Source organism: Leifsonia sp. NPDC080035 (genome assembly GCF_040050925.1).
Taxonomy (GTDB): domain Bacteria; phylum Actinomycetota; class Actinomycetes; order Actinomycetales; family Microbacteriaceae; genus Leifsonia.
The window spans coordinates 1235787-1344722 of the sequence record NZ_CP157390.1 but is presented as its reverse complement, the minus strand read 5'-3'; the positions used below and the strand labels follow the sequence as shown (position 1 = coordinate 1344722).

119 protein-coding genes (1 of these 119 cut by a window edge) are annotated in these 108936 nt (G+C 72.2%); 69 read left to right on the top strand and 50 right to left on the bottom strand.

All coding sequences use genetic code 11. The annotated features are described in order from the left end of the window. A protein-coding gene (locus tag AAME72_RS06565) for a GntR family transcriptional regulator (protein WP_348789439.1) crosses the window boundary here: on the bottom strand, positions 1 to 661 show its 5' portion. It extends 92 nt beyond the left edge of the window; the window shows 661 of its 753 coding nt (coding positions 1–661); its start codon is at positions 659 to 661; its stop codon lies off the left edge, out of view. 203 nt (positions 662 to 864) lie between these two features. Between AAME72_RS06565 and AAME72_RS06560 the strand changes: the two genes are divergently transcribed. The 9 genes from AAME72_RS06560 (at position 865) to AAME72_RS06520 (ending at position 13184) form a co-directional block, all read left to right on the top strand. Further along, on the top strand, positions 865 to 1947 hold the full coding sequence (locus AAME72_RS06560) for a substrate-binding domain-containing protein (RefSeq protein ID WP_348789438.1): 1083 nt from the start codon (positions 865 to 867) through the stop codon (positions 1945 to 1947). A 32-nt stretch (positions 1948 to 1979) separates the two neighbouring features. Beyond that, positions 1980 to 3494, top strand: a complete 1515-nt coding sequence (locus AAME72_RS06555; protein WP_348789437.1) for a sugar ABC transporter ATP-binding protein — start codon at positions 1980 to 1982, stop codon at positions 3492 to 3494. Further along, on the top strand, positions 3491 to 4498 hold the full coding sequence (locus tag AAME72_RS06550; protein ID WP_348789436.1) for an ABC transporter permease: 1008 nt from the start codon (positions 3491 to 3493) through the stop codon (positions 4496 to 4498). Before AAME72_RS06555 ends, AAME72_RS06550 begins: the two co-directional genes overlap by 4 nt. After that, entirely contained in the window at positions 4495 to 5550 is a 1056-nt protein-coding gene (locus tag AAME72_RS06545; RefSeq protein WP_348789435.1) for an ABC transporter permease, read from the top strand. The genes AAME72_RS06550 and AAME72_RS06545 overlap by 4 nt, the downstream gene beginning before the upstream one ends. After that, positions 5543 to 6415: a 3-hydroxy-5-phosphonooxypentane-2,4-dione thiolase gene (gene lsrF, locus AAME72_RS06540; protein ID WP_348789434.1), complete on the top strand. Its 873-nt coding sequence runs from the start codon at positions 5543 to 5545 to the stop codon at positions 6413 to 6415. The genes AAME72_RS06545 and lsrF overlap by 8 nt, the downstream gene beginning before the upstream one ends. A gap of 1 nt (position 6416) precedes the next feature. Continuing rightward, entirely contained in the window at positions 6417 to 8081 is a 1665-nt protein-coding gene (locus AAME72_RS06535; RefSeq protein ID WP_348789433.1) for a glycerol-3-phosphate dehydrogenase/oxidase, read from the top strand. Next, positions 8078 to 9571: an FGGY-family carbohydrate kinase gene (locus tag AAME72_RS06530; protein ID WP_348789432.1), complete on the top strand. Its 1494-nt coding sequence runs from the start codon at positions 8078 to 8080 to the stop codon at positions 9569 to 9571. Before AAME72_RS06535 ends, AAME72_RS06530 begins: the two co-directional genes overlap by 4 nt. Further along, positions 9568 to 11508 (top strand): SDR family NAD(P)-dependent oxidoreductase, encoded by a 1941-nt coding sequence (locus AAME72_RS06525; RefSeq protein WP_348789431.1) that lies wholly within the window; start codon positions 9568 to 9570, stop codon positions 11506 to 11508. The genes AAME72_RS06530 and AAME72_RS06525 overlap by 4 nt, the downstream gene beginning before the upstream one ends. A 305-nt stretch (positions 11509 to 11813) precedes the next feature. Continuing rightward, complete coding sequence (locus tag AAME72_RS06520; protein ID WP_348789430.1) at positions 11814 to 13184, top strand: extracellular solute-binding protein; 1371 nt, start codon at positions 11814 to 11816, stop codon at positions 13182 to 13184. A 335-nt stretch (positions 13185 to 13519) separates the two neighbouring features. Here the strand turns inward: AAME72_RS06520 and AAME72_RS06515 are convergent, their stop codons facing one another. From AAME72_RS06515 to AAME72_RS06505, 3 genes are all read right to left on the bottom strand, one after another. Further along, complete coding sequence (locus tag AAME72_RS06515) at positions 13520 to 14788, bottom strand: MFS transporter (protein WP_348789429.1); 1269 nt, start codon at positions 14786 to 14788, stop codon at positions 13520 to 13522. A gap of 130 nt (positions 14789 to 14918) precedes the next feature. Continuing rightward, positions 14919 to 15899 (bottom strand): carbohydrate ABC transporter permease, encoded by a 981-nt coding sequence (locus AAME72_RS06510; protein ID WP_348789428.1) that lies wholly within the window; start codon positions 15897 to 15899, stop codon positions 14919 to 14921. Further along, positions 15899 to 16882: a sugar ABC transporter permease gene (locus AAME72_RS06505; RefSeq protein WP_348789427.1), complete on the bottom strand. Its 984-nt coding sequence runs from the start codon at positions 16880 to 16882 to the stop codon at positions 15899 to 15901. The genes AAME72_RS06510 and AAME72_RS06505 overlap by 1 nt, the downstream gene beginning before the upstream one ends. Positions 16883 to 17612: 730 nt before the next feature. Here AAME72_RS06505 and AAME72_RS06500 point away from each other — a divergent pair. The 7 genes from AAME72_RS06500 (at position 17613) to AAME72_RS06470 (ending at position 21991) form a co-directional block, all read left to right on the top strand. Continuing rightward, positions 17613 to 18647, top strand: coding sequence for a LacI family DNA-binding transcriptional regulator (locus AAME72_RS06500; protein WP_348789426.1), 1035 nt, complete (start codon positions 17613 to 17615; stop codon positions 18645 to 18647). Between the two features lie 162 nt (positions 18648 to 18809). Further along, positions 18810 to 19304: a hypothetical protein gene (locus tag AAME72_RS06495; RefSeq protein WP_348789425.1), complete on the top strand. Its 495-nt coding sequence runs from the start codon at positions 18810 to 18812 to the stop codon at positions 19302 to 19304. Continuing rightward, positions 19285 to 19713: a DUF6098 family protein gene (locus tag AAME72_RS06490; protein WP_348789424.1), complete on the top strand. Its 429-nt coding sequence runs from the start codon at positions 19285 to 19287 to the stop codon at positions 19711 to 19713. Before AAME72_RS06495 ends, AAME72_RS06490 begins: the two co-directional genes overlap by 20 nt. Further along, positions 19706 to 20365 carry a hypothetical protein gene (locus tag AAME72_RS06485; protein ID WP_348789423.1) on the top strand — a complete coding sequence of 220 codons (660 nt, stop codon included), beginning with the start codon at positions 19706 to 19708 and terminating at the stop codon, positions 20363 to 20365. The genes AAME72_RS06490 and AAME72_RS06485 overlap by 8 nt, the downstream gene beginning before the upstream one ends. Next, positions 20362 to 21327: a glycosyltransferase gene (locus tag AAME72_RS06480; RefSeq protein ID WP_348789422.1), complete on the top strand. Its 966-nt coding sequence runs from the start codon at positions 20362 to 20364 to the stop codon at positions 21325 to 21327. Before AAME72_RS06485 ends, AAME72_RS06480 begins: the two co-directional genes overlap by 4 nt. 104 nt (positions 21328 to 21431) lie before the next feature. After that, complete coding sequence (locus AAME72_RS06475; protein WP_348789421.1) at positions 21432 to 21644, top strand: hypothetical protein; 213 nt, start codon at positions 21432 to 21434, stop codon at positions 21642 to 21644. A 14-nt stretch (positions 21645 to 21658) separates the two neighbouring features. Next, positions 21659 to 21991 carry a hypothetical protein gene (locus AAME72_RS06470; RefSeq protein WP_348789420.1) on the top strand — a complete coding sequence of 111 codons (333 nt, stop codon included), beginning with the start codon at positions 21659 to 21661 and terminating at the stop codon, positions 21989 to 21991. Positions 21992 to 22077: 86 nt separating this feature from the next. Here AAME72_RS06470 and AAME72_RS06465 read toward each other — a convergent pair whose 3' ends face one another. Then, positions 22078 to 22269, bottom strand: a complete 192-nt coding sequence (locus AAME72_RS06465; RefSeq protein ID WP_348789419.1) for a hypothetical protein — start codon at positions 22267 to 22269, stop codon at positions 22078 to 22080. A 20-nt stretch (positions 22270 to 22289) separates the two neighbouring features. Further along, a complete protein-coding gene (locus AAME72_RS06460; protein ID WP_348789418.1) occupies positions 22290 to 22589 on the bottom strand; it encodes a hypothetical protein in 300 nt (99 codons plus the stop codon). An 87-nt stretch (positions 22590 to 22676) separates the two neighbouring features. Between AAME72_RS06460 and AAME72_RS06455 the strand changes: the two genes are divergently transcribed. Continuing rightward, positions 22677 to 23048, top strand: coding sequence for a cupin domain-containing protein (locus AAME72_RS06455; protein WP_348789417.1), 372 nt, complete (start codon positions 22677 to 22679; stop codon positions 23046 to 23048). A 4-nt stretch (positions 23049 to 23052) separates the two neighbouring features. Here AAME72_RS06455 and AAME72_RS06450 read toward each other — a convergent pair whose 3' ends face one another. From AAME72_RS06450 to AAME72_RS06400, 11 genes are all read right to left on the bottom strand, one after another. Then, the gene (locus tag AAME72_RS06450) at positions 23053 to 23703 is read right to left on the bottom strand and encodes an HAD family hydrolase (protein ID WP_348789416.1); all 651 of its coding nucleotides are present in this window, start codon (positions 23701 to 23703) and stop codon (positions 23053 to 23055) included. Positions 23704 to 23754: 51 nt separating this feature from the next. Further along, a complete protein-coding gene (locus AAME72_RS06445; protein ID WP_348789415.1) occupies positions 23755 to 24453 on the bottom strand; it encodes a hypothetical protein in 699 nt (232 codons plus the stop codon). A gap of 31 nt (positions 24454 to 24484) precedes the next feature. Beyond that, positions 24485 to 24733, bottom strand: coding sequence for a hypothetical protein (locus AAME72_RS06440; RefSeq protein WP_348789414.1), 249 nt, complete (start codon positions 24731 to 24733; stop codon positions 24485 to 24487). A gap of 55 nt (positions 24734 to 24788) precedes the next feature. Beyond that, on the bottom strand, positions 24789 to 25310 hold the full coding sequence (locus AAME72_RS06435; RefSeq protein ID WP_348789413.1) for a GNAT family N-acetyltransferase: 522 nt from the start codon (positions 25308 to 25310) through the stop codon (positions 24789 to 24791). Between the two features lie 102 nt (positions 25311 to 25412). Next, positions 25413 to 26438, bottom strand: a complete 1026-nt coding sequence (locus AAME72_RS06430) for a Gfo/Idh/MocA family oxidoreductase (RefSeq protein WP_348789412.1) — start codon at positions 26436 to 26438, stop codon at positions 25413 to 25415. A 57-nt stretch (positions 26439 to 26495) separates the two neighbouring features. Continuing rightward, on the bottom strand, positions 26496 to 27494 hold the full coding sequence (locus tag AAME72_RS06425) for a Gfo/Idh/MocA family oxidoreductase (RefSeq protein ID WP_348789411.1): 999 nt from the start codon (positions 27492 to 27494) through the stop codon (positions 26496 to 26498). Between the two features lie 225 nt (positions 27495 to 27719). Then, positions 27720 to 28538: an ABC transporter permease gene (locus AAME72_RS06420; protein WP_348789410.1), complete on the bottom strand. Its 819-nt coding sequence runs from the start codon at positions 28536 to 28538 to the stop codon at positions 27720 to 27722. Beyond that, the gene (locus tag AAME72_RS06415; RefSeq protein ID WP_348789409.1) at positions 28535 to 29569 is read right to left on the bottom strand and encodes an ATP-binding cassette domain-containing protein; all 1035 of its coding nucleotides are present in this window, start codon (positions 29567 to 29569) and stop codon (positions 28535 to 28537) included. Before AAME72_RS06415 ends, AAME72_RS06420 begins: the two co-directional genes overlap by 4 nt. Next, positions 29562 to 30173: a hypothetical protein gene (locus tag AAME72_RS06410; RefSeq protein ID WP_348789408.1), complete on the bottom strand. Its 612-nt coding sequence runs from the start codon at positions 30171 to 30173 to the stop codon at positions 29562 to 29564. Before AAME72_RS06410 ends, AAME72_RS06415 begins: the two co-directional genes overlap by 8 nt. Further along, positions 30149 to 30556, bottom strand: a complete 408-nt coding sequence (locus tag AAME72_RS06405) for a permease prefix domain 1-containing protein (RefSeq protein ID WP_348789407.1) — start codon at positions 30554 to 30556, stop codon at positions 30149 to 30151. The genes AAME72_RS06410 and AAME72_RS06405 overlap by 25 nt, the downstream gene beginning before the upstream one ends. Then, positions 30553 to 30939, bottom strand: coding sequence for a PadR family transcriptional regulator (locus AAME72_RS06400; protein ID WP_348789406.1), 387 nt, complete (start codon positions 30937 to 30939; stop codon positions 30553 to 30555). Before AAME72_RS06400 ends, AAME72_RS06405 begins: the two co-directional genes overlap by 4 nt. 79 nt (positions 30940 to 31018) lie before the next feature. On the opposite strand from AAME72_RS06400, the gene AAME72_RS06395 reads away from it, so the two are divergent. Continuing rightward, positions 31019 to 31777 carry an alpha/beta fold hydrolase gene (locus tag AAME72_RS06395; RefSeq protein WP_348789405.1) on the top strand — a complete coding sequence of 253 codons (759 nt, stop codon included), beginning with the start codon at positions 31019 to 31021 and terminating at the stop codon, positions 31775 to 31777. Here AAME72_RS06395 and AAME72_RS06390 read toward each other — a convergent pair. After that, a complete protein-coding gene (locus AAME72_RS06390; protein ID WP_348789404.1) occupies positions 31774 to 32238 on the bottom strand; it encodes a DUF6194 family protein in 465 nt (154 codons plus the stop codon). The genes AAME72_RS06395 and AAME72_RS06390 overlap by 4 nt on opposite strands. Before the next feature lie 38 nt (positions 32239 to 32276). On the opposite strand from AAME72_RS06390, the gene AAME72_RS06385 reads away from it, so the two are divergent. The 3 genes from AAME72_RS06385 (at position 32277) to AAME72_RS06375 (ending at position 34995) form a co-directional block, all read left to right on the top strand. Next, a complete protein-coding gene (locus AAME72_RS06385; protein WP_348789403.1) occupies positions 32277 to 32978 on the top strand; it encodes a MerR family transcriptional regulator in 702 nt (233 codons plus the stop codon). A 69-nt stretch (positions 32979 to 33047) separates the two neighbouring features. After that, on the top strand, positions 33048 to 33392 hold the full coding sequence (locus AAME72_RS06380; protein WP_348789402.1) for a hypothetical protein: 345 nt from the start codon (positions 33048 to 33050) through the stop codon (positions 33390 to 33392). Between the two features lie 295 nt (positions 33393 to 33687). Further along, positions 33688 to 34995 carry a sodium:proton exchanger gene (locus tag AAME72_RS06375; RefSeq protein ID WP_348789401.1) on the top strand — a complete coding sequence of 436 codons (1308 nt, stop codon included), beginning with the start codon at positions 33688 to 33690 and terminating at the stop codon, positions 34993 to 34995. Between the two features lie 25 nt (positions 34996 to 35020). On the opposite strand, the gene AAME72_RS06370 is transcribed toward AAME72_RS06375, so the two are convergent. Continuing rightward, a complete protein-coding gene (locus AAME72_RS06370) occupies positions 35021 to 35578 on the bottom strand; it encodes a TetR/AcrR family transcriptional regulator (protein ID WP_348789400.1) in 558 nt (185 codons plus the stop codon). 117 nt (positions 35579 to 35695) lie between these two features. Between AAME72_RS06370 and AAME72_RS06365 the strand changes: the two genes are divergently transcribed. After that, positions 35696 to 36532 (top strand): alpha/beta hydrolase, encoded by an 837-nt coding sequence (locus tag AAME72_RS06365; protein WP_348789399.1) that lies wholly within the window; start codon positions 35696 to 35698, stop codon positions 36530 to 36532. A gap of 159 nt (positions 36533 to 36691) precedes the next feature. After that, entirely contained in the window at positions 36692 to 37009 is a 318-nt protein-coding gene (locus AAME72_RS06360) for a hypothetical protein (protein ID WP_348789398.1), read from the top strand. A gap of 20 nt (positions 37010 to 37029) precedes the next feature. Here AAME72_RS06360 and AAME72_RS06355 read toward each other — a convergent pair whose 3' ends face one another. The 6 genes from AAME72_RS06355 to AAME72_RS06330 form a co-directional block, all read right to left on the bottom strand. Further along, positions 37030 to 37893, bottom strand: a complete 864-nt coding sequence (locus AAME72_RS06355) for a hypothetical protein (RefSeq protein WP_348789397.1) — start codon at positions 37891 to 37893, stop codon at positions 37030 to 37032. Between the two features lie 22 nt (positions 37894 to 37915). Next, on the bottom strand, positions 37916 to 38182 hold the full coding sequence (locus AAME72_RS06350) for a Rho termination factor N-terminal domain-containing protein (RefSeq protein ID WP_348789396.1): 267 nt from the start codon (positions 38180 to 38182) through the stop codon (positions 37916 to 37918). 131 nt (positions 38183 to 38313) lie between these two features. Next, positions 38314 to 39027 (bottom strand): hypothetical protein, encoded by a 714-nt coding sequence (locus AAME72_RS06345; protein ID WP_348789395.1) that lies wholly within the window; start codon positions 39025 to 39027, stop codon positions 38314 to 38316. Positions 39028 to 39073: 46 nt separating this feature from the next. Beyond that, complete coding sequence (locus tag AAME72_RS06340) at positions 39074 to 40564, bottom strand: FAD-dependent oxidoreductase (RefSeq protein ID WP_348789394.1); 1491 nt, start codon at positions 40562 to 40564, stop codon at positions 39074 to 39076. Between the two features lie 10 nt (positions 40565 to 40574). After that, a complete protein-coding gene (locus AAME72_RS06335; protein ID WP_348789393.1) occupies positions 40575 to 40850 on the bottom strand; it encodes a hypothetical protein in 276 nt (91 codons plus the stop codon). Positions 40851 to 40942: 92 nt separating this feature from the next. Next, positions 40943 to 41281, bottom strand: a complete 339-nt coding sequence (locus AAME72_RS06330) for a hypothetical protein (RefSeq protein ID WP_348789392.1) — start codon at positions 41279 to 41281, stop codon at positions 40943 to 40945. 88 nt (positions 41282 to 41369) lie between these two features. Between AAME72_RS06330 and AAME72_RS06325 the strand changes: the two genes are divergently transcribed. Genes AAME72_RS06325 through AAME72_RS06300 form a run of 6 tightly spaced genes read left to right on the top strand, consistent with a single transcriptional unit; the run spans position 41370 to position 46602 of the window. Next, entirely contained in the window at positions 41370 to 41981 is a 612-nt protein-coding gene (locus AAME72_RS06325) for an NAD(P)H-dependent oxidoreductase (protein WP_348789391.1), read from the top strand. Positions 41982 to 42007: 26 nt separating this feature from the next. Further along, positions 42008 to 42781, top strand: a complete 774-nt coding sequence (locus tag AAME72_RS06320; protein WP_348789390.1) for a putative protein N(5)-glutamine methyltransferase — start codon at positions 42008 to 42010, stop codon at positions 42779 to 42781. A 49-nt stretch (positions 42782 to 42830) separates the two neighbouring features. Next, positions 42831 to 43667 carry a TspO/MBR family protein gene (locus AAME72_RS06315; RefSeq protein WP_348789389.1) on the top strand — a complete coding sequence of 279 codons (837 nt, stop codon included), beginning with the start codon at positions 42831 to 42833 and terminating at the stop codon, positions 43665 to 43667. 26 nt (positions 43668 to 43693) lie between these two features. After that, positions 43694 to 44614 (top strand): LysR family transcriptional regulator, encoded by a 921-nt coding sequence (locus tag AAME72_RS06310; protein ID WP_348790099.1) that lies wholly within the window; start codon positions 43694 to 43696, stop codon positions 44612 to 44614. 54 nt (positions 44615 to 44668) lie between these two features. Continuing rightward, positions 44669 to 45382 carry a FadR/GntR family transcriptional regulator gene (locus AAME72_RS06305; RefSeq protein WP_348789388.1) on the top strand — a complete coding sequence of 238 codons (714 nt, stop codon included), beginning with the start codon at positions 44669 to 44671 and terminating at the stop codon, positions 45380 to 45382. Beyond that, positions 45379 to 46602, top strand: coding sequence for an MFS transporter (locus AAME72_RS06300; protein ID WP_348789387.1), 1224 nt, complete (start codon positions 45379 to 45381; stop codon positions 46600 to 46602). The genes AAME72_RS06305 and AAME72_RS06300 overlap by 4 nt, the downstream gene beginning before the upstream one ends. A gap of 13 nt (positions 46603 to 46615) precedes the next feature. Here AAME72_RS06300 and AAME72_RS06295 read toward each other — a convergent pair whose 3' ends face one another. Next, positions 46616 to 48037, bottom strand: a complete 1422-nt coding sequence (locus tag AAME72_RS06295) for a basic amino acid/polyamine antiporter (RefSeq protein WP_348789386.1) — start codon at positions 48035 to 48037, stop codon at positions 46616 to 46618. Between the two features lie 62 nt (positions 48038 to 48099). Then, a complete protein-coding gene (locus AAME72_RS06290) occupies positions 48100 to 48450 on the bottom strand; it encodes a metalloregulator ArsR/SmtB family transcription factor (RefSeq protein WP_348789385.1) in 351 nt (116 codons plus the stop codon). Between the two features lie 239 nt (positions 48451 to 48689). On the opposite strand from AAME72_RS06290, the gene AAME72_RS06285 reads away from it, so the two are divergent. The 3 genes from AAME72_RS06285 (at position 48690) to AAME72_RS06275 (ending at position 50830) form a co-directional block, all read left to right on the top strand. Continuing rightward, positions 48690 to 49094, top strand: a complete 405-nt coding sequence (locus tag AAME72_RS06285; protein WP_348789384.1) for an arsenate reductase ArsC — start codon at positions 48690 to 48692, stop codon at positions 49092 to 49094. Then, positions 49091 to 49810, top strand: coding sequence for a GNAT family N-acetyltransferase (locus AAME72_RS06280; protein WP_348789383.1), 720 nt, complete (start codon positions 49091 to 49093; stop codon positions 49808 to 49810). Before AAME72_RS06285 ends, AAME72_RS06280 begins: the two co-directional genes overlap by 4 nt. A gap of 93 nt (positions 49811 to 49903) precedes the next feature. Beyond that, positions 49904 to 50830 (top strand): AEC family transporter, encoded by a 927-nt coding sequence (locus tag AAME72_RS06275; protein WP_348789382.1) that lies wholly within the window; start codon positions 49904 to 49906, stop codon positions 50828 to 50830. A 28-nt stretch (positions 50831 to 50858) separates the two neighbouring features. Here the strand turns inward: AAME72_RS06275 and AAME72_RS06270 are convergent, their stop codons facing one another. Together AAME72_RS06270 and AAME72_RS06265 are read right to left on the bottom strand one after the other, a co-directional pair. Next, entirely contained in the window at positions 50859 to 51362 is a 504-nt protein-coding gene (locus AAME72_RS06270; protein WP_348789381.1) for a tetratricopeptide repeat protein, read from the bottom strand. Between the two features lie 55 nt (positions 51363 to 51417). After that, complete coding sequence (locus tag AAME72_RS06265; RefSeq protein ID WP_348789380.1) at positions 51418 to 52017, bottom strand: TOPRIM nucleotidyl transferase/hydrolase domain-containing protein; 600 nt, start codon at positions 52015 to 52017, stop codon at positions 51418 to 51420. 53 nt (positions 52018 to 52070) lie between these two features. Between AAME72_RS06265 and AAME72_RS06260 the strand changes: the two genes are divergently transcribed. Further along, positions 52071 to 52340, top strand: coding sequence for a hypothetical protein (locus AAME72_RS06260; RefSeq protein WP_348789379.1), 270 nt, complete (start codon positions 52071 to 52073; stop codon positions 52338 to 52340). A gap of 13 nt (positions 52341 to 52353) precedes the next feature. On the opposite strand, the gene AAME72_RS06255 is transcribed toward AAME72_RS06260, so the two are convergent. Then, positions 52354 to 52881, bottom strand: coding sequence for a hypothetical protein (locus AAME72_RS06255; protein WP_348789378.1), 528 nt, complete (start codon positions 52879 to 52881; stop codon positions 52354 to 52356). 35 nt (positions 52882 to 52916) lie between these two features. On the opposite strand from AAME72_RS06255, the gene AAME72_RS06250 reads away from it, so the two are divergent. The 3 genes from AAME72_RS06250 (at position 52917) to AAME72_RS06240 (ending at position 56597) form a co-directional block, all read left to right on the top strand. Beyond that, positions 52917 to 53846: an aldo/keto reductase gene (locus AAME72_RS06250; RefSeq protein ID WP_348789377.1), complete on the top strand. Its 930-nt coding sequence runs from the start codon at positions 52917 to 52919 to the stop codon at positions 53844 to 53846. A 161-nt stretch (positions 53847 to 54007) separates the two neighbouring features. Beyond that, entirely contained in the window at positions 54008 to 55249 is a 1242-nt protein-coding gene (locus tag AAME72_RS06245; RefSeq protein ID WP_348789376.1) for an MFS transporter, read from the top strand. 133 nt (positions 55250 to 55382) lie between these two features. Further along, on the top strand, positions 55383 to 56597 hold the full coding sequence (locus AAME72_RS06240; RefSeq protein ID WP_348789375.1) for a GDSL-type esterase/lipase family protein: 1215 nt from the start codon (positions 55383 to 55385) through the stop codon (positions 56595 to 56597). A gap of 34 nt (positions 56598 to 56631) precedes the next feature. Here the strand turns inward: AAME72_RS06240 and AAME72_RS06235 are convergent, their stop codons facing one another. Beyond that, a complete protein-coding gene (locus AAME72_RS06235; protein WP_348790098.1) occupies positions 56632 to 57543 on the bottom strand; it encodes a 5'-3' exonuclease in 912 nt (303 codons plus the stop codon). 99 nt (positions 57544 to 57642) lie between these two features. Here AAME72_RS06235 and AAME72_RS06230 point away from each other — a divergent pair, with 99 nt between their 5' ends. The 13 genes from AAME72_RS06230 (at position 57643) to araA (ending at position 72415) form a co-directional block, all read left to right on the top strand. Beyond that, positions 57643 to 58851: an ROK family protein gene (locus tag AAME72_RS06230; protein WP_348789374.1), complete on the top strand. Its 1209-nt coding sequence runs from the start codon at positions 57643 to 57645 to the stop codon at positions 58849 to 58851. Next, positions 58851 to 59804, top strand: coding sequence for a sugar ABC transporter permease (locus AAME72_RS06225; RefSeq protein WP_348789373.1), 954 nt, complete (start codon positions 58851 to 58853; stop codon positions 59802 to 59804). Before AAME72_RS06230 ends, AAME72_RS06225 begins: the two co-directional genes overlap by 1 nt. Next, a complete protein-coding gene (locus AAME72_RS06220) occupies positions 59797 to 60612 on the top strand; it encodes a carbohydrate ABC transporter permease (protein WP_348789372.1) in 816 nt (271 codons plus the stop codon). The genes AAME72_RS06225 and AAME72_RS06220 overlap by 8 nt, the downstream gene beginning before the upstream one ends. Positions 60613 to 60699: 87 nt before the next feature. Next, the gene (locus AAME72_RS06215) at positions 60700 to 61941 is read left to right on the top strand and encodes a sugar ABC transporter substrate-binding protein (RefSeq protein ID WP_348789371.1); all 1242 of its coding nucleotides are present in this window, start codon (positions 60700 to 60702) and stop codon (positions 61939 to 61941) included. Between the two features lie 70 nt (positions 61942 to 62011). Beyond that, positions 62012 to 63172 carry a glycoside hydrolase family 15 protein gene (locus AAME72_RS06210; protein WP_348789370.1) on the top strand — a complete coding sequence of 387 codons (1161 nt, stop codon included), beginning with the start codon at positions 62012 to 62014 and terminating at the stop codon, positions 63170 to 63172. Then, positions 63169 to 65397: a TIM-barrel domain-containing protein gene (locus AAME72_RS06205; protein WP_348789369.1), complete on the top strand. Its 2229-nt coding sequence runs from the start codon at positions 63169 to 63171 to the stop codon at positions 65395 to 65397. The genes AAME72_RS06210 and AAME72_RS06205 overlap by 4 nt, the downstream gene beginning before the upstream one ends. After that, a complete protein-coding gene (locus tag AAME72_RS06200; protein WP_348789368.1) occupies positions 65394 to 66167 on the top strand; it encodes a hypothetical protein in 774 nt (257 codons plus the stop codon). The genes AAME72_RS06205 and AAME72_RS06200 overlap by 4 nt, the downstream gene beginning before the upstream one ends. Positions 66168 to 66199: 32 nt before the next feature. Beyond that, positions 66200 to 66649 (top strand): SRPBCC family protein, encoded by a 450-nt coding sequence (locus tag AAME72_RS06195; RefSeq protein WP_348789367.1) that lies wholly within the window; start codon positions 66200 to 66202, stop codon positions 66647 to 66649. Between the two features lie 129 nt (positions 66650 to 66778). Next, on the top strand, positions 66779 to 67183 hold the full coding sequence (locus AAME72_RS06190) for an NUDIX domain-containing protein (protein ID WP_348789366.1): 405 nt from the start codon (positions 66779 to 66781) through the stop codon (positions 67181 to 67183). 150 nt (positions 67184 to 67333) lie between these two features. Continuing rightward, on the top strand, positions 67334 to 68338 hold the full coding sequence (locus tag AAME72_RS06185; protein ID WP_348789365.1) for a LacI family DNA-binding transcriptional regulator: 1005 nt from the start codon (positions 67334 to 67336) through the stop codon (positions 68336 to 68338). Between the two features lie 169 nt (positions 68339 to 68507). Next, a complete protein-coding gene (locus AAME72_RS06180) occupies positions 68508 to 70181 on the top strand; it encodes an FGGY-family carbohydrate kinase (RefSeq protein WP_348789364.1) in 1674 nt (557 codons plus the stop codon). A gap of 12 nt (positions 70182 to 70193) precedes the next feature. After that, entirely contained in the window at positions 70194 to 70898 is a 705-nt protein-coding gene (locus AAME72_RS06175; protein WP_348789363.1) for an L-ribulose-5-phosphate 4-epimerase, read from the top strand. Beyond that, entirely contained in the window at positions 70898 to 72415 is a 1518-nt protein-coding gene (gene araA, locus AAME72_RS06170) for an L-arabinose isomerase (RefSeq protein WP_348789362.1), read from the top strand. Before AAME72_RS06175 ends, araA begins: the two co-directional genes overlap by 1 nt. Positions 72416 to 72573: 158 nt before the next feature. Here araA and AAME72_RS06165 read toward each other — a convergent pair whose 3' ends face one another. Beyond that, positions 72574 to 73422 carry a MerR family transcriptional regulator gene (locus AAME72_RS06165; protein ID WP_348789361.1) on the bottom strand — a complete coding sequence of 283 codons (849 nt, stop codon included), beginning with the start codon at positions 73420 to 73422 and terminating at the stop codon, positions 72574 to 72576. Positions 73423 to 73489: 67 nt separating this feature from the next. On the opposite strand from AAME72_RS06165, the gene AAME72_RS06160 reads away from it, so the two are divergent. Together AAME72_RS06160 and AAME72_RS06155 are read left to right on the top strand one after the other, a co-directional pair. Next, entirely contained in the window at positions 73490 to 73855 is a 366-nt protein-coding gene (locus AAME72_RS06160) for a VOC family protein (RefSeq protein ID WP_348789360.1), read from the top strand. Positions 73856 to 73860: 5 nt separating this feature from the next. Next, complete coding sequence (locus tag AAME72_RS06155) at positions 73861 to 74712, top strand: NAD(P)H-binding protein (protein WP_348790097.1); 852 nt, start codon at positions 73861 to 73863, stop codon at positions 74710 to 74712. A gap of 84 nt (positions 74713 to 74796) precedes the next feature. On the opposite strand, the gene AAME72_RS06150 is transcribed toward AAME72_RS06155, so the two are convergent. The 3 genes from AAME72_RS06150 to AAME72_RS06140 are packed head-to-tail and all read right to left on the bottom strand — an operon-like array spanning position 74797 to position 78980. Then, positions 74797 to 76485 carry an alkaline phosphatase family protein gene (locus AAME72_RS06150; protein ID WP_348789359.1) on the bottom strand — a complete coding sequence of 563 codons (1689 nt, stop codon included), beginning with the start codon at positions 76483 to 76485 and terminating at the stop codon, positions 74797 to 74799. Between the two features lie 51 nt (positions 76486 to 76536). Then, positions 76537 to 77787 carry an iron uptake transporter deferrochelatase/peroxidase subunit gene (gene efeB / locus AAME72_RS06145; protein WP_348789358.1) on the bottom strand — a complete coding sequence of 417 codons (1251 nt, stop codon included), beginning with the start codon at positions 77785 to 77787 and terminating at the stop codon, positions 76537 to 76539. Then, a complete protein-coding gene (locus tag AAME72_RS06140) occupies positions 77784 to 78980 on the bottom strand; it encodes an EfeM/EfeO family lipoprotein (RefSeq protein ID WP_348789357.1) in 1197 nt (398 codons plus the stop codon). The genes efeB and AAME72_RS06140 overlap by 4 nt, the downstream gene beginning before the upstream one ends. 147 nt (positions 78981 to 79127) lie before the next feature. On the opposite strand from AAME72_RS06140, the gene AAME72_RS06135 reads away from it, so the two are divergent. Together AAME72_RS06135 and AAME72_RS06130 are read left to right on the top strand one after the other, a co-directional pair. Continuing rightward, positions 79128 to 79433: a hypothetical protein gene (locus AAME72_RS06135; RefSeq protein ID WP_348789356.1), complete on the top strand. Its 306-nt coding sequence runs from the start codon at positions 79128 to 79130 to the stop codon at positions 79431 to 79433. Positions 79434 to 79518: 85 nt separating this feature from the next. Further along, positions 79519 to 79926: a hypothetical protein gene (locus tag AAME72_RS06130; protein WP_348789355.1), complete on the top strand. Its 408-nt coding sequence runs from the start codon at positions 79519 to 79521 to the stop codon at positions 79924 to 79926. On the opposite strand, the gene AAME72_RS06125 is transcribed toward AAME72_RS06130, so the two are convergent. Next, entirely contained in the window at positions 79923 to 80480 is a 558-nt protein-coding gene (locus AAME72_RS06125; protein WP_348789354.1) for a gamma carbonic anhydrase family protein, read from the bottom strand. The two genes, AAME72_RS06130 and AAME72_RS06125, sit on opposite strands and share 4 nt — an antisense overlap. Before the next feature lie 113 nt (positions 80481 to 80593). On the opposite strand from AAME72_RS06125, the gene AAME72_RS06120 reads away from it, so the two are divergent. After that, the gene (locus tag AAME72_RS06120; RefSeq protein ID WP_348789353.1) at positions 80594 to 81769 is read left to right on the top strand and encodes an alcohol dehydrogenase catalytic domain-containing protein; all 1176 of its coding nucleotides are present in this window, start codon (positions 80594 to 80596) and stop codon (positions 81767 to 81769) included. A gap of 210 nt (positions 81770 to 81979) precedes the next feature. On the opposite strand, the gene AAME72_RS06115 is transcribed toward AAME72_RS06120, so the two are convergent. Further along, positions 81980 to 82714 carry an alpha/beta fold hydrolase gene (locus AAME72_RS06115; RefSeq protein ID WP_348789352.1) on the bottom strand — a complete coding sequence of 245 codons (735 nt, stop codon included), beginning with the start codon at positions 82712 to 82714 and terminating at the stop codon, positions 81980 to 81982. Positions 82715 to 82717: 3 nt separating this feature from the next. Here AAME72_RS06115 and AAME72_RS06110 point away from each other — a divergent pair, with 3 nt between their 5' ends. Then, the gene (locus tag AAME72_RS06110; RefSeq protein WP_348789351.1) at positions 82718 to 82891 is read left to right on the top strand and encodes a hypothetical protein; all 174 of its coding nucleotides are present in this window, start codon (positions 82718 to 82720) and stop codon (positions 82889 to 82891) included. Between the two features lie 26 nt (positions 82892 to 82917). Here the strand turns inward: AAME72_RS06110 and AAME72_RS06105 are convergent, their stop codons facing one another. Genes AAME72_RS06105 through AAME72_RS06095 form a run of 3 tightly spaced genes read right to left on the bottom strand, consistent with a single transcriptional unit; the run spans position 82918 to position 85102 of the window. Beyond that, positions 82918 to 83547, bottom strand: a complete 630-nt coding sequence (locus tag AAME72_RS06105; protein WP_348789350.1) for a response regulator transcription factor — start codon at positions 83545 to 83547, stop codon at positions 82918 to 82920. Continuing rightward, positions 83544 to 84659, bottom strand: a complete 1116-nt coding sequence (locus tag AAME72_RS06100; protein ID WP_348789349.1) for a sensor histidine kinase — start codon at positions 84657 to 84659, stop codon at positions 83544 to 83546. The genes AAME72_RS06105 and AAME72_RS06100 overlap by 4 nt, the downstream gene beginning before the upstream one ends. A gap of 11 nt (positions 84660 to 84670) precedes the next feature. Further along, a complete protein-coding gene (locus AAME72_RS06095) occupies positions 84671 to 85102 on the bottom strand; it encodes a hypothetical protein (protein ID WP_348789348.1) in 432 nt (143 codons plus the stop codon). A 147-nt stretch (positions 85103 to 85249) separates the two neighbouring features. On the opposite strand from AAME72_RS06095, the gene AAME72_RS06090 reads away from it, so the two are divergent. The 3 genes from AAME72_RS06090 to AAME72_RS06080 are packed head-to-tail and all read left to right on the top strand — an operon-like array spanning position 85250 to position 87625. Next, positions 85250 to 85663 carry an META domain-containing protein gene (locus AAME72_RS06090; RefSeq protein WP_348789347.1) on the top strand — a complete coding sequence of 138 codons (414 nt, stop codon included), beginning with the start codon at positions 85250 to 85252 and terminating at the stop codon, positions 85661 to 85663. A gap of 43 nt (positions 85664 to 85706) precedes the next feature. Next, the gene (locus AAME72_RS06085; RefSeq protein WP_348789346.1) at positions 85707 to 87068 is read left to right on the top strand and encodes a glutamate decarboxylase; all 1362 of its coding nucleotides are present in this window, start codon (positions 85707 to 85709) and stop codon (positions 87066 to 87068) included. Then, positions 87065 to 87625 (top strand): YrhK family protein, encoded by a 561-nt coding sequence (locus AAME72_RS06080; protein WP_348789345.1) that lies wholly within the window; start codon positions 87065 to 87067, stop codon positions 87623 to 87625. The genes AAME72_RS06085 and AAME72_RS06080 overlap by 4 nt, the downstream gene beginning before the upstream one ends. Here the strand turns inward: AAME72_RS06080 and AAME72_RS06075 are convergent. Further along, complete coding sequence (locus tag AAME72_RS06075; RefSeq protein ID WP_348789344.1) at positions 87598 to 88503, bottom strand: SDR family oxidoreductase; 906 nt, start codon at positions 88501 to 88503, stop codon at positions 87598 to 87600. The genes AAME72_RS06080 and AAME72_RS06075 overlap by 28 nt on opposite strands. 85 nt (positions 88504 to 88588) lie before the next feature. Between AAME72_RS06075 and AAME72_RS06070 the strand changes: the two genes are divergently transcribed. Next, the gene (locus tag AAME72_RS06070) at positions 88589 to 89158 is read left to right on the top strand and encodes a helix-turn-helix domain-containing protein (protein WP_348789343.1); all 570 of its coding nucleotides are present in this window, start codon (positions 88589 to 88591) and stop codon (positions 89156 to 89158) included. Here AAME72_RS06070 and AAME72_RS06065 read toward each other — a convergent pair. After that, positions 89155 to 91686 carry an MMPL family transporter gene (locus tag AAME72_RS06065; protein WP_348789342.1) on the bottom strand — a complete coding sequence of 844 codons (2532 nt, stop codon included), beginning with the start codon at positions 91684 to 91686 and terminating at the stop codon, positions 89155 to 89157. The genes AAME72_RS06070 and AAME72_RS06065 overlap by 4 nt on opposite strands. A gap of 77 nt (positions 91687 to 91763) precedes the next feature. On the opposite strand from AAME72_RS06065, the gene AAME72_RS06060 reads away from it, so the two are divergent. Then, a complete protein-coding gene (locus tag AAME72_RS06060) occupies positions 91764 to 92342 on the top strand; it encodes a TetR/AcrR family transcriptional regulator (protein ID WP_348789341.1) in 579 nt (192 codons plus the stop codon). A 108-nt stretch (positions 92343 to 92450) separates the two neighbouring features. On the opposite strand, the gene AAME72_RS06055 is transcribed toward AAME72_RS06060, so the two are convergent. Then, complete coding sequence (locus AAME72_RS06055; protein WP_348790096.1) at positions 92451 to 93401, bottom strand: aldo/keto reductase; 951 nt, start codon at positions 93399 to 93401, stop codon at positions 92451 to 92453. A gap of 95 nt (positions 93402 to 93496) precedes the next feature. On the opposite strand from AAME72_RS06055, the gene AAME72_RS06050 reads away from it, so the two are divergent. After that, on the top strand, positions 93497 to 94432 hold the full coding sequence (locus AAME72_RS06050) for a hypothetical protein (RefSeq protein WP_348789340.1): 936 nt from the start codon (positions 93497 to 93499) through the stop codon (positions 94430 to 94432). Positions 94433 to 94456: 24 nt separating this feature from the next. Here the strand turns inward: AAME72_RS06050 and rimK are convergent, their stop codons facing one another. Continuing rightward, on the bottom strand, positions 94457 to 95647 hold the full coding sequence (gene rimK / locus AAME72_RS06045; RefSeq protein ID WP_348789339.1) for a 30S ribosomal protein S6--L-glutamate ligase: 1191 nt from the start codon (positions 95645 to 95647) through the stop codon (positions 94457 to 94459). Between the two features lie 98 nt (positions 95648 to 95745). Between rimK and AAME72_RS06040 the strand changes: the two genes are divergently transcribed. Further along, the gene (locus AAME72_RS06040) at positions 95746 to 96234 is read left to right on the top strand and encodes a RimK/LysX family protein (RefSeq protein WP_348789338.1); all 489 of its coding nucleotides are present in this window, start codon (positions 95746 to 95748) and stop codon (positions 96232 to 96234) included. Positions 96235 to 96482: 248 nt separating this feature from the next. Here AAME72_RS06040 and AAME72_RS06035 read toward each other — a convergent pair whose 3' ends face one another. Beyond that, positions 96483 to 98147: an ATP-dependent DNA ligase gene (locus tag AAME72_RS06035; RefSeq protein WP_348789337.1), complete on the bottom strand. Its 1665-nt coding sequence runs from the start codon at positions 98145 to 98147 to the stop codon at positions 96483 to 96485. A 119-nt stretch (positions 98148 to 98266) separates the two neighbouring features. Beyond that, positions 98267 to 98878, bottom strand: a complete 612-nt coding sequence (locus tag AAME72_RS06030; RefSeq protein WP_348789336.1) for a DUF308 domain-containing protein — start codon at positions 98876 to 98878, stop codon at positions 98267 to 98269. 217 nt (positions 98879 to 99095) lie between these two features. On the opposite strand from AAME72_RS06030, the gene AAME72_RS06025 reads away from it, so the two are divergent. The 3 genes from AAME72_RS06025 (at position 99096) to AAME72_RS06015 (ending at position 101299) form a co-directional block, all read left to right on the top strand. After that, positions 99096 to 99833 carry a hypothetical protein gene (locus AAME72_RS06025; RefSeq protein WP_348789335.1) on the top strand — a complete coding sequence of 246 codons (738 nt, stop codon included), beginning with the start codon at positions 99096 to 99098 and terminating at the stop codon, positions 99831 to 99833. A 67-nt stretch (positions 99834 to 99900) separates the two neighbouring features. After that, positions 99901 to 100824 (top strand): Ppx/GppA phosphatase family protein, encoded by a 924-nt coding sequence (locus AAME72_RS06020; RefSeq protein ID WP_348789334.1) that lies wholly within the window; start codon positions 99901 to 99903, stop codon positions 100822 to 100824. 109 nt (positions 100825 to 100933) lie between these two features. Then, positions 100934 to 101299, top strand: coding sequence for an ATP-dependent DNA ligase (locus tag AAME72_RS06015; RefSeq protein ID WP_348789333.1), 366 nt, complete (start codon positions 100934 to 100936; stop codon positions 101297 to 101299). 18 nt (positions 101300 to 101317) lie between these two features. Here AAME72_RS06015 and AAME72_RS06010 read toward each other — a convergent pair whose 3' ends face one another. Then, positions 101318 to 102214: a glucose 1-dehydrogenase gene (locus AAME72_RS06010; protein WP_348789332.1), complete on the bottom strand. Its 897-nt coding sequence runs from the start codon at positions 102212 to 102214 to the stop codon at positions 101318 to 101320. Between the two features lie 82 nt (positions 102215 to 102296). Next, positions 102297 to 102644: a hypothetical protein gene (locus AAME72_RS06005; protein WP_348789331.1), complete on the bottom strand. Its 348-nt coding sequence runs from the start codon at positions 102642 to 102644 to the stop codon at positions 102297 to 102299. A gap of 147 nt (positions 102645 to 102791) precedes the next feature. Here AAME72_RS06005 and AAME72_RS06000 point away from each other — a divergent pair, with 147 nt between their 5' ends. The 3 genes from AAME72_RS06000 to AAME72_RS05990 all read left to right on the top strand — a co-directional run bounded on the left by AAME72_RS06000 (position 102792) and on the right by AAME72_RS05990 (position 106705). After that, positions 102792 to 103145, top strand: a complete 354-nt coding sequence (locus AAME72_RS06000; RefSeq protein WP_348789330.1) for a PASTA domain-containing protein — start codon at positions 102792 to 102794, stop codon at positions 103143 to 103145. Positions 103146 to 103283: 138 nt separating this feature from the next. Beyond that, positions 103284 to 104657: an MFS transporter gene (locus tag AAME72_RS05995; protein WP_348789329.1), complete on the top strand. Its 1374-nt coding sequence runs from the start codon at positions 103284 to 103286 to the stop codon at positions 104655 to 104657. A gap of 26 nt (positions 104658 to 104683) precedes the next feature. Further along, positions 104684 to 106705 (top strand): DUF6807 family protein, encoded by a 2022-nt coding sequence (locus tag AAME72_RS05990; RefSeq protein WP_348789328.1) that lies wholly within the window; start codon positions 104684 to 104686, stop codon positions 106703 to 106705. Here the strand turns inward: AAME72_RS05990 and AAME72_RS05985 are convergent. After that, the gene (locus AAME72_RS05985; protein ID WP_348789327.1) at positions 106647 to 107693 is read right to left on the bottom strand and encodes a WYL domain-containing protein; all 1047 of its coding nucleotides are present in this window, start codon (positions 107691 to 107693) and stop codon (positions 106647 to 106649) included. The two genes, AAME72_RS05990 and AAME72_RS05985, sit on opposite strands and share 59 nt — an antisense overlap. A 108-nt stretch (positions 107694 to 107801) precedes the next feature. Between AAME72_RS05985 and AAME72_RS05980 the strand changes: the two genes are divergently transcribed. Beyond that, positions 107802 to 108209, top strand: a complete 408-nt coding sequence (locus tag AAME72_RS05980) for a VOC family protein (RefSeq protein WP_348789326.1) — start codon at positions 107802 to 107804, stop codon at positions 108207 to 108209. A gap of 127 nt (positions 108210 to 108336) precedes the next feature. Here the strand turns inward: AAME72_RS05980 and AAME72_RS05975 are convergent, their stop codons facing one another. Beyond that, the gene (locus AAME72_RS05975) at positions 108337 to 108897 is read right to left on the bottom strand and encodes a hypothetical protein (protein ID WP_348789325.1); all 561 of its coding nucleotides are present in this window, start codon (positions 108895 to 108897) and stop codon (positions 108337 to 108339) included. Between the last annotated feature and the right edge of the window lie 39 nt (positions 108898 to 108936).

Genomic DNA, 108936 nt, shown 5'->3' with positions numbered 1-108936 from the left:
ATTCGATGTCCAGCGCGGGCGTGCCCGCGGGCAGGTCGAGCAGGCGCGCCTCCTCCTCCGACGGGATGACCGCCTTCAGCCAGCGGTCGGCCCCGGCCGGCGCGACCCCGTAGGTCCGGCGCAGGTGGTCGTACAGCGAGCGGTTCTCGAGGTGCGCCTTCAGCAGCCCGGAGAACCGGTCGAGGGGGAGGGTTGTGCGGACGAGGAGCCAGGGCGTGCCGTCGACGGTCCGGAGCCGGCGCATCCGGACGACCGGCGTGCCCTCCGGCAGGCGCAGTGCGGCGGCCTCGCCGGCGTCGGCGGCCGACTCCTCGAGCGAGAGGATGCGGGTGGCCACCGTGCGGCCGCTGCCGGCCAGGTCCTCGGACGAGCCGGCGTTCGATCCGATGAAGGAGAGGTCGCGTCGAGGGGGAGCGACGAACGAGCCCTTGGCGCGGATCTTGTAGATCTGGCCGCGGCGCACCAGCTCGGCCAGTGCCTCCCTGACCACCGTGCGGGAGACGCCGTAGCGGTCGATGAGGTCGGCCTCGGAGGGGAGGGCCTGGTCGGGGGCGAGCGCTCCGGTCTCGATCGCGTCGCGGAGGACGCCGACGAGCTGCTGCCAGAGGGGCTCCTTCGAGTCCCTGTCCAGCCGCGCATCGCTGAGCGCGTGTGCGGGCATCCTCTCCCCCTTCTCCGCGTCCGGCCGCATCGCCGGATCGCCTGGCTTGACACTTCGCAAGGCTACTGTCTACAGTCTTGTCACTACAAGCTTGTCATGATGAGTTAGACGTGACAAGTTGACGTAACGCAAGCATTCCAAGCACCGCAATCCCGAATACCGCACACCTCTCGCAGAGAAGCGAATCCCCTGGAGGCAGAACAATGTCGTTTGGATCCTGGCGCCGCACCGGCGTCGTCGCCGCCGTTGCGGCGGCCCTCGTACTGACCGGATGCTCGGCGGGCGCCGCCGGAGACGGCGGCTCGGACGGAGCAGGCAAGACGTCCGGAATCTCCGTCGCCCTGAGCAACGGCTTCGTCAACGGCTGGCGGCTCACCCTGATCGACAAGTTCGAGAAGGAGGCCGACAAGCTCAAGAAGGACGGCGTCGTCTCGAAGTACACGACGGTCAACGCGCCCGGCGAGAACAGCGCCACCGAGCAGGCGTCCCAGATCCGCAGCCTCGTGCTGCAGAAGCCGGACATGCTCGTCGTCATCCCGGCGTCCTCCACCGCGCTCGTCCCGGCCGTCGAGGAGGCCTGCGACGCCGGCATCACCGTGCTCGTGCTCGACGCGGACATGAAGGCGCCGTGCGCGCACATCGTCCGCAACGACTACGCCAAGTGGGGCGAGGTGTCGCTGGTGCCCGCGCTCAAGGCGATCGGCGGCAAGGGCGACATCATCATCAACCGCGGCGTCATCGGCTCCCAGCCGGAGGAGGAGTTCAACAAGCGGCAGCACGAGATCCTGAAGGACTACCCGAACGTGAAGGTCGCCGCCGAGGTCAACGGCTACTGCGACGGTTCCACCGCGCAGAAGGAGATCGTCTCCGTGCTCGGGTCCCTCCCGCAGATCGCTGCCGTGCCCGGCTGCATCGGCGGCATGGGCGTCGTCCAGGCGTTCGAGTCGGCGGCCCGGCCGGACCCGGTGGTCGTCTTCGACACCGACGGCAAGTCCCTGAACTTCTGGAAGGACAAGGGCATCAGCAACGGCTCGTTCGCCGCGTTGACCGACCCGGGACAGGGCGTCGCCGCGCTCTACGTCGGCCTCGAGCTCCTCGCCGGCAAGAAGGTCCCGTCGACCGTCGTCCTCCCGCTGCTCGAGATCGGTCAGGACGACCTGGACCACTGGGCGGGTTCGCTCTCCGCCGACGAGTACGCGGCCTACCCCTGGGACAAGGAGAGCGTCGAGGCGGCGATCGCCGCCGTCGCCGCCGGGAAGGACGCCGAGGCTCCCGCGCTGAAGTAGCGCGAGCGACCGGCGAGTTCGAGGAGGATCCCATGCCAACGACGATTCATCCGGCCCCCACGGGCGCCGGTACGACGGCGGCGACCGCTCCGGCGGCCGCAGCGCCGAGCGCGACGGCGACCATCGCCGCCCGCGGTGTGGCCAAGCGCTACGGGAGCACCCGTGCGCTGACCGGGGTCGACCTGCACGTCGAGCGCGGGGAGATCCTCGGGCTCGTCGGTCACAACGGCGCGGGCAAGAGCACGCTGATGCGCATCCTCGCCGGTCGTGAGCAGCCGGACACGGGTGCTGTCACCGCGCGGGATGCCGCGGCGGGCCGGCCGTGGGACGCGCAGACGGCGGCCGCCGCCGGCGTCCGCATGGTCTACCAGGAGCTGGCGCTCTGCGCCGACCTGACCGTCGCCGAGAACGCGTACCTCTCCGACCGCCGCGGCGGCCCCTCCTTCGGGTGGAAGGGACGCGCGGAACGGCGCATCGGCGAGGTCCTGGACGCCGTGTTCCCCGGGCACGGGATCGCTGTCGTCCGCCGCGTTGGCGAGCTCACCCTGGCGCAGCGCCAGATGGTCGAGATCGCCCGCGCGCTCTGCACCGAGCGGCTCGGTCTGCTGATCCTGGACGAGCCGACCGAGTCGCTCGGGGTGGACGCCGCCGGTCAGCTCTACGCGCACCTGCACCGGCTCACGGCCGACGGCGTGAGCGTGCTGCTGATCTCGCACCGCATGGCCGAGGTGATCGCGCACAGCGACCGCGTCGCCGTCATGCGGGACGGCGCCGTCGCCGGGGTCTTCACCGGGGCCGACGAGCGCACCCTGCTGCACGCGATGGGCGGGGAGGTGCACGCGGCCGCCGAGGTGGAGGCCGCGGCGGACGCCAGGACGCCCGGGGACGTCGTGGCCGCCATCCGCGGCGACGGCATCCCGTTCACCGTCCGCTCGGGCGAGATCGTGGGCCTCGCCGGTCTGGCGGGCCAGGGCCAGGAGCGGATGCTCACCCGGCTGTGGTCCGCCGGCGCGTTCGCCCGCGGCGTCACGGCGCCGCGCCGCCGCGCCTACGTGCCGGGCGACCGGCAGACCTCCGGCATCCTGCCGCTCTGGAGCGTCGCCCAGAACCTGACCGTCGCCGCCCTGCGCGGCATCAGCACCGCCGGCGTCGTCAACGGCCGCGCGAAGCGTGCGCTCGCCGCGCGCTGGATCGACGCGCTCCGCATCCGCGGCGCCGCCGGGTCGCCCATCACCGCGCTCAGCGGCGGCAACCAGCAGAAGGTGCTCGTGGCAAGGGCATTCGCCACGGACGCCGCCCTCGTGCTCCTCGACGACCCGTTCCGCGGGGTCGACGTGGCCACCAAGAACGAGCTCTACACGCTCATGAAGGCCGAGGCGGCGGCGGGACGCGCCATCGTCTGGTACTCGACAGAGAACGCCGAGATGGCCCACTGCGACCGCGTCTACGTGCTGCGCGCGGGCCGGATCGTCTCGGAGCTCGCCGGCGAGACCAATACCGAGGAACGGATCATCGCCGACTCGTTCGAGGAAGGGGACGTGCGTTGAGCACAGCGACCACCGCATCCACCGCCGGCGCCGCGCCCGCGGTCCGCTCGGGGCGCCCGGCTCCGGCCGTGCGCCTCCGCGCCGGGCTCGCGCACGGCTCGCCCGCACTGCTCTCCCTCGTCGCACTGGTCGTGATCGTCGCGATCGCCGCGGCGATCCAGCCGGGCATCCTCTCGGTCAGCGGGCTCAGCCTGATGCTGATGTCGGCCGTCCCCCTGGTCTTCGCCGCGCAGGCGCAGATGATCATCATGTCGGTCGGCGACATCGACCTCGGCATCGGAAACCTCGTCGGGCTCGTGACGGTGATCGCCGCCACGACCCTCGCGACCAGCCCGCTGCTCGGTGTCGTCATGCTCGCCGCCGTGCTGGTCGTCTACGCACTGCTCGGGCTCATCGTGCAGAAGCGCGGTGTCCCCTCGATCATCGTCACGCTGGGGATGTCGTTCGTGTGGCTCGGGATCGGCCTGCAGCTGCTCCCGACGCCCGGCGGGGCGACGCCCGCGTGGCTGACGGCGATCGGGTCGTGGCGCAGCACCATCGTGCCTCCGCCCCTCGTCTTCATCGCGGTCGCGGCCGTGCTCGGCTGGTGGCTCACCCGCCGCAGCCGCGTCGGCGCCAGGATGCGCGCCCTCGGCTCCAGCGCGGCCACCCTGGACAAGGCGGGCTGGTCGCTCACCCGCACCCGCATCGCCGCCTACGTGCTCGCTGCCGTGCTCATCCTCGTCTCCGGCCTCCTGCTGGCGTCGCAGACCCGGTCGGGCGACATCAACTCGGCGAGCAACTTCACCCTCACCACCATCGCCGCGGTCATCCTCGGCGGCGGCACCTTCTCCGGCGGCCGGGCACTCCCGTTCGGCACCGCGCTCGGTGCGGTGACCCTCGGCCTGATCTCCGTCCTGCTCAGCCTGGTGGCGCTGCCGTCGAGCATGCAGGCCGGGGCGCAGGGCGTGATCGTCCTCGCGGTGCTGGCCGGCCGCATCGTCACCGAGAGGTTCAGCCGATGACAACGTCCACAACGTCCACGCCGACGCCCACGCTCGCCACGCCCGTCGCCGAGCCGCGCCACCGGTTCCGCTGGCCCGCCTGGGGCTGGTCGCTGATCGGCGTGCTCGCCGTCTGGATCTGCATCGTCGCGGTGCGCCCGGCGCAGCCGTTCGACCCGCTCGCCCAGGCTCTCTCGCTCGCGCCGTTCCTGGTGCTCGTCGCCCTCGGCCAGATGCTGGTCATCACCCTCGGGCCCGGCAACATCGACGTCTCGGTCGGGACGGTCGTCTCCCTGGCGTCCTATGTCTCCGTCGGCGTCGGCGCGACAGCTGGCCCCGTCGTCGGCGTGGCCGCGGCGGCCGGCGCCGGCGTGCTCGCCGGTCTGGTGAGCGCCATCGCCATCCTGGTGCTGCGGGTGCCGCCGATCATCGCGACGCTCGCGACCAGCCTGATCGTCCAGTCGACGACGCTGCTGCTCGCCGACGCGAACCGCGCATCGGCGGCGGCCGGGCTGCGCGCGTTCGTCAACGCCAAGCTGCTCGGCATCCCGGTCATGGCGATCCTGGTCGCGGTCGTCACGGCCGTCGTCGCCCTCGTGCTCGCACGCACCCGCTTCGGACTCTCGGTGCTCGCCGTCGGGCAGAGCCCGCGCGCCGCCGAGCGTGCCGGCATCCGCGTGTGGCGGGTCACCGCCATCACCTACATCGTCAGCGGCGGATTCGCCGGCCTCGCCGGCGGCCTGCTCGCCGCCTTCATCTCGCCGAGCACCGTTCTCGGCACCTCCTACATGCTCGACTCCGTCGCCGTCGTGGTGATCGGCGGCACGCTGATCTCCGGCGGCCGCGCGATGCCCGTCGGCGCGTGGACCGGAGCGCTGTTCTTCGTGCTGCTCTCGGGCCTGCTCAACCTCGTCGGCTGGAGCGTCGGCGCCCAGAACATCCTCAAGGGCGTGCTCGTCGTGGCCGTCGTGGTGGTCTCCACCGCCGCGACCGGCACCGGCCGCTCCGCGTTCGCGCGCCTGCGCGACTCCCTGACCATCACCGCCAAGAAGAAGGAGAACATCCATGGCTGACCTCGACGACCTCCGCGAAGGGACCGACTTCACGGGTGCCGTCGCCCAGGCGGGCGACTTCCCGCTCAAGGGCCTCGCCGGACAGGACTGGGGGATGCGCGCGCGCCTCTCGCGCGTCTTCGACCCGGCGGACGGCAAGACGGTCATGCTGGCCTTCGACCACGGCTACTTCCAGGGCCCCACCTCCGGCCTCGAGCGGCTCGACCGCTCGATCGTCCCGCTCATCCCGCAGGCCGACGCCCTGATGTGCACCCGCGGCGCGCTGCGCACGACCGTGCCCGCCACCTCCGGCAAGGGCGTCGTGCTGCGCGCGAGCGGCGGCCCGAGCGTGCTCGGCGATCTCACCGCCGAGGACATCGCGGTCGGCATCGACGACGCGGTACGGGTGGACGCGGCAGCGCTTGCCGTGCAGGTCTTCGTCGGCACCGAGAACGAGAGCCGCTCGGTCAGGAACCTGACGACGCTCGTCGACCAGGGCCAGGCGGCCGGGATCCCGGTGCTCGCCGTGACCGCGGTGGGACGGGACATGGTGCGGGACGCCCGCTACTTCCGCCTCGCCACCCGCATCTCCGCCGAGCTCGGCGCCGCCTTCGTCAAGACGTACTACGTCGAGGAGGGCTTCGAGACGGTCACCAGCGCCTGCCCGGTGCCGATCGTCATCGCCGGCGGCAAGAAGGTGGAGGAGAAGGAGGCGCTGCGCGTCGCGTACCGCGCGATCCAGGAGGGCGCGGCCGGCGTCGACATGGGCCGCAACGTCTTCCAGTCCGAGCACCCCTCCGCCATGCTCGCCGCGGTGCGCGGCGTCGTCCACGACGGGCTCACGGCCGAGGAGGCCTACGAGTTCTACCAGCAGCTCGCGCACTGACATGCCCGCGCTCACCACCTATACGCCGGAGATCCCGGCGGTCGACGTCGCCGTGATCGGCGCGGGGATCAACGGCCTTGCCGTCGCACGGGAGGCCGCCGCTCGCGGCCTGACCGTCGCGCTGTTCGACCAGGACGACCTCGCCGCCCGCACATCGGCGATCTCCACCCGACTGATCCACGGCGGTCTCAAGTACCTCGAGCGGTTCGAGCTGCACCTCGTCTACGAGTCGATCCGTGAGCGGAACATCCTGCTCGCCAAGGCGCCGCACCTCGTGCACCACTACCCGATGCTCATCCCGTTCTCGAAGCAGCAGAGCCGGCCGGGCTGGCTGCTGGCCTGCGGTCTGATGCTGCACGACGTGCTGTCGCTCGGCAAGCCGCTGCCGCTCAACCGGGTCGTCTTCCGCAAGCGACTGCAGCGGGACTGGCCGGCGCTCGCCGAGGCCGGGCTGCGCTGGGGAGGGCTCTTCCACGACGCGAACGTCCCGGTCACGGAACGTCTCGCCGTCGAGCTGGCGGTGGCGGCGCAGAGCCACGGCGCGATCGTGTCCACCCACTCCAGGGTCGAGTCGCTGGTGCGCACCGGCGGCCGCATCTCCGGCCTCCGCTACCGGGACCGCGAGACCGGCGAGACCAGGACCGTCCCCGCGCGGCTGGTCGTGAACGCGGCCGGTCCGTGGGTGGACCGCGTGCTCGACCTGGCGGGTGCGCACGACAGGAGGATGGGGCCCACCAAGGGCAGCCACCTCGTCGTCGACGCCTTCCCCGGCGCGCCCGAGACCTGCATCTTCTTCGAGTCGCCGGACGACGCCCGCCCGATGTTCGTGCTGCCGTGGGAGGGCAAGTACATGATCGGCACGACCGACCTCCCGTACGACGGCTCCATCGACGACATCGTGATCGACGAGGACGAGACCGCGTATCTGCTCGGGGCGGTCAACTCGCTCATCCCGCAGGCGGGGCTGACGCCCGGCGACGTGCTCTGGTCGTACTCGGGCGTGCGCCCGCTCCCGTACGTCGGCGAGCTGGACGACCCGTCGAAGGTGAGCCGCGACCACGAGATCGTCGTGCACGACGGCGCGGACACGGGGCTCGTCACGATCATCGGGGGCAAGCTCACGACGCACCGCGCCCTCGGCGAGCTGGTGGCGCGCAGACTCGAGCGCGAGCTCGGGCGGCGCCCCGGCGCCTCGCCGACGCGGGCCGCGCGGCTGCCGGGCGCCCCGGAGGGCGACTGGTCCGCGTTCCGTCTCGGCTTCATCGAGCGCAGCGCCCTTCCTGTGCGGACGGCGACCCGGCTCGTCGACACCTACGGCGTCGCGGCCGCCGCCATCGAGCGGCTCGCCGCCGAGACTCCGGCACTGGCGGTCGTCGTGGACGAGGACACCGGCGCGATCGCCGCCGAGGCCGTCCACGCGGTCACCGAGGAGGGCGCGCTCACGCTGGAGGACGTGGTGCTCCGCCGCATGGCCGTCGCCCTGAACAGCGACGTCGGGCTGGCGGCCGCGCCCGCCGTCGCGGCCGTCCTCGTCGAGCACGCCGGCTGGAGCGAGGAGCGCGCCCGCGCCGAACTTGACCGCTACCGCGCCGCGATGCGACGCTTCAAGCCGCGCGCCCTCGACATCGGGCGCGAGGCCGGGACCCTGCGAGGAAGCACGGAATGAAGCACTGCCTGATCGGGATCGACGTCGGCCTCACCGCCGCGAAGGCCGCCGCGTTCGATGAGAACGGCGCCGAGCTGCGCACGTTCTCCGCGGCGAACCCGCGCGTCGCCGTCGCCGCCGACCGTCAGGAGATCGACATGGCGGCGCTGTGGGACGTCGTCGCCGGCGTGCTCGCCGACCTCACCGCCTGGCTCGTCGCAGAGAGCTGGACCGTGCGCGCCGTCGGTGCCACCGGCCACGGGAACGGGCTCTACCTCGTCGACGAGCAGCTCCGGCCGGTCCGGTCCGCCTTCGCTTCGACCGACAGCCGCAGCGAGCGGATCGTCGCGGCGCTCGACGCCGACGAGGTCGAGCGCGTGCGGCTCGCGACCGGCTCGGTCCCGTGGGCCGGGCAGCCGGGGGTGCTGCTGCGCTGGCTGCACGACGAGGAGCCGGAGACGCTCGAGCGTTCTCGCTGGGCGCTCAGCTGCAAGGACTGGATCACCGCCTGCCTCACCGGCCGCCCGAGCGCCGACTTCTCCGACGCGTCGGCGTGCGGGCTCGTCAACCTCGCGGAGCGCGCGTACGAGCCCGCCGTCTTCGACCTGCTGGGCCTGCCGCGCGAGCTCATGCGCCTGCAGCCGGCGCTCTCCCGATCGGACGCCGTCGTCGGCGCCGTCACTCCGGACGCGGCCGCCCGCACCGGCCTGCCGGAGGGCACACCCGTCGTGGCCGGCTGCATGGACTGCATCGCCAGCCCGATCGGCGCGGGCGCCGTCGAGCCGGCCGACGTCACCGTCATCGTCGGCACCTGGGCCATCAACTCCGTCGTGGTGCCCGCCGACTCCGAGCCGCCGCGGGTCACCCTGAACGCGCTGCTGCCGGACAACAGGTACATGCTCGCCCAGGAGGTGGCCCCCACCTCGGCGGCGAGCGTGGAGTGGTTCTCGTCGCTCATGTCGACCATGGCGGCGGACGCAGTGAGCCCGCGCGACCTCCTCCACGCCGCCTCTGGCGTGCCGGCGGGCGCCGACGGGCTGCTGTTCCTCCCGTTCGTGCACGGCGCGCCCGAGCACCTCGGCGCATCGGGCACGCTCCTGGGCGTCAAGGACAAGCACGGCTACCGCGAGATCGCCCGCGCGGTCGCGGAGGGCATCACCCAGTACCACCGCGTCCAGCTCGACACCCTCCGCGTGAGCGGCGCCGCGGTCTCGGCCGAGCCCTGGACTCTCGCCGGGGGCGGGGCGAAGAACCCGCTCTGGGCGCAGATGTTCGCGGACGTGATCGGCCATCCCGTGCGACGGCAGCTCGGCACCGAGCTCGGCGCCCGGGGCGTCGCCTCCCTCGCCGCCTCCGGTGTCGGCGTCGACACAGGCCACTGGCGCGTCGACCCCGACCCGTCGCTCGTCGTCTCGCCGGGAGCCGACCGCGCGGTGTACCGCGCGCAGGCGGAGCGCTTCGACCGGGTGCTCGCGGCGATGAACAGCGTGTGGACGGAGCTGGCCCGATGACGCGCATCCACCTCGGCGAACAGGCCGAAGCCGCTCTCGCGGAGATCACCCGCGTCTCCCGTGCGCTGGGCGGCGACCCGGCCCTCGTGCTGCACGGCGGCGGCAACACCTCCATCAAGAGCGTCGGACTCGACGTCACCGGCGAGGCGGTCGAGCTCGTGCTCGTCAAGGGCAGCGGCTGGGACCTCGGCACGATCGAGCCCGCCGGATTCGCTCCCCTTCGGCGCGAGAGGCTGCGCCGCCTGCTGGAGCTCGACGAGCTGAGTGACGGCCGGATGGTCAACGAGCTCCGTCAGGCGTCGCTGGACGCCGCCGCTCCGACCGCCTCCATCGAGGCGCTGCTGCACGCGCACCTGCCCTCCCGCGTCGTGCTGCACTCGCACGCGGACGCGATCGTCGCGCTGACCGACCAGCCGGACGGCGTGCGCCACGCGGCGGAAGTGCTCGGCGACGGGGTGTTCGTGCTCCCGTACGTGATGCCGGGCTTCCCTCTCGCGCGGGCGGTCGCGTCCGCGCCGCTCGCGGGGGTGGACGCCCTCGTGCTGGCGAACCACGGACTCTTCACCTTCGCCGACGATCCGGACGACGCGCTCCGCCGTCACCTCGAACTGGTCGAGCGCGCCTCCGCGTCGTTCGGATCGCCGGCGTGGGGCGACCCCGGTCCCGCCGTTGATCGCGGAGGCTCGGCAGCCGTCCTCGCCGGCCTGCGCCGCGACGTGTCCACCGCGGCGGGCCGCCCGGTCATCGTGCGCCAGTCGGCCTCGGGGCGGGCGTTCGCCTACGCCGGACGGCCCGATGCCCTCGCGGCGACTTCCCGGGGCACCGCGACGCCCGAGCACGTCATCCGCACCAAGCGCACGCCGCTGATCGGTCGCGACGTCGCCGGGTACGCGGACGCCTATCGGGCCTACGTCGCCGAGCACCGGCACCGCATCCCCGGCGACATCGAGCCGATCGACCCGGCGCCGCGCGTCATCCTCGACCCCGAGCTCGGACTGCTCACCGTCGGCGCCTCGCGTGCGGCCGCGGACGCCGTGCACGACATCGCGCTGCACACGATGGACATCGTGGACGCGGCGGACGGCCAGGGCGGCTACCGCTCGCTCGACGAGGCGCACAGCTTCGACATCGAGTACTGGGAGCTGGAGCAGGCGCGCCTGCGCTCCGGCGCCGTCGGCCGCCCGCTGGACGGCGAGGTCGCCCTGGTCACCGGCGCCGCATCGGGCATCGGCCGCGCGACCGCCGAAGCGCTGCTCGCGCAGGGCGCCTCGGTGGTCGGGGTGGACCTCAGCGAGACGGTGACCGACGCCTTCGCCGGCGCAGGATGGCGGGGCGTCGTCGGCGACGTCGCGGACGCTGCCGTGCTGGATGCCGCGCTCGACACGGCCGCGCGCGATTTCGGCGGTCTCGACATCCTGGTGGTCGCGGCGGGGATCTTCCCCGCGAGCGAGCCGATCGCCTCGTTCGCCGATCCCGTCTGGGAGCGCTCGCTGCTGGTCAACACCACCGCGGTCGCCCGCGCGCTGCGTGCGGCGCATCCGCTGCTCGCCGTCGCGCCCCGGGGCGGCAGGGTCGTGCTCGTCTCCACCAAGAACGTCGCGGCGCCCGGTCCCGGCGCCGCCGCGTACTCGGCGAGCAAGACCGCCGCAGCGCAGCTCGCCCGTGTCGCCGCCCTGGAGTGGGCGGCCGACCGCATCCGCGTGAACCAGGTCGAGCCGGACGCCGTGTTCGACACCGCGATCTGGACGCCGGAGCTGCTCGCCGAGCGTGCGGCCAGGTACGGGCTGACCGTCGAGGAGTACCGCACGCGTAACCTCCTCGGCGTCGAGGTGACGAGCGCGCTCGTCGCGGAGGCCGTCCTCTCCTTCGCGACGGGTCTGCCCGCGACGACGGGCGCGCATCTCTCGGTCGACGGCGGCAACGACAGGGTGGTCTGATCCGCGTCTCCGCGCCCGTCCGGGCGCGGAGGCGACGGGCCGCCCACCCGTGGCAGCTGCCGATATGGCATCGTTTCCAGAAACGGCATTCGCCTTGACGGGGCATGGCTTCCGGCGTACAACACGATCAGGTAACGAAAGTGCGCGGGAAAGCGCCGATCCCCTTGAATTCAGGGATTCGGCTGCACTACGTTTCGATGTGGGAAGGTTTCCAGGTTTGCCGCCCATACCCCCGGCATCCGGAATCACCAGACCTCTTCGCCCGGGCGACGACGCCCGCGGCGACACCATCCGAAGGGAAAAAGATGATCAAGAGGCACACGGCCCTGGCCGCGCTGGCCGTCACCGCTTCGGTGGCGCTCCTCGCGGGATGCAGCTCCAGTGGCGGAGGTTCGTCCAGCACCGACTTCTCGAAGGACGCCAAGGGCACCCTGAACGCCTGGGGCTTCGACAACGCGGACGAGGTCGGCACCTCGCGCCTCGACTACGCGAAGGACCAGCTCAAGGGCGTCACCATCAAGATCGACAAGACCCCGTTCGACGCCCAGAAGTTCACCACGCGCGTCGCGGGCGGCAACGTCCCCGACGTCGTTCAGATGGACCGCCAGTTCGTCGCGACCTACGCCGCGCAGGGCCTGATCCTCCCGCTCGACCAGTGCTACTCCACGCACAGCGTCGACCCCAAGAAGTCCTACTACCAGTCGGTGCTCGACGACGTCACCTACAAGGGCAAGGTCTATGCGGTGCCGCAGTTCTACCAGCCGCCGGCGATCATGACCAACGAGCGCGTGATGAAGGCCGCCGGTGTCACCGACGCCGACATCGACACATCCAAGCCGGACACGCTCGTCGCCGCCATCAAGAAGATGTACAAGGCTTCCGGCGGCAACCCGAGCACGCTCGGCTTCGACCCGCAGGCCAGCGGCCAGGCCGGCCTCTGGATCCTCGCCTACGGCGGCCAGATCATCGGCTCCGACGGCAAGCCGACGCTGGACGACTCCAAGAACCAGAAGGGTCTCGAGGTCCTCAAGCAGATCGCGGACGCCCAGGGCGGCTACGCGAAGATGAAGAGCTTCACCGACTCGTTCGACTTCTTCGGCGAGAACAACCAGTACGTCAAGGACCAGGTCGGCGCCGAGGTGAACGCCCAGTGGTACGTCAACGTGCTGACCCCGTTCGTCGACAAGGTGGACATCGGCGCCGTCCCGTTCAAGAACAGCGACGGCCAGCCGTTCGCGGTCGCCTCTGGCACCTCGTTCGTCATCCCGGCCGGAGCGAAGAACAAGGACGCCGCGTGCGCCTGGGCCCTGAACCTGACCAACCTGCAGGCCTGGGAGGCCGCGGGCGCCGCTCGCCAGAAGACGATCGACAAGACGCCGGGCGCCATCAACACCGGTCTCTTCACCGGCTCGCCGGAGGCGGACAAGACGCTCCGTGAGAAGTACGTGAAGTCCTCCGGCAACAAGGGCTTCGACGAGGCGATCTCGACGTACTACGACGTGGTCGACCAGGGCAAGTCGTTCGGCGCCTCGCCGGCCGGCCAGCAGATCCAGACGGAGCTGCAGAACGCCATCCAGTCCTACCTCCTCGGCAACAAGTCGGCCCAGAAGGCCCTCCAGGATGCGCAGGCCGCCGCGATGACCGCCTACCAGCAGTCCACCAAGAGCAGCAAGTAACCCTCACGAAGGGGCGGCCTCCGCGGAGGCCGCCCCTTCGGCGCGCCCCGCCGCCCCGCCGCCCCGCCGCGACCGGTCGGAAACGGAGGACATCCCGCCCCACCCGCTCGCCGTTCTCCTCCCTTCCCCGCGACACGCCGCCCCGGACCCCGGCTCGTCCTCCCCTCCCCGCGTCCGCAACTCCGGAGATTTCCCGCCGACCCACCGCCTTCTCCGTCCCTACGGTGGCGGCGGGCTCCCCACGCCCGATTCTCCGGAGTTGCGCCCAGGGCCGGGCCCCCGACTCCGCCCTGCCCCCGCTCCGCACTCGCCTCCGTCCCTGCCCACGTCGCCGCCTACGCCGCCCGCTCCACCGCCTCCGGCAGCTCCGCCACCTCGCGCACCCCGCGCAACGCCACCCGCAGCAGCACCGGGCACACCAGCAGCAGCCCTCCGGCCACCACCAGCGTCCAGCGCGCCCCGATCGCGTCCCCCAGCAGGCCGCCGATGACCGCGCCGACCGGGAACAGGCCCATCACCACCACCTGCATCGTCGCGTTCACGCGCCCGAGCATCCGGTCGGGGCAGACCTGCTGGCGCAGGCTGACGCTGGTGATCGCGTAGACGATCTGGCCGAGCTCGCCCGCGGCGATGCCGCCGACGATCAGGAGGGTCCACCATCCGGGCCGCGCGAACGCGCCGAGCAGCGACAGCGGCGCCGTCACGGCCAGCGAGAGCCAGACGATCCGGGCCGAGCCGACGGCGCGCGCCAGCCGCGTCGTGAACGCCGCCCCGATCATCACCGTGACCGAGCCGACCGCGATCACCGCGCCGATCAGGGCAGCGGGGAGGCCGAGCGTCCGGGAGAGGAACACCATGTTGACAGCGGACGCGATAGCGAACGAGAAGTTGCTCAGTGCGCTCGCGATGGCGGTCGCCCGCAGCGCCCGCGACCGGAGCACGAAGCGCAGCCCCTCGCCGATGTCGTGCCGCATCCCGCGGCGGGAGGATGCGACGGGCGTCTCCTCCCGGGACCGGATGCCCACCAGGCACAGCGCAGACGCCGCGAACGTCCCGGCCTGCACGAGCAGGACCGACGCGGCCCCGGTCAGCGTGACGAGCACGCCCCCGAGAGCGGGCCCGGCCACCTGACCGGAGGCGCGGACGAACTCGAGGGAGGAGTTGCCGGCCAGCACCCGGTCCCTCCCGATCACGGACGGCAGGTAGCTGCGGTAGCCGACGTCGAAGAAGACGCGCGCGAAGCCGGTCAGCAGCGAGACCAGCAGCAGCTGGCCGACGCTCAGCACCCCGAACAGGGCGGCGAGGGGGATGCTCGCAAGCAGCAGTGCGCGCACCACGTCGCTCGCGATCAGCACGGGGCGCCGCCGCACCCGGTCGATCCACGCGCCTGCGGGCAGGCCGATCAGCGCGAACGCCAGGGTGGATGCGGCGCCGATCAGGCCGACCTCGAACGGGGACGCGCCGAGGGTCACGACCGCCAGCAGCGGAACGGCGACCCCGCTGACCTGCGCGCCGAGCTGGCTCGTCGTCTGCCCGGCGAGCAGGAGCCGGAAGTCGCGCGAGGCGAACAGCGACGGGGATGACGAGGGGGAAGTGGGGCTCACGACGAGTGCCTTTCCGTCTGGAACAGGTGGTCCTCCCACCCGCCAGCTGGATGCGAAATCGTCGCTAGGGGGGTCAAACGTTACCGGGCGCGGTGGATGCTGTCCACCGCGCCCGACGCCGAGAGACCGCTCAGCCCTTCCTGCCCTGGGTCGCGACCCCCTCGATGAAGTACCGCTGGCCGAACGCGAACAGCAGCAGCATGGGCAGCGTCACGATCAGCGCCGCGACCATCACGTACTGGTAGTCGCCGTGGCCGCCGTTGGTCGGGCTGAACGTGGTCATCGCGTACGAGATGCCGAGCGGCACGGTGAAGCCCTCGACCCCGCCCGCATTCAGGTAGATCAGCGCCGCCTGCAGGTTGTTCCAGCTCGCCTGGAACTCGAACAGGAAGATGATGATGAACGACGGGATGCTGAGCGGCATCGCGATGCGGGTGAACAGCTTCCAGTAGCTCGCGCCGTCAAGCCGCGCGGCCTCGAACAGCTCCCGCGGCAGTCCCATGAAGAACTGGCGCTGCAGGAAGATGTAGAACGCCGAGCCGAACAGGTTCATCCCGAACATCGGTATCCAGGTGCCGACGAGTCCGAGGTTCTTCCAGATCAGGTACTGCGGCACCATCGTGACGGCGCCGGGCAGCATCATGGTTGCGAGCACCAGCCCGAACAGCAGCGTCCGGCCCGGGAACTTGAAGTACGCGAAGCCGAACGCGACGATCGAGCTGGAGATGGAGACGAGGCCGGCTGCCAGCACCGCGATGACGATGCTGTTGCCGACCCAGGACAGCAGCGGCAGCTTCTCCCAGACGTCGAGGTAGTTGGAGAACAGGAACGTCTTCGGCCACAGCGAGTTGTCGAAGACCTGCTCGCGCGGCTTGAGGCTCGCGGCGAGCAGCCAGGCGAACGGATAGAGGAACAGCAGGCCGAACCCGATCGCGACGATCCACAGGATGGTCTTGCCGACGATCGACCGCGGCCTGTACCAGCGGTCGTCCTTCGGGCGGACCGGGCGGACCGGCTGCCCGGGGCGTCCGGTGGTGGCGCCGGCGCCGGTGGCGTCGAGCTCGGAGGCGAGTGCGGCCGCGGCCGGCGCGGACTGGGTCGCGGAGGACATCACTTGTCTCCTTCGTAGTAGACGAGACGGTTGCTGACCTTCACCTGGATGAGGGTGATCAGCAGGATGATCACGAACAGCAGCCACGCCATGGCCGCGGCGAAGCCGAAGTTGAACTGGCGGAAGGCCTGCTGGAAGAGGTAGACCCCGTAGAACAGCGACGAGTCCGGCGAGGCGTTCGTCTGATCCCGCCAGAACAGCAGGTACGCCTGATCGAACACCTGCAGCGCGGCGATGGTGAGCACGACGACGTTGAAGAAGATCGCCGGGGAGATCATCGGGATCGTGATCGTGAAGAACTGCCGGACGGGTCCCGCGCCGTCGAGCGAGGCCACCTCGTACAGGTCGCGCGGCACGTTCTTGAGCGCCGCGAGGAAGATGACCATGGTCCCGCTGACGCCCCACAGCGTCATCAGCACGATGGACGGCTTCACCCAGTTCGGGTCGATCAGCCACTGCGGTCCCTGGATGCCGAAGATCGCGAGGAACCGGTTGATCGCGCCGGTGTTGCCGTTCAGCAGCAGCAGGAAGATGGATGCCGTGGCGACCGCGGGGGTCATCTTCGGCAGGTAGTAGATGGTCCGGAACGCTCCGGCGCCGCGGCCGACCCAGTTGAGCAGCAGGGCGAGCAGCAGCGCGAAGATGATCTCCAGCGGCACCGCCATGATCGCGTAGAACAGGGTGTTGCCGAGCGACAGCCCGACCTTCGGGTCCTGGAAGAGCTGCGCGTAGTTGTCGAACCCGGCGGGGGAGGCGCTGTTGGTGGCGAGGTTGTAATTGCTGAACGAGATGTACAGGCTGTACAGCATCGCGCCGAGGGTGAAGACGAGGAAGCCGACGATCCACGGGCTGATGAACAGGTAGCCCGCGATGGCCTCGCGCTTGTTGTACTTCGACGCTCGCTTCTTCGGCGTGCGCTCGCGGCCCCGTCTGCCGGCGCCCGTCGCGGCGTCCGACCCGGAGGCGCCCGTCAGGACGGCCATCACCGGCCTCCCTCTCGTGTCGCACCGTCGAGCTCGGTGATCGTCATCGTCACCCTTTCGGTCCTCGCATCTGCTGCTTCGGGTCAGGCGTACGCAGCAAATGTGGCATCGTTACCACATTGCAGCGACTATAAGCCCTGCGGAGTCCGCCTTGCAACCGCATGCAGTTGCCGGGGCGGGTCGGCGGGCCTCGGGTCGCCGGCGCGGTGCGCGTCGCCCTCGTGTGAGGTGGACGGTACACCCGGGAAGGCCGCTCGTCAGGGGGAGCCGGCGTCGGGGCGAGCGCGGCGAGCCTCGGCAGCCGAGCGCAGACATCGTGCCGGATCGAGCATCCATCGAGCCACCGGAGGATCGATTCGTGACGAATGTGCACTATTCGTCGGACATTCACGACATTCGTCACGAATCGGTTGCGCGCCGGAGGCGCGGCAGCCGACATTTGGCGCAAATGTCCGTTTCGGGGGCGCGGCAGCCCACACTTGGCGCAAATGTCCGTTCCGCGTCGCGGCAGCCCACACCTGGCGCGAACTGTTCGGTTCGGGTGTCGCGGCAGCCGACATTTGGCGCAAATGTCCGGCCACTCGTCGCGGCAGCCCACATTTGGCGCAAATGGGGGCCTGACGGCCCGGCCTCAGCGGCGATCGCGGCGGACTCGGCCGAGCCCGGCGAGCACTAGGGTAGACACGCCGGGCGTCCGGCGCTCCTCAGGGGCGCCCGTGGGAAGGATGCCATGATCGAGAACGACCCCGCCGGCGTCCCGCGCCGGGCGACGCTCAAGGATGTCGCGCAGGCGGCCGGTGTCTCGCAGTCGACGACCTCGCGCGCGCTGAGCGGCGAGGGCTACGTGGCCGCGAACGTCAGGGAGCGCGTGCTCGCGGCGGCCGACTCCCTCGGCTACGTCCCGCACGCCATGGCGCGCAGCCTGCGCAAGCAGGACAGCCGCACGATCGGCGTGCTGGTCTCCGACCTCCGCAACGCGTTCTACGCAGATCTCGCCGCCGGCATCGCTGCCCGCGCCCGCCGCGAGGGCTACACGATGATGCTGGTCGACGACCAGGGTTCCACCGAGGCGGAGCTGGATGCGGCGCAGGCCTTCGTCGCAACGCGCGTCGCGGGCGTGATCGTCACCCCGCTCTCCGGCGCCGTCTCCGACTACCTCACCCGCCAGCACATCCCCGTCGTGGAGGCCGACCGCCAGTTCTCGCAGGGGCGCGGCGACGCGGTCCTCATCGACAACGCGGGCGTCGCCCGCCGCATGACCGACCACCTCATCGACCTCGGTCACCGCCGCATCGCCCTGTTCATCGACGAGACGACGTGGACGACCGGTGGCGAGCGCGCGGCCGGGTACCGGGCGTCGCTGGAGGAGTCGGGCATCCCCGCCGACCCCGCCCTCGTGATCTCGAGCGGCTGGGATGCGGAGGCGGCGCGCAAGGCGGCGATCGACATCCTCGCGCGGCGCGACCACCCGACCGCCATCTTCGCCGCCAACAACCTGCTGGCCGAGGGCGTCTGGCGCGCGACGAACGACCTCGGTCTGCGCATCCCCGAGGACGTCAGCATCGTCTCGTTCGACGACTCCGAGTGGATGAGCATGGTCAACCCCGGCATCACCGCCGTGGCCCAGGACGCCGTCGCCCTCGGCGAGGCCGCGATGGACCGCCTGCTGGCCCGGGTGCAGCATCCCACCGCGGACCCGGAGACGATCGTGCTGGAGGCGCAAGTGCGCCCGCGCGGCTCGACGGCCGCTCCGCGCGTCGTCTGAGCCCGCGACCGCGTCGCGGGCCTTCCGGTACTCCGGCGGCCGGGCTGGAAACGATCCCATATTTCGCGGCCGGAGAGGGGCGCGGCGGCCTCCCGGCCCCGCACCAGCTCGCGCACACGTCAAGCCCTTGTCGGTGCGGAGCAGCGCTTTAGCGTGAACCGCATGAGTGTGTCCGAGCTGACGGCGAGCGCAGTGCTGCTGATGCTGCCGCGCCTCGCGCGGACGCCGGTCGCCGTCCTCATCGAGGGCGACGTGCCATCGTCGCTGCGCCTGGAGGTGTTCTCCGGGCGCGACGTCTTCGTCCGGATGCGCACAGGGCCGACCGCGCACGGCCTCGGCGAGCCGTACCGCGAGCTGCAGGCCGAGGAATACCCGGCCGAGTCGTCCCCGGTCGCCGTCGTCGGCCTCGACCGTTACGCCCAGGCGCGGTTTCCGCACTCCGCGTCCGTGTTCGGAGCGGTGGGCGCCGTCGCTTTCGTCCCTCGCGACGCCGACGGTCGCGCCTACCGGCGGGTGCGCGTACCCGTCCCCTCCCTCGACCAACGCTCCTGGCACGAGTTCGAGCTCGCCTCCGAGTCCCGCACCGAGTGCCGCTACCGGGTGGCCGCCGGCCGCGCCGTCCCGAAAGGAGAAGCCGATGCTGTACCAGCTGGATGACATCGAACGCCTCCTCGCGGAGGGGCCCGGCCTGCACGTCCGGTTCTCGCGCGGGTTCGCCGCCGACCTCGAGGCGGGCGGAGTCGATGCGGAGACGGGCCTCCGGCTGCCCGGCTACGCCGCGCGACCGCTCGATCCGGAGCCGTGGTGGACACTGCCGACGGTGGACTGGATCGCCCGCCAGCTCGCGCGCGGCTCGTACCCGCGCCATCCGGGCTCCTTCGCGTGGCTGCTGCGCGGCACGGTGGCGGGCCGCGACGCCGACGGCGAGCCCCTGCTGACGGACGTCGAGGTGGTCGGCCGGCTGGCCGACTCGCTCCTCGCTGACGCCGAGCGCCTCTGGCGCAGCCGGTTCGATTCCGCGCTCCGGGTGCGGGACGACGAGCAGATCCTGGCCGCCCATGCCTGAGCGGGATCCCCGGACGGTGGAGACGACCACGGTCCTCCTGCTGATCTCCGACGGCCCGTCCGGCGGCACCGCGATCGTGCTGCGGCGTCCGGAGGCTCCGTCGTTCGTGGTCATGGGCGACGACACCGAGGAGGGCTTCGCGCGCCTGCGACGCGGCGCGATCGCGTACGGCGTGCAGGAGATGTACAAGGCGCTGCCACGGGACATGATCCGCGGAGGTCACACGCTGCACGTCCGCGAGGACCACCGCCCCGCCCGCGTGGACAAGGCCGGGTCGCTGCTCGGCCCGGGGCCGGAGAAGCTGTGGGTGCCGCTGGACGACGACGGCGAGCCGTTCGAGCGGATGCGCCTCCCCATCCCGTCGCTGGAGCGGCCCGCCTACCTGGAGTTCGAGCTCGTCTCCGGCGACGGCCTGCTGGAGTACCGGCTCGACGGTGGAGCGCGCTTCGGCGAGGGCTTCATCTGCACCTACTGCGGCAAGCTGTGCGAGCGGAAGGAGCCGCACACCGCCGCGCACGGCGTCGCCGGTCACATCCGCGCCGGCATCCCCGCGGGCCAGGACCAGGACGAGCCGCACAGTCGCGTACCGCTCCCTCCCGACACCGGCCCGATCGAGCTCGGCAGGGAGTCGGGCGCAGGAGCCTACCTGTGAGCCGCCCGCTGCGGCTGCTCGTCTGGCAGGTGCACGGCGGGTGGATGGATGCGTTCGTGCGCGGCCGGCACACGTACCTGCTGCCGGTCGACCGGGACGGCGAGGGCGGTGTCGGTGCCAGGGACTGGCCGGCGAACGTGGTCGACGTGCCGGAGGGCGAGCTCGCGGGTACGCCGTTCGACGCGGTGATCCTGCAGCGGCTCGAGGAGTTCGAGCTCGTCGAGCGCCTCACCGGCCGGACGCCCGGCGTCGACGTGCCCGTGGTCTTCGTGGAGCACAACACCCCGACAACGGACGTGCCCTCCTCCCGGCATCCCCTCGCCGACCGCCAGGACGTTCTCATCGCCCATGTGACGCACTTCAACGCGCTGTTCTGGGACACGGGCGGCACGCGTACGGCGGTCGTCGAGCACGGCGTCGTCGACTACGGCCTCCGGTATGCGGGCGAGCTCCCGCGCGCGGCGGCCGTGATCAACGAACCGGTGCGGCGCTGGCGCGCGACCGGCAGCGACCTGCTCGGCGGCTTCGCCCGGGTGGCGCCGGTGGACGTGTTCGGGATGGAGGCGGGCGGCCTTGCCAGAGCGCTCGGCGTCGGAGAGGACCGCGTGACCGCGGCGGGCGATCTGGCGGTGCCCGACCTGCTGACCGAGGTCGGCAGGAGGCGTGTCTACGTCCATCCGAACCGCTGGACCTCGCTCGGGCTCTCGCTGCTGGAGGCGATGACTGCGGGAATGCCGGTCGTGGCGCTGGACACAACGGACGTCCGGCGCGCGGTGGTGCCCGGCGTCGGGGCCGTGTCCACCGACGTCGCCGAGCTGCACGACGCCGTGCGCGCCTTCGTCGACGACCCGGAGCGCGGCCGGGTCGCGGGGGAACGCGCGCGGGAGTGGGCGCTGGAGCGCTTCGGCCTCGACCGCTTCCAGCGTGACTGGGACGCGCTCCTCGCCCACTGGGTCGCCTGACCCGTGCGTCAGGCCCGCGGGCGCGCACGGAGGCGACGGTACGCCGGGGTTCGCGGGGGCTGAACCCCTTGCGGATGGGCGCGGCCCGGCGTTTCGTGACCACTATGAGCGATCCGACACGTGACGACGAACCGGGAGCCGGCCACGACCCGACCAACGGGCTGGCAGGCGACCTCGAAGGCGACGACGGCGGCGCCGTCGAGCAGCACGACCACACCACGCTCGCCGGTGCCATCGTCGAGGGTCTCGACCCCGATCGACCCGTCGACGAGGGCGATGACAGCACCACCTCGTATAGCGAAGAGGGCAAGCCGTAACGGAAGGAGTCAGCATGAGCGACACGAGCGGTCTGCCGAACGCAGATGGCCAGGGAGTTCCCGCCGAGGACAAGCCCGAGCGCTTCGAAGAAGGAGAGGGCGCAGGAGCGGGCTCCGGCGACGAGCGCGACGCTCAGGCCGCAGAGCCGTCCGAGGATGAGCCCGGCCAGGGCGGAGACGAGCCGAGCGCACCGCACGACACCGGCGTCGCGCCGGAGGGTGCGGAGGACGTGACGACCGCGGAGAACAGCGGTTCCGAGGCGGCGGAGCCCCCGCCCGCGGACTTCGACCCGGCCCAGCAGCCGTCGAACCCCGACCTCGTGAAGAACACAGAGCCGCCGGACTGATTCCGTCCGGCCATGGCGACCCCGTCCCACGTCATCCCGGGACGGGGTCGTCTTGTGCGTGCGAAGGGATGGGCGGGATGCGCCGTTCAGCGCGCGCGACCGCCCGCGAGCCAGCCGGCTCCGACCACGGCCCCCAGCGCGAGCGCCCCGACGCCCACCGTGAGCACCGGGGATCCGCCGGTGCGCGGCACGATCAGCCCCACCACGAACAGCAGCGCGCCGACGTTGAGCAGCACGGCGGCGATCCAGCCGAGGGTGGTGTGCAGCGCCGCGTTCATCCCCGGCATCCTATGTCAGCTCAGGCTTCGCCCTGGTTCCCGGTTGCGGCCGGCTCCGCGTCCAGCGACTCGTTGATCAGTGCGGCGACCAGGAAACGCCAGTCCGACCCCTCGTGCAGCGTCTCGGCGTACCCCGGCGGAATGGCGCCGAACACCGGCTCGTGCTCCTCGCCCTCTGCGGCGACGCGGACGAGCCGTCCGAGTTCCGCGTGCGACTCGTCCAGCACCACCCAGTCGCCCGGGCCCCGCTTCTCGATGTGGAAGATGCGCTCCCGGTACGGATACCGCACGCTGGACATCTCGAGTTCGCTGGCGGACATTCTGGCCCCTTCCGTCGTCACCGCTTTACCGTGCATCCAACGCCCGGGTCCGCACCCTTGGCAAGAGGCTGCGCCTACGCTTGGCCCATGACAGCAGACGTGCACAACCTGGATGCCGCGTTCGCCCTGGTGCCGGAGCCGTGGCAGCCGCACCGCCTCACGAGCGTCAACGACTACGACGTGAAGGTCGCCCGGCTGCACGGCGACTTCGTCTGGCACGCGCATCCGGACACCGACGAGCTCTTCCTCGTGATCTCCGGACGGCTCACGATCCGGCTCAGGGACGGGGAGGTGCAGCTCGGCCCGCACGACGTGTTCGTCGTCCCGCGCGGCGTCGAGCACTGCCCGAGCGCGCAGGAGGAGGTGCTCGCCGTGCTGTTCGAGCCGAAGGGCACGGTCAACACCGGAGACCGGCCGGGGGAGCGCACGAGCGAGCTGCGCGAGCTGCCGGGGCAGTGACGCGTCAGAGCACGCGCTCGAGCGCCGCGAGCAGCGCGGCCGGGTCGTCGAACACCTCGACCGCGCCCGCCTCCCGTAGCTCGGCCTCGGACACCCCGCCGGAGCGCAGCCCGACGGCGCGGACCCCCGCGCGGCCGGCGGCGATCATGTCCCACACCGAGTCGCCCACCATGAGCGCCTCGGCGGCCGGCGACCCGGCGCGCTCCAGCGCGACCTCGAGGATGCCGGGGTCGGGCTTGGCCGCATCCACGTCGTCGGCCGAGGTGGCCGCGTGCACGGCGTCGTCGGCGTCGATGGCCTCACGCAGCGTCGTCAGCTCGTCGTCCGGCGCGGAGGTGGCGAGCACTACGAGGATGCCGCGGCCGGCGATCGCGCGCAGCAGCTCCGCTGCGCTGTCGAACGCGCGCAGCCGTCCCGCCTGCTCGCGGTAGAGACGGGAGTGCGCGTCCTTCGCGCGCTCCGTCCACTCCTCGTCCCGCTCACCGGCGACGTCGCGCAGCAGCCGCGCGGAGTCCTGCCCGATCGCCCGGTGGATGCGCCAGGCGTCGGCGGCGGACCCCACCTCCGCGAACGCGCGCTGCCAGGCGTCGACGTGGAGGAAGTTGGAGTCGACGAGGGTCCCGTCGACATCGAAGAGCACGGCGCTGGTGGTCATGCACCAGAAGTACACCCCATCCGCGCGCGGCCCCAGGGCCGTGCGCCGCGCTCAGCCGATCAGCGAGACCGCCCGCGCGATCACGAGTGCCAGCAGCACGAACCCCGCGAACGCCTCCAGCGCCATCAGGAGCTTCGCGCGGTGGGTGAGCGGCATGGTGTCCGTCGCGCTGAACGCCATCGAGTTCGCCAGCGAGAAGTAGAAGTAGTCGATGTAGTTCGGGACCCAGTCCATCCGTCCGCTGGAACCGCGCGCGACCTCGTCGATCGTGTCGTCGTCCTCGTCCTGCGGGAAGCGGAAGTCGGCCAGCGGCAGCTCGGATCGCGGCAGCGTGACCCGGGCGACCGGGCCGCCCCTGTCCATCGTCCAGAACACCAGCGCGAACGCGATGGCGTTCGTCACCCACACCTGCAGCGACGCCAGCAGGATCTCGGACCCGTTGCCGTGCTTGTTGAGCAGGCGCACCACGGTCTCGACGAACGCGATCTGATTCGCCACCAGGATGAGCACCGCCACCGCGATCTCCGCCCGGCGCGACCACTTCGACTCGCGGGTGAAGCGGTGCGGGTTGTAGAGGATGAGCGCGACCACCATGAGCCCGCACACGGCGACGACGCTGTACCGCGCGATCGCCGGGATGACGCTCGGCAGCAGCGCGTACGCCGCGAGGGCGATGACCGTGCCGACGACGGCGGGCCAGCGGTGCTCGGGCGCGACGGAGCGCGCCCGTCGTGCGTCCTGTTTGCTCACGTCCCAGACAGTACGCCCGTGATCGCTCCGCTCAATTGAAGATGGCCCACTCGGTGCGGCTGAGCTTGGCGCGGTGGCCATTGATGACGAGATACCAGCTGTCCTCGTCGCGATGCAGGTACTCGGCGAGCATCGTCGTGTATTTCCACTCGCCGTTCAGCTGAGACCACCGGATGAGCGAGATGAGCTGTCCCTGCCTCAGGTAGGGGACCGCGACGAAGTCGTCGTGTCGTGGATGTTCCGGCCCGCCGGTCTGGCGCCCCGTCTGTGGAGTGCTCATACCGAACTGTAACTCTTTACAAGCCTTTCCGAAAGGGAATGAGAATTGCTCAGGATTACGCGGGTTCGGCGAGCGGGAGCAGCCACACCGTGAGCGGGCGGTTGTCCACGTGCGTACCTGAGCGCTCCCGGCGGAACCCGCTGCGCTCGGCGACCGCCTCACTGGCGGCGTTGCCGTCGAGGGTGCTGAGCCTCACCAGCGGCTCGCCCTGCTCGCGCAGCCAGCCGACCATCGCCTCCACGGCGGCGGTGACAAGGCCCCTGCCGCGGCCCTCGGGCAGCAGCGCGTAGAACAGCTCGAAGCCCTCGTCGGAGCGTCCGAACCCCGCGGTGCCGAGCGCCCGCCCGTCCTGCTCGATCACGTAGCGGATGCCATGGCCGCCGTCCGCCGCCCGCACGTTGCGGGCCGCGCGCAGCCGCGCGCCGTCCTCGTCGAGGTCCGCGGGGTACATCGTCCACCGCGGGACGTCCTCCGTGCGGGCCAGCGCGAGCTCGATCGGCCAGTCGTCCTCCTCGAGCCGTCGCAGCCGCGCCCCCTCTCGCCCAACGATCTCGAACGTGTGCGGAAACGCCTCCATCCATCGACACTACGCGCCCCGGCGAACCGCCGAGTACGGGAATTCTCTCCGTACTCGGCGGTTTCGGGGCGAGTTTGTGCGTACTCGCGGGTGGGGGACGGGTCAGCGGGCGCCGGTGAGGGCGGGGATCGCGGCGACGGTGCGGGTGCGCGCGGACTCGTAGGCGCCCAGGATGATGCCGAGCACCTCGATCCCCTCGGTGTGCGTGTGCAGCGGCCGGGTGCCGTCCAGGATGCTGCGCGCGAAGTGCCCGAGCTCCTCTCCGAACTGGTGCACCGGCTCCAGCTCGAGCACGGTCGGCTGGTCGTCGCCGCGGCGGCGGTAGCTGAGCGTCGTGCCGTCGCTGGTCAGGCTGCCGAGCTCGCCGACCGCGGAGAACTTCTCGGTCCCGTCCGCGGGCTGGTAGGCCCAGCTGGTCACGATCGTCCCGATCACGCCGTTGTCGAAGCGCACGAGCACCGTCGCCGAGTCCTCGCCCTCCATGAAGGAGAGCCGGTGCGTCGCGAGCATCGCCGTGACGTCCACCGGCGCCCCGCCCGCCAGGTGCAGCAGCAGGTACGTGGGGTGGTAGCCGGTGTCGATCAGCTCGCCGCCGCCGGATGTGGAGGCGTGCGCGCGCCATCCCATGTTCGACGGGTCGAAGTCGTTGTAGAACGAGTCCGTCGTGCGCACCTCGTACACCCGGCCGATCGCGCCGGACTCGATCAGCTCCTTGGCCTTGGCGACCGCGGGCAGGAACAGCTGGTTGTGGGCGCACATCAGGGTGACGCCCGCCTCCTCCACGGCGGCGGCGACCTCGGCGGCCTCCTCCGGGTTCAGGCAGAGCGGCTTCTCGCACAGGATGTGCTTGCCCGCCCGCGCGGCGGCGACGATCGCGTCCTTGTGCAGGTGGTGCGGCAGGCAGATGTCGACGGCGTCGATGTCCGCCTCCGCGAGCATCACGGTGTAGTCCGCGTAGATCGCGGCCCCGGTGTCGCCCGCGCGACGCTCGGCGCTCTCGCGCACCGGGTCGGCGACGGCCGCGAAGGTGATGGTGTCCGGGTTGCGCAGGTAGCCCTCGACGTGGGCCCCGGCGATGCCGCCGGCGCCGATGAGGCCGATGCGGACGGTCTGGTGGTCAGTGGTCATGGTGGTACTCCAAAGGAAGACGTGAGTGGTCGGAGAAGGGAGTGCTGGCGGTGCCGGTCAGAGCGACGCGGGCACCGCATCCAGCGCGACGGCGCGTCCGGTCGACGCGGCCTCGTTGGCGGCGACGACGCTGCGGGTGAGGGCGACGGCGTGATCGAGGTTGTCGTCCGCCCTGGTGCCGGAGTGGATGTGCTCCACCCACTGCGCGAACGCGCCCGGCCGCGCCTCGGGGAGCGGGACCTCCCGCCAGCCGTCGCCCGTGTCGACGAGCAGGTCCCTGCCGCCGGCGCCGAACGTGGCGGAGCCCTTCGTCCCGCGCAGCTCGATGGTGAAGTCGCCGGTGCCCTGCACGACGCTCGCCTCGAAGACGCCGAGCGCGCCACCGGGGAACGTCGCCGTCACGACGGCGTTGTCCTCGACCTCGCGGCCGGTCACACTGCCGTAGTCGGCGGTGATCGAGAGCGGCTCCGCGCGGTGGAACAGCCGCGTCAGGTACGCCGGGTGGCAGCCGAGGTCCGTCAGCGCGCCGCCGATCGCCGCCTGCGGGTCGCCGAAGCGGTCGGGCAGCCAGCCGGCCACCCAGCCGTCGTGCGCGAGCCGCACTCGGGTGTAGGCGAGCTCGCCGAGCGTCCCCTCGTCGAGGAGTCGCTCGATGGCCACCGTGTACGCGTCGTAGAGCCGCGGCAGCGAGACGACGAGGGCGACATGCGCCGCGTCGGCAGCGGCCACGATCTCCTCGGCCTCGGCGACCGTGGGGGCGAGCACCTTCTCGGTGAACACGTGCTTGCCGGCGCCGATCGCCCGCAGCATCACGTCCCGGTGCTGGTCGGTGGCGGTCGTGATGGTCACGGCGTCGAGGGAGGGACGGGCGAGCAGCTCGTCGAGGTCGGCGACGAACTCGACGCCGAACTGCTCTGCGGCCGCACGGCCGCGCTCCTGATCGTCGTCCCAGATGGCGACGAGGGTGGTGTCGGGGTGCTTCTGTGCAGCGCGCGCATAATCACCTGCGTGCACGTGCCAGAAACCGATCGCGGCGACAGTGAGTGGATGGGACATGCCTGTGAAGGCCTCCTTGCCTGGGTTCGTTGCGCGCGAACGATTCCAGCCTAATCACTTCTCACCGGGCAGCGCACGTCTTTTGCGCGATTGGCAGCAGAAGTGGTGGCGCGTCCTCAATTCCGGAGCTTCGAGGCGACACGCCGACGAGACGACCGGAACTCCGGAGAACGCGGACCGGACGGGCGCGATCTCCGGAGTTACAGACGTGACGTGTACCCCGGCCTAGAGCGAGCGCTGGTACCCGCGCAGCGCCCGCACCGACCAGACGAAGGCGAGGGCGGCGAGCACGACGAGCCCGCCGACGTGCCACAACCAGGCGTCGTCGGCCGTGCCGGCCAGCGCATCGCGGGCGAGGTCGACGGCCCAGGTCATCGGGTTGTAGGTCGAGACCGTCTGCACCCAGTCCGGCTGCAGCGACGACGGCATCATCGTCGTGGAGAGGAAGGTGACCGGCAGCACGACGATCTGCGAGATGCCGATCAGCGCCACCTGGTTGCGCGCGGTCAGGGCCGCGGCGGTCGAGAGCGAGCAGAAGATCATCCCGAGCAGCAGCGCGACCCCCAGCGCCACCGCCATGCCGGCGATGCCGCCCGGAAAGGTCGCACCGCCCAGCCAGCCGATGCCGAGCACCACGATGGACTGCGCGAGGCAGATCACGAGCTGCTGCACGAGCTGGCCGGTCACGATGGCGGTGCGGGCGATCGGGGCGGTGAGCAGCTGGTCCATGACGCCGGACTTCATGTCGTCGATGTAGCCGGTCCCCGCCCAGGCGCCGCTGTAGAGCACGGTCATCATCAGCACGCCGGGGACGAGGAACGTGACGTAGCCGGCGTCGCCGAAGCCGGGTAGCTTCGACAGCGACGAGAACACCTGGCCGAACAACAGGATCCAGACGACAGGCTGCACGAGCGAGAACGCCGCGCCCCAGACCTGCCTGCGGGTGTTGGTGAGCCAGCGGCCGGTGATCTGCGCGGCCTGGGTGAACCAGCCGGCGCGGGCGGGACCCCCGGCAATGGCGATGGTGGCGGTGGTGGTGGTCATGCTGCTTCTCCGTTCGCTGAGGTGGCCGGCGCGGGGGACGCATCCGCACGCTCGAAGGACCGGCCCGCGTAGTGCAGGTAGACGTCGTCGAGGCTCGGCCGGGCGGCGGAGACCGCTCCGAACGGGACGCCGGCGGCGTCGAGGGCGGCGATCGCCGGGGCGACAGCGGCGGAGGCGTCGTCCGTGCGGGCGACGAGCTGGCCGCTCGGGCCGTCCGCCTCAACGACCACGTCGCGGAGTCCGGGCACGGCGGCCACGGCGCGGCGCACCCGCTCCACGTCCGGCTCGACGAGGGCGACTCGGAGGGTGTCGCCGTTCAGCGAGGCCTTGAGCGCGTCCGGGCTGCCGCCGATGACGCGGGTGCCGTTGTCGATGATCATGATGTCGTCGGCCAGCCGGTCGGCCTCCTCCAGGTAGTGCGTGGTGAGGATGACCGTGATCGCGCTCTCGGCGGAGAGCCGGCGGATCTCGGCCCACATCGCCGCCCGGGCCTCCGGGTCCAGCCCGGTCGTCGGCTCGTCGAGGAACAGCACGCGCGGAGCGTGGACGAGGGCGGCGGCGACGTCGAGCCGACGCCGCATCCCGCCGGAGAACCGGCCGACCGGACGGTCCGAGGCCTCCGACAGCCCGAACTCGGCGAGCAGGGAGGCGGCGCGGCGCCGCGCGTCCACCGCGTTCATCCCGCGCAGCCGGCCGGCGAGCGCCAGGTTCTCAGCGCCGGTCAGCAGCGGGTCGGTGCTCGCGCCCTGCGACACGTAGCCGATGTGCCTGCGCACCTCGGCGGGCCTCGCGACGACGTCGATCCCGTCGATGCGTGCGCTGCCGCCGCTCGGCCTGCTGAGCGTTGTGAGGATCTTGGTGGCGGTGGACTTGCCCGCGCCGTTGGGGCCGAGCATCCCGAAGACGATTCCCGCCGGGACCTGGAAGGTGAGCCCGCGCAGGGCGTGGACGGGGGTGCGGTGCGGTCCGCGGTAGGTCTTCGTGAGCCCGGCGACGTCGACGGCGGGCGGGAGGGAGGCGAGGTCAGTCACGGTTCGCTCCGTTCGTGTTGGTGTGGTTGGTGCGGGCGGGGCCCGAGGGGAAGAGCATGCGCGCCAGGACGACGAAGAAGACGACGAATCCGGCGACCAGCGCCAGCCACGACCAGGCGAACCCGACCGTGAAGCTGAGCACGATGAAGGCGGCGATGGCGACCACGAAGATCACCACGGTGTAGATGCCGAACCGGGCGGCGGCGGCCTCGTCCTGGCTGAACCGGTCGGCGCCCTGGTACTGGGACTGCACCTCGCGCATCCAGGGCTTGGTGCGGTTGGTCTGGGTCGCGGCGAGGAAGCTCAGCCAGCCGATCGCGGCGAGCAGCAGGGGCGCGCCGACGATCACCAGCCAGAGCTGCGAGAGGTCGGTCAGGTAGGCGGCGCCGAGGCCGAGGGCGGCGAACCCGAGGAACGTGGCAGCACCGTATCCGGCCGCGCGCCCGGCGGGCACCGGGTAGTGGACGGACGTCTCCTGGTGGACCGCGTCCCCGGCGATCACCCCGAGCGGGACGGCCGCGAGCACGACCGCGAGCACGATCGCGAGCCAGAGCGGGGCCGGGAGGACGCCGAAGACGGTCAGCACCGTGAGCGCGACGCCCACGGCTGCGATGATCGCGAGCACGACCGTCCGCGCGACGAAGGCGGGCTTCGGGCGGACGCGGTGCCGGCCGACGAGGTCGGCGGCCCGCGCGCCGGGCGCGACGGGACGGGTGGTTGCGCCGTCGGCGGCAGTGCCCGCGGCGGGGTGGCGAGCACCTCCGGGCCGACCACCTCCGCCGCGATCTCCCGCACGTCCCCGAGCTCCGCGAACGCCGTGGCGATCGCGGCGGCCGGGCCGGACCCCTCCGCCTCGAGCTCCGCGACGCGGGCGGCCAGCCCGGCGCGCAGCTCGTCGCGCAGGTCGCGCAGGTCGTCCGTGTCCGGCAGGCTCCGGAACGCCTCGTCGAGGCGCGCGTCGAGCTCCGCGTTGTGCTGGTCGCTCATGCGCGACCCCCCTTCAGGTTCAGAAGCGTATTGATGATCTGCTGGGTGGCGATCCAGTCGTCGACGTTGCGGCGGAACACCGCGCGCCCGGCGTCGGTGATCCGGTAGTACTTGCGCCGGCCGCCCTGGGTCTCGTCGCCCCAGTACGGCTCGATGAGGCCGTCCTTGGTGAGGCGGCGGAAGCTCGCGTAGAGCGTCGCCTCCTTGATCTCGTACCGGCCGCCGGCGGCATCCCGGATCGCCTTGTGGATCTCGTAGCCATAGCTGTCTCCGGCGCGCAGCACGCCGAGCACGATGGTGTCGGTGTGGCCGCGCAGCAGGTCGGCGGCGAAGGCGTTCGAGCCCAGCTCGCCGCCCGCGCCGTCGTTCGAGTTCAATGCCATGGCAGGTACTGTAACAGATCAAGTACTCAGGCTGTCAACCATCTTTCGGTCGCGCCGCCGCCCGGTGTAGCTTCGGGCCGTGACGCGAATCCGGCTGCACCGCGAATGGCACGGCGACGAGGACTCGCCCCACCCGCCCCTCCTGCTCATCCACGGGGGAGGCTCCACGATCCCGTCGAACTGGGGCGCGCTGCTCCCGCTGCTCACGCCGACCCGCTCGGTGCTCGCGGTGGAGCTGCAGGGCCACGGCCGCACGCCGGCCGGCGACCGTCCCCCATCCTTCGAGGCGTCCGCCGACGACGTGGATGCGGTGCTCGCCGAGCTCGCGCTGCCCGCCGTCGACGTCCTCGGCTTCAGCAACGGCGGTCAGGTGGCACTCCAGCTCGCCGCTCGGCACCCGGAGCGCGTCCGCCGGCTGGTGCTGGCCTCCACGCCCTTCCGGCGCGACGGCATGGTCGACGGATTCTGGGAGGGCCTCGCGGCGGGGCGGTTCGAGGACATGCCGGCGGTCTTCATCGAGGCGGACCTCGCGGTGAGCGGCGATCCCGCCCACGCCCGGCGGATGTTCGAGCTCGACCAGCAGCTCATGCTCGGCTTCGAGGGCTTCCCCGACGAGCTCATCGCCGGGATCACGGCCCCTGCCCTCGTGGTCGGCGCCGACCGCGACGTGATGCGGGCGCAGCACCTGGTGGAGCTCGCGTCGCTGCTGCCGGAGGCGCGCCTCCTCATCGTCCCCGGCAACCACGGCGACTACCTCGGCGAGCTCCTCGCCGCCGGCGGCGAGACCGCGCCGGTGCGCGCGGTCGCCCCGTACCTCCTCGGCTTCCTGAACCGCTAGCCGCGCGACCGCCGCTCCGCCCGTGCTCTCGCGGCATCGTGCGCCGATCGCAGGAGCCGGATGACCGTCTCGGTGGTGCGGCGTCCCGGCTCGACGACCGCGATCCAGCCGAGGTCGCCGTAGACGGGGTGCGGAAGGAGGACGTCCGCCGCGGCGAAGTCGGTCTCCTCCGTCGGCTCGCCTGCCAGTTCGCGAGCGGCCGTACGTCCGACGTGCACATTCACCCTCCAGCCGGGATGAGCGGGCGTCCCGTCCCCGAGGCGCGAGAGCGTGTCGCCGGGGTAGTCCTTGGTCACGATGGTCCCGTACGGTTGCGTGTTCGCCGGCATCCGTCCGTCCGGCGCGTAATAGAAGAAGAAATCGCCCCACGCGAGCGGCGGTGTCCCGTCGCCCTCCCGTGGCGCCACGACCAGTGCGCCCTCGAGGGGCCGGACGGCGTCGATGATCTGCTGCATACTCATTCCTGAAGTGTCCGCTTGAAGTGCTTGTGGAGGGTTGGATGCGCACAGCCGCCGTCGCCGGCGCCGCCGGCTGCTCGGTGCAGCAGGTCAGGGACCTCGAGCACGCCGGTGTCATCCCGCCGGCGGGCCGGACGGCCAACGGCTACCGGGAGTTCGACGAGCGGCACGTTGCCGCGATCCTCGGCTACCGGTCGCTCGCGACCGCCGTCGGGCCGGTCGTGGCACGCCATGTGATGCGGGAGCTCTGGGCGGCGCCGTTCCCGCAGGCCGTTGCGGCGATCTCGGCGCTGCACGTCGGTCTGACGCGGGAGCGCGAGGAGGCGCTCGCCGCACGGACGGCGCTGCTCGCCATCCGGGCGGAGCGGGATGGCGCGGGTTCCTCGGCCGACGTTGGCGGAGGGATGACGATCGCCGAGCTCGGCGCCGCGCTCGGTGTCCGCTCGTCCGCCCTGCGGTTCTGGGAGAAGGAGGGTCTCGTCCTGCCGGAGCGGGTCACCTCACGCGGGGCGAGGCACTATCCGCCGCTGGCGGTGCGCGACGCACGGATCGTCGTCGCGCTCCGGGCCGCTGGTTACCGCATCCCGGAGGTCAGGGAGGCCGTTGCCGCCCTGCGTTCGGTCGGCGACACGGCGCGTCCGTTGCAGGCGCTGGACGCGCGGCTCGAGAGCATCGCGGCCCGTACCGTTGCGCTGATGGATGCGGGGACGGACCTGGCGCGCCTCCTGCGCTCGCGTTTCTGAGGACTTTCTCACGAAAGGCCGATAATGTCTCAGATTCGCTTGGGAAGGCCCCGGAAGAAGGAGGATGCGATGCGAGCGTTCCTGCGCCGAGTCGCGACGTTGACCGCGGACGACATCGCCCGGATCGTCGAGTTCCAGCTCGCCGCGCAGCGCGGCGTGCGCCGACCGCTCGAGAAGGCCGCGCGGGTGAAGGTGTCGCGTCTGGACGCCGAACACGATCGGGTGGCGGCCATCGACGCGGCGTTCCTCGAGTCGGCGCGCGCCGTCGGCTACGTCGGCATGCGCCAGGTGGCGCAGTCGGCCGTGCGCTGGGCGGGACTCGCGGAGGCGTACCGTGCCGAGCTGACGTCGGACGAGGTGGATGCGCTGCAGGCGGTGTGGCTCGAGGCCACCCGGGCCCGCGTCCCCGCCTGACCCGACGGGTGGGCTGACGCGGGGATGCGGCGAGCCGACCGTGGATGTTAGGGCGCGCGAAACGCTGGTAATCCGCCCCGGCGGCGGGGTTCGGCGCGGCCGCGTCTGTCAGGGTGGAGGGGTCGAAGGGGAGTAGCTCCACGCGGCACGTCGACACACTGGCCGGCCAGGATGCCCGGCCCGGCGTGCCACCCGTCGCGGATCCTGCGCGGGCGAGCGAGACCTTCGGCCGCCCGTTCGCGGCGGCCGGCCTCCCCTCGTGCCCGGTCGCCGTGCCACCGAGAGGATCCGCACGATGACCGACCGCGCCATCGAACCCCGCACCGGCAGCACGCCCGCTCCCACCGAAGGCCGCCGCCGCGGCGATCCGCGGCATCGCAGTCCCTGGCTGCGTCTGCTGCTGCCGCTCGGCATCGTCGCGCTCGTCGCGGCGCAGGGCGTGGCCTGGCGGCTGAGCGGCGCCGAACTCCCGCCGGCGCTCGGCATCCTCGCCTTCGGGCTGGCGATCGTCGCCGCCGCGTTCGCCCTCGCCTGGGCGGGGGAGGCGGCCGAGCTCGACATCTCGGGCGGTCTCGCCGTCGGTCTGCTCGCGGTCATCGCCATCCTGCCCGAGTACGCGATCGACCTGTTCTTCGCGTTCTCCGCCGGCTCCGATCCGAGCCAGGCGCCGTACGCGGCGGCCAACATGACCGGGTCGAACCGGCTGCTGCTCGGCTTCGGCTGGCCGTTCCTGCTGGTGGTCGCCTTCTTCGTGTCCCGCGCGCTGCGTGCGCGGCGTCGGCCCGCGGATCCGGATGTGGTCGTCCGGCCGTTCGCGATCGCCCTGCCGGCAGGGAACCGCGTCGAGCTGGGCCTGCTGGTCGTCGCCTCCGCCCTCACCCTGGTGATCCCGCTCACCGGCCGCATCGACGTGCTGCTCGGCGTCGTGCTGCTCGCCCTGTTCGTCTACTACCTCGTGCGCGTCGCACACGCCGAGAGCGAGGAGCCGGAGCTGGTGGGCGTCGCCCGCGATCTGGGGCGGCTTCCGGTCGCCGCGCGGCGGACCGTCGTCATCGCGATCTTCGTCCTGTCGGCGGTCGTGATCCTGTTGCTCGCCGAGCCCTTCGCGCACAGCCTCGTCGCAGGGGGCCGGGCGCTCGGCATCGACGACTTCCTGCTCGTGCAGTGGCTTGCGCCGCTCGCATCGGAGGCGCCCGAGTTCGTGATCGCCGTGCTGTTCGTGGCCCGCGGGCGCGCGGCGACCGGTCTCGGCATCCTGCTCGCCAGCAAGGTAAACCAGTGGACGGCGCTGGTGGGGACCCTGCCGATCGCGCACGCGATCGGGGGTGGCGGCTGGGCGCTGCCCCTGGACGGCCGCCAGACCGAGGAGTTCGTGCTCACCGCGACCCAGACGCTCCTCGGCGTCGCGATGCTGCTCAGCCTGCGCTTCGACTGGCGGTGGGCGACCGCCCTGTTCGTGCTCTTCGCCGCGACGTTCGTGTTCCCCTCCACCGAGGCCCGCTGGATCGTCTCCGCCTGCTACGCCGCGCTCGCCGTCGTCCTCTTCGTCACCCGCGCGCGCCCGCTCGCCCGAACGCTCGCTGCCCCGTTCCGGCGCAGCTGACGGCGCCCCGCCGGGCGGGGGCGGATCAGGGGAGGGCGGCGGAGATGAGGATGCGCGCGGCGGCGCGCGCGTCGGCGGCCGCGTCCGGGGTGCCGGCGATGGCGGCGGTCGTCTGCGCGCCCTCCGCGAGGATCGCGAGCTGCGGGGCGAGCGCCGGGCTTGCGCCCGCGTCCGAGGCGAGGTCCGCCACGTAGCGCTGGAACGACTCCTTGTGCGCCCGGGCGACCTCCGCCACCCGCGGGTCGGCGGCGCCGAGCTCGCCGAACGCGTTGATGAAGCCGCAGCCGCGGAAGGTGTCCTCGACGAACCAGTCCGCCAGGTAGTCGTAGATCGCGAGGAGCTTGGCCGCGGGGTCCGCCTCCGTCTGGACGCGCGCGCTCACGCCGTCCGTCCACATCCTGTGCCGCTTCTCCAGCACCGCGAGGACGAGGTCGTCCTTCGAGGGGAAGAGCGTGTAGAGGCGGCGCAGGGACACGCCGGCGGCGTCGCGCACCGCATCCATTCCGACCGCGTGGAAGCCGCGCGCGTAGTAGAGCGCGTCCGCGGCGTCGACCACCCGGTTCCTCGTGTCGTCGTCGATCATTCTCCGAATATACCTTGACTGAGAACGATAGTTCTCGCTATGGTGGACAACGTCGGTGAGAACGATCGTTCTCACCGGAATCAGATGAGTCGGAACCCAGACGAAAGGAACGGATCGATGGCATACATCACCGTCGGAACCGAGAACAGCACCCCCATCGAGCTCTTCTACGAGGACCACGGCAGCGGCCAGCCCGTCGTGCTCATCCACGGCTACCCGCTGGACGGCCACAGCTGGGAGAAGCAGGCCGCCGCGCTGCTCGACGCCGGCTACCGCGTCATCAGCTACGACCGCCGCGGCTTCGGCCGTTCCAGCCAGGTCACCACCGGCTACGACTACGACACCTTCGCCGCCGACCTGCGCACCGTGCTCGAGACGCTCGACGTGCGGGATGCGGTCCTGGTCGGGTTCTCGATGGGCACCGGCGAGGTCGGCCGCTACCTCGGCCGCTACGGCTCGGACCGCGTGGCGAAGGCCGCGTTCCTCGCCTCGCTCGAGCCGTACCTCCTGAAGACCGACGACAACCCGGACGGCGCTGCTCCCGTCGAGTTCTTCCAGGGCATCGTGGACGCCGTGAAGGCCGACCGCTACGCCTACTTCACGCAGTTCTACAAGGACTTCTACAACCTGGACGAGAACCTCGGCACCCGCATCAGCGAGGAGGCCGTGCGCAACAGCTGGAACATCGCCGCCGGCAGCGGCTGGTTCGCCGCCGCCGCCGCCCCGCACACCTGGTACACGGACTTCCGCGAGGACATCCCGAAGATCGACGTGCCGACCCTCATCGTGCACGGCACGGCGGACAACATCCTGCCGATCGACGCGACCGGCCGTCCGTTCGCGAAGCTGCTCCCCTCGGCGAAGTACGTCGAGATCGAGGGCGCCCCGCACGGCCTTCTCTGGACCCACGCCGACGAGGTCACGGCGACGCTCCTCGAGTTCCTCGCGGAGTGACGATCGCATGCTGACGACGCGGAAGGGCGGGACCGGTCACGTTCCCGCCCTTCCGGGCGTCGACCGGCCCGCACGGCCGGGCATTACGGGGGAATCGACACCGTGTCAATCCCCTGACTCGGCCAGCAAACGGTGCCTCCGTTAGGGCACTATGTATGCATGGGAAAACTCGTCTACGGCGCAGGTCAGGAATACGACCTGGACGACCGCGTGCTGAGCCATGTCAAGCTCGCGATCGTCGCCAAGCTCCGCCGCCACGAGAGCTTCCTCCTCAACTGGGACGTCCCGGTCGAGCAGGGGTCCGGGCGGGTCTCGCTCTGGATCAGCAGGGAGGTCCCGCTGGCGTTCCAGTTCAACGGCAGCCGCCCGCCGGCGATCAACCCGCAGTGGCTCGAGGCTCTGATGCACACCTCGCAGCGCACGGGCGGCATGGTCGTCATGCCGGAGGACGAGATCGGCGGCCACCTGCCCGGCTGAGCCTCGGAAGCGCCGCCCCCTCAGTCGCTCTCGGCGGCCCTCAGCTCCTTCTCGGCCGCGCGGACGGCGCGTTGCGCGTCCGCGATCCGGCTCCGCAGCTCCCGCTCTGCCGCGCGCGACTCGGTGAGCTCGTCCACCGTCCGGCGCAGCCGCCGCTCCAGGGTGTCGCGCTCCGCCTCCAGATCGCCGCGCCGGTCGACCTCCTCGTCGAGCTCGTCGTCGAGGGCGTCCGCCTCGGCGCGAGCCCGCTCCACGGCCTTCTGGGCGGCGCGGAGCCGGCGCTGACGCTCGCGCCGCTCGGCCGCCGTCTCGCGCGCCGGTTCCGGCTCCTCCGCCTCGTCCCGCTTCCGCCGGGTCTGGGAGGACCCCGCGCCGGCACCCGCCCGCTCGGCCGTGCCCGCCTCCAGCAGGACGACACCGGGCACCGCGACCGCGTCCTCCGCGTCCACCGACTCCACCCCGGTCGACTCCAGCGCGCGCACGAGCATGCCGCTGCGCACCGCGGCGGCGGCCGACGCGTCGATCACCGCCGCCTGCAGCGTCTCCTCGACCTCACGGAGCACGGCGGCGCTCGCGTCCAGCGCCGCGGTCGCCTCATGCAGCAGCCGTTGCCGCTCGCGGGTCAGGTCGCGGATCGCGTCCCTGTCCCTGTCGGCGAAGGCGTCGCGGAGGCGGTCGCCGACGGCGAGCACCGCATCCACGAGCTCCGGCCGCGTCCGCACCAGCGTGTTCACCGCCGCCGCGGCCGCCGAGGGCTTGCGCAGCGCGCGGATGCGCTTGGCGAGACCGCGGTCGTCCGCCGCCGCGGCCGCCGCCGACCGCTCCGCGACGAAGTCGGCCGGGTCGGCGGCGTACAGGCCCGCGGCCACCTCGCTGAGCTCCATGCCGCGAGTGTACGCGGCGGCCTCAGTGGTTCCGGAGCTCCTTCACGAGCTCCGACTTCTTCTTCGAGGAGTAGCCGCTGAGGCCGAGCTCCTTCGCGCGCTTCTTGAGCTCGGGGACCGTCCAGTCGTCGTACGAACCGGACTCGCCACCCTTGCGCCCGACGGACTTCCGCCCGCGCGCGGCGGCGGCGTTGGAGATGCGCGCCGACTTCTCCTTGGAGTTGCCCTCGTCGCGGAGCTTCTCGTAGAGCTCCTGGTCCTTCAGCTGGGGTTCGCTTCGTCCCGGCATTGTGTCTCCTTCCGTTCGCTGCGAACGGTACGCCGTCTTCCGCGCATGGCCAGCGGGTGGCCCGGGAACGGCGAGAGGCCCGCGACGCGGTGGTCGCGGGCCTCTCGACGAGGGCGGGATGCCGGGATGCGCTACGCGCGCGGCGCCTTCGACGCCTTGATCGCGGCGAACCAGGCCGACGACGGCCGCAGCCACATCAGCACCAGCGCGACGATCGAGGCGATCACCTGCAGGGCGCCGATACCGAACGTGGCGATGATGTTCAGCAGGGACAGCGCGGTGAGCACGGTGAGGATGATGCGTGCCCAGTTGGCACCCCGGCGCATGAAGAACGCGAACAGAACGAACGTGAGGGCCCAGAAGATCAGCGTGATGATCGACCAGGTGACGGCGAATGCGATGGCGGCATCGGCGACCTGATCCAGGCTGAGGCCGTGCAGGTTCGTACCCTGGCGCTGGATCTGGTCCATGACGGCCGCCCGGTTGGAGCCGGCCGTCACCGCGGTGACGATGCCCGAGACGACGCTGAGGACCGCGCTGGCGATGTACAGCCAGAACGCGATGTTGACCGTGTTCGGCACCTCGGTCGGCGCTGCGACGGGCGCCGCGGGCGTCGCGCCGTAGGCGGGGAAGGCTCCGGGCGCGGGCGGCGCGGCGGGCGGCGGCGGGTACGAACCGGCCGGCGCTGCCGGGGCCTCGGGCGCGGCGGCAGGGGGAACGGGCGCGTCGGCGGGCGGCTCGACCGGCGGCACGGGTGCTGCGGGCGGTACCGGCGGGACACCGCCGGTGGCAGCGTCCCCCTCGGCGGGCTGCTGCGGCTTGCTCTCGTCCTCAGGATTACTCATGCCGCCGACCCTACTGCACAACCGTTCGGGCGTGAAGCACCGCCGCTCAGCCGCGAGGCGCGTGGCCCAGCGGTTCCGTCGCCGGTCCCTCGAGCACCGAGCCGTCCGGGGCGAACCGCGAACCGTGCAGGGGGCAGTCCCAGGACAGCTCCGCGTCGTTCCAGCGCACGACGCCGCCGAGGTGCGTGCACACCGCGCTGAGCGCGCACGTCCTCCCGTCGACGGTCGAGACGGCCACGGGCGCCCGTCCGCGGCGGCCGACGACGCCGTCCCCTTCGCCCGGCGCCTCCGGCCCAAGCTCGGGACCGGTCTCCGCCGCCGTCCACTCGCGTGCCGCGGCGGCTCCGACGGCGGCGTTCGCACGGACGCCGTCCGCCAGGTCGATCGGCTTGGTCACCCGGTGGTGGAGGACGCGCGCCCACTCCGGCGGTTCCCCGGTCAGGTCGGCGGCGAGGCTCAGCGCCGCGGCGACCGCATTCGTCATCCCCCACTTGCCGTATCCGGTCGCGAGGTAGATGCGCCCGCGCCCGCGCGGCAGCCAGCCGACGAACGGCACGCGGTTGACCGAGCGATAGTCCTGGGCTGCCCACCAGCCGATGCGTTCGGCGCCGGGGAACCACTCCTCCGTCCAGGTGGTGAGGTCCGCCACCCGCTCGGCGGGCGACGGCGCCCGCCCGGCCGGGTGCCCGTTCCCGCCGACGAGAAGCACCTCGCCGTGGCCGTCGCTCGCCGCGCGCAGCGATCGGGTGGGCGCGTCGGCCGACAAGTGCATCCCGTGCGGGATCGGCCCGGGGATACGGAAGGCCGCGATGTAGGAGCGTTCCGGTTCGACCTTCGCGAAGTACAGGCCGCGGTCGAGGATGGGCGTGCCGGTCGCGAGGACGACGGCTCCGGCCCGCGTCTCGCCCGAGGTGCTGGAGACGACCGCCGGGCGAGCGGCGCTGACGCCGGTGACCCGCTCGCCTTCGACGATCCGCCCGCCGCGGGAGCGCAGCTCCGCCGCGAGCGCGGCGAGCACGAGCATCGGGTGCACCTGGGCCTGGCCGGCGAGGCCGAGGGCCGAGGTGACCGGGAACGGCAGCTCGGTGCCGCCGCCGCGCAGCACGGGGAGGCCGGCCGTTCGGGCCGCATCCTCCTCCGCGTCGAGCAGCCGGGCGCCCTCGTCCGTCGTCGCGTAGGTGACGGCGCCGCGGACGTCGTACGGGACGCCGGCGTCGTCGAGGAAGTCGAGCAGCCAGCCGCGTCCCGCCGTGTTGGCGTCGACGTAGGCCGAGAGCACCCGGTCGGACGAGTACCGGCGGACCTCGGAGAGCACCGTGCCCTGCAGCAGGCTCACCTTGCCGGTCGTGTGGCCGGTCGTGACCGCCCCGACCGTCCTCGCCTCGAGCACGCAGACGCGCATCCCGCTCCGGGCGAGCAGCAGTGCCGTGGTGAGCCCGGTCAGCCCTGCGCCCACCACCACGACGTCGTACTCGCCTCCGGCCTCGAAGACGTCGACCGGGATGGCCGGCGACGTGTCGAGCCAGAGGGAGGACACGGAGGACGGACTACGCCAGCGAGTCGAAGTCGAACCAGAAGGCGTCGTCGTCCTCTTCGGAGACGCCCGCCGTCGACGGTTCGCGCGGAATGGTGGCGGTCTCGATCCGGACCTTGGTCTGGCTGGTCACGAAGATCTCGCTCGGTGGGCGGCTGGAATGGGTGATGGCGACGAAATCGCCGTCGTTCCTGCTGGCCTCTATGACCCGGTGCTTCAGTTCCTCGACCGGGGCACGGTCGACGAACGTGAACCGCAGTTCGTCGATGTAAACGTGGAACACCTGCATGTCCTCTCCCGGTCTTCGTTACTCCTGCCCGATAGTACGCGGCATCATCCGATGCGCCAGTGCAGCGATGTATCGAAAACCCTGTGAGTCGTCTAGAGCAGATCGGGGTCGACGTCGTCGATCTCCTCGGTGCCGTTGCGGACGTATCCGGCCTTCATGGGGCCGAGCGCCGCGATCCGCTCTTCCAGTTCGCTGACGAACTCCGAGTTCGTCAGCTCGGTCTGGGTGCTCGTCTCCTGCTCGGCGAGGATCTGGCTGGCGGGACCGAGCAGCATGACGGCCTCGCCCTCCTCGCCCGTCTCGAGTCTCACGGGTGCGTGCACCTCTGCGGCCGAGTTGCTCGCCGCCAGCGCAGCCGCGTATTGGACGAGAACCTCGGCGATCGCGTCGCCGGTGAGGACTGCCCCGCTCGCGTAATGGATGCGCTTCATGCCTCCATTCGTACGAGCAGATCGGGGCAATTTCAAGGTGTGGCCCCGGGGGTTGCATCCTGCGGGATCGGCGTGTTGAGTTCGCGCCATGACAGACCAGAACCGTCCGCTGACCGCGCTCGCCCTCGTCTGCTCGCTCAAACCGTCGCCCGCAGAGTCGAGCAGTCAGCTCCTCGCGAAGCAGATCCTCGACGAGCTCTCGAAGCACGACGTCACCGGAACAGCGCTGCGGGTGGCGGACTTCGACATCAAGCCGGGCGTCGAGCTCGACGAGGGCGAGGGGGACGCCTGGCCGCGGATCCGCGAGCAGGTCGTCGCCTCCGACATCCTCGTGTTCGTGACGCCGACGTGGATGGGGCACCACTCCTCCGTCGCGCAGCGCGCGCTCGAGCGCCTCGACGCCGAGCTCTCCGAGACCGACGACCAGGGCCGGCCTGTGGTGACCGGACGTGTCGCACTCGTCGGCGTCGTGGGGAACGAGGACGGCGCGCACGCGATCATCGCCGACGTCTTCCAGAGCCTCAATGACGTGGGCTTCAGCATCCCCGCGCAGGGAGCGACCTATTGGAACGGCGAGGCGATGCAGACCGTCGACTACAAGGACCTCGATGAGACGCCGGAGGCGGTCGCGAGCTCGACAGCGACCGCCGCCGCCAACGCCGCCCACCTCGCCCGGCAGCTGCGGGCTGCTCCGTATTGATCCCGGATCGTCTCTAGCATGGCGGGGTGACCGAAAACCCCGACGCCGCCATCGTGGCGCGGCTGCGCGCCGCCGGCTGCGTGTTCGCGGAGGACGAGGCCCGTCTGCTCGCGGAGGCGGCGGAGACGCCGGAGGAGCTGGATGCGCTCGTCGCGCGCCGCGTCGCGGGCGAACCGCTGGAGCCGCTGCTCGGGTTCGCCGAGTTCTGCGGGCTGCGCATCCACGTCGAACCGGGTGTGTTCGTCCCGCGGCAGCGCACGGCGATGCTCGCCGAACACGCCGCGGCCCTCGCGGAACCGGGGATGCCGGTGCTCGACCTGTGCTGCGGGGCGGGCGCGATCGGCGCGGTCGTGGCCGCCCGGGTGCCGGGCGCCGAGCTGTACGCGGCGGACATCGAGCCGGTCGCCGTCCGCTGTGCCGCGATCAACCTCCCCGGGGCCGGGGTTTTCCAGGGCGACCTGTTCGACCCGCTGCCCGCCGCGCTCCGCGGGAGACTCGGCGTGATCGCCGTGAACGCCCCGTACGTCCCGACCGAGGCGATCGCGCTGATGCCGCCGGAGGCGCGCCTGCACGAGCCGGCGGTGGCGCTCGACGGCGGCGCGGACGGCCTGGACATCCACCGCCGGGTCGCCGCCGAAGCCGCGCACTGGCTGGCTCCGGGTGGCGTGCTCCTCATCGAGGCGAGCGAGGAGCAGGCGCCGGTGAGCGCCGCGCTGTTCGCCGCGGCCGGCATGGCGGTGCGGGTCGAGTCCGATGACGAGCGGGGAGCGACCCTCGTGCGCGCCGAGCGCCCGCGCTGAGGGATCACGTCACTTATCCTGAGCGGGATTCGGGTCTACCGTTCACGGCATGAGCACGCTGGCCCGACGACTCCCGCTGGGAGTGAGCCATCCGACCGCGGCCGACCGTGTGCGCCAGACCCTCGTGATCGCGGGCACCGTGGTGGCGCTGGCCGGCGCTGTCGTCGGGTCGGGCCTCGTGGGCGGCACGCCCATCCCGAAGGTCGCCGGCGGCGCCCTCGGCCCGGACGCGACGCTGGTCTCGCCGGCCGGCCCCGCCTTCTCGATCTGGTCCGTCATCTACCTTGGTCTCGTCGCGTACGCGATCTGGCAGGCGCTGCCGTCGCAGGCGGCGCGCCCGCGGCAGCGCGCGATCGGCTACTGGATGCTCGCCTCGCTGCTGCTCAACGCCGCGTGGATCCTCTCGGTGCAGGCCGGCCTGCTCGCGGTGAGCGTCGGGGTCATCGCGGCTCTGCTCGTGGTGCTCATCGTCACCTTCGTGCGGCTGCGGCGGGATCCCGCCGGGACGACCGCCGACGCGGTGCTGCTCGACGGCACGGCCGGCCTGTACCTCGGCTGGGTGATGGTCGCCACTGTGGCGAACGTGGCCGCGGCGCTGGTGGCCGCGGACGTCGGCCGTCTCGGGATCAGTCCGCACGTGTGGGGGATGGCGGTCATCGTGGTGGTCGCGATCATCGGCTGCGCGCTCGCGGTGTGGGACGGCGGCCGCTTCGCGCCGTCGCTCGCCTCCGCCTGGGGGCTCGCCTGGATCGGCGTCGCACGACTGACGGGCGCGCTGCAGAGCCCGACGGTGGCGGTGACCGCCATCGCGGCGGCCGCGCTCATCCTGCTGGTCACCGTGGCGGTGCGGGTGACCCGCGGCTCGGACGGCGCCCGCAGGAGCTGAGGCGCGGCCGGTATCCTCGGCCCGTGATGTCCCAACCTCCGCTTGGATCCCGCCTTGCCGGCATCGACCTTGTCGCGCTCGGGATGCTGTGCGCCGTCGCCGAGCGCGGGTCGCTGTCGGCCGCGGGCGCCGAGCTCGGCGTGACGCAGCAGGCGGTCTCCGCCCGGACGCGGCAGCTCGAGCAGACCCTGGGCGTTCCGCTGCTCGACCGCTCGCCGTCGGGGACACGGCTCACGGCCAACGGCGAGGTCGTCGCGGGCTGGGCCGCCGACGTCCTCGCGGCCGCACAGCGCCTGGCCGACGGGGCGACGGCGCTGCGCGGCCGTGCGCCCGAGGACGCCTCGGTCGCGGCCAGCCTGACCGTCTCCGAGTACCTGCTGCCGCGCTGGCTGACCCGGCTGCGCGCCGCCTCTCCGGATGCCAGGGTGGCGGTCGAGGCGGTGAACAGCGCGGCGGTGCTTCGGCTGGTCGCCGACGGCGTGCATCCGCTCGGCTTCGTCGAGACACCGGGGCCGACGCCCGGCCTCCGCGCCCGTCGCATCGCGTGGGACGAGCTGATCGTGGTCGCGGCTCCCGGCCATCCCTGGACGCGCCGCCGCGGCGTCACGGCGGCCGAGCTGGCCGCGACACCGCTCGTCGCGCGCGAGAGCGGCTCCGGCACCCGCCTGGCCGCGGAGCGGGCGCTGCGGGATGCGGGCCTCGCGCCGGCGCGGCCCGCGGCGGAGCTGCCGACGTCGGCCGGGATCCGCACCGCGGTCGCCTCCGGCCTCGCCCCTGCGGTCCTCAGCATCCTCACGGTCCGCGACGATCTGGATGCCGGGCGGCTGGTGCGCGTGCCCGTGACCGACCTGCGGATCGTGCGCGAGCTTCGCGCGGTGCGGCGGCCGGACACCGACCTGCCCGCCGTGCTACGGGAGCTGCTCCGCGTCGCGCGCGGCGCGGGATGAGCGAGTTGAGCCAAATGTTGGACATTTAGCTCGGCTGTCGCATACGGTGGAGCGATGGACCCGATCTCCCCCCACGTGACCCTGCCCGAACAGGTGGCCGACCAGCTGCGCCGCCGCATCGCCGCCGGCGAGTTCCCCGTCGGCTCGCTGCTGCCAGGGGAGACGGAGCTCGCCCGCCAGCTCGAGGTGAGCCGCAACAGTGTGCGGGAGGCGCTGCGGTCGCTCGTCCACGCGGGGCTGCTCGGCGCCCGGGCGGGCTACGGGACGTTCGTCCGCGCGACGAACGACGTCGCCCCGACGCTGGCCCGCCGGATCGGCCAGGAGCGCGACGCCGACGTCGCCGAGGTGCGGATGCTGCTGGAGCGCGAAGGCGCGCGCCTCGCCGCGCTGCGCCGGACGCCCGAGCAGCTGGAGCGCCTGCGGAAGGCGCTGGCCGAGCGGACGCGGCTCATCGGGCGCCCCGGCTACGACGAGGCGGATGTCGCGTTCCACCAGGCGCTCCTCGACGCCGCGGGGAACGCGCTGCTCGCCGAGCTGTACAGAGGCGTCGGCGGCAACGAGCGTGCCCTGGAGGTGCTGCACGACCACGTCGCGACCTCACCGGACGGGCAGCCCGAGGCCACCGACATCGACGAGGCACACGGCCCGATCGTCGACGCGGTCGCCGCGGGCGACCAGGAGGCCGCCGTGGCCGCGGCCGAGCACATGGTGCTGCTGATCAACGACCGTCTCGGCATCGCGATCGCCGGGCCGGAGGGCGACCGGTGAGCGTCGGTGAGCGCGCCCGCGCCGCCGTCCCCGTCCTCAGCCCCGTCCTGATCGTCGCTGGGCTGCTCCTCGTCGCCGGCAACCTGCGCGCCGGCATCACCACCGTCGGCCCGGTGCTGGCGGAGATCCGGGACGACCTCGGCCTCAGCTCGGTGGCGGCATCGGCGCTCGTCAGCCTGCCGCTGCTCGCCTTCGCGGTCGTCTCGCCGTTCGCGCCGCGCCTGGCGCGCGCCCTCGGGCTGGAGCGGTCGCTGGCGCTCGCGCTCGCGGTCCTCGCGGTGGGACTCGTCCTCCGTTCCCTCCCGGCGATCGCGGCGCTGTGGGGAGGGACGGCGCTGATCGGTGTCGCGATCGCGGTGCTCAACGTCATCCTCCCCGCCCTGGTCAAGCGCGACTTCCCGACGCGGATCGGGCAGATCACCGGTGCGTACTCCGTGGTGCAAGCGGCGTTCGCCGCGCTCGCGGCCGGCATCGCCGTCCCCGTGGCGGGGCTCTCGGCGGTCGGCTGGCGGCTGCCGCTCGGGATGTGGGCCGTGCTCGCGCTCATCGCGCTTGCGGTGCTCGCGCCGCAGCTGCGCAGGCGCACCGTCGTGCCGGAAGGGCAGGACGACGTGAGCCTGGCCACCGGCGCCGTCGCCGCACGGTCGCTGCGCTCGCCGTGGCGCTCGGCGCTGGGCTGGCAGGTGACCGCGTTCATGGGCCTGCAGTCGGTGGGCTTCTATGTGTTCATCACCTGGCTGCCGTCGATCGAGACCGCGTCGGGCATCAGCCAGGAGGCGGCGGGATGGCACCAGCTGTTCCTGAACGGCTTCGGCATCGTCGGCAGCATCGCCTGCTCGTTCCTCATCCCGCGCTTCCGCGACCAGCGGCTGCTCGCCGCGGCCGCGCCATCCCTCATCGTGGTCGCCGTGCTCGGCGTCCTCTTCGCTCCCGGGCTCTCCGGGGTGTGGGACAGCATCGCCGGGGTCGCGGGTGGCGCGAGCATCGTGCTCGCGCTCTCGTTCTTCGGTCTGCGCACAACGCACCACGCGCAGGCGGCTGCGCTCTCCGGCATGGCCCAGTCGGTCGGCTATCTCGTCGCCGCGGCCGGTCCGATCGCGGTGGGCGCGCTGCACGACGCGACCGGTTCGTGGACGGGTCCGCTGCTCGTGCTGATCGGCGTCCAGCTCGTCCTGATCTGCTTCGGCCTGCTTGCCGGCCGCGCCAAGGTGCTCGGCTGACGGCGGTCCATCCTCAGATCCGTACGAGACCGGTGGCGAGGGCGATCACGGCCGCGACGGCGAGCAAGACGGCCAGCGCGCAGAGCGCCGCCTCGAACGGCCGGAAGACGCGCAGCCCGCGCTCGCGCCGGGCGAGCGCGAACAGCACGGTGCCGGGGGCGTAGATGATGAACGTCATCAGGAGGTACTGCGGGCCAGCGGCCACCACCAGGAAGAGCGTGTAGACGGTCGCGAGGACCGCCGCCGTGAGGCCCCGGCCGCTGCGGCCGTCCGGGTCGTCGCCCGCCGGCGTCTCCAGCTTGAGGGCGTAGCCGGCGGTCAGCACGTACGGGATGAGGGCGAGCGAGCTGCACAGGCTCACCGCGAACCGGAACGCGTCGGTCGCGAAGAGCGTGACGATCAGCAGCGCCTGCACGAGCAGGCTGGTGAGCAGGATGGAGGACGCCGGCACGCCGCGCGCGCTGGTCCGGGCGAGGAACCGGGGCGCGTCCTCGTTCCGCGCCGCGGCGAAGAGGACCTCGGACGCCATGAGCGTCCACGACAGGTACGCGCCGAGCACGGACACCACCAGCCCGACGCTGATGAACGCGTAGCCCCACGGCCCGACGACGGCCTCGAGCACGCTGGCCACCGACGGCTCGCGCATCCCGCCGATCGCCGCACGCGGGGCGACCCCGTAGGACAGGATCGTGATCGCCGCGAACAGGCACAGCACGCTGAGGAAGCCGAGCAGGGTCGCGCGGCCGACATCTCGCCGCGACTTCGCGTAGCGCGAGTACACGGACGCCCCCTCGACGCCGAGGAAGACGAAGACGGTCAGCAGCAGCGTCTGCTGGATCTGGCCGCCGAGCGAGCCGAGGTCGGGCGCGCCACCGCCCCACAGGTTGCGGGAGAAGGTGCCCCACGAGAACCCGACGGTGGCGACGACCACCAGGAAGACGAGCAGCGGGAGAACCTTCGCGACCGCGACGATCGTGTTGATGAACGCGGCCTGCGGCACCCCGCGGCGGATGAGCACGTGGAAGCCCCACACCAGGATGCTCGAGACTGCGACCGCGACGATGGTGTTGCCGCTGCCGAAGGCGGGGAACAGGGCGCCGAGCGTCGAGCCGATCAGAACGAGGTAGGTGACGTTGCCCGCGCATCCGCTCGCCCAGTAGCCGAACGCGGAGAAGAACCCGACGTAGTCGCCGAAGCCGGCCTTGGCGTAGGCGTAGATGCCGGAGTCGAGCTCCGGCCGTCGCACCGCCAGCCGCTGGAACACGAAGACGAGGGCGAGCATCCCCGCGCCGGCGAGCGTCCACGCCACCACCGCCCCCACGACGCCCGTCGCGCCCGCGAACGTCCCCGGCAGCGAGAACACGCCTGCCCCGACCATCGAGCCGACGACCATGCCGGCGAGCACGAGGACGGGGAGCTTGCGGGTCTGGTGCACCGGCCAATCGTACGCGCCGGTCCGGGCGCCCCCGGGCGGCCCCGAGCGGGCTCAGACGGGCGTCAGACGGTGGCGAAGAACGAGGTGACCGCGTTCAGAGCGCCGGGAGCGACGCGGTAGTAGGCCCAGGTGCCGCGCTTCGACCGGGTCAGGAATCCCGCCTCGGTGAGCACCCGCAGGTGGTGGGAGACGGTCGGCTGCGAAAGCCCGAGCGGCTCGGTGAGGTCGCAGACGCAGGCCTCGCCGTCCTCGTGGGCGGCGATCATCGACAGCAGCCGCAGCCGGGCCGGATCGGCGAGCGCCTTGAGCGTGTGCGCAAGCGACGCGGCGTTCTCCTCGCCGATCACGTCCCGGGTGATGGGCGCGCAGCACGCCTGGAGGTCGCGGAGCGGCAGCAGCTCGAGTGTGGCCATGCACCGATTGTGTTCCATATATTGACAACCGTCAATGTTTAAGGGGAAGCTGACGAACGTATCGACAACCGTCGATGAAGGAGGTTGACTATGACCGGATGCTGCGACACCGCAGAGTGCCAGCCGCTGCCGGACGGGTCCTGCCCGCCCGACTGCTGCTGAGCACCGGGGGCCGTCGTCCGTCCGGGCGGCGGCCCCACCCGCACCCTCTTTCTCCTTCCCCAGTCCTGGAGCTCACGATGCCGATCCCCACCGTCCTCTTCGTCTGCGTCCACAACGCCGGCCGCTCGCAGATGGCCGCGGGGTATCTGCGCAGCATCGCGGGCGAGAAGGTGCGCGTGCTCTCCGGTGGCTCCGAGCCGGGCTCCGCTCTCAACCCCGTCGCGGTGGCGGCCATGGCAGAGGAGGGCATCGACATCTCTGCGGAGGTGCCGTCCATCCTCGAGACCGAGCAGGTGCGCGAGTCCGACGTGGTCATCACGATGGGCTGCGGCGACGCCTGCCCGATCTTCCCCGGCAAGCGCTACGAGGACTGGGAGCTCGAGGACCCGGCCGGGAAGGACATCGCGACCGTCCGCCGCATCCGCGACGACGTCCGCGGGCGGGTCGAGGAGCTGGTCCGGTCGCTGGCGCTCCCGGCGTGAGCGGCGAGGATGCGATCGAGTCCTTCGTCCGCACCCACGTCGTCCGAGCACGGCGCAGCCACGCCGGTGACGGTCTGGCCTGGTTCGCCACCGGCGCGCCGGCGGACGAGCTGAACGGCGTGCTCCGGGCGGAGGCGTCGCGCCTCCCGGAGGCGGAGGCCGCCGTCGTCGGGGTGCCGGCGCTCTGGCACTCCTGGCCGGGGCACGAGCGCTACGACATCGAGCGCGAGCTGCTCGCGCGCGGCTTCGCCTTCGTCGAGGAGGAGCCGCTGATGACCCGCGAGCTGCCGGCGCCCGTCGAGGTCGCCGTCGAGCCGGCCGCCGTGGCCGGTGTGCGCATCCGGCCGGCGACGACGACAGCGGACCTGCGCGCGTGGGCGACGGTGTGGCTCGGCTCCGACCCGGATCCCGCGGTGGTCGCCGCGCTCGCCGAAGCGCCGACCGCGACGTACCTGCTGGCCGAGACCAGTGGGCGTGCCGTCGGCTGCGCCGCCGCGGTGACCGCGGGCGACGCGGTGGCCGTCGAGCACGTCGTGACCGACGCGGATCACCGCGGCCGGGGGATCGGGACGGCCCTGACCGCCGCGGTGCTCGCCGCGGGCGTGGCGGCGGGGGCGTCGACCGCCCTGCTCACCGCGTCCCCCGACGGCGCCGGTATCTACCGCCGCCTCGGCTTCGCGTCCCGCCGCCCCGTCCGCCGCTTCACCCGCCCCTGACTTCCCGGGCGTCGAGCGGTCGCGACGCGCCGCCTCGACGACCCCGCCGCGGCGTGTCGCGACCGCTCGTCGCCCCGCCAATAGGCTGGAGCGATGGGCGGGGTGCTGACCGGATTCGCGATCATCGCCTTCGTCATCCTCGTCGGCTACCTCGCAGGACGGTTCGGCGTCGGCGGGCCCGCCGCCCCCTTCGTGCTCAACAGGATCGCGTTCTTCGTCACCAACCCGGCGCTGCTGTTCGTCACGCTCGCCCACGCCGACCTGAAGGTCGTCTTCTCGACGCAGCTGGTCGTCGCCGCCGTCGCGGCGATCGTGGCCGGAGGCGCGTACGTCACGCTGTCCCGGCTGTTCTTCCGGCGGCCGGCGCCCGAGACGACCATCGGTGCGCTCGGGTCCGGCTACGTGAACGCCAACAACATCGGCCTCCCTGTCGCGGTCTACGTGCTCGGCAGCGCATCCTTCGTCGCCCCGGTGCTGCTGCTGCAGCTGATCGTGTTCGCCCCGATCGCGCTCACGGTCCTGGATGCGACGAGCCGCGGCAGCGTCTCGGTGCGCTCCATCCTCACCCAGCCGGTGCGGAACCCGATGATCATCGCCTCGGTGCTGGGCATCGTCGTGGACGCGACGGGCTGGCGGATCCCTGACGCCGTCTTCCAGCCGTTCGAGCTGCTCGGCGGCGCGGCCGTCCCGCTGGTGCTGATGGCGTTCGGGATGTCGCTGCACGGCTCGCGCCCGCTCCAGGCGGGGCACGGCCGTATCGAGATCGTCACCGCCGTCGCGCTGAAGTCGGTGCTGATGCCGGTGGTCGCGTTCCTGGTCGCCCGGTTCGCGTTCGGTCTGGACGGCCACGCGCTGTTCGCCGCCGTCGCGCTCGCGGCGCTGCCGACGGCGCAGAACGTCTACAACTTCGCCGCGCGCTACGAGCGCGGGATGCCGGTCGCCCGCGACATCGTTCTGCTCACCACCCTGTTCGCCGTGCCGGTGCTGCTCGTCGTCGCGGCGCTGCTGGCCCCGGCCTGACGCAGGACGGGCCCGCGCCGGCCAGGCGTCACCGCGCGTCGAGCTCGCGCAGGTACTCGGCGTTGCCGCGCAGCCCCGCCTCGTAGCGGAGCAGGTCGGGCGTCCGAACCTCGTCGGCCACCAGGTCCATCAGCTCGGCGACGGCCGCGTCGCTGCGGCCGGCGGCGTGCAGCGAGAGGGCGTGCCAGACGCGCAGGGACGGCGACTCGGGGAAGCGCTCACGGGCGCGCTCGAGAACGGCGAGGGACTCGTCGAAGCGGTCGAGGTTGCGCAGGGTGCTGCCGTACTGCAGCAGGCAGCGGCGCAGGGCGTCCCCGTCCAGCCCCGCCGCGAGCGCGCGCTCGTAGTACCCGGCCGCGGTCTCCTCCTCGCCGGCGGTGTCGTACGACCCGCCGACCTCGTACAGCACGTGCGGGTCGTCGGGATGCTCCGCGAGCACCGCGAGGAACGCGTCGATCGTCGGGCGCATGTGCGCGCGGTCGCGCTCGGCGAAGATCGCCGCCAGGCGGTCCAGCAGCTCGGGGGACGTCATGCCGCCAAGCATAGGGGTGTCCCGTCGGCGCGGCGTGTCGCGTCACCTCCGCGGATCACCGCGAGGAGGCGGCGGCGCGCAGCGGCGCCGGGAGGGCGTCTGCGGTCAGTGCCGCGGTGAGCACCCGACCGTACTGCTCCTTGCGGCCGGACGTCGTGCCGAGGAAGCGGTGCAGCTGCTGGGCCGTCGCGCGGCCGCGCTGCGCAGGCTGCTGCTGGAACATCCGGAACAGCCGCAGATCGCCCTCGTCGTCGAGCAGCTCCTCCACCCGGCGCTCGCCGAGCGCGTGGATGAGCTCGCCCTCCAGGTCGGGACGGCACACCGCGATCGCGTCCGCGCCGAGGCCCGCGCGCTCGAAGAAGCGCACCTCGCCGGCGTCGCAGAGGCCGCGGAGGCGGAGGCCGGGCCGGGAGGCGCCGAGCAGCGCGACGTAGCGCCTGACGCTCATCGCGCCGCCCATCGGCAGCACGGCGACCCCCTCGGCCGCGAGGTCGCGGTCGAGCACGCGGGCTGCGGCCAGCACGGCCGCGCGGTCGCTGGCGCCCTCCACGAGGACGGCCGCGACGAGCTCGGCCGGCGGTGCGACCGGTCCGGACCCGCCGGCCCACGCGGCCACCGCGGCCTCGAAGACCGGGATGCTCGACGACTGCGTCACGCACGACATTCTGCCCCTGTCGCGTCCCGCCGGGCGCGCGTACCCTGCACGCCATGAAGATCATCATCTTTCTCGCCGGCGTCGGTGTCGGCTTCGTGATCGGATCGAAGGCCGGACGCGGCGCCTACGAGAACATGCGCCGCAAGTGGGAGGGCTTCTCCGGCTCCGACCCCGTGCAGCAGGTGAAGGGCGAGGTCCGCGACTTCGCGGGCAAGGCCTCCGACAAGCTCGGCGACAAGGTCAGCGAGGTGGTCGGCAAGGCGTCCGACAAGCTGGACGAGGTCACCGGCAAGAACGGCGACACCACCCCGACCGAGGCCTGATCCTCACGCGTCGTCAGGCGCCTTCCGGCGGGTCCGCGAGCAGTTCGACGCGCTCCGCCAGGTAGGCGTGGAAGTCCACCGGCTGCTGCGCGGCGGCGCTCCAGCGCACCAGTGCGCGCCCGTCGCGCAGCAGCACCGGCCCGTCGGACGCGCTCAGCGCATCCACCGTCAGCTCGATGGGCGGAGCATCGAAGTTCACCGTCTCCCCGTCGCGGAAGTGCCCGCGCTCCGCGGCGGCACGGTAGGCGCGCCGGGTCTCGGCGGACACCGAGATGTACTGGGTGCGCCCGGGAGGCGTCGCGCGCACGAGCCGCCCGGTCGCGCGCAGGCCGCCCCGCGCATCCAGCAGCAGGACGCCGAGGCGCCACACCCGCCCCGCCGGGCGGAGCACCGGGTCCCGCGGGATGAGCAGCGTGCGCCGGGCCGGGACGTACTCCGCGAGCGCTTCGTCGCGCGCCCCGGCGGCCGTCAGCGCCTGCGCCGCGTCGGCGAGTGCCGCCCGCACGCCGGCGACGGCGCGCTCGTCCTCCGTGTCAGCCACCTTCCGAGAGTAGCCGGGCGGTGTTGGATGGAGGCATGAAGACCTTCACCCTCCCCGGCACCGGCATCGACGCCTCCGACATCATCCTCGGCCTGATGCGGATCAGCCCGCTCGACGACGAGCAGATCCGCACCCTCGTTCGCACGGCGCGCGACAACGGCATCACCATGTTCGACCACGCGGACATCTACGGCGACGAGAGGCACGGCGCCGAGCGCCGCTTCGGCGAGGCCGGCGCGATCCCGGCGGCGGAGCGCGACCAGGTGATCATCCAGTCGAAGGTCGGCATCCGCGACGGCTTCTTCGACTTCTCGCGCGAGCACATCCTCACGACGGTGGACGAGTCGCTCGCGGCCCTGCGCACCGACTACCTGGACATCCTGCTGCTGCACCGCCCGGACACCCTGGTCGAGCCGGAGGAGGTCGCCGCAGCCTTCGACGAGCTGCAGGCCGCAGGCAAGGTGCGGGCGTTCGGTGTCTCCAACCACACCCCCGGCCAGATCGAACTGCTGAAGCGCTGGGTGAAGCAGCCGCTGGTGGTCAACCAGGTGCAGCTGAGCATCACCCACGCGCCGCTCGTCGCGCAGGGCGTCGCGGCGAACATGGCGGGGCTGGACCAGTCCCTCTCACGCGACAACGGCATCCTCGACCACGCCCGGCTGAACGACATCACGCTGCAGGCCTGGTCGCCGTTCCAGAAGGGCTTCTTCGATGGCGTGTTCCTCGGTGACCGTGAGCAGTACGCCGAGCTGAACGACGCCATCGACGAACTGGCCGAGAAGTACGGCGTGACGCCGACCGGCATCGCCGTGGCGTGGATCACGCGCCACCCGGCGCAGATGCAGGTGGTGCTCGGCACGACGAACCCGGGACGCGTGAGCGACGCGGCGGCCGGGTCGGATGTGCGGCTGACGCGCGAGGAGTGGTACGGGCTGTTCACGGCGGCGGGCCACATCCTGCCGTAGCGAACCGGGCGCCGGGGACGTTTGCTATCCTTTCGGCGTGCTTCACATCGTGATGTTCATCTGACGGTCCTGCGTCCCACCTGCGCAGGTCTCCCGCCGTCGAGGGTCGCTTCGCAGACCCCACGGACTTCCACCGTCAGACACTTCCTCCGGAGCATCCCGTGATCGCATCCCTTCGCATCCCCGGCGCCCTGCGCGCCTTCCTCCCCGCCCTGGTCGGCCGCTCGGCGCTCGCGATGGCCGGCCTGGCCGTGCTGCTCGCCGTCCAGGAGAGCACCCGGTCGTTCGCCGTCGCCGGGCTCGCGTCCGCCGTGTTCGGCATCGCCAACGTCATCGCCGCCCCCTGGCGCGCCCGCGCCGTCGACCGCTGGGGTCAGCCGCGCGCGCTCGGGGCGCTCGCCATCGTGCACGCCGCGGGCTTCGCCGGGATGGGCGTCATCGCCGCCGTTCCCGGCTCCTCGGCGGCCTGGTTCCTCGGCCTCGCCCTGGTCGTCGGCGTCTCCGCCCCACCGCTCGGAGCGGCGATGCGCATGGTCTGGAGCTCGCTCACGCCGGCCGGGGCCGAGCGAGAGAAGGCGTTCAGCCTGGACGCGGTCGCGGAGGAACTGCTGTTCGTCGCCGGGCCCGTGCTCGTCACCGCGATCATCGTCGCCTCCTCTCCGAGCGTGGGGCTGTTCGTCACCGCTGGCGTCGTGCTGGTCGGGACGCTCGGGCTGGTGACGAGCCGCGCCTCCTCCGCGCTCTCCGGTTCCCCGGTCGTCGCGGGCGGTGAGCGCGCGCGCCCCCTCCGCGTGCCCGGCTTCCTGCGCGTCCTCATCGTGCTCACCGGCGTCGGCGCGGTGCTCGGCGTCGTCGAGATCGGCGCACCCGCTCTCGCCGCCGAGCAGGATGCGGTGCCCGCCGCGGGCTGGCTGCTCGCCGCCTTCGCCGCGGGCAGCGCGGCGGGCGGGCTCGTCTATGGACAGCTGCGCTGGCGCGTCTCGCTCGGCGTCCGGCTGCTCGTGCTGTGCCTCGGCATCGGGGCCACCGCCGTCGTGGTCTCCGCGCTCGGCTCCCTGCCGCTGTTCGCGGCCGGCCTGGTCGTGCTCGGCGCGTTCCTCGCGCCGTCGCTCATCACCGGCTATCTGGTCGCGGACACCGTCGTCGCGCCCGAAGCGCGCACGGAGGCGTCCACGTGGATCAACACCGCCGTCAACCTCGGCGCCGCTCTCGCCTCGGCGGTCGCGGGCGCCGCGATCGATGCGGCCGGCACGGGTGTCGCCCTGCTCGTCGTCGGTCTCGTGGCCGCGGCGCTCGCCGCTCTCGTCCCTGTGCGGCGGCTGCGGGCGGCGGGGGAGGCGTCCGCAGAGCCGGGCGCCGTCGCCGCCACCATGGATCTGGAGGCCGGTCCCGGCGACGCGTGAGCGTCCGGAGATTCGGGTGCAGGCCGCCCGGATCTCCGGAACACCGGACGTTCCGACGGCGTGTCGCGCCGCGCCTCCGGATGAACGCTCGGCTCGGCTTCCGGGCCGCACCGGGGCGGGTAACGTCGGACGAGTGGAAGAGCACACCCCCGGCGCGCTGCGGCGGCTCGTCGCGCGCGGGCGGCTGCTGCGGATGGTGTCCGCCCGTGGCTCTCTCGTCCGGCCCACGGACGCTCCCCAGGTGTTCGTCGGCGGCCGCCGGAGCATGCGCGTGCTCGTCGCGGGGTCCGGCCCCGTTGCCGGCTGGGGCGTCGGCAGCCACGATCTCGCGCTTCCCGGAGCGCTCGCCCGGGCGCTGGCGGCGACGACCGGCCGCGGTGCCGTCGTCGACGTGCTCCCGCATCCCTCCGGCGGTGTGCGCTGGCTGCGGAAGGCCCTCGCCGGCGCCGACCTGGAGCGCTACGACGCGATCGTCCTCAGCGCCGCGGTCGCGGACGCCCTGCGGATGGTGGATCCGGTCCGCTGGGCGCGCCACGTCGAGGCCGTGCTGCGGATGGCGCACGGCGGTGAGCGCGCCGTCGTCTGGCTGGGGGCGCAGCCGATCCGGTCCATCCGGCCGTACGACACCCCCGACGGCGACGAGGCGGAACGGCACGCGGAGCGGCTGAACGAGGCGGCCCGTGCCGCCTGCCGCGCCACGGGCGCCGTCTTCCTGCCGATGCCCGCCCCGCCCGCACCGGAGGCGGGCCGGCATCGGAGCCCGGCGGACTACCTGTTCTGGGCAAGGCTCATCGCGGACGCGGTCGCCCCCGCGGTTCATGGCCGCCCCGCCGCCCCCGCGCACCTGAGCGGTCCGGAGGATCGGGTGCAGGCGATCGAACGCCTGGGGCTGCCGGGCCCGGGTGCGGAGCCCACCGACCGAACCGCGCGGCTGGAGGGGCTGGTCGGCACCGCGCGGCGGACCCTCGGCACCGAGGTCGCCATGTTCACGGTGCTGGACGACCGGCGCGAGTGGCCGCTCGCGGCCGTCGGGGCGACGCTCGTGGAGATCCCGATCGAGCAGTCGGCGTGCATCCACACGATCCGTTCGGCCGACGGGATGGTGGTGCCGGACGCGGAGCACGACGAGCGGTTCGCCGCGAGCGACCTCGTCACCGGCCCGGCCAACCTGCGGTTCTACGCCGGCTACCCGGTGGAGGCCCCCGACGGCACGCGCATCGGGGCGCTGTGCGTCTTCGGGCGCCGGGCACGCGACGCCGCCGAGTCCGAGACGGACCTGGATGTGCTCCGCGAGCTCGCCCTGCTCGCGCAGCGCGAGCTGTGGCGCTGGGAGGGCGGGGCGGACTGAGACCGGCGGCCGGCGTCCGAGCGGCGGGACCGGCTCAGCTCGCGGCCTTCTCCAGCGCGGTGAGCACCCGCTCGAGCGAGCCGCCCAGGTTCCAGCGCTCCGAGAGCGCGTCGAGCGCGGCGCGGTCCGCGGGCGGACGGATCCGCGCATCCACCTCGGGCAGGTCGAGGTCGCGCACGACCTCGACGACCTTCGGCGCGACGGCGAGGTAGTCGAGCGCCGCCTCGAACTTCTGCCGGAGCGCCGGGCGCATCGCCGAGGCCGGGTCGGCGGCGGCAGCCTGGATGCCGACGAGGTCGCCGTGCTCGGCCAGGAGGGTCGCCGCGGTCTTCTCGCCGACGCCCGCGACGCCGGGCAGGCCGTCCGAGCTGTCGCCGCGCATCACGGCGAAGTCCGCGTACTGGTCGGGGCGGATGCCGTACTTCGCCGTCACCGTCTCGTCGGTCAGCACCTCGAGGTTGCTCATCCCGCGCGCGGTGTAGATCACCCGCACGCCGTTGGCGTCGTCGACCAGCTGGAACAGGTCACGGTCGCCCGTGACCACGTCCACCGGACCGGGCGTCCGGGTGGCGAGCGTCCCGATCACGTCGTCCGCCTCCGCGAGCGGCGCGCCCTGGATGACGATGCCGAGCGCGCCCAGCACCTCGCGGATAACGGGGACCTGGGCGACCAGCGCCTCGGGCACCTCCTCGACGTCGACCCCGCCCGGCACCTCGCGCGCGACGCGGTGTGCCTTGTAGCTGGGGATGAGGTCGACGCGCCAGCGCGGCCGCCAGTCGTCGTCCCAGCAGGCGACGATGGCCTCGGGGCCGTACTCGGTCACCAGCTTGGCGATGATGTCGAGGAGGCCGCGGACCGCGTTCACCGGCGTTCCGTCCGGCGACCGGACCGTGTCGGGCACCCCGTAGAACGCCCGGAAGTACAGCGAAGCGGAATCGAGCAGCATCGTGGGTGCGGTCACGGTCCCGATCATGTCACGGGAGGCGCCTTGTGTTTGTTCAGGACTATGTTCTATGGTTTATTTAGTTCTGAAGAAAGGGAGGCGATGGCGCCCACATCCCCGTCACGCACCGACGTGAACCGCACGGCCCTCCTGGCGCACCTCGGTGCACAGGGACCCGCATCCCGGGCCGAGCTCGCGCGGCGTCTCGGCGTCTCCCCGGCGCTCGTCACCCAGCTGACCCGCGACCTGCTCGCCGACGGCCTCATCGAGGAGCTGGAGCACTCGAGCTCCGGCGGCGGCCGCCCGGCGCGGATGCTCGGCCTCGTCTCGCGCACGGCGTCCTCCATCGGAGTGAAGGTCGCGCCCGACCACATCGCGTTCGTGGAGGTCGGGATCGACGGCTCCGTCATCCGCTCGGCGACCGAGCCGTTCGATGCGGTGTCGCCGCTCGCGGCATCCGGACTTGTCGAGCGCCTTCGCGCGTTCATCGACGCGGGCGACGGCAGCCGCCTGCTCGGCGTCGGCGTCGGCCTGCCCGGCACGGTGCTGGAGCAGGGGGTCGGCGTCGTCGACTCCACCCAGCTGCGCTGGAACCAGGTGCCGCTCGGGGCGACCCTCCGCCGCGCCCTCGACCTGCCCGTCGTGGTCGAGAACAACGTCAACGCCCTCAGCGTCGCCGAGAAGCTCTTCGGCCAGGGCAGGGACTGCGAGGACTTCCTCGTCGTCACCATCGGCAACGGCGTCGGCGCCGGGGTCGTGGCCGGCGGCTCCATCCTGCGCGGACGGTCCGGCGGCGCAGGCGACATCGGCCACGTGCCGGTCGTCGAGGACGGCCCCCTCTGCCAGTGCGGCAACCACGGCTGCCTGGAGGCGATCGTCGGCCAGGGCGCGCTCGTCGCCGCAGGCCGCGCCGCCGGTGCGATCGCCGCAGACGGCGGCATCGACGACCTCCGGGCCGCGGCGGACGCGGGCGACGAGCGCGCCCAGCGCGTGTTCGCGGACGCCGGGCGCGTCTTCGGCCGGGCGCTCGCCGGGGTGGTCAACGTGCTCGACCCCGAGCTCGTCGTCCTCCTCGGCGAGGGCGTTGAGGCGTGGGCGCACTGGGCGGGGACCTTCGAGCCGGCGCTGCGCGCCTCGCTCGTCCCCGGCAAGCGCGGCGTCGCGGTCGCGGTCGAGAGCTGGCAGGACGACCGCTGGGCGCAGGGCGCCGCCGCGCTCGTGCTCGCCACCCCGTTCGACGCGGACGGCGTGGCCGGCGAGCAGGGCCGCCTGGTGCGCGAGCGGCTGGTGTCCACCGCGGGAGGCCGCTGATGGCCATCTCCGCCGTGCGACCCGATGCGGTCGCCTCGAACCGGCCGGGCGGGACGCGCCCCGCGCGCACGCGGCCGCTGAAGCGCAGGCTGGCGTACGCGGCCACGGTCGCGGTCTTCCTGCTGCCGAGCCTCATCCCGCTGCTGGCGTTCGTGATCGGCCCGATGATCTCCGCCGCGTGGACGAGCCTCCACGAGTGGAACCTGATCGGCGACATGAAATGGGTGGGCTTCGACAACTATGCGCACCTGATCTCGGACCCGGCGACGCAGCAGGCGTTCCTGCACACGATCTACTACATCGTCGGTTACCTGCCCCTGGTCTACGTCGGCGGTCTCGCACTGGCCCTGGCGCTCAACTCCAAGCTGAAGGGCCGCTCGTTCCTGCGCGGCGTCTACTTCCTCCCCGTCGTCACAAGCTGGGTGGTGGTCGCGCTGGTCTGGCGGTGGCTGCTCAACCCGAGCGTCGGGGTGGTCAACTACCTGCTCGGCCTGGTCGGGATCGATGGCCCCGGCTGGTGGACGGATCCGGCCTGGTCGATGCCGTCGATCATCCTGGCATCGGCGTGGAAGGACCTCGGCTTCGTCATGGTGATCCTGCTCGCGGGTCTCCAGACCATCAACCCTGACCTCTACGAGGCGGCCGAGATCGACGGCGCCGGATGGTGGCGGCGGCTGTTCAGCATCACGCTGCCGATGCTGTCCCCCTCGACCTTCTTCGTGATCGTGCTCTCGCTCATCAACGGCTTCCAGGTCTTCGACCAGGTGTACGTGATGACAGGGGGCGGCCCCAACAACTCCAGCCAGGTCGTCGTGCAGCAGGTCTACGACCTCACCTTCCGCTACGGCCAGGCCGGGATGGCGTCCGCGCTCTCCTGGCTGCTGTTCCTCGTCATCCTCGTGGTCACCCTCGTGCAGTTCTACGGGCAGAAGAAGTGGGTGAACTATGCGTAGCCCGGTCGCGAAGACGCTCCTCTACGTCGCCGTCGTGGTCGGCGCGCTGGTGATGATCTTCCCGTTCGTCTGGACGGTCGTCACCTCGATCAGCCCCGGCGCGAGCCTGACCACCACGCCGAAGCTCATCCCGGACAACGCCTCGCTCGCCCCATACATCCAGCTGTTCGAGCGCGTGCCGTTCGCGCAGGTGATCCTGAACTCGCTGATCATCGCGGTGATCAGCACGGTGTTCCAGCTGGTGACCAGCGCGATGGCCGCCTACGTGTTCGCGCGGCTGCCGTTCCGCGGCCGCGGCGCGATCTTCCTGCTGTACCTGGCGACGATGATGATCCCGTTCCAGGTGCTGATCGTTCCGCTGTTCGTGGAGATGAAGTCGCTCGGCCTCGTCAACACCTACGCCGGCGCCATCCTGCCGACCATCGCCTCCGCGTTCGGTGTCTTCCTGCTCCGGCAGGCGATGAGCACGGTGCCCTCCGAGCTCGACCAGGCGGCGACGCTGGACGGGGCGGGACACTTCCGGGTGTTCTTCCAGATCATGCTGCCGCTCGTGCGCCCGGCACTCGCCACCCTCGCGGTGTTCGGCTTCCTGAACACCTGGAACAGCTTCCTCTGGCCGCTCATCATCCTGCGCGACCCGCTCATGCAGACCCTCCCGGTCGCCCTGTCCAGTCTGCAGGGCCAGTACTCCACCCAGTGGGACGTGCTGATGGCCGGCTCCGTCATCAGCATCCTGCCGATGTTCGCGCTCTACGTCTTCGCCCAGAAGTACATCGTCCAGGGCGTCGCGGGCACCGGCCTCAAGTAGGCCGCCCGACCCATCCCTCACCGACCCATCCCCATCACACGCACCCCCACCCGAAGAACCCCCTGCATCGAAGGAGATCGCACTCACATGAAGAAGTCACTCGTCGCCGGCGTCGCCGTCGCCGCGCTCGCCGCGGTCGGCCTGGCCGGCTGCTCGTCCTCCGGCGGATCGGACGGCGGCAAGGCCACCGTCACGTACTCCAACTTCATCTCCAACGGCGGAAACGAGAAGAACCTCACCGCCATCGTCGACGCGTTCGAGAAGGCCAACCCCGACATCACGGTGAAGGTCACCACCACCGACTACGCGAACTACTTCACCAAGCTGCAGACCGACCTCTCGGCCGGCACGCAGTCCGACGTGTTCGACGTGGATGCGGGCAGCTACGCCACCTACCAGTCCGACGGCGTTCTCGCCGCGCTCGATGGCGTCGACGCGTCGAAGTACCGCACCTCGGTGCTCGACACCTACAAGACCGACGGCAAGCAGTACGGCTTGCCCACCTCGTTCTCGAACGTCGTGCTGTTCTACAACAAGGACCTCTTCGACAAGGCGGGCGTCTCCTACCCGACCAAGGACTGGACCTGGGCCGACGAGAAGGCCGCGGCCGAGAAGCTGACGAACAAGGCCGCCGGCGTCTGGGGCGACTACCAGCCGGTCTCGTACAACGAGTACTACAAGGCCGTGCAGCAGGCCGGCGGCGAGTTCCTCAGCTCCGACGGCAAGAAGGCCGCGTTCGACGACGCGGCGGGCACGAAGGCCGCGGACTGGATCGCCGGGAAGTCGGGCACCGTGATGCCGACCGCGGCCGACGGCGCCGGCACCGCCGACTTCGACACCAACCTGTTCAAGGCAGGCAAGCTCGCCATGTGGCACACCGGCATCTGGATGTTCTCGACGCTCGGGACGCTTCCGTTCGGCTGGGACGTGCAGGTGGAGCCGGGCGACACCCAGAAGGCGAGCGCTACATTCTCGAACGCCGTCGTCGTCTCCAAGGACGCGAAGAACAAGGCCGCGGCGCAGAAGTGGGCCGAGTACCTCTCCAGCTCCAAGGAGATGGTGGACGTCCGCCTCAAGGCCGGCTGGGAGCTGCCCGCGATCAGCGATGACGCCCTGCTCAAGCCGTACCTGACCGCGGGCGCCCCGGCGAACCGCCAGGCCGTCTTCGACTCGCTCGAGCACGTCGCCGTCGCCCCGCAGCTCGGCGCGAACTCGCAGAAGATCCAGGACGACGTGACCAACGCCCTCGGTGAGATCGCCGCGGGCCGCCAGAAGACCGCGGACGCCATCCCGTCGACGGCCGACCAGGTCACCTCCCTGCTCAAGTGACACCGCTCCCGGCCGCGCCCGTTCCCCCACGGGCGCGGCCGGGTCCTCCCCTCGACCCCGGAAGAACCCCGTGCACCGCTACACCGCCTCCCGCCTCGCCGAGCACAGCCTCGCGCTGATCGCGGACCTCCAGACGCCCGAGGGCGCCTACCCGGCGAGCCCCACCTTCTCCGCGTACACCGGCTACTGCTGGTTCCGCGACGGATCGTTCATCGCCGACGGCGTCTCCGCCGCCGGGGACACGGACGGGCCGACCCGGTTCTTCGACTGGTGCGCTGGCGTGCTGCGCAGGCGCGCCGACCACATCCGCTGGATCGTCGCGGAGTCGCGCGCCGGACGGCCGCCGGAGGGGTCGCAGATGCTGCCCGCCCGGTTCACGTTCGCCGGCGAGGACGGCGCCGACGAGTGGTGGGACTTCCAGCTCGACGGCTACGGCACCTGGCTGTGGGCGCTCGTGGAGCACGCCGACAGGCACGGTGTGGAGGCGGAACGCTGGCGCGACGCCGTCGAGCTGACGGTGGACTACCTCACCGCGTCCTGGCAGCGTCCCTGCTACGACTGGTGGGAGGAGCACAGCGAGCACGTGCACGTGTCGACGCTCGCCTGCGTCGCCGCCGGGCTGGACGCGGTCACGGACGCCGGATTGGTCGAGGGGACGCGCGCCGACGAGGCGCGCGTCGCCTCCCTCGCCATCCACGGACTGGTCGTCGAGCGCGGCGTGCGCGCCGGCCACCTCGTGAAGTGGCTGGGCAGCACCGCCGTTGACGGCAGCCTCGCCGCCGCGCTCGCCCCGCTCGGCTTCGTGAGCGCCCGCTCCGAACTCGGCGCGGGCACGATCGACCTGCTCGAGCGCCACCTCACCGTCGACGGCGGCACACACCGCTACCTCGGCGACACCTTCTACGGCGGCGGGCGCTGGCCGCTGCTCGGCTGCTTCCTCGGCCTGGCGCAGCTGGAGGCGGGGGACCGCTCCCGCGCGGTCGAGCTCTACGAGTTCGCCGCCTCCACCGCAACGCCCGGCCTCGACCTGCCCGAGCAGGTCGACGGCCACCTGCTCGCGCCGCGGATGCGCCAGGAGTGGCTCGACCGCTGGGGCACGGTGGCGACGCCGCTGCTCTGGAGCCACGCGATGCTGCTGCGCCTCGGCGTCGCGCTCGACGCGTCCGCGTCTCCCGCGCCGTCCGCCGCCTCCCGCACCTCCCAGCCCGTCCAGGAAGGACTCGCCCGATGATCCGACACCGGCCCGCCGGCTCCGGTCACCCGTACTCCGTCGACACCGAACAGCGCTGGCCCGTGGTCCCCGAGGCCGGCCGCACCGCGACCCTCGGCGTGCGCGCCGACGCCTCCGTGAACGCGGTGGCGGTCGAGCTCGTGTGGCGCCCAGACGCGGGCACCGCGGAATCCTGGGAGCTGCCGCTCGAGCGCGTCGCGACCACCTCCCGCGGCCGCGTCACGGACGGCGGCCACCTCGCCTCGGCGCAGGCCCGGCTGGCGCGCGCCGTCGGCGGCTGGCAGGCGACGACACCGGAGCTGCGCGCCGGCGGGGAGTACCGCTACCGGTTCACCGCGACGCACGAGGACGGCCGGATCGAGCGCACCCGCTGGTTCGCGTTCCGCGCGGCCTCCTGGCGCGCGGCAGCCGACGCGGTCGTGCCCTCCGGCCGGTCCCGGGTCGTCGCAGGGAGCGTCTCCGTGCTCGACGACGGTGTGCGCATGCACCGCGTCCGGTTCTCGCTCCCGCTCGCGCCCGGCGAGCACGTCACCGGCTTCGGCGAACGCTACGACGCGATCGACCACACCGGGACCGAGCTCGACTCGGTCGTCTTCGAGCAGTACAAGAGTCAGGGGGCCGAGCGGAAGACGTACCTGCCGATGCCGTTCGCGCACGTCGTCGGCGGCGACGGCTGGGGCTTCCACGTCGACACCTCACGCCGGGTCTGGTTCGACCTGGGCGCGACGGACGCCGGCACGATCGCCGTGGAGGCGGAGACCGGTGAGGACGGCGTGCTCGCGGTCCGCTTCTTCGACGGCGACCCGCTCGCCGTCCTCAGCGGCTTCCTCGACGACGCCGGCCGCGCGGAGGAGCTCCCCGAGTGGGTGTTCCGGCTCTGGGCGAGCGGCAACGAGTGGAACACGCAGGCCGAGGTCATGCGGCAGATGGACCTGCACCGCGAGCACGACATCCCCGTCGGCTCCGTGGTGATCGAGGCGTGGAGCGACGAGAGCACGTTCACCGCGTTCCGGGACGCCCGTTACGCGGTCACCGAGGACGGCGCGCCGCACCGGCTGGCGGATTTCGAGTTCCCGGAGGACGGCGCCTGGCCCGACCCGAAGGGGATGGCCGACGAGCTGCACGCGCGCGACATCCGGCTCCACCTCTGGCAGATCCCGCTGCTGAAGATGCGTCCGCACCCGACGGGGCAGCTCGCCGCTGACGCCCGCGCGGCGATCGCCGAGGACGTGCTGATCGCCGAGCCGGCGCCGTCCGGGGGCACCCGCCCCTACCGCAACCGCGGCTGGTGGTTCCCGCTCGCGCTGATGCCCGACCTCACCGACGAGCGCGCCGCGCGCTGGTGGACGGAGAAGCGCCGGTACCTGGTGGAGGAGGTCGGCGTCGACGGCTTCAAGACCGACGGCGGCGAGCACGCCTGGGGCGCGGAGCTGGTCTACCTGGACGGCCGCCGCGGCGACGAGAAGAACGGCACGTTCCCCGTCGCCTACGCTGCCGCGTACGGCGACCTGCTGCGCTCGGCGGGCAAGGCGCCCGTCACGTTCAGCCGGGCGGGGTTCACCGGCTCCCAGGCGCACGGCGCGTTCTGGGCCGGCGACGAGAACTCGACCTGGGACGCCTTCCGCTGGTCGATGAACGCGGGCCTGTCCGCCGCCTCCTGCGGCATCGTCTACTGGGGCTGGGACATCGCGGGCTTCTCCGGCGAGATCCCCGACGCCGAACTGTACCTGCGGGCCACCGCGGCCAGCGTCTTCGTGCCGATCATGCAGTACCACTCGGAGTTCAACCACCACCGCACGCCCTCGCACGACCGGACGCCGTGGAACATCGCCGAGCGCACCGGCGACGACCGCGTGCTCCCGGTGTTCCGCTCGCTGGCGAAGCTGCGCGAGCGGCTGGTGCCGTACCTGGCCGCGTCCGCTGCGGACACCGTCCGCACCGACCGCCCGCTGATGCGGCCGCTGTTCTTCGACCACCCGGACGCGCCGGAGGTCTGGACCGCGACGCAGTGGATGCTCGGCGACGACCTGCTGGTCGCCCCGGTGCTCGAGCCGGGCGTCGACAGCTGGCCGGTCGCCCTGCCGGAGGGCGAGTGGACGGACGTCTGGACGGGCGAGACCGTGACCGGCGGCCGCACCGTGCGGGTGGACGCACCGATCGACCGCGTCCCGGTGTTCGCCCGCTCCGGCGCGTCGCCGGACCTGCTCGCGGTGTTCCGGCCGTGAGCGAGGCGGTCGCGGCGTTCGACGCCTACACGCGCCGGGTGGTCGGCTGGGCGCGGTCGGACGACCGCGTTCTCGGCGTCGCCCTGCTCGGCTCGGGCGCCGACCGCGACCGCATCGACGGCTGGTCCGACCACGACCTGCTGCTGCTCGCCGAGCCGGACGCCGTGCCGCGGCTCCGCGCCGACCTCGCCTGGCTCCCGGACGCGGAGCGGATCGCCGCCGTCGGCCACGAGTGGCACGACGGCGTGAAGGTGCTCTTCGACGACGGTCGCGTGCTCGAGCTCGGCGTCACCGATCCCGCGGGCCTGGCCCGCTTCCCGCTGGCGGCGGCCGCGATCGTGTACGACGCGGGACCGCTCGCCGCCGGTCTCGGCGCAGCACGCGCGGGGACGGAGACCCGGCGCCTGTCCGAGCCCGCCGACGCGGCGGCCGTGTTCCTCGTGGAGCTGGTCGTTGGCGTCGGCCGCGTGCGCCGCGGCGAACGGCTGAGCGGTGGCGACGTCATCCGGTCGGAGGCGGCGCTCACCCTCGCGGACCTGATCGTTGCGCGCTCCGGCGCGGGCCATCCCGATCCGTTCGACGGCTGGCGGCGGCTCGAGAGCGTCCATCCGGCGGCGGCGGAGCGGCTGGATGCGCTGCTGGCGCGCTCGCCGGAGGACGCGGCCCGCGGGCTGCTGGAGCTCGCGGAGGATGTGCTCGCGCCGGGCTGGGCGGACTGGCCGTCACGGGGCGCGGACGCGGTGCGCCGCCGGCTCGGCTGGCCGCTGTAGTCCCCGCGGAGGCCGGGCGCTAGGGTGTGCGCATGGCCGCCTCCGTGATCGTCGAGCGCACCGAGCGCATCCTGGTCGCCCCCGACCGGCTGCTGCCGATGATCGCGAACCTCCCGCAGTGGATCGAGTGGTCGCCGTGGGAGGGCACCGACCCCGGCATGGACCGCGAGTACGGCGGCGAGCCGGGGACGGTCGGCTCCAGCTATCGCTGGGAGGGCGACCGCAAGGCGGGCGCGGGGTCCATGCGGATCACGGCCGTCGACCCGGACGGCGTGAGCATCGACCTGCGGTTCACGCGGCCGTTCCGCTCGACGAGCGACATCCGGTTCGTGCTGGACGCGGAGGGCGACGACGCGACGCGCGTGATCTGGCGGATGGAGAGCCCGAAGACGTTCCTTTCGCGCTTCATCAACCTGGACAAGCTGGTGGGCCCGGACTTCGAGCGCGGCCTGCGCCAGCTGAAGCAGGTCGCGGAGTCCTGACCCCCGCGTTTCGCACCGCCTGCGCAGACCGCGGAAGGGCACGTCGTTGTCACTTTTCGCCCCGAAAAGCGACAACGACGTGCCCCTCGGTCGGCGAAGGGTGCCTGCGGGAGTCGCTAGCGTGAAGGGATGGCCCTTCCCCCGTTGCTCGTCGCGGCTGTCGCGCTGGTGCGCGATCGCCGCGTGCTGATGGTGACCGCCCGCGATCGGGACGTGTACTACATGCCGGGCGGAAAGATCGACCCGGGGGAGACCGCCGCCGAGGGCGCGGCGCGCGAGGCCCACGAGGAGGTGTCCCTGCGCCTGGACGCCGACGGGCTCGTGGAGCTCTTCGAGGTGCGCACGCAGGCGCACGGCGAGCCGGACGGCCGTGAGGTGCACATGCGCGTGTTCCGCGCGGAGACGGACGCGGATCCCGCCGCCTCCGCCGAGGTGGGCGCCCTGCACTGGGTCACGACCGCGGACGCCGACCGCTGCCCGCCCGCCGGCCGCGAGGTTCTGACCCGCCTCGCCGCCCTCGACCTCATCGACTGACGCTTCTCTCGCACCACCACATCGATTCGTCACGAATGCGCGGGATTCGTCACGAACGGCGCGCATTCGTGACGAATCGGGGTGGTGCCCCGGCCGCACTTTCCGTGTACTCGGCGGTGGGCGGGTGAGCGCGGTCGCTAGGGTGTGGATGTGAGCGAGAGCGTGCGCGTGCCGGGGGTCCGGGAGGTCGCGGCAGCGGCCGGGGTGTCGCGCCAGACCGTCTCGCGCGTGCTCAACGCGCACCCCAGCATCCGGCCGGAGACCCGCGAGCGCGTGCTCGCGGCCATGGCCGACCTCAACTTCCGCCCCAACCGCGCCGCCAGGATGCTCACGACCGCGCGCTCGCGCACACTCGGCGTGCTCGCGGCGTCGGCGTCGTCTCTGTTCGGTCCGGCCTCCAGCCTCGACGCCGTGGAGACGGCCGCGCGCGAGGCCGGCTACTTCGTGACCGTCGCGCACGCCGCCTCCCTCGACCGCGTGGGCCTCGAGGCCGCGCTGGATCACCTGCTCGCGCAGGCGGTGGAGGGCGTCATCGTCATCGCGCCGCAGGCGAGGGCGCAGGATGCGATGCGGGCGGTCGCGCTCGGCGTCCCCTCGGTCACGCTGCACGGAGCGGGCGTCTCGGGCGACGACGGCGTGTTCGTCGACCAGGTGGAGGGTGCGCGCCTCGCCACCCGCCGGCTGCTCGCCGGCGGCCACCGCAGGATCGCGCACCTGAGCGGTCCCGCCGACTGGTCCGAGGCGATCGCGCGCCGCGAAGGCTTCCTCGCGGAGATGGCAGAGGCCGGCGCGGCCGCGGACGCCGTCGTCTCGCGCGAGGGCGACTGGACCGCCGCCTCCGCCGCCGCGATCGCGGCCGAGCTGCTCGCCGACCAGAGCATCACCGCCGTGTTCTCCTCCAACGACCAGATGGCGCTCGGCGTGCTGCACGCCGCACGCGGGCTCGGGCGCCGGGTGCCGGAGGACCTCGCGGTGGTCGGCTTCGACGACATCCCGGAGGCCGCGTTCTTCGCCCCGCCGCTGACGACCGTGCGCCAGGACTTCGCCGAGCTGGGCCGCCGCTGCGTCGCGCGGCTGGTTGCCCACATCGAGGGCGGGACGCCCGGCGCCGTGGACCCGGTGCCCCCGCAGCTCGTGATCCGCGAGTCCGCGTAGCACTGTCGCGGCTCCGGCGTCCGGCGGGGGACATGTGGCGCACATGTCGGCTTCGGCGCGCTCGGAACCGCGATTTGGCGCAAATGTCCGGGCGGCTTGACACGGAGGTGGGGCGGTGGCTTAGGCTCGTCACGAACGTGTGACCGGTCACAACGAGGTGAGGATGAGGATGACGCTCGACGACGGCGCCGCCAGGAGCGCGATCGCGGAGGCCCGCACCGCCCTCGGCATCGAGTTCGGCTCGACGCGCATCAAGGCCTGCCTCGTGCTGCTGGATGACCCCGCCACCGTGCTCGCCGTCGGCGGCCACGAGTGGGAGAACGACTTCAGCGACCGGATGTGGACGTATCCGGTCGACGCGATCTGGTCGGGGCTGCAGGCCGCGTACGCGGACATGGCCGCCGACGCCGAGCGCCGCCACGGCGTGCGCCCGCAACGCCTCGGCGCGGTCGGCCTCTCGGCGATGATGCACGGCTACCTCGCGTTCGACGCGGACGGCGAGCTGCTCGTCCCGTTCCGCACCTGGCGCAACACGACGACCGGTCCGGCGGCCGCCGAACTGTCCGTGCTGCTCGGGGTCAACATCCCGCTGCGCTGGTCGATCGCCCACCTGCACCAGGCCGTCCTCGACGAGGAGCCGCACCTCGCGCGCCTCGACTCGATCAACACACTGGCCGGCTACGTGCACCAGCGCCTCACCGGGCGGCGGGTGCTCGGCGTCGGCGACGCATCCGGGATGTTCCCGATCGACCCCGCCACCTCCGACTACGACGCCGAGCTGATCGCCCGCTACGACGGACTCGCGGCCGGGCGCATCCCGGCGCTGCGAACGCTGCTCCCCGAGTCCCTCCGGGCGGGCCGCGCGGCGGGCGAGCTCACCGCCGAGGGCGCTGCACTGCTTGACCCCTCGGGGACGCTGCGCCCCGGCGCGCCGTTCTGCCCGCCGGAGGGCGACGCGGGAACCGGCATGGTCGCGACCAACTCGGTGGCGCCGCGCACCGGCAACGTCAGCGCGGGCACGAGCGTCTTCGCGATGGTCGTTCTCGAGAAGCCGCTCGCGCGAGTGCACGACGAGCTGGACGTGGTGACCACTCCCGCGGGCGACCCGGTGGCGATGGTGCACTGCAACAACGGTGCGAGCGAGCTCGCGGCGTGGGTGGGGCTGTTCGGCCGGTTCGCCGAGGCCGCGGGCGTCCCGCTCGACGCCGACGTCGTCTTCGAGACGCTGCTGCGCGAGGCGCTCGACGGCGAACCGGACGCGGGCGGACTGCTCGCCTACAACCACCTGGCGGGGGAGCCGATCGCCGGCCTCGCGGAGGGCCGGCCGCTGGTCGTCCGCACCCCCGACAGCCGGTTCACCCTCGGCGGCTTCATGCGCGCCCAGGTCTACGGCGTCTTCGGGACGCTGGCGCTCGGGATGCGCGTGCTGGCAGAGGAGGGCGTCGCGCTCGATCGGATGTTCGGGCACGGCGGCGTCTTCCGCACGGCCGGGGTCGCGCAGCGGTTCCTCGCCGGTGCGCTCGACGCTCCCGTCTCGATCGCGCACACCGCGTCCGAGGGCGGCGCGTGGGGCATCGCGGTGCTCGCCGCGTACGCCGCAAGCGCGAGATCGGGCGCAGCGCCGGACACCGGCGCGGACGCCGAACCGCTCCCGCTCGACCGCTATCTCGAGACCCGCGTCTTCGGCGGCTTCGACGTCGACACGGTCGCGCCGGACCCGGCCGACGTGGCCGGCTTCTCCGCCTACCTCGACCGCTACGAGGCCGGCCTCGCCGCCGAGCGCGCCGCCGTCGCGGCCATCCCGCTGAGAGCGGCGAGGCCCACCGAGAGCGACGAGAGCTGAGGAGCACCGTTCATGACCACCGAGCACGAGACCCCCACCGTCCGCGCCGTCCGGGAACGGGTCGCGGCGCTGCACGACGAGCTCGTCCGTTACGGCCTCGTCGTCTGGACCGGCGGCAACATCTCCGAGCGGGTGCCGGGCGAGGACCTCTTCGTGATCAAGCCGAGCGGCGTGGACTACGACGATCTCGCCCCCGAGAACATGATCCTGTGCACGCTCGACGGCGAGGTCGTGCCGGGATCGATCGGATGTGACCGGTCACCGTCGTCGGACACCGCCGCGCACGCCTACGTCTACCGGAACATGCCGGAGGTCGCGGGCGTCGTGCACACGCACTCCACCTACGCGACGGCCTGGGCAGCGCGCGCCGAACCCATCCCGTGCGTCATCACCGCCATGGCCGACGAGTTCGGCGGCGAGATCCCGATCGGCCCGTTCGCGATCATCGGCGACGACTCCATCGGCCGCGGCATCGTGCAGACCCTGACCGGCCACCGCAGCCGCGCCGTCCTGATGCAGAACCACGGTGTCTTCACCATCGGAAAGGATGCGCGCGACGCGGTCAAGGCGGCCGTGATGGCCGAGGACGTCGCCCGCACCGTGCACATCGCGCGCCAGGGCGGTCCGCTTGTGCCCATCCCGCAGGAGGCGATCGACCGTCTCTTCGACCGCTACCAGAACGTCTACGGACAGAACCCGGAAGGATCCCTCTCCTGATGCCGAAGCTCACCACCTCCCTCGAGCCGTACGAGGTCTGGTTCCTCACCGGCAGCCAGCACCTGTACGGGCCGGAGACGCTGGCCCAGGTCGCCGAGCAGTCCCGCGGGATCGCCGACCGGCTTGCCGCGTCCTCCGACGTGCCGGTGCGCGTCGTCTGGAAGCCGGTGCTCACCGACGCGGACGCGATCCGCCGCACGGCGCTGGAGGCGAACGCCGACGACCGGGTGATCGGCCTGATCGCCTGGATGCACACGTTCAGCCCGGCGAAGATGTGGATCGCCGGCCTCGACGCCCTGCAGAAGCCGCTGCTGCACTTCCACACCCAGGCGAACGTCGAGCTGCCGTGGGGCGAGATCGACTTCGACTTCATGAACCTCAACCAGGCCGCGCACGGCGACCGCGAGTTCGGGTACATCCAGACCCGGCTCGGCGTCCCGCGCACGACCGTGGTCGGTCACGTCAGCAGCCCCGTCGTCGCTTCCCGCATCGGCACCTGGATGCGCGCCGCGGCGGGCTGGGCGGCGACGCGTTCGCTGAAGCTCGCCCGCTTCGGAGACAACATGCGCTTCGTCGCTGTGACCGAGGGCGACAAGACCGAGGCCGAGCTGCGCCTCGGCGTGCAGGTGAACACCTGGGGCGTGAACGAGCTCGCGGAGGCGGTGTCCGCCGCCGCCGACGGCGACGTGGATGCGCTGGTCACCGAGTACGAGGACCTCTACGACGTCGCTCCCGAGCTCCGCCGCGGCGGCGACCGGCACCAGTCGCTGCGGGACGGCGCCGCGATCGAGCTCGGGCTGCGCGCCTTCCTGGAGGAGGGCGGCTTCGGTGCGTTCACCACGAGCTTCGAGGACCTGGGCGCGCTGAAGCAGCTGCCCGGCCTCGCGGTGCAGCGCCTGATGGCCGAGGGCTACGGCTTCGGTGCGGAGGGGGACTGGAAGACGGCCATCCTGGTGCGCGCGGCGAACGTGATGGGCGCGGGCCTGCCGGGCGGCGCCTCCCTCATGGAGGACTACACGTACGACCTCACGCCCGGCGACGAGCGCATCCTCGGCGCGCACATGCTCGAGGTCTCGCCGGCGCTGACCAGCGCGAAGCCGACGCTGGAGGTGCATCCCCTCGGGATCGGCGGCAAGGACGACCCGGTGCGCCTGGTGTTCACCGCGGACCCCGGACCCGCCGTCGTGGTCGCCCTCTCGGACATGCGCGACCGGTTCCGGCTGGTCGCGAACGTGGTCGAGGTCGTCGAGCCGACCGCACCGCTGCCGAAGCTGCCGGTGGGTCGCGCGGTGTGGAAGCCGGCCCCCGACTTCACGACCTCGGCGACCGCGTGGCTCGAGGCGGGCGCGGCGCACCACACCGTGATGAGCACCGCCGTCGGCATCCAGGCGTTCGAGGACTTCGCACGGATGGCCCGCACCGAGCTGCTGGTGATCGACGAGGACACGACGCTCCGCGGCTTCCAGCGCGAGCTCGACTGGAACGCCGCCTACTACCGCCTCGCCCGGGGCATCTGACCCCGGGCCCCGACTCCCGGCCGTCGGCATGTCATCGGCGTCGGCGGCCGGGCCCTCTCCCTCACCCCTTCACACCGAAACCGCCGAGTACGGAGATCCTCTCCGTACTCGGCGGTTTTGAGTGCACTTTCTGCGTAGTCGGCGGGTGCCGGGGGCCGCTAGATGCGCTCGACGGGTGCCTGGAGCTCAGTGACCCAGTCGGGACCGGGCTCGTGTCCGGTCGCCTCGAGATAGACCTCACGGGTGGGGCCGGACACGCGGTAGCCGTCGGCCACCAGCTGCTCGGTGAGCGCCATCCACGAGTCGCCGATCCCGGTCATGTCGCCGCGGTGCAGCAGCGTCGCGGCGAGCGGGACGGCGGGCAGGTCCACCACCGCGTAGCCATCGCCCGGGCGCGGCGGCGTTTCGGCGGGATACGAGATGTGCACCTGGAGCCGCTCGTCCTCGCGTGCCTCGTACCAGAACACCGACGGCTCCAGGATGGGGCGCCCCGCGGCCTGGAGCGCACGGTCCAGCTCGCCGATCAGGGGGCCGACCATGGGGCCGACGTATTCCGGCCCCATGCCGGGAGCGGTGGCGCTCACGGCGTAGACGGTGACCGCGTCCAGCGGCCGGTATTCGACGGGTGTCGACATGATCTCGATTCCTTCCAGTATCCGGAGGCGCCGCTCGACGCGGTCGAGCCGCGACCGGTCCTCGGCGATCCCCGCCTGCAGCTCGTTCCGGCGCTGCCGCAGCGCCGCCGACAGGGCGGGCCGCGGGTCGTCGGACGCGAGCACGGCGGCGATGGCGTCGAGGCCGACCCCGAGCTGCCGCAGCTCCACGACGAGCAGCAGGTCGCCCAGCTGCGCGTCCGAGTAGAAGCGGTAGCCGCTGCGCTCGTCCACGCGGGCGGGCGGCAGCAGGCCGATCGCGTCATAGTGCCGCAGCATCCTGACGCTGATCCGGCCGATCGCGGCGAACTCTCCGATGGTGTACATGTTGGAGACCACGCTCCAGCCTGACACGGTGTGAGGGTCAAGCACCCGCATCCCGGCTCTTGCCCGGCGCGTCGGTGCGGGCTTGGATGGCCCCATGAACATCCACCGGCAGATCGTCGTGTTCGACACCCCCGACCTCGACGGGGAGGCGGGCTTCTGGGCGCGTCTGCTCGGCGGCGAGGTCACCGACAGCGAGGACGAGGGCTGGCGCACGGTGCGCGTCGACGGTGAGCCGCGGCTCGGCTTCCAGCTCGCCCCGAACCACGAGCGGCCCCAGTGGCCGGACGGCGCCCAGCAGCAGCTGCACCTCGACCTGTACGTGGACGACATCCGCGAGGCGCACGAGCACGCCGTCGCCAGCGGCGCCCGGCTGCTGAGGCCGGCCCACGACCTGGACGCCGACGGCGGCTTCCAGGTCTACGAGGACCCGTCCGGCCACCCGTTCTGCCTCTGCTGGTGAGCGACGTGAACGGTCTCCCCTCGCTCGCGGTCACCGGGGTGACCGGGACCGTCGGCCGGCTCACCGCCGACGCCCTCGCCGACGCCGGCGTGCCGTTCCGGATGCTCGCGCGCTCCCCCGAGCGGGCTCCGCACTTCCCGAACAGCACCGTCGTCGCCTGCACCTACGGCGACGCGGTGGTCGCGCGGGCGGCGCTGGAGGGCGTCGACACGCTGCTGATGGTGTCGGCCGCCGAGAACGCGGACCGGCTGCGGGAGCACTTCGCCTTCCTGGCCGCGGCGGCCGACGCGGGCGTTGCGCACATCGTCTACACGTCCTTCTTCGGGGCGGCGCCGGACGCGACGTTCACCCTCGCGCGCGACCACTACGCGACCGAGCAGCGCATCCGTGAGACGGGCATCGCGCACACGTTCCTGCGCGACAACCTCTACCTCGACTTCGTCGAGCACATGATCGGCGACGACGGCGTGATCCGCGGCCCCGCCGACGGCGGGCGCGCCGCGATGGTCGCGCGGGCGGACGTCGCGCGCGTCGCGGCGGCGGTGCTGCAGCATCCCGACCGGCACGCGGGCGCGACCTACGATCTCACCGGACCGGAGGAGCTGACGATGGCCGAGGTCGCCGAGAAGCTCAGCGCGCACCTCGGCCGGGCGGTGTCGTTCCACGACGAGACCGTCGAGGAGGCGTACGAGTCGCGGAAGAAGTGGGACGCGCCGGACTGGCAGTACGACGCCTGGGTCTCCACGTACACGGCCATCGCCGCGGGCGAGCTGGCCGGGGTCAGCGGCGCGGTCGAGCGCGTGACCGGTCGCAGCCCCCTCTCGCTCGACGAGTACCTGGACACCCGCCCACGCTGACGGCCGCCGAGCACGCCGATAATACGCACGAAACCGCCGAGTACGCGGACGATCCACGTACCCGGCGGTTCGCTCGGGCGGGTGCTACCGCTGGTCGTCCCAGCCGTGGCGCGGCGGCTTCGGCCAGTGCGAGCCCGTCGGCACGACCGTGGCCACGGCGCCGGAGGCCGGGTCGAGCAGGACCTCGCGCTGCTGCGGGCGGAACCAGTCGAACAGACCGCCGATCGAGCCGGCGCGGGTGTCGAACGACGCGTCGCCGATCCGGCCGGTGCGCCAGTTCTGCTCGATGAAGCGCAGGACGCTGGCCTGCTCGATGGGGGCGTGGTCGATGCGGTTCTGAGCGGCGTACGGCGAGACCACCAGGAACGGCAGGCGCTGGCTCGGGCCGCAACGGTCGGCGTAGCCGCCGGCGACCTTCTTCACGCTCGTGCACACGGTCGAGTCGACGGCCGAGTCGTTCGAGCCGTTCGTCACCTTCGGGGCGACGTGGTCGTACCAGCCGTCCGAGTCGTCGTAGGTCACGACGACGGCGGTGCTCGACCAGCTGTCCGACTTCTGGATGGCGTTGATCTCGTTGACGAGGAACTTCTGCTCGTCCAGCGGGTCGGAGTAGGCCGCGTGGCCGTCCTGCGCCTCCGGGGCCTTCAGGAACGAGACGGCCGGGAGGTTGTCCGCCTTCAGGGCCGCGTCGAAGGAGGTCAGGTCGTACTGGTGGTTGGCCCGGTCGGTGTGCCCGATCGCCTTCACCGAGGTCGGCGCGAGGTGGTGCGGGTTGGACGTGGACTTGTAGTACGAGAACGGGTTGTGGTGCGGGGAGTAGTCCTTCGGGGTCGCGCCGCCGATGTTCGCGGTGGTCGCGTCGCACTTCGCGTAGCCGCCGCTGGTGCCGTCCCACGCGGTGGTCGGCGTGAAGCCGCCCTGGAACCACCCCCAGGTGACGCCGCGGGCGTTGAGCAGGTCGCCCACGTTCTTCCCGCTCATCCCGACGACGGCCGACGAGGAGGTGTGGTCGTTGTCGGAGCAGTCGTCGTAGGCGGGGTCGGGGTCGCCGATCACGGTGCCGACGTGCTGCGCGTCCGCCGACTGGACGGCCGTCGACGAGGCGAGCACGGCGCCGGTCTTCGGGTCGTACGCGGTGCCGCCGTGCGTCTGCCCGGAGACGAGGTTCAGCGCGCCTGGCGTCGACGGGCCGAACGTGGTGTCCCACATGTTGTCGCTCATCGCGTAGTTCTGGGCGTAGTTCCAGAGCCCGGTGACCGTGTTGCCGTCGTAGTAGTCCATCACCAGGCCCGGCTCGCCGAACGCGCCGGTGCAGGTGTCGGTCTCGGTCTTCTGGACGAACTGGTCCATCTTCCCGCCGTTCACGGCGGCCTGCTCGGCGGCGTAGCTGTGGTTCTGGTCGCAGGTGAGCGCCTGCGCCGGGGAGAGCCGCGACGGCGGGTACAGGTTGGGGTTGTTCGTGAGCGTCCCGCTGGTGACGAGCGTGTTCGCCTTCGGGGTGTTCTTCGCCGCCGTGAACGTGGTCCCGTCGGTGTTCGCGGCCGTCGGGTAGGTGCCGAAGTAGTGGTCGAACGAGATGTTCTCGTCGAAGATCACGACGAGGTGCTTGATCGGCGTCTGGGTCTGGATGGAGTGGTCGGGCGTCCCGTGACCGGGAGACGCGATCGCGGGCGCGCCCGCGAGGATGCCGGCGCCGGCGAGCGCTGCGGCGCCGGCCAGGGCGAGGCCGGCGAGTCCGGCCGGGCTGCGGCGCAGACGGGGGAGTCTGAACACGATTCCTGCTTCCTTCTCGTTGGTGGGTGTTTCCGGTGTCCTCCGGCCGGCTCAGGCGAACATGCCGCGGCCGAGCCAGTCGGAGGAGTCGCGCGCGCCGGGGAGCGCGAAGTAGTAGCCGCCGCCGAACGGCTGGATGTAGTCGACGAGAGGCTCGCCGGCCAGCCGCTTCTGGACGGTGACGAACTGGCGGTCGAGATCCTGGTTGAAGGCGACGAAGACGAGGCCCATGTCGAGCGTCCCGTTGGAGTCGACGCCGCCGTCGTAGTTGTAGGCGCGGCGCAGCATCCTCTGCGCCGCCGTGGCCGCGGTGCGCGGGTTCGCGAGCCGGATGTGCGCGTCGAGCTGGATGACGTCGCCGGAGGGGTCGTTCTCGTAGTGAGGGTCGTCGTGCTCCGCCGAGGCGGTGAGCGGGGCCCCGGTGTCCCGGCGCCGCCCGATCATGTTCTCCTGCTCGTGCAGGTTGACCCGGTCCCAGAACTCGACGAGCATCCGGATGACGCGCACGACGTGATAGCTGCCGCCGGCGACCCACGCGGGTTCGTCCGCGCCGGCCTTCGTCCAGACCAGCTGCGACATCAGCGCGGCGTCGCTCGTGTCCGGGTTGCTGGTGCCGTCCTTGAAGCCCATCAGGTTGCGCGGGGTCCCGCTCGGGCGCGGCGGGGAGACGAAGCCGTCCTGCCGCCAGCGCACGCCCATCCCGCCGCGGGTGGCCCGCGCGATCTCGCGGACCGCGTGCGTGACCGCGTCGCGGTCGTCGGCGCAGACCTGCAGCAGCAGGTCGCCGTCGCACACCTCCCGGCGCAGCGCGTCGTCGGGGAACGCGTCCATCGTCCGCAGCCGCGCGGGCTTCGCCGCCGCGAGCCCGTACCGGCCGTCGAAGAGGGACGCCCCGACCGACAGCGTCACGGTCAGCCCGTCGGGCACGACCGTCGGGCCGAGCACGCCGGAGTCGCGGGGAGGCGCGGTGAGGCCGGGGTCGGGAGGCGTCCCGCCCGTCGTCAGGAAGCGCGCGCGCTCGGTGATGGTGCGGAAGAGGTCGGCGAGCTCGGCGCGGTTCGCGGACGTCGCGTCCAGCGCCACGAACGCGGCGGCCCGCTGCGGCGGCGTGAGGACGCCCTGCTGGTGCGCGCCGTGGAAGCCGAGGGAGCGCGCGGTGCGCTCGGGATGCGCGGTGGTCGCGGTGTCGACGGCGGCCGCGGTGGTGCCGCCGCCGAACATCCGTCCGGCGGCGATCGTCCCCGCCGCCCCGGCCGCCGCACCGGCGCCGGCCTGGAGCAGCCCGCGTCGACCGATGGTCATGAGTCCCTCCTCGGGTCGCAGATGGCGGCGACCGGCGCCAGCAGCTCCGCGGTCTCGCTGAGGGCCGCATCCACTCGCTCGCGCTGAGCCGCGCCGAGCCTCGACAGCGGCGGCCACGCGCCGTCCGCACCGCGGAGGCTCCGCACCAGGGCCTGCGTCGACGCGATGGCGCGCTCGGTGTCCGCGAGCCGCGGGTAGCGGGTCGCGAGGATGCCGTGCAGCGGGGCGAGGGCCTCCGCCGCCCCGGTCAGGTTGGCGTCGACGGTGGCCAGCTCGGTGCCGGAGCCCGCGTCCGCCGCGCCGGTGAGCACGTCCCGCAGCGCGTCCTCGACGATCTCGTGGGCCCGCAGGCCCATGTCCCCCGGGTCGATCCGCGCGGCCGGGAACGCCGCGACCAGCTTCTCGACGTCGGCGGCGAGCGCCTTGGCGGCCGTGGATGCGGCGGCGGTGGATGCTGCGCCTCCCGCGCGGCCGGGCCAGAGCGCCGCCTCGACCGCGTGGAATCCCGTCAGTCCCGAACGCGGGAGCCCGTCGATCGCGTCGCCCACGTCGCCGAACGCGCCGTAGGCGGCGCCGAGGGTCTCATAGGTCGTGTGTGCGGCCAGCCAGTCCCGTCGTGCGGCCGCTGGGTCGCCCTCCTCGGCGTCGGCGACGATCGCGCCGACCTGCTGACGGAGCGCGGGCAGCCGCGAGGCGACCCAGGTGCCGTACGCCTTGGTGGGCGGGATGAGGTCCGCCCGAGTCACGGGGACGATTCCCGGTGTGAGCGTCGATCCCGGCGGCGCGGAACCGACCCGCACGGTCGGACCGTGCACCGGGTCGGCGTCGGCCGGAAGGCAGACGAATCGGTATCGTCCGGCCCCGAGGGTCACCCGCGCGCCGGCGTGCGCGCCGGCGCCGATGCTCTCGAGGTCCAGGAAGACCTTCGCGCTGTCGACCGCCTGCAGGTAGACCTCGATGCCGGCCACGGTCGTGTTGGTCACGGTGAAGGGCTGATCGCCTCCCGGCGCCACGCCGTCGGTCCCCCAGCCGCGGCCGCAGTCGTCCATCCCGGCGGTCACGGCGATGGTCTGCGACGTCGTGGACGCGGCGCTGACGGCGGCCGGCCGGGCCACGACTGTCAGCACGACGGCGACGGCGATCAGGGCGGCCAGTACGCCGAAGAGCGCGGTGAACTGTGCGCGCTTCGACATGGTTGCGATCCTAGGAGCGGGCCGTTCGGCGGGATCCCGGCTTCATCCGCTGTTCACCGAGCGGTCACGGCATGCACCCCGAATGGGGGTCGGACGATCGTCACATTGGGCATCTACCTGAAAGCCCTCACATGCGAATATCAGCCCATGAAGGATTCTCATGCCACTGGGGTCGCTGAACCCGCGTCGGCGCACGGTCCTGGCCGTGCGCCTGCAGGGATCCCGCTGACCATCCGCCTCGGCGAACGCGAGTACGCCAACCTCGTCCGCATCGCCCGCCACCGCGAGACGACCGCGGCCGCGCTCGTCGAGCAGCTCGTGCTGCACGCGCTGCACCGGGCGGACGTGCCGCCGCCTGCCGACTCCCATCCCGCCCGCAAGCACACGACGTACGAGGAGGCGACCGCGGGATTCCACGTCGACGAACTCGTGCACACGCCCTCCGAAATGTGATGTAGCCACACGACGGGTGCTGCCCCTACCGTGAGCGCCAGCACGGCGGCGACCCCGCCGCCGTCCTGACGAAACGGGGTGCGTCATGACTGACACGCGTGTCACGGGCTGGGTCGGCTGGGCCTGGTTCGCGTCCATCCTGCTGTTCATCGGAGCGGCGATCGACCTCTTCTACGGTTTCATGGCCATCTTCGGGCCGGACACCGCCTACTTCGTCGGCAAGGACGCGCTGGCGAGCTTCAACCTGCAGGCGTGGGGCTGGTGGTCGGTGATCGTCGGCGTGCTGCTGCTGCTCGCCGGCGTGTTCCTGATCCGCGGGGCGCTGTGGGCGAGGATCTTCGCGGTCGTGATCGCCGCGCTCAACGCCGTGACGCAGCTGATGTCGCTGCCCGCGCAGCCGTGGTGGTCGATCGTGATGGTCGCCGTCGACGTGCTCGTCATCTACGCGGTGACCGTGCACGGGCGCGAGCTGCGCACGCTGGCCCGCGGCTAACAGACGCCGGGCGCCGGGTCGGCCTCCCGCAGCCGGCGCATCAGCTCGCGCATCGGGGTGTCCCGGGGCACGCCGTACATGGTTCCGGGGAAGTCGAGCTCGCGCTGCACCGCCCACAGCTCGTCGTGCCGGTCGGGCGGGAACAGCCGGGCCGGGTCGCCGGCGGCGATCCAGCCGATCGGCACGACCGTGTCCGGCGGGAGGACCGAGTTCACCTGCAGCACCGAGTGGATGCGCAGCTCCGAGCGTGCGCCGGCCACGGCTCCCGCGAACACGCACACGCCCGTGGCGACGAACACCTCGTCCTCGATGCGCGCGCCGGTGAGGTTGCCGTGCGGGCCGATCAGCACGGCAGCCCCGATCGAGAGGGGATGGCCGGCGCGGCCCCGCAGGACGGCGTGCTCCATGACCAGCACGTCCTCCCCGAGCACGACCGGCCCGCGGCTCCCGTCGAGCACCGCGCCTGCGGAGACCCGCGCCCCCGGCCCCAGCGTCACGTCCCCGCTGAGCACCGCACTCGGCGCCACCCGCGCCGTCGGATGAATCGTGGCCATCCCCTCACCCTAGGTCCCTGCCGTGCGTCGAGTACACAGGCGGCGGGCATGCGCGTTAGCCGCCCGCTGTGAACCCCTGTCGCGAGCACGATGCGGGGCGTAAAAACCCTGCCATGAGAGCACTGACCTGGCAGGCGACGAAGCAGCTCGCCGTTATCGACGCACCGGAACCGCGCATCGAGGAGCCGACGGACGTGGTGATCCGGATCACTTCCACCGCCATCTGCGGCTCCGACCTGCACCTCTACGACGTCCTCGGACCGTTCCTCGAGAAGGGCGATATCCTCGGCCACGAGCCGATGGGGATCGTCGAGGAGGTCGGGCCCGAGGTGACGACGCTCGCCGTCGGCGACCGGGTGGTGATCCCGTTCGTGATCGGCTGCGGGCATTGCCACTTCTGCAGGCTCGGCCTCACAACGCAGTGCGAGACGACGCAGAACTACGACCACGGCACCGGCGCGAGCCTGTACGGCTACACCGAGCTGTACGGCTCGGTGCCGGGCGGCCAGGCGGAGCGCCTGCGCGTGCCGCTCGCGGACTTCAATGCCCTGAAGGTGGGGTCGGAGCTGCCGGACGAGCGCTACCTGTTCCTCAGCGACATCCTGCCGACCGCGTGGCAGGGGGTGCAGTACGCCCAGCTTCCGGAGCGCGGCGTGCTCGGGGTGATCGGGCTGGGACCGGTCGGCCAGTTCGCGAGCAGGATCGGCGTCCACCTCGGTCACCGCGTCGTCGCCGTCGACCCGGTGCCGGAGCGCCGGGCGATGGCGGAGCGGCACGGCGTCGACACCTTCGACCTCGACGACGAGGCGGCCGTGTGGCTGCGCGAGGCGACGGACGGTCGCGGCCCGGACGCGGTGATCGACGCCGTGGGGATGGAGGCGCACGGCAACCCGGCGACGGCGATGACCCAGTCGATGGTGGGCCTCCTGCCGGATCCGGTGGCCAAGAAGCTGATGACGACGGTCGGCGTCGACCGGCTCGCGGCGATGATGCTCGCGATCGACTCTGTGCGCCGCGGCGGCACCGTGTCGCTGAGCGGCGTGTACGCCGGTGTCGCCGACCCGATGCCGTTCATGACCATGTTCGACAAGCAGATCGCGCTGCGCATGGGCCAGTGCAACGTCCACGCGTGGCGGGACACCATCCTGCCGCTCGTGGAGGACCCGGCGGATCCGCTCGGGACGGAGGACATCGTCACCCATCACGCCTCGCTCGAGCAAGCGCCGGAGATGTACGACCTGTTCCGCGACAAGAAGGACGGCTGCGTCAAGGTGGTGCTCCACCCCTGACGCAGCGTCCTTTCCCGGCTCGCCCGGCCATCCGTTCCGGAGTTGTTCGCACGACACGCCGGTTCGTGGCGTGCTGAACTCCGGAACCGATAGCTCGCCTCCGCCGCCCCGCCATCCGTTCCGGAGTTCTTCGCGCGAAACGCCGGCCACCGCCCGGGCGCGTTCGCGGTCCCCCGGAAGCGGGCGCCGGGATGCACCGCCGCCCGCCCCTCAGCCCACCAGCTCCCCGATCAGCCGCAGCACGACCGGGCTGCCCAGGATGCGGAAGTGGCCGCCGACCGGGACCGGGATGTTCCGGGCGCCGTCGAGGCGCGAGCCGCCGGGGATGTGCGGGTCCCACCATCCCCACACCGACACGATCCGGTCGACTCCCGCGTCCGTCGCCGCCAGCGTGCGCAGCTCCGACGCTCCGGGACGCAGCGCCCGCACCGCGGACAGCGGCACGTAGCGGGCGAGCGTCGAGCCCGAGAACGGCGCGGCGACCGTGACCGCGCTGCGGATGCGGTGCTCGACGCCAGGGGTGGCCAGCAGCAGGCGCGCGACGAGCCCGCCCTTGCTGTGGGCGACGATCGTCACGTCGGTCAGGCCGAACCGCTCCAGGTGCGCCCGCACGTGCGCGGCGGCCTCGGTGAGCGACATCCGGTTGTCCCCGAGCGCCGAGATGACGTGCACGGGATGCCCGGCATCGTGCAGGCGCCTGGCGAGCGGCTTCAGGAACCGCCAGGTCTCGTAGATGCCGGGCAGCAGCACGACGGGGGCGCCGCCTCCCGTCCCGTCGACGAGCGCCTCCGGCAGGCTGCGGTCGAACACGGCGGCCAGCTGGTGGCGCAGCACGTACTCGTAGTCGAGCAGCAGGACGCCGAGTCGTCGCAGCACGGTGATCACGCCGCCAGCATCGCCCGGAACGCGGTGCTTGCCAAGCGGGCCGCGCGGTGGGAGGGTCATGCCATGAGCGACGTGATCGCCTTCATCCTCTGCTTCCTGCTCTTCCTGGTGGGCCTGTTCCTCCTGGGCCTGGCGGACACCTTGCCGGCGTGGCAGGGCCTGGTGTTCTTCGCCGGGATCGTGTGCGTCGCGCTGTCGTTCGGCATCCCGGTGCACATCCTCGGTCACAGCGAGTAGCGGTCCCAGGTGCGCGGTCGTCGGGTTCAGAGGCCGAGCAGCCCGCGCCGGAACCCCTCGGCGACGGCGGCGGCCCTGTCGCCGACGCCGAGCTTCGCGTAGATGCTGAGCAGGTGCGTCTTCACCGTCGCCTCGCTGAGGTGCAGCCGGTCGCCCGCCGCCCGGTTGGTCGCGCCATCGGCCACCAGTGCCAGCACCTCCAGCTCCCGCGGCGTCAGCAGGCTCTGCTCCGGGGCGCGCACCCGCCCGACCAGCCGGGATGCGACCGAGGGCGCGAGCACCGCATCCCCGACGGCGGCGGCCCGGATCGCGCGTAGCAGGTCGGCCCGCGGTGCGTCCTTCAGCAGGTAGCCGGTCGCTCCCGCCTCGATGGCGGGCAGCACGTCGGCGTCACCGTCGAAGGTCGTGAGCACGACGACGCGGCTCGGGATGCCGAGCCGCGTGAGCTCGCGGATCGCCGCGACTCCGTCCATTCCGCGCATCCGCAGGTCCATCAGCACGACGTCGGGAAGCAGGACGCGCGCGAGGCCGACCGCCTCGGCCCCGTCGGAGGCCTCGCCGACCACCTCCACCTCCGGGTCGGAGGCGACCATGCCGACGATGCCGTCGCGCACGACCGGATGGTCGTCCACCACCAGCAGGCGGATCGTGCTCATGCAGGCACCTCCACCCGAATCGCTGTGCCGTGCCCCGGCCGGGACTCGATCACGAGGCCGCCGGCGACGGACGCGATCCGCTCGCGCATCGCGACCAGGCCGTAGCCGCCGGCGTCGGGATGCACCTCGCGGTCGTCCAGCCCGGCCGGCTCGAAGCCGCGACCGTCGTCGCGCACCTCCAGCCGGATCCCCGTCGCGGTCGACCGCAGGTCGAGCCGGACCCGGTGCGCACCCGCGTGCCGTTCGACGTTGGCGAGCGCCTCCTGGGCGGTCCGCAGCAGGGCGACCTCCACGTCCATCGGGAGCGAGCGCGCATCGCCGGCGAGCGTGACGTCGGCGGGGATGCCGGTCCTCGCCGACCACGTGCGCGCGAGCTGTTCGATGGCCTCGGGAAGCCGGACCGCGTCCAGTGCCGCCGGCCGGAGCGCCCGCACCGATCGCCGGGCCTCGGCGAGGCCGTCGCGGGCGAGGGCGAGCGCCGCGCCGGTGTGCCGCCGTCGCTCGGCGTCGTCGGGCGCCTCCTCCGCCGCCTGCAGCTGGGTCACGATGCCGGCGAAGCCTTGGGCGAGCGTGTCGTGGATCTCCCGCGCCAGGCGGGACCGCTCCCGCTCGGTCGCCTGAAGCTGCACCTGGCGCTCGGCGAGCCGGAGCGACCACGACAGGCCGCACATGGCGATGACATTGAGCGCGACGATCCCGACTGTGCCGACGATCCCCACTGCGTCGTGCCCGAGCGAGGAGCTCTGCGCCATCGCGGCCACGACGGCCGTCGCTCCGACACCCAGCAGCTCCCACGGCCACTCGAGCAGCGAGTACGCGAAGGTGAACGTCGCGATGGTGAGGAACCCGAACCAGCTCTCCTGTAGCACCAGCGCCAGGTTGACGGCGATGAGGCCGGCCATGAACGCGGTGAGCACGGCGGCGTTCCGGCGTCGGCGGGCCGGCAGCAGCTGGAAGGCGACCACCAGGGCGCCATACACCGCGCACAGCGCGAGCGTGGGCAGCAGCCGTCCCCAGTCGCCCCACCAGACCCCGGCGGTGAAGGCCACCAGGATGCCGAGCACCACGTAGGGCGCGATCAGCAGGACGGTGCGCCAGCGCGGGTCGATCACGTACACAGACCTTACGCGTCGCGACGGAACAGGGCACCGGCGCGCGGCAGGTTCGCCAGGATGGCCACGGGCAGCACCAGAGCTCCGCAGACGGCCTGCTCGATGCGCACCCAGTCCGGCAGGAACCCGGGGATGGACACGATCACGATCACCGCGAGCACGACGATCGGGGCGATGATCCGCAGCCGCACCCAGGAGACGCGGGAGCCGCGGGCGGCGAACACCCCGAGCAGCAGCAGGATCACTGAGCTCGCGAGCACGAACGAGCACCGGATCCAGATGGCGATGTCGACCGCATGGCCGAGGGAGGTGAGCGCGGCGAGGAAGGCCAGCATCGCGGCGCTCAGGGCCAGGAAGCACCAGAGCAGGACGAGGATCGGGCGGAAGAACGCGCGGCGGGAGGCCGCGGCCGCGGGGCGGGTGGTGACGTGTGTCTCGGTCATGACTCCAGCGTCGCGATCCGCGCACGCCGCCAGATCGACCGATCGGTTGGCCCCTGCCACCATTCGGCGGGGAGTGCCCCGGAGCCGCCGACGCGGCGTTCCGGCAGCCTCTAGCCGCCGCCCGACCGTGCGCGGTACCCTCCCCGCGTGAACCGCCGGAAGGCGCGGCACGCGAAGGGGGCGAACGGGATGCGGAGCACGAGGGGACTGCGAGCCGGGAGCATCGTGCTGGTCGCCGCCGCGCTGCTCGCCGGCTGCGCGGGGACGCCGAGCGGTGCGGCCCTGGTCGGCACGTGGGGTTCGACGGCGAGCAAGCAGCCGAACCTCACGATCGAGAACAATGGATCCTTCTCCGGCACCGACGGCTGCAACCGGCTCACCGGCACCGGATCGATCGACGGCGACTCCATCACCTTCGGGCCCATGGCGAGCACCCTGATGGCGTGCGAGGGCGTGGACGAGTGGCTGAACAAGGCCGCGACCGGCACGGCGAAGGGCTCGACCCTGACCATCTACGACGACGGCGGCAACGCCATCGGCACCCTCGAGAAGTCCGACTGATCGGCCTCAACCGTCCGGAACGCCTGAGCAGAAAGGGGCGGCGATGACCTCGCAGCTCGCGAACGACACGTCCACCGATGCTGGCCTCCCGGCCTACACCGGTCACCTCTCCCGCAAGCGGCCGCCCGACCGCCTGCCGGACGGCCCGACCGATCCCGAGAGCACCTACCGGCTGCTGCACGACGAGCTGCTGCTCGACGGCAGCTCGCGGCTCAACCTCGCCACCTTCGTCACGACGTGGATGGACCCCCAGGCCGCGACACTCATGGCCGAGGCGTTCGACAAGAACATGATCGACAAGGACGAGTACCCGGCGACCGCCGCGATCGAACGTCGCTGCGTCGCCATCGTCTCCGACCTGTTCCACGCCGAACCCGGCGAGCCGACCGGCGCCGCCACCATCGGATCCAGCGAGGCGGTGATGCTCGCCGGCCTCGCGCTCAAGTGGCGCTGGCGCGCACGGAAGGGCGGGACGGGAGGCGGCACCCCGAACCTCGTGCTCGGCTCGAACGTGCAGGTGGTGTGGGAGAAGTTCTGCCGCTACTTCGAGGTGGAGCCGCGCTACCTGCCGGTCGCGAAGGGGCGGTACGTCGTCACGCCGGAGCAGGTGCGGGACGCGGTGGACGAGAACACGATCGGCGCGGTCGGCATCCTCGGCACCACCTACACCGGCGAGCTCGAGCCGATCGCGGAGATCTGTGCTGCGCTGGACGACCTCGCCGCGTCCGGCGGCCCTGACGTGCCCGTGCACGTGGATGCGGCCAGTGGCGGCTTCGTCGTGCCGTTCCTGCACCCGGAGCTGGAGTGGGACTTCCGCCTGCCGCGGGTGGTCTCGATCAACGTCTCGGGCCACAAGTACGGCCTCACCTACCCCGGGATCGGCTTCGTCTCCTGGCGCTCGGCCGAGCATCTGCCGGAGGATCTGGTGTTCAAGGTGAACTACCTCGGCGGCGACATGCCGACCTTCACGCTGAACTTCTCCCGCCCCGGCAACCAGATCATCGGCCAGTACTACAACTTCGTGCGGCTCGGGCGCGCGGGCTACACCGCGATCATGGAGGCGCTCCGCGACACCGCGCTCGACATCTCGGCGGGGCTCGCGGAGGACCCGGCCATCGAGATCATCGCCGACGGCTCCGCCATCCCGGTGATCGCGTTCACCCTGAAGGGCGACCCCGGCTACACCGTGTTCCAGGTCTCCCACGAGCTGCGTGCGCGCGGCTGGCAGGTGCCCGCGTACACGATGCCGGCGGACGCGGAGGATGTGGCCGTGCTGCGGATCGTCGTGCGCGACGGCTTCAACGCCGACCTGGCGAGCGACCTGGTGGCGGACATCCGCGCGGTGTGCGGGGAGCTCGCCGCCGCGGAGAGGCCGGAGCACAGGCGCACGCACTTCGCGCATTGACCAGGGGGCGGCTGGCCGCGACGGCGTTCGCCGTCGGTTCGGTGTGCTTCGCCGTCGCGGCCTTCCCGGCGATCGCGGAGGCGATGGGCGCGGTCGGCGTCAACGTCGTGTTCTTCATCGGCTCGGTGTTCTTCACCGCGGGCGCCGCGCTGTCGCTCGGGGACCCGACGCGGTCGTCGTCCGTCATCCAGCTGGTCGGCACCGTGTTCTTCAACATCAGCACCGCCCTGGCGCTCGCCGCTGCGGTCCCCGCGGGTGCCGAGGGCGGAACCGGCTGGCGGCCGGACGTCTACGGCTCGGCGTGCTTCCTCATCTCGAGCGCCCTCGCGGTGCGTCCGAGTCCGCCGGGCCGCGAACGCAGCGGAGCCTGGCTGAACCTGGCCGGCTCCGTGCTGTTCGCGGCCGCGGCGATCGGGTCCTTCGTGGTGCCGGGAACCGACGCCCTGCTGAGCCCGTTCTGGACGGGACTCGGGACCGTGGGCGGCGCGCTGCTCTTCCTCGGCGCCGCCCTGCTCGGGCTGCTGCCGGCTCAGCGCGCGGCGGCCACCGCGAAGTAGGAGCCGGCGGCGAGGTCCTCCAGCAGCGTCGGCCCGCTCGGCGTCCAGCCGTAGCGCTCGCGGGTGAGGGCGTTGGAGGCGGGGATGTCCATCCCGAAGAAGCCGCCGATCCAGCCGAAGTGCTCCGCGGCGTCCTCCGGTGCGATCGACGCGCTCGGCACGCCGAGTCCGTCGCCGATGGCCTCGGCGATCGAGCGGGTGGGGATGCCCTCCTCGCCGACCGCGTGGACGATGCCGCCCGCGGGCGCCTGCTCCAGCGCCAGCCGGACCAGGCGGGCGGCGTCGAGACGGTGGACGGCAGGCCAGCGGTTTTCGCCATCCCCGATCCACGCCGCGACGCCGCGCTCGCGCGCGACCCCGACCAGGACGGCGGTGAAGCCGTGGTCGCCGGCGCCGTGCACCGTCGGCGCGAACCGGAGCGCCACCGGGCGCACGTCGCGCTCGGCGTACTCGAAGGCGAGCGCCTCGCCCCCGCCGCGCGGAGCCTCCGGCCCCGCGTACGGCGACGGATCCTCCTCCGTGAGCCTGCGTCCCGGCGTCGCGGCGACGCCGGAGGCGAACAGGAACCCGCGGCCGGAGCCGGCGAGCTCGTCGCCGATGGTCTGCACGACCGCTCGCTCCGTGCGGCCGGAGGCTGCGTAGTCGGTGAAGTCGTGCTTGAAGCCGAGGTGGATGACCGCGTCGGCGGCCGCGGCACCGCTGCGGATGCTCTCCAGGTCGTCGAGGGAGCCGGGATGCGGGCGGGCGCCGGCGGCGCTGATGCGCTCGGCGGAGCCTTCAGAGCGGGCGAGACCGGTCACCTCGTGACCGGCGGCGATGAGTTCGGGAACGACGGCGGATCCGATCCAGCCGGATGCCCCGGTGACGAAGACGCGCATGAGCGACCTCCTGTAGTGATGTCAGTGACTGTCATGAGAGAGCGTAGCACTCATGTCAGCGACTGTCATCACTAGACTGGGGTGCGTGGGACGCTGGACACCGGACGCACAGGGCCGCCTGAGGGAGGCCGCCCTGGCGTTGTACCGCGAGCGCGGCTTCGAGCAGGCGACGGTCTCCGACATCGCCGAGCGCGCCGGCGTCACCGAGCGCACCTTCTTCCGGCACTTCGCCGACAAGCGCGAGGTGCTCTTCGCCGGGTCCGAGCAGCTGCAGGAGGCGGTGGTCGCCGCCATCCTCGCCGCGCCCGCCGACGCGACGCCCTTCCAGGCCGCCGCGGAGGGCGTCGCGGCGGCGGGCCGCGCTATCCAGCAGAACGACGTCGACGACTTCCCTCGTCAGCGCGCCGGGGTGATCGCCGCGAACGCGAGCCTGCAGGAGCGCGAGCTGCTGAAGCTGTCCCGGCTGGCCGCCGGCGCCGCGCAGGCGCTCCGCGACCGCGGCATCGCCGAGCCGGCCGCGAGCCTCGCCGCCCAGACCGCACTCGGCGCGTTCCACGTCGCATTCCAGCGCTGGGTGGACGAGCCCGGCGGCTGCGCGCTGGACGCGCGGATCGCCGAGGCGCTCGACGGCGTCGCCGGGCTCCTGCGGAGCTAGCGCGTCGTCGTCGCGTCGGCCGAGTCCGGCTCCGGCTCGTGCTCGTGCCCAGGCTCGACGTGGTGCCGGCGCTCCAGGGCCGCGCCCTCCACGTCCACGTTCGGCAGGATCCGCTCCAGCCAGCGCGGCAGCCACCACGCCGACCGCCCGAGCAGGTGCATCAGCGCCGGCATCAGCAGCATCCGGACAACGAACGCGTCCACGAGCACGCCGAAGGCGAGGCCGAAGCCGATCGAGCGGATCATCGTCGACTCGCTGAACACGAAGCCGCCGAACACCGAGATCATGATGAGCGCCGCGGCGACGACCACCGTGCGGCCGGCCCGGAAGCCCTTCGCCACCGCGAGCCGAGCAGGGGCGCCGTGCACGTACGCCTCCCGCATCCCGGAGGCCAGGAACAGCTGGTAGTCCATCGCGAGCCCGAACAGGATCCCGACCAGGATGACCGGCAGGAAGCTCAGGATCGGCCCGGTGTGGATGCCCAGGGCCTCCGCACCCCAGCCCCACTGGAAGAGCGCGGTGATGGCGCCGTAAGTCGCGAACAGCGACAGGATGAACCCGCCGGTCGCGATCAGCGGCACCAGCAGCGACCGGAACACCAGGATCATGATCAGCAGCGACAGCCCGACGACGACCACCAGGTAGAGCGGCAGGACACCCGCGAGGTTGGCCGAGATGTCCAGGTTGATCGCGGTCTGCCCGGAGACGCCGAGGTGGATGTCGCCGTCGACCGCGGGCAGGGCCCGCAGCGCGCCGACCAGCTCCTCGGTCGAGACGCTGTTCGGCCCCTCCTTCGGGATCACCTGGAACGCCATCAGCCGGTTGTCGTCCGACGTCGCGATCGGCGCGACGGCGACCACGTCCTTCTGGTCGGCGAGGGTGCGCGCGATGGTCAGCTGCGTCGAGGTCACGTCGTCGTCCGAGAGGCCGGCGGGGACGTCAGCGGTCACGAGCAGCGGTCCGGTGGCACCGGCGCCGAAGGCGTCCGAGGTCTGCTGGAACGCGTTGTAGGTGGTCGACCCGACCGGCTCGGAGGAGCCGTCCGGAAGCCCGACCCGCATGGACAGCGCGGGGATCGCGACCACGAGCAGCGCCACGGCGCTGACCAGCACCGTGATCACCGCGCGCCACGTCGACATCGGCCGCGCCTTGCTGTCGTCGTGGTGCACCGTGCCGACCGCCGCCCTGGCGCGCTTGCTCAGGATGCGCGTCCCGAGCAGCCCGAGCAGCGCCGGCGTCAGGGTGACGGCGATGAGCACCGCGAGTACGACGGCGACCGCGCCGACCGTGCCCATCAGGCCGAGGAACGGGACGCCGGTGACGTTCAGGGCCAGCAGCGCCACGACGACGGTGGTGCCGGCGAAGACGACGGCGTTGCCCGAGGTGCCGTTCGCGAGGCCGACCGACTCCACCGGGTCCGCGCCCTCGAGCAGCTGCCTGCGGTGCCGCTTCACGATGAAGAGGGAGTAGTCGATGCCGACCGCGAGCCCGAGCATGATCGCGAGCACCGGTGTCACCGATGCCATGTCGACGACCCCGGAGAACGCGAGCGATCCCAGCGCCGCGACGCCGACGCCGAAGAGCGCGGTGATCAGCGGCAGCGCGGCCGCGATCACCGAGCCGAGCACGACGACCAGCACGATCGCGGCGAACACGACGCCGACCGCCTCGCCGACGCCCACGATCTGCGGGACGCCCTGGGCGATGTCGGTCGAGAACGACACGGTGACGCCGTCGATCGGCTTCGACTCGAAGTGCTCGATGACGCCCTGCTTCGCATCCTCCGAGAGCTCCAGCCGGGGCTTCGTGAACGCGACGTTGACGAGCGCGGTCGAGCCGTCGGAGGAGACGACCCGGATGTCGTCGGACAGCTTCAGCAGCTCGGCGCCCTGCTCGAGCGCGGTGCGCTTGGACGCCAGGGTGGCCGCGCCGTCGTCGATCTTCTTCTGCTGCTCGGCCAACTGCGCCGTTGAGGCGTCGAGCTGCGCCTGCTGCGCGTCGAGCTGCGTGGTCGGCATTCCGGCTGCCTCGAGCTGCTGCTTCGCGGCGTCCAGCTGCTCCTGGCCCGCTGTGACCTGCGCCTTCGCGGCGTCGAGCTGCTTCTGGCCGTCGTTGAGCTGCGTCTGTGCCTGATCGAGCTGCGTGCGGCCGTCGGCCAGCTGCTTCTGCCGGTCGGCGCGCTCGCTCTCCGTGCTGAACGGGTCCACCACCTTCGACACGTCGGTGAGCCCGTCCGCGCTGTCGACCAGCGAGCCGATCGCGGCCTTCTGGTCGGCGTCGAGGGCGGAGCCGTCCTTCGTGGCGAACACGACGGTTCCCGCGGCGCCCGCGTAGTCGGGGAGCTTCTTCGTGAGCTCGTCGACCACGGCGCCGGAGGCGGTGTTCGGCACGTCGAAGCTGGTGGCCAGGCCCTTGAAGCCGATGAGGAAACCGCCGACGGCGATGCCGAGCACGATGACCCAGGCGACGACGACCCGCCAGGCGCGGCGCGCCGAGAAGGTTCCGAGACGGTAGAGCAGTTCGGCCAAGAGCGGTCCCTTCGTGTGGCGTCCGGCGTCAATAATACGCAACGGTCCGTCTCGTTGATTGAGGGTAGGCTGTGAGCATGCCGGAAGGACGACGGGGCGCGGCGCGCAGCGAATCGGCGCGGGTCGCCATCCTCGACGCAACCGCCTCGCTCTTCGCCGAGCGCGGCTACGACCACCTCAGCATCGAGGGCATCGCCGCCAGGGCGGGCGTCGGCAAGCAGACGGTCTACCGCTGGTGGCCCGGCAAGAGCGCGCTCATCGCCGACTGCCTGCTGGAGGGGACGCTGCTGCCGGACCGGTTCGTCGTCCCGGACACCGGGGACGTCCGCGCCGACCTCACCACCTGGCTCAGCCAGGTCGTCGCGGTGATCGAGAGCCCGGCGGGCGAGGGCCTGTTCCGCTCGCTCATCGCCGCGGCCACCGAGAACGAGGACGTCGGCCGGCGCCTGCGCGAGGCGCTCGCCGACCCGCGGCTGTTCAACGTGCGGCTGCGGGATGCGCGGGATGCGGGCATCCTCCGCGCCGATCTGCCGATCGACGACGTCAGCGAGACGCTCATCGGCGCACTCACCTTCCGCGCACTCGCGCGCACCCCGAGCGACCCCGGTTTCCCCGGCCGCGTCGTCGACCTCGTGCTCGGCCCCGCCCCCGCCTGACCCGCGCCGCCCGCGCCCCGGAAGCCGTCAGCCGCCATCGCTTCCGGAGTTCTTCACGCGACACGCCGGTTGCGAGCGTGCACAACTCCGGAACCGATGGCTCCGGACTCAGCCCAGGATGCGGTCGATCTCCGCCAGCTCGTCGGCGCCGAGCTCCGGCCCGCCGATGGCGCCCAGGTTCTGCTCCAACTGCGCGACACTGCTCGCGCCGATGATCGCCGAGACCACCACCGGGTTCCGCAGCACCCACTGCAGCGCGAGCTGCGCGAGGGTCTGACCGCGGCCCGCGGCGACCTCGTTCAGCGCACGCACCGTGCCCAGTACGTCCTCGGTGATGTCCGACTCGTGCAGGAACACGCTGGTCACCGCGCGCGAGCCCTCCGGCACGCCGTTCAGGTACCGGTCGGTGAGCATCCCCTGGGCGAGCGGCGAGTAGACGATCGCGGCCGCGCCCGCGCGGTCCACGGCGTCGAGGACGCCGTCCTCCGGAGTGCGGTCGAACATCGAGTAGCGCGGCTGGTGCAGCAGCAGCGGCGTGCCGGCGTCCGCCAGCACCGCGGCCGCCGCGTCCGTCTGGGCGGCGTCGTAGTTGGAGATGGCCGGGTAGAGGGTCTTGCCCTGCGCGACCGCGGTCACCAGCGCGCCCATCGACTCCTCGATCGGGGTCTCCGGGTCCGGCCGGTGGTGGTAGAACACGTCGACGTAGTCGAGGCCGAGACGCTTCAGGCTCGCATCCAGCGAGGAGAGCAGGTACTTGCGCGAGCCGAAGTCGCCGTACGGGCCGGGCCACATCAGGTAACCGGCCTTGGTGGAAACGACGATCTCGTCGCGGTACGCCTTCAGATCCGTCGCGAGGATGCGGCCGAACATCTCCTCGGCCGCCCCGGGAGGCGGTCCGTAGTTGTTGGCGAGGTCGAAGTGCGTGACCCCGAGGTCGAACGCGCGGAGCACGATCGCGCGCTGCGTCTCGTAGGCGCGCGCTGTGCCGAAGTTCTGCCACAGGCCGAGCGAGAGCGGCGGCAGCACCAGACCACTGCGCCCGGCGCGGCGGTACGGCATCGAGTCGTAGCGGGTGGGGTCGGCGACGTAGCTCTGGCTCACGGGTCAACACTACCGTCAGGCCACGGTGCCGCCGCGTGAGTACCATGTCCGCCATGGACGTCGCCGCCTGGCTTCTCGACTCCGATCCGGCCATCCGCTGGCAGGTGCTGCGCGACCTGCTCGAGGCGCCGCCGGAGAAGGTCGCGGCGGAGCGGGCGCGGGTGGCCAGGGAGGGCTGGGGCGCCCGCCTGCTCGCGGAGCAGGATGCGGACGGTCGCTGGGACGGCGGCACCTACCGCCCGGGCTGGGTGGACGAGGCGCGTCCCTTCTTCGACGCCTGGACCGCCACCCACTTCTCGTTGCAGCAGCTCGCCGACTTCGGCGTGGAGCCCGACGACCCCGCGGTGTCCGACGCGATCGTGCGCGTGCGCGAGAACGTCCGCTGGGAGCACGAGGGCGAGCCGTTCTTCGACGGCGAGGTCGAGCCGTGCATCAACGGCATCGCCCTGACGGTGGCGGCGTACTTCGGCCAGGACGGCTCCCGCATTGCAGAGACCCTGGTCGGCGGCCGGCTGGCCGACGGCGCCTGGAACTGCTGGGCGGAGTACGGCGCGACGGTGTCGTCCTTCCATTCCACGATCTGCGCGGTGGAGGGGCTCGCGGCCTGGCAGGCGACCGGCCGGGCGGACGCCGATGTCGCGGACGCGGTCCGCACCGGCGAGGAGTACCTGCTCGAGCGCAGCCTGTTTCGCCGGCGCAGCACGGGCGCCGTCCCCGATCCGCGGATCACGATGCTCTCGTACCCGGTCCGCTGGTTCCACGACGTGCTCCGCGGCCTGGAGCACTTCCGCCGCGTCGACCGGAGGGATGCGCGGCTGGCCGACGCCGTGGAACTGGTGCGCGGCAAGGCCGATGCCGACGGGCTGTGGCGGCTCGAGAACGTGCACGAGGGCCCGACCCTGTTCGGGTTCGGGGAGGGCGAGGGGATGCCGAGCCGCTGGGTCACCCTCCGCGCGCTGCGCGTGCTGCGCTGGTGGGACGCGGCCTGAGCCGGCCGCGCGCCGACGCCCGCCTCACTCCTCCGCGAGGTGCTCCTTCGGGAGCTTGCGCACCTTGGTCCTGCGCTTGCGGCGGTCCGGGATCATCGAGCGCATCTCCTCCAGCTTGCCGAAGCAGAGCAGCCGGTCGCCTGCCTGCAGCAGCACGCCGCTGCGCGGGTTCGGGATGACGGACGTCCCACGGTGCAGGGTGAGCGCGGTGATGTCGCGGTCCCAGAGGCCGGATTCCTTGATCGTCTTGCCCACGAGGTCCGCGTTCGTGTGCACGAGCAGCTCGGCGACGCCGTAGCCGGTGGAGACGCTGAGCCGCTGCCGAACGTCGATCTCGGGGAAGGCGACCTGGTTGTCGATGAAGTCGATGATCGCGCCGGCGACGTCCAGTCCCGTCGCCCGCTCGATGCCCTCGAGGCCCGGCGAGGAGTTGACCTCCATCACCAGCGGCCCGTCGTTGCCCTCCAGCATGTCGACGCCGGCCACGCGCAGCCCCATGATCTGCGCGGAGCGGACGGCCGCCTCCTGGTACTCGGGCGACAGGTCCACCTTCTCGACCGTCCCGCCGCGGTGGACGTTGGACCGGAACTCGTCGCCGCTCGCGACCCGGCGCATGGCGGCGACGACCCGGTCGCCGACGACGAGCGCCCGGATGTCCCGCCCGCGGCTCTCGGAGATGAAGCTCTGGATGAGCACGTTCTGCTTCGTGGAGTGCAGAGTCTCCACGATCGACTCCGCGATCTTCGCCTCGGGCGCGAGGATGACGCCGATGCCCTGGGTGCCCTCCAGCAGCTTGATGACGACGGGCGCGCCGCCGACGCGTTCGATGGCCATCCGCACGTCCGCCCGGCTGTTCACGAACGTCGTCGCCGGCATGGAGATGTTGTGGCGGGAGAGGATCTGGTTGGCGCGGAGCTTGTCGCGCGAGTTCGTGATGCCGTTGGCGGTGTTCGGCGTGTAGACGTCCATCTGCTCGAACTGCCGCACCACGGCCGTGCCGTAGTACGTGATGGAGTTGCCGATGCGCGGGAGCACGGCGTCGTAGTCGGAGAGCAGCCGCCCGCGATACTGCAGGTCCGGCTCGTCCCCGGAGAGGTCGATCGCGAACCGCAGCGTGTTCAGCACCTTCACGTTGTGCCCGCGTTCCCTGGCCGCCGCCCGCAGGCGCTGGGTCGAGTACGCGTGCGGGGCGCGCGAGAGGATGGCGAGTTTCATCGAGTGCACCTCAGGGGAACGGGATCGGCGGCGACCCTCCATCTAAACACCCCGGGGGCCGTTCGGTGCACCCCGTCGGGCCCTGCCAAGATAGGGGCATGCCCGCAGACTCGCCGTCGACCGCCGTGGCGCCCGGGACCGTGGTCGCGGGCTGGCGGGAGTGGGCCGGTCTGCCCGGCGTCGGCATCCCCTGGATCAAGGTGAAGCTGGACACCGGCGCCCGCAGTTCCGCGCTGCACGCGTTCGACGTGGAGGAGCGGCCGGACGGCCGGGTGCGCTTCAAGGTGCACCCGTGGCAGGACTCCGACGCGGACGCTGTCAGCGTGGAGGTGCCCATCCACGACCGCCGCGTGATCCGCAGCTCGTCCGGTCACACCGAGGAGCGCATCGTCGTGCTGCTGGAGCTGGCGCTCTCCGGCCGAACGGTGACGGCGGAGACGACGCTCAGCAACCGGGACCAGATGGGCTTCCGGATGCTCGTCGGTCGCGAGGCGCTGCGTCAGGGCTTCGTCGTGGACCCCGGCCGCTCGTTCCTCGCCGGGCGGGCGCCGCGCGAGGTGCGACGCCGCAACCGCGGCCGCGCGTAGCGCCGCGCGTTCGCGCGCCGCGTTCGCGCTCCGCGTTCGCGCCGCGTGGGCTCACATTTGGCGCAAATGGCGCGAATGGGCGCGCCACAACCGACATGTGGCGCAAATGTGCGGGGGCTCAGCGTGCGCGCGGTCAGCGCAACCGGTTTTCCTCCTCCTGCTCCAGACGCTCCTTCTCGGCGTCCTTCGCCTCCTGCTCCTTCTGGATCTCTTCTTCGCGCGGGGTCTTGTTCGTCATGGCGCGCAGCCTACTCCCGGAGCATGGCGCGGAGGGTCTGGATGGTGTCGGCCTCCGCAGGCGGCTTGTCGTCGCGGTAGCGCTTGACGCGCGCGAACCGCAGCGCGATGCCGCCCGGGTAGCGCGAGGAGCGCTGCACGCCGTCGATCGCGATCTCGACGACCGTCGTCGGGGCCACCCAGACGGTTCCCGGCGTGCGCCGCACCTCGATCTCCTGGAAGTGCTCGGTCTGCCAGCGCAGCAGCGCGTCGGTCAGGCCTTTGAACGTCTTGCCGACCATCACGAACCCGCCCGGCTCACCGAACTCGCCCGCCGGGTCGATGGCGCCGAGGTGGATGTTCGAGAGCAGCCCCTGACGCCGGCCCGACCCCCACTCCACCGCGAGCACCACCAGGTCGTAGGTGTGCACCGGCTTGACCTTGATCCAGCTGGAGCCCCGCCTGCCCGCCGCGTACGGCGAGCCGATCGCCTTGACGACGACGCCCTCCTGTCCCGCCGCGAGCGCCTCCCGCGAGACGCGCTCGGCGGTCTCGGGGTCGTCGGTGACCTCGCCCGGGATGCGGTGCTCGCCGGCGACGCGCTCCAGCTCCGCCATCCGCACCTCCAGTGGCTCGTCGAGCAGGTCGCGGCCGTCGACGTGCAGCACGTCGAAGAACCACGGATGCAGCACCGCCTCCCGAGCCGCCTCCGCGGGACCCTCGGTCGCAGGCTCCGACCCTCGGTCGCAGGCTTCCTCGGCGCTGGGGTCGCGGCATCGCTCCGCGCTGCCCCCAGCTCCGCCGCGCAGCGCTGGGGTCGCGGCATCGCTCCGCGCTGCCCCTGAGCTCCACCGCGCAAACCGCGACATCGTCTCCTGGAACGGCCGCGGCGCCCCGTCCTCGTCGAGGGACAGCGTCTCGCCGTCGAGGATGAGGTCGCGTGCGGGCATCCGGCGCACCACCTCCACCACCTCGGGCACGCGGTGGGTGATGTCGGCGAGGTTGCGGGTGAACACCCACACCTCGTCCCCGTTCCGGTGCACCTGGATGCGCGCCCCGTCCAGCTTGTACTCCACCGACGCGCGCCCGGTCGTCTCCAGCGCCGCGCTCGCTGTCGGTGCGGAGGCCGCCAGCATCGGGAGCACCGGCCGACCCACCACCAGGCCCACCGCATCCAGCTCGTCGGCGGTGCCGGTGAGGGCGATCACTGCGGTCTCGCCGAGGTCGCCCGAGAGCATCGCGGCCCGGCGCACGGACTCGCCCGTGCGATCCGCGGCCCGGGCGACCGCATCCAGGAGCACGCCCTCGAGCGCCCCGGTGCGCATCTCGCCGAGCAGGACCCGCACGAAGAAGTCCTGCTCGCCGGGCGTCGCGCGCTCCGCGAACCCGCGGAGCAGGCTCGCACGCTCCTCCGCCGAGCCCGGACCGCTCGCGGCGGAGAGCCGGTCCAGCAGCCGGTCGAGGTCGGTGACGGTGAGCGTGGGCTCTGCGGCCGCCGCACCCATCGCCGCGGACGCACCGCGCCAGCCGACGCCGACGCGGCCCTGTCGCGGACGGCCGACGAGCATCCCGACGGCGGGCGCGATCTCCTCGGCGGGCAGGTCGCGCAGCAGGTCGGAGAGGGCGTCCACCTTCGCGAGGCGCGAGCGCGTCGCGGCCACCGCCTCCAGCGTCGTCACGAGCGTCTCGAGCAGCACAGCCCCAGTGTCCCACCGTCCCCCGACACCACCGCGAAACCGCCGAGTACGCGGATTCTCTGCGTACTCGGCGGTTTCGGGCGGAGCTTCTGCGTACTCGGCGGCGCGGAAGCGCTAGATCAGGACGTGGCGGGGGTGGCGACGCCGCGGCCGAACGTGATCGCGCGGATGATCTGCACGATCCCGAGCACGATCAGGCTGATGCCGGCCAGCAGGAAGAGCACGACGATGCCCCAGAGCGGCGAGAACAGCAGCACGATGCCGGCCACGATGCTCAGGATGCCGAAGAAGATGCCCCAGCCGCGGGACGGCGCGTCCCCGATCTGGGCCAGGGCGACGGCGCCCTCCACGATCCAGGCGATGCCCACCAGGATGCCGAGGAACACCGCGAGGAACGCGGTCGTGCCGGCCAGGTTGGCGAAGGCGACGATCGCGGCGATCACCAGCAGCACGCCGAAGATGATGTCGAGCGCGCGGGCACCGCCCCCGATGCCCTTCGCGAAGATGCCGATGCCGAGGTACGCGATCCCCGAGATGAGCAGCGAGATGGCGAGCAGGATGGTGAGCCCGGCGGCGGCGGTCCGCGGCCAGAACACGATGATGATGCCGACGATCAGCGCGACGGCGCCGCTGATGCCGAGCGCGACGCGCACGCCGTTGATCGCCGAGGCGGTCAGGTCCTTGCCGTTGAGCGAGAACGAGGCGAAGGCTGAAGGCTGAGGTGATGACATCGCGAATCCCTTCGACGTGGTTGGGTGGACGCTATCGCCGCGCGGGAGCCGCTGTCTAGATCTATGACGCCGCGTGCAGGGGCCGTCTCTACCGCGATCGCCCGAGCAGCGGAACCACCCTTCGGAGCCTCGCAGAGGGTACGGACGGGAGGTCCAGATCCGTCTCGTACCGTCGCCGGATGCCCGCGGTGGTCGCGGGCAGACGGAAAGGATCCATGTGAACCCCAAGAAGAACACCTCCGTTGGACAGCGCGTCGCGATCGGCGCCGCCTCGATCGTCGCCGCGGGCGCGCTCGTCGGTGCGGGCGCCCAGGCGGCGCTCGCCGACACCGGGAACGGCGGCCACCCGTCGTCCTGGTCGGCGTCGGCCGCGGCCGGTCATGACGGCCTCGGCCACGACGGGCTCGGCCGCGACGTCTTCTCCGGACACCTCAGCGGCGCGAAGGCGCAGGCGATCGCCAAGCGGATCGTCGCGGACGAGCCGCTGTTCTCGCTGCTGCCGGACAGCCTGCAGAACGACCTCACCGCTCTGAAGGACGCGCCGGTCGCCGAGCGCACCGCGGACGCGAAGAAGATCGTCGACACGGCTCTCGACGGCGGGTACGGCAGCGCCATCCAGAGCCTCGCGAAGCAGCTGAAGGAGGCGCGCACCGACCACGCGGGGGCCTCCCAGCTGAAGGGACTGATCGGCGAGCTCCGCTCCGGCGACCTGACCGGTCAGGAGCTCGGCGACGACGGCGCGGCCGTCGCCGTCCAGGTGACCGCGGATGCGCAGCTCTCGGCGAAGCTTCCCGAGGCGCTGCGGAGCGACCTGTCGTCGCTCGCGACGGCGCCCGCGTCCGAGCGCACCGCCGACGTGCAGAAGGTGGTCAGCACGGCCGTCTCGGGCGGCTATGGCCACGACATCCAGCAGCTCGCCGAGCAGGTCGAGCAGCAGGTCGTGTCCGGCCGCTGACCCCCGCGGACGGGGCGGGTCGTGCGGCCGCGCGCCCGTCCCGTCCGCGACCCACTATTCTCTGACCGTGCGCCTCGGAGTCCTCGACGTCGGATCCAACACCATCCACCTCCTCGTCGTGGATGCGCACCCCGGCGCGAGACCCATCCCGGCCGCGACGCACAAGTCGGTGCTGCGGCTGATGCGCTACATCACCCCCGAGGGCGCGATCAGCGACGAGGGCTGCGACGCCATCCTCCAGGCCATCGCCTCCGCCATCGTCGTGGCCGACGAGGAGGGCATCGACGAACTGCTGCCGTTCGCCACGTCGGCGATCCGGGAGGCGACGAACGGCCCCGCCCTGCTGGAACGCATCCGCGACACCACGGGCGTCGAGCTGCAGGTGCTCTCCGGCGCCGACGAGGCGCGGCTGACGTTCCTCGCGGTGCGCCGCTGGCTCGGCTGGTCGTCCGGTCGCATCCTGCTCTTCGACATCGGCGGCGGGTCGCTGGAGATCGCGGCGGGCGTCGACGAGTACCCGGACGTCGCGGTGTCCGTTCCGCTCGGTGCAGGGCGCAGCACCATCGGCTTCCTGCACGACGATCCGCCGCGGGACGACCAGGTGGATGCGCTCCGCGAGCACGCGAGGACGGTGCTGCGGGACGCGGTCGCCGGCTTCGAGCGGAGGGGCGACGAGCACGTCATCGGCACGTCGAAGACGATCCGCTCGCTCGCACGGCTCGCGGGATCGACATCGGCGAGGCCGGGCGGCTCGGAGCGCGCGACGCTCAAGCGCTCGGAGCTCGCCGACTGGGTGCCGCGGCTCGGCCGCATCCCGGCGGAGGCGCGCACCGCGCTGCCGGGGATCACCGCCGACCGCACGTTCCAGATCGTCGCCGGCGGTGTGGTGCTCCGCGAGACCATGCGCGCATTCGGCGTCGACGAGCTGGAGGTCTGCCCCTGGGCACTCCGCGAGGGAGTCATCCTGCGCTACCTCGACCACCTGGACTGAGACCGGCGCCGCGCACGGCGGCGCAGCCTGTGAGTCGCGGGGCCGCCCTCGACTTCGTGCGCGAACAGGATCACACTTGCGCTTAACGCGACCCGAGGGAGGATCCGCCATGGGCTCGCTCACCTACGACTCGATGGTCATCGAATTCGAGGACCGGCTGCTGCTGCACCTCCAGATCGTCATCGTCAACAAGCTCCGCCGCCGGGAGAGCTTCGCCATGTCGTGGCGCGACGCCGCCGAGGTCGGCGACGGCCGCTCCACCATCTGGCTCGACCCGTCCATCCCGCTCTACTTCAAGTTCTCGGGCTCGCGGGTGCCCGCCGTCGACAGGGACTGGGTGGAGCTTCTCGCCGACTCCGCAGGCAGCTCGACGGGACTCGTCGTCGTGGACGAGGACGGCAAGCCCGAGGTCGCCGGGCGCTGCTTCGGCGTGGCGGCGGCCGCCCCGCACCTGGCGCCGACGGTGCGGGGCTGACGCCGCGGAGGTCCGCCGTCAGGGCGTGGGCATCCCGCCGGTGACGGCCAGCGTCTCGCCGACCACGTAGCTGGACTCGGGGGAGGCGAGGAAGACGTACGCCGGAGCCAGTTCGGCAGGCTGCCCTGGCCGGCCGAGCGGGGTCTGCGAGCCGAAGTCGGGCAGCTTCTCCGGCGGCTGGCCCGCGCTCGGCTGCAGGGGAGTCCAGATCGGGCCGGGCGCCACGGCGTTCACGCGGATCCCCTTCGGGGCGAGCTGCTGCGCGAGGGCCTTGGTGAACGCGTTGATGGCCGCCTTGGTCGTCGCGTAGTCGACGAGCTGCTCACCGGGGAGGTAGGCCTGCACGGAGGTGGTGTTGATGATCGTCCCGCCGGCGGGAAGGTGCTTCAGCGCCGCCTTGGTGAGCCAGAACATCGCGTAGACGTTCGTCTTCATCGTCGCATCGAACTGCTCGTCCGGGAGTTCCGCGAGGTCGGTGGAGAAGATCTGCTTGCCCGCGTTGTTGACGAGGATGTCGATGCCGCCGAGTTCCGCGACCGTGCGCTGCACCACCTCGTCGCTGAACGCGCGCTCCGTCAGGTCGCCCGGGAGCGTGAGCGCGGTGCGGCCGGCGGCACGGATCTGCTCCGCGATCGCCTGCGCATCCACCTCTTCCTCCCGCCGGTAGACGATCGCGACATCGGCGCCCTCCCGTGCGAACGCGATCGCGACCGCCGCGCCGATCCCGGAGTCGCCGCCGGTGACGAGAGCCTTCCGCCCGGCCAGCCTGCCGTGACCGAGGTAGTTGTCCTCTCCGTGGTCGGCGGGCGGGTCGAGCTCGCTGTCGCGGCCCGGCTCCGGCACCTGCTCCGTCGGCGGGTGGATGTGCGGGTAGCGGTCGACGGGGTTGTCGAAGCTGTACTGGTTCTCTGGCATGCCTCCATCCGTAGCCCTGTTGCGCGCACGCGTCAGGGGGCTGCGGATCGGGGCGAGCGGGGGTACCGTCCGTCGATCCTGCTCAGTCCCCGTCGATCCGCTCCAGGAGCTTCTTGGTCTCGCGGGCGATGTCGTCGTGGTCGTTCTGCGCCGCACGGCTCTCGAGCGAGATGACGGCGCAACGGTGCACGCGGCGGAAGTCGCCGTACGGGAAGCTGTAGCGTCCCTTCGTCTCCTCGCTCGCGTCCGGATCCTCGCCCAGGTGCCAGAGCGCGTACTCGTCCCAGCCGTGCTTCTCGATGAAGTCGTTCTCGTCCTTCGCGCTCGGGGCGTGCTCGCTCCAGTCGTCGCGTTCGTCGCGGACGAACCGGCTGCCGTCCACGAGGGAGCGCGCGTGCTCCAGCGCCTTGCGGTTAAGCTTCACGGTCATGCCTGATGCCTCTTCCCTTCGATCGTCTCGAGAGTCCCGGACGCTCCGGACGCCGTGGACGTCCCGGACGCTGTGGATGCAATCCCCGTCTCGCCCGCTGCGCAAGGGGGTTGAGGGTCGGCGCGGCCGGGACGCTGAATGCGCGGCATGGAGTTCTCGGCGGCTGTGCGGCGCGCGGCGGCGGCCGCGGTGCTGGTGGCGGTCGGCGCCGGACTGAGCGGCGGGCTGGCCGGATGCGCGGTCGCCGCGCCGCCCCGCGCGGAGCCGGAACGGGCCTTGCTTGACGTCGTCGGGAAGCCCGCGGATCTTGCGGGCCGCATCCTGAGGTCGGCCGGGTACCGCGTCGTGTTCGTCGGCGAACGCGGCGATCCCGTGAGCGCGTCGCCGTCGCGTCTGGTCGTGCGCGAGGATCCGGCCGGCGGCAGCACCGCCCGCGTCGGCCGGGTCGTCACTCTGAGCCTCGGTGACCGGTCGCGACACGCCGCGTCGACGGCGCCGTGACGGCAGGTCGCGACCGGTCGTCGACCAGTCTGCGCGTGGGCGATGTGTTGACGTTGAATCGATTCACGGCTACCATCGACCGCAGGCGTTCTGGAAAGCGCTTACCCCACGTACAGTCGACGACGACAGGAGACGATGATGTCCGAAGACGTGACCTCGGCGGAGGCCAGGCGGATGCCGCGGCGCGCCGCCATGAGCGGATGGGTCGGCAGCGCTCTCGAGTACTACGACTTCTCCATCTACGCAGCAGCGGCCGCGCTGGTGTTCCCGCAGGTCTTCTTCCCGAGCGAGAGCCCGGCGGTCGCCCTGATCGCCTCCCTCGCGACCTACGGGGTCGGCTACGTCGCCCGGCCGCTCGGCGCGTTCGTGCTCGGCAACTTCGGCGACAAGTACGGACGCAAGCGCATCCTGGTGCTGGCGATGATGGTGATGGGCATCTCGACGCTGCTGGTCGGCCTGCTGCCGACGTACGGGCAGGTCGGCGTGCTCGCGCCGATCCTGCTGGTCGTACTGCGGCTCATCCAGGGCTTCGCAGTCGCCGGCGAGCTCGGCGGCGCCAGCGCGATGATCGTCGAGCACGCGCCGGAAGGCAGGCGCGGATTCCTCACCAGCTTCAGCCTGCAGGGCACCCAGGCCGGCAGCATCCTCGCCTCGGCGAGTTTCATCCCGCTGTCGACCTACCTCTCGCCCGCGGCCTTCCAGGCGTGGGGATGGCGCATCCCGTTCCTGCTGAGCGTCGTCGTCATCGTCGCCGGGCTGATCATCCGCAGCCGCGTCGAGGAGACGCCCGCCTTCCGCCGGGAGGCGAAGGAGGCGCGGGTTCCGCGTGTCCCCGTCGCGCAGCTGTTCCGCGAGAACGGCGGCACGGTGTTCCGCGCGGTGTGCATGGGCCTCGCCAACGTGATCGGCGTCACCGTGGTCGTCTTCGGCACCGCCTACGCGACCCAGCCGGCGTACGGGGTGAAGATGAGCCCGTCGGTGTACCTGTGGATCCCCGTCATCGCGAACATCGTAGCGATCATCCTGATCCCGTTCTTCGGCCGGCTCTCCGACCGCATCGGCCGGCGCCCGCTGATGATCTTCGGACCGCTGAGCGCGGGCATCCTCTCCTTCGCCTACCTGTTCGTGGTCGGATCGAACAACGTGCCGCTGACGATCCTGCTGGCGATCCTGATCTTCGGCATCCTGTACCAGATGTGGAACGCGACCTTCGCGAGCTTCTTCCAGGAGCTGTTCCCCACCCGCACGCGCGTGACCGGTTTCGCGGTGTCGCAGAACATCGCGCTGTTCCTCACCGGGTTCCTGCCCAGCATCTTCACCGCGATCGCCCCTCCCGGGAGCGCATCGGTGCCGCTGGTCATCGGCGCGCTGACGCTGGTGTTCTCGCTGATCTCGGCCTTCGCCGCCTGGCGTTCGCGCGAGACGGCCAAGCTGGCGCTCGACGAGCTCGAGCAGGTGCCGGCGAAGCGGCAGCGAGCCGAGCGCGGAGAGGCGCGCACCCGCCAGGCCTGAGCGGGATGCGACGGGAGGAAGTGGCCGTGAGCGAAGGCACCGGTCCGGCACGCGTCGCACTCGTCGGTGCGCACGGCTTCGGCGAGATCCACCGCCGCAACCTCGCCCGCCTCGCCGGGCTCGGCCGCGCGAGGCTCGTCGCCGTGGCCGAGCCCGCTCCGTTCGCACCGGGCGAGCTCGCCGCCGACGTGCATGTCCACGCCGACCTGGATGCGCTGCTCGCGGCCGAGCGCGACCTCGACGTCGTCATCGTGTCCACCCCGCTGCACACCCACCTGGAGCTCGCGGAGCGGGTGCTCGCCTCCGGCGCCGACCTCTACCTGGAGAAGCCGCCGGTCACCTCCCTCGCCCAGTTCGAGCGGCTGAGCGCGGCAGCGGCGGCGGCCGGCAGGCTCGTCCAGGTCGGCTTCCAGAGCCTCGGCTCCCACGCCGTGCCGTGGCTGCGGTCGGCGCTCGCTGACGGCGCGTTCGGCGACGTGCGCGCCGTCACCGCCGCCGGCGTCTGGTCGCGCAGCCACGGCTACTTCACGCGTTCGCGCTGGGCCGGCAGGCGCACGCTGGACGGCATCGACGTCGTGGACGGTGTCGCCACCAACGCGTTCGCCCACGCGGTCATCACGGCGATGACGGTCGCCGGCGCCCAGGACCCGGGCGTCGTGGACTGGATCGACGTGGACCTGCACCGCGCCAACCCCGTCGAGAGCGACGACACCACCGTGGTGCGGCTGCGACGACCGGCTCCGCAGCCGGACGTCACCTGCGCGCTGACGCTCTGCGGCCCGGACAACGAGGCCGAGCCGTTCGTGACGATCCACGGCTCCGAGGCGACGGCCACCTTCTCCTACGTGATCGACGAGGTGCGGATCGTGGATGCGCACGGCGGAGATCGTGTCGAGCGATTCGGCCGCACCGACCTGCTCGAGAACCTGCTCGACGCGCGCGAGCACGGTGCCGAGCTGCTCTGCGCCCTCGGCGACACGGAAGGCTACATGGCGGTGCTGGAGGCGATTCGCACCGCTGCGGAGCCGCATCCCATCCCGGAGCGGTTCGTCGAGAGCGTCGGTTGGGGAGCGGACGAGCGCATCGTGATCCCCGGGGTCGCCGAGGCGATCGCCCGCGCGTGCGCCGCCGAGGCGACGTTCACCGAGCTGGGGCTGCCCTGGGCGGTCGACGGACGGGACGGTGCCGAGCCGGCGGGTGCGGCGTTCGCCGTCGGCGAGGACGCGGGGAGGGACGCGGTCGCGGTGCTCCGCACCGGAGAGGCGCTCGCCGCCTCCCTCTCGCCGCGGCCGTACCTGCACCCGGTGCGCACGCGTGCGGGGGCGGTGCTGACGGACGCCTTTCCGCTCGATCATCCGTGGCACCTCGGCGCCGGCGTCGCCATGCCGAGCGTGCGGGTGGACGGCCCTGCCGCGAACCTGTGGGGCGGGCCGGACTACCGGCCGAGCGCGGGCGGCTACCGCTGGGGCCGGACCCACGGACGCATCCGGATCCTGGCCGGGGAGAACGCGCCCGGCACCGTGCGCGAACGGCTCGAGTGGCTCGGCGCGGACGGCTCGCCCCTGGTGCACGAGAGCCGCACGTGGACCTGGGAGGCGATCGACGGCGACACGTGGCGGCTCGGGCTGCGCTTCGAGCTGCACGCTGCAGGCGGCCCGGTGACGCTCGACAGCCCGGGCTCGCTTGGCCGGCCCGATGCCGGCTACGGCGGCTTCTTCTGGCGGTTCGCGCCGTCCGCCGACGTCGATGTGCGGACGCGGGATGCGCAGGGCGAGTCGGCGGTGAACGGCGTCCGCGCGCCGTGGCTGCTCTGGACGTCCGTCCTCGACGGAGCGCGGCGGAGCGTGCTGTTCGGGGCTCCCTCCGAGGCGGACGACCCCTGGTTCGTCCGGGTCGCGGAGTATCCCGGCGTCGGGTCGGCGCTGGCGTGGGACGCCCCGCTGCGGATCGGACCGGGCGCTCCGGTGACGCGCACCCTCGCCGTGGTGGTCAGCGACCGGGAGCTGACCGTCGGGGACGCGCGCCTGCTGACGGCCTCGGCGTCGTAGCGGGAGCCTCCTCCCCGTCCTCCGATTCCGACCCTGCGCGCTCGAACCGGCCGGCCAGAAGCAGGAACGCCTCCCGCAGCTCCGCCGGCGCCGCCGCCGTGATCGCGGCGTCGAAGCGGCCGAGGGCTGCGGCAAGCGCCGGCCACGACCAGGAGCCGATGGTCAGCCGGCACCGGTCCGGGCCCAGCTCCTCGACCGTCCCCTCCTCGACGAAGGGTGCGACCGCCCGCGCGGGCAGGGCGAGCACCGCCTCGCCGACGCAGGGCCACACCCCGGCGCGCTCGGAGCCGCGGAAGCGCGCGTCGAGAAAGTCCCGCACCCCGCCGCCCGGCAGCTCGCGGCGCTCGAAGCGCGGCCCGGCGGGGAGCCGCGGCGTCATCCGGTCGAGGCGGAACACCCGCCAGTCGCCGAGGTCCGGCTCCCAGGCGACGAGGTACCAGCGGCCGCCGCTGAAGCCGACGCCGTGCGGCTCGACGCGGTGCCGCACGGCGTCGCCGGTCGCGCGCCCGGACGACAGGTAGTCGAACCGCAGCACCTGGTGCGCCTCGACCGCGGCGCTCACGGCGACCACGACGTCCGGAGGCGGCGGCGCCGCCCGCGTGGAGGACACGCTGACGACGCTCACGCCGTCAATGCGGTTGCGCAGGTGGCCCGGCAGCAGCTGGCGCACGGTGGCGAGCGCGCGGAGAGCGCCGTCCGACTCCGCCGTCCCCGCCGAGGCCGCCGTCTGCAGCGCCAGCGCGAGCGCCACGGCCTGCTCGTCGTCGAAGAGCAGCGGCGGCAGCTGCGTCCCGGCATCCAGCCGGTAGCCCCCGTCGGGACCCTTGATCGCCGTGATCCGGTAGCCCAGTTCGCGGAGCCGGCCGACGTCGCGCCGCAGCGTCCGGTCGCTCACGTCGAGACGTTCGGCGAGCACCGGACCCGGCCAGTCCCTGCGCGTCTGCAGCAGCGACAGCAGTGTCAGCATCCGCGAGGGCGATCCGGCCATGCGTCCATTCTGCCTCGAGTAGCGGACGCGCTCTGGCCGCTACTGGCGAGAGGCTCGTCTCACGACCGGCGGACCCGCCCGGCCGCAACCGAACCAGAGGAGGACCCCGTGTCCATCACCGTCACCACCCACCTGAACTTCCGCGGCGACGCGCGCGCGGCGCTCGAGTTCTACCGGTCCGTCTTCGGCGGCCGGGTCACCATCGCGAGCTACGCCGACATGGGGATCCCGGACCCGGCGACCGCCGACCACGTCGTCTGGGGCGAGGTCGTCTCCGACGCGGGCTTCCACATCATGGCGTACGACGTCTACCCGCAGCTGCCGCTGGAGCGCGGCCAGGACCCGTTCTTCGTCTCCGTGCGCGGCGAGGACGCGGGGGAGCTGCAGCGCTACTGGGACGCGCTCGCCGACGGCGCGACCGTGAAACAGCCGCTCGGCCCTGCGCAGTGGGCGCCGCTGTACGGCCAGCTCACCGATCGCTTCGGCATCACCTGGGTGCTGGACATCGCCGGCTAGGCCGGTGGCCGGGCCTCGTCCGCCGGGGCCGCCCGGGCCGTTCAGGGGTCGCGACACGCCGTTGGCCGTCCGCCGACGCGGCCTGTCGCGTCCCCTCCGGCCGCGCCCGCCCGCTCCAGCGGTCGCGTCAGCGCGTCGACCGGTGCTTCTCGGCTCGCACCCGCGCGGCGACCGACCTCTTCAGCCGGGTCGGGCCGGCGACGTAGACGGCGAGTTCCTCCCGCTGCAGGCGGTCGAGCTCGGCGTCCGCGTCGGAGAGCAGCACATCCATCGTCGCCGTGTAGCGCGAGACGCTCTTCGACGCCTTCGGGTCGAGACCTCGTTCCGCCTTCTCGAGCCGCCTGGTCAGTGCGGTGAGGCTCCGCTCGTAGTCCAGGCCGACCCGCGTGAGCTTCGGCGATCGTTCGCCCGGTTTGAAGTACGAGTTGAACCCGGTGCCCGCCGACGTGATCACGCCCAGCACGATGAACACGATGGTCACCCACCCGGCGTTTCCGGAGATCTTCACGAAGGCGCCCTGGGCCGCGACGAGCGCACCGATGGCCACCAGCACCACGCTCCAGAAGTAGGACCAGCGCGACAGTGCCGCCCCGTGCGTCATGCACCGGTTCCGTCCCGCCTCGAGTTCACCGATGACCTCACGCACGTGATCGGGTACGGAGGGGCGTCCATCCTCTTCGATGTTCACGCGCGCGATGGTAGCTCCACGGCCGCGCGGCGGGGAGAG

Excerpts from the sequence above, each read along its gene's own strand:
- AAME72_RS06050 (WP_348789340.1), top strand. The coding sequence starts at position 93,497 with ATGGACGTCGCCGCCTGGCTTCTCGACTCCGATCCGGCCATCCGCTGG.
- AAME72_RS06405 (WP_348789407.1), bottom strand. The coding sequence starts at position 30,556 with ATGAGCGACCAGCACAACGCGGAGCTCGACGCGCGCCTCGACGAGGCG.
- AAME72_RS06315 (WP_348789389.1), top strand. The coding sequence starts at position 42,831 with ATGAGCACGCTGGCCCGACGACTCCCGCTGGGAGTGAGCCATCCGACC.
- AAME72_RS06120 (WP_348789353.1), top strand. The coding sequence starts at position 80,594 with ATGAGAGCACTGACCTGGCAGGCGACGAAGCAGCTCGCCGTTATCGAC.
- AAME72_RS06260 (WP_348789379.1), top strand. The coding sequence starts at position 52,071 with ATGAAGATCATCATCTTTCTCGCCGGCGTCGGTGTCGGCTTCGTGATC.
- AAME72_RS06175 (WP_348789363.1), top strand. The coding sequence starts at position 70,194 with ATGACCACCGAGCACGAGACCCCCACCGTCCGCGCCGTCCGGGAACGG.
- AAME72_RS06125 (WP_348789354.1), bottom strand. The coding sequence starts at position 80,480 with ATGGCCACGATTCATCCGACGGCGCGGGTGGCGCCGAGTGCGGTGCTC.
- AAME72_RS06345 (WP_348789395.1), bottom strand. The coding sequence starts at position 39,027 with ATGAGTAATCCTGAGGACGAGAGCAAGCCGCAGCAGCCCGCCGAGGGG.
- AAME72_RS06470 (WP_348789420.1), top strand. The coding sequence starts at position 21,659 with ATGAGCGACACGAGCGGTCTGCCGAACGCAGATGGCCAGGGAGTTCCC.
- AAME72_RS06230 (WP_348789374.1), top strand. The coding sequence starts at position 57,643 with ATGGCGCCCACATCCCCGTCACGCACCGACGTGAACCGCACGGCCCTC.
- AAME72_RS06530 (WP_348789432.1), top strand. The coding sequence starts at position 8,078 with ATGAAGCACTGCCTGATCGGGATCGACGTCGGCCTCACCGCCGCGAAG.
- AAME72_RS06115 (WP_348789352.1), bottom strand. The coding sequence starts at position 82,714 with ATGACCCTCCCACCGCGCGGCCCGCTTGGCAAGCACCGCGTTCCGGGC.
- AAME72_RS06485 (WP_348789423.1), top strand. The coding sequence starts at position 19,706 with ATGCCTGAGCGGGATCCCCGGACGGTGGAGACGACCACGGTCCTCCTG.
- AAME72_RS06420 (WP_348789410.1), bottom strand. The coding sequence starts at position 28,538 with ATGACCACCACCACCGCCACCATCGCCATTGCCGGGGGTCCCGCCCGC.
- AAME72_RS06430 (WP_348789412.1), bottom strand. The coding sequence starts at position 26,438 with ATGACCACTGACCACCAGACCGTCCGCATCGGCCTCATCGGCGCCGGC.
- AAME72_RS06370 (WP_348789400.1), bottom strand. The coding sequence starts at position 35,578 with ATGATCGACGACGACACGAGGAACCGGGTGGTCGACGCCGCGGACGCG.
- AAME72_RS06105 (WP_348789350.1), bottom strand. The coding sequence starts at position 83,547 with ATGAGCACGATCCGCCTGCTGGTGGTGGACGACCATCCGGTCGTGCGC.
- AAME72_RS06440 (WP_348789414.1), bottom strand. The coding sequence starts at position 24,733 with ATGAGCACTCCACAGACGGGGCGCCAGACCGGCGGGCCGGAACATCCA.
- AAME72_RS06460 (WP_348789418.1), bottom strand. The coding sequence starts at position 22,589 with ATGTCCGCCAGCGAACTCGAGATGTCCAGCGTGCGGTATCCGTACCGG.
- AAME72_RS06555 (WP_348789437.1), top strand. The coding sequence starts at position 1,980 with ATGCCAACGACGATTCATCCGGCCCCCACGGGCGCCGGTACGACGGCG.
- AAME72_RS06140 (WP_348789357.1), bottom strand. The coding sequence starts at position 78,980 with ATGTCGAAGCGCGCACAGTTCACCGCGCTCTTCGGCGTACTGGCCGCC.
- AAME72_RS06355 (WP_348789397.1), bottom strand. The coding sequence starts at position 37,893 with ATGGAGCTCAGCGAGGTGGCCGCGGGCCTGTACGCCGCCGACCCGGCC.
- AAME72_RS06330 (WP_348789392.1), bottom strand. The coding sequence starts at position 41,281 with ATGAAGCGCATCCATTACGCGAGCGGGGCAGTCCTCACCGGCGACGCG.
- AAME72_RS06335 (WP_348789393.1), bottom strand. The coding sequence starts at position 40,850 with ATGCAGGTGTTCCACGTTTACATCGACGAACTGCGGTTCACGTTCGTC.
- AAME72_RS05995 (WP_348789329.1), top strand. The coding sequence starts at position 103,284 with ATGTCCGAAGACGTGACCTCGGCGGAGGCCAGGCGGATGCCGCGGCGC.
- AAME72_RS06310 (WP_348790099.1), top strand. The coding sequence starts at position 43,694 with ATGTCCCAACCTCCGCTTGGATCCCGCCTTGCCGGCATCGACCTTGTC.
- AAME72_RS06205 (WP_348789369.1), top strand. The coding sequence starts at position 63,169 with ATGATCCGACACCGGCCCGCCGGCTCCGGTCACCCGTACTCCGTCGAC.
- AAME72_RS06545 (WP_348789435.1), top strand. The coding sequence starts at position 4,495 with ATGACAACGTCCACAACGTCCACGCCGACGCCCACGCTCGCCACGCCC.
- efeB (WP_348789358.1), bottom strand. The coding sequence starts at position 77,787 with ATGACCATCGGTCGACGCGGGCTGCTCCAGGCCGGCGCCGGTGCGGCG.
- AAME72_RS06275 (WP_348789382.1), top strand. The coding sequence starts at position 49,904 with ATGGGCGGGGTGCTGACCGGATTCGCGATCATCGCCTTCGTCATCCTC.
- AAME72_RS06130 (WP_348789355.1), top strand. The coding sequence starts at position 79,519 with ATGACTGACACGCGTGTCACGGGCTGGGTCGGCTGGGCCTGGTTCGCG.
- AAME72_RS06375 (WP_348789401.1), top strand. The coding sequence starts at position 33,688 with ATGACCGACCGCGCCATCGAACCCCGCACCGGCAGCACGCCCGCTCCC.
- AAME72_RS06030 (WP_348789336.1), bottom strand. The coding sequence starts at position 98,878 with ATGTCATCACCTCAGCCTTCAGCCTTCGCCTCGTTCTCGCTCAACGGC.
- AAME72_RS06000 (WP_348789330.1), top strand. The coding sequence starts at position 102,792 with ATGGAGTTCTCGGCGGCTGTGCGGCGCGCGGCGGCGGCCGCGGTGCTG.
- AAME72_RS06225 (WP_348789373.1), top strand. The coding sequence starts at position 58,851 with ATGGCCATCTCCGCCGTGCGACCCGATGCGGTCGCCTCGAACCGGCCG.
- AAME72_RS06380 (WP_348789402.1), top strand. The coding sequence starts at position 33,048 with ATGCGAGCGTTCCTGCGCCGAGTCGCGACGTTGACCGCGGACGACATC.
- AAME72_RS06290 (WP_348789385.1), bottom strand. The coding sequence starts at position 48,450 with ATGGCCACACTCGAGCTGCTGCCGCTCCGCGACCTCCAGGCGTGCTGC.
- AAME72_RS06060 (WP_348789341.1), top strand. The coding sequence starts at position 91,764 with ATGCCGGAAGGACGACGGGGCGCGGCGCGCAGCGAATCGGCGCGGGTC.
- AAME72_RS06495 (WP_348789425.1), top strand. The coding sequence starts at position 18,810 with ATGAGTGTGTCCGAGCTGACGGCGAGCGCAGTGCTGCTGATGCTGCCG.
- AAME72_RS06365 (WP_348789399.1), top strand. The coding sequence starts at position 35,696 with ATGGCATACATCACCGTCGGAACCGAGAACAGCACCCCCATCGAGCTC.
- AAME72_RS06425 (WP_348789411.1), bottom strand. The coding sequence starts at position 27,494 with ATGTCCCATCCACTCACTGTCGCCGCGATCGGTTTCTGGCACGTGCAC.
- AAME72_RS06520 (WP_348789430.1), top strand. The coding sequence starts at position 11,814 with ATGATCAAGAGGCACACGGCCCTGGCCGCGCTGGCCGTCACCGCTTCG.
- AAME72_RS06040 (WP_348789338.1), top strand. The coding sequence starts at position 95,746 with ATGCCCGCAGACTCGCCGTCGACCGCCGTGGCGCCCGGGACCGTGGTC.
- lsrF (WP_348789434.1), top strand. The coding sequence starts at position 5,543 with ATGGCTGACCTCGACGACCTCCGCGAAGGGACCGACTTCACGGGTGCC.
- AAME72_RS06390 (WP_348789404.1), bottom strand. The coding sequence starts at position 32,238 with ATGAGTATGCAGCAGATCATCGACGCCGTCCGGCCCCTCGAGGGCGCA.
- AAME72_RS06525 (WP_348789431.1), top strand. The coding sequence starts at position 9,568 with ATGACGCGCATCCACCTCGGCGAACAGGCCGAAGCCGCTCTCGCGGAG.
- AAME72_RS06270 (WP_348789381.1), bottom strand. The coding sequence starts at position 51,362 with ATGACGTCCCCCGAGCTGCTGGACCGCCTGGCGGCGATCTTCGCCGAG.
- AAME72_RS06135 (WP_348789356.1), top strand. The coding sequence starts at position 79,128 with ATGAAGGATTCTCATGCCACTGGGGTCGCTGAACCCGCGTCGGCGCAC.
- AAME72_RS06535 (WP_348789433.1), top strand. The coding sequence starts at position 6,417 with ATGCCCGCGCTCACCACCTATACGCCGGAGATCCCGGCGGTCGACGTC.
- AAME72_RS05985 (WP_348789327.1), bottom strand. The coding sequence starts at position 107,693 with ATGGCCGGATCGCCCTCGCGGATGCTGACACTGCTGTCGCTGCTGCAG.
- AAME72_RS06160 (WP_348789360.1), top strand. The coding sequence starts at position 73,490 with ATGAACATCCACCGGCAGATCGTCGTGTTCGACACCCCCGACCTCGAC.
- AAME72_RS06400 (WP_348789406.1), bottom strand. The coding sequence starts at position 30,939 with ATGGCATTGAACTCGAACGACGGCGCGGGCGGCGAGCTGGGCTCGAAC.
- AAME72_RS06075 (WP_348789344.1), bottom strand. The coding sequence starts at position 88,503 with ATGCGCGTCTTCGTCACCGGGGCATCCGGCTGGATCGGATCCGCCGTC.
- AAME72_RS06095 (WP_348789348.1), bottom strand. The coding sequence starts at position 85,102 with ATGACCGAGACACACGTCACCACCCGCCCCGCGGCCGCGGCCTCCCGC.
- AAME72_RS06465 (WP_348789419.1), bottom strand. The coding sequence starts at position 22,269 with ATGAACGCGGCGCTGCACACCACCCTCGGCTGGATCGCCGCCGTGCTG.
- AAME72_RS06085 (WP_348789346.1), top strand. The coding sequence starts at position 85,707 with ATGACCTCGCAGCTCGCGAACGACACGTCCACCGATGCTGGCCTCCCG.
- AAME72_RS06500 (WP_348789426.1), top strand. The coding sequence starts at position 17,613 with ATGATCGAGAACGACCCCGCCGGCGTCCCGCGCCGGGCGACGCTCAAG.
- AAME72_RS06110 (WP_348789351.1), top strand. The coding sequence starts at position 82,718 with ATGAGCGACGTGATCGCCTTCATCCTCTGCTTCCTGCTCTTCCTGGTG.
- AAME72_RS06195 (WP_348789367.1), top strand. The coding sequence starts at position 66,200 with ATGGCCGCCTCCGTGATCGTCGAGCGCACCGAGCGCATCCTGGTCGCC.
- AAME72_RS06250 (WP_348789377.1), top strand. The coding sequence starts at position 52,917 with ATGAAGACCTTCACCCTCCCCGGCACCGGCATCGACGCCTCCGACATC.
- AAME72_RS06455 (WP_348789417.1), top strand. The coding sequence starts at position 22,677 with ATGACAGCAGACGTGCACAACCTGGATGCCGCGTTCGCCCTGGTGCCG.
- AAME72_RS06055 (WP_348790096.1), bottom strand. The coding sequence starts at position 93,401 with ATGCCGTACCGCCGCGCCGGGCGCAGTGGTCTGGTGCTGCCGCCGCTC.
- AAME72_RS06285 (WP_348789384.1), top strand. The coding sequence starts at position 48,690 with ATGCCGATCCCCACCGTCCTCTTCGTCTGCGTCCACAACGCCGGCCGC.
- AAME72_RS06510 (WP_348789428.1), bottom strand. The coding sequence starts at position 15,899 with ATGTCCTCCGCGACCCAGTCCGCGCCGGCCGCGGCCGCACTCGCCTCC.
- AAME72_RS06475 (WP_348789421.1), top strand. The coding sequence starts at position 21,432 with ATGAGCGATCCGACACGTGACGACGAACCGGGAGCCGGCCACGACCCG.
- AAME72_RS06350 (WP_348789396.1), bottom strand. The coding sequence starts at position 38,182 with ATGCCGGGACGAAGCGAACCCCAGCTGAAGGACCAGGAGCTCTACGAG.
- AAME72_RS06450 (WP_348789416.1), bottom strand. The coding sequence starts at position 23,703 with ATGACCACCAGCGCCGTGCTCTTCGATGTCGACGGGACCCTCGTCGAC.
- AAME72_RS06180 (WP_348789364.1), top strand. The coding sequence starts at position 68,508 with ATGACGCTCGACGACGGCGCCGCCAGGAGCGCGATCGCGGAGGCCCGC.
- AAME72_RS06490 (WP_348789424.1), top strand. The coding sequence starts at position 19,285 with ATGCTGTACCAGCTGGATGACATCGAACGCCTCCTCGCGGAGGGGCCC.
- AAME72_RS06215 (WP_348789371.1), top strand. The coding sequence starts at position 60,700 with ATGAAGAAGTCACTCGTCGCCGGCGTCGCCGTCGCCGCGCTCGCCGCG.
- AAME72_RS06015 (WP_348789333.1), top strand. The coding sequence starts at position 100,934 with ATGGGCTCGCTCACCTACGACTCGATGGTCATCGAATTCGAGGACCGG.
- AAME72_RS06360 (WP_348789398.1), top strand. The coding sequence starts at position 36,692 with ATGGGAAAACTCGTCTACGGCGCAGGTCAGGAATACGACCTGGACGAC.
- AAME72_RS06005 (WP_348789331.1), bottom strand. The coding sequence starts at position 102,644 with ATGACCGTGAAGCTTAACCGCAAGGCGCTGGAGCACGCGCGCTCCCTC.
- araA (WP_348789362.1), top strand. The coding sequence starts at position 70,898 with ATGCCGAAGCTCACCACCTCCCTCGAGCCGTACGAGGTCTGGTTCCTC.
- AAME72_RS06010 (WP_348789332.1), bottom strand. The coding sequence starts at position 102,214 with ATGCCAGAGAACCAGTACAGCTTCGACAACCCCGTCGACCGCTACCCG.
- AAME72_RS06435 (WP_348789413.1), bottom strand. The coding sequence starts at position 25,310 with ATGGAGGCGTTTCCGCACACGTTCGAGATCGTTGGGCGAGAGGGGGCG.
- AAME72_RS06235 (WP_348790098.1), bottom strand. The coding sequence starts at position 57,543 with ATGCTGCTCGATTCCGCTTCGCTGTACTTCCGGGCGTTCTACGGGGTG.
- AAME72_RS06325 (WP_348789391.1), top strand. The coding sequence starts at position 41,370 with ATGACAGACCAGAACCGTCCGCTGACCGCGCTCGCCCTCGTCTGCTCG.
- AAME72_RS06505 (WP_348789427.1), bottom strand. The coding sequence starts at position 16,882 with ATGGCCGTCCTGACGGGCGCCTCCGGGTCGGACGCCGCGACGGGCGCC.
- AAME72_RS06560 (WP_348789438.1), top strand. The coding sequence starts at position 865 with ATGTCGTTTGGATCCTGGCGCCGCACCGGCGTCGTCGCCGCCGTTGCG.
- AAME72_RS06305 (WP_348789388.1), top strand. The coding sequence starts at position 44,669 with ATGGACCCGATCTCCCCCCACGTGACCCTGCCCGAACAGGTGGCCGAC.
- AAME72_RS06220 (WP_348789372.1), top strand. The coding sequence starts at position 59,797 with ATGCGTAGCCCGGTCGCGAAGACGCTCCTCTACGTCGCCGTCGTGGTC.
- AAME72_RS06190 (WP_348789366.1), top strand. The coding sequence starts at position 66,779 with ATGGCCCTTCCCCCGTTGCTCGTCGCGGCTGTCGCGCTGGTGCGCGAT.
- AAME72_RS06385 (WP_348789403.1), top strand. The coding sequence starts at position 32,277 with ATGCGCACAGCCGCCGTCGCCGGCGCCGCCGGCTGCTCGGTGCAGCAG.
- rimK (WP_348789339.1), bottom strand. The coding sequence starts at position 95,647 with ATGAAACTCGCCATCCTCTCGCGCGCCCCGCACGCGTACTCGACCCAG.